The 114,105-nt window shown below is 73.2% G+C and carries 106 protein-coding genes and 1 pseudogene (2 of these 107 running past the window's edge); 57 read left to right on the forward strand and 50 right to left on the reverse strand.

The genetic code is table 11. The annotated features are described in order from the left end of the window. Positions 1-69, reverse strand: partial view of a hypothetical protein gene (locus tag O7611_RS12660; RefSeq protein ID WP_269696875.1) — the start only. 69 nt of this gene lie to the left of the window's left edge; 69 of the gene's 138 nt are visible here — the first part of the coding sequence; the start codon lies at positions 67-69; its stop codon lies off the left edge, out of view. Positions 70-284: 215 nt separating this feature from the next. Between O7611_RS12660 and O7611_RS12665 the strand changes: the two genes are divergently transcribed. Continuing rightward, positions 285-1,025: a neutral zinc metallopeptidase gene (locus O7611_RS12665; RefSeq protein WP_194801789.1), complete on the forward strand. Its 741-nt coding sequence runs from the start codon at positions 285-287 to the stop codon at positions 1,023-1,025. A 115-nt stretch (positions 1,026-1,140) separates the two neighbouring features. Beyond that, complete coding sequence (locus O7611_RS12670; RefSeq protein ID WP_194801592.1) at positions 1,141-1,779, forward strand: HAD family hydrolase; 639 nt, start codon at positions 1,141-1,143, stop codon at positions 1,777-1,779. Between the two features lie 45 nt (positions 1,780-1,824). Here the strand turns inward: O7611_RS12670 and O7611_RS12675 are convergent, their stop codons facing one another. The 4 genes from O7611_RS12675 to O7611_RS12690 form a co-directional block, all read right to left on the reverse strand. After that, a complete protein-coding gene (locus tag O7611_RS12675) occupies positions 1,825-4,374 on the reverse strand; it encodes an ABC transporter permease (protein ID WP_194801591.1) in 2,550 nt (849 codons plus the stop codon). Next, on the reverse strand, positions 4,374-5,138 hold the full coding sequence (locus O7611_RS12680; RefSeq protein ID WP_013476954.1) for an ABC transporter ATP-binding protein: 765 nt from the start codon (positions 5,136-5,138) through the stop codon (positions 4,374-4,376). Before O7611_RS12680 ends, O7611_RS12675 begins: the two co-directional genes overlap by 1 nt. A 260-nt stretch (positions 5,139-5,398) precedes the next feature. Next, positions 5,399-6,082, reverse strand: a complete 684-nt coding sequence (locus O7611_RS12685; protein ID WP_269696876.1) for a response regulator — start codon at positions 6,080-6,082, stop codon at positions 5,399-5,401. A 612-nt stretch (positions 6,083-6,694) separates the two neighbouring features. Further along, on the reverse strand, positions 6,695-7,612 hold the full coding sequence (locus O7611_RS12690; RefSeq protein ID WP_370584968.1) for a RecB family exonuclease: 918 nt from the start codon (positions 7,610-7,612) through the stop codon (positions 6,695-6,697). A gap of 196 nt (positions 7,613-7,808) precedes the next feature. Here O7611_RS12690 and O7611_RS12695 point away from each other — a divergent pair, with 196 nt between their 5' ends. From O7611_RS12695 to O7611_RS12705, 3 genes are all read left to right on the forward strand, one after another. Then, positions 7,809-8,867: a M50 family metallopeptidase gene (locus O7611_RS12695; protein WP_269698092.1), complete on the forward strand. Its 1,059-nt coding sequence runs from the start codon at positions 7,809-7,811 to the stop codon at positions 8,865-8,867. Then, positions 8,864-9,808 carry a tRNA (adenine-N1)-methyltransferase gene (locus O7611_RS12700; protein WP_194801588.1) on the forward strand — a complete coding sequence of 315 codons (945 nt, stop codon included), beginning with the start codon at positions 8,864-8,866 and terminating at the stop codon, positions 9,806-9,808. The genes O7611_RS12695 and O7611_RS12700 overlap by 4 nt, the downstream gene beginning before the upstream one ends. Before the next feature lie 175 nt (positions 9,809-9,983). Beyond that, positions 9,984-10,556 carry a hypothetical protein gene (locus O7611_RS12705; protein ID WP_013476950.1) on the forward strand — a complete coding sequence of 191 codons (573 nt, stop codon included), beginning with the start codon at positions 9,984-9,986 and terminating at the stop codon, positions 10,554-10,556. 58 nt (positions 10,557-10,614) lie between these two features. Here O7611_RS12705 and O7611_RS12710 read toward each other — a convergent pair whose 3' ends face one another. After that, a complete protein-coding gene (locus O7611_RS12710; RefSeq protein ID WP_043324386.1) occupies positions 10,615-10,908 on the reverse strand; it encodes a ferredoxin in 294 nt (97 codons plus the stop codon). A 177-nt stretch (positions 10,909-11,085) separates the two neighbouring features. Between O7611_RS12710 and arc the strand changes: the two genes are divergently transcribed. From arc to O7611_RS12750, 8 genes are all read left to right on the forward strand, one after another. Continuing rightward, entirely contained in the window at positions 11,086-12,867 is a 1,782-nt protein-coding gene (arc, locus tag O7611_RS12715; RefSeq protein WP_018784497.1) for a proteasome ATPase, read from the forward strand. 166 nt (positions 12,868-13,033) lie between these two features. Next, entirely contained in the window at positions 13,034-14,551 is a 1,518-nt protein-coding gene (dop, locus tag O7611_RS12720; RefSeq protein WP_348651252.1) for a depupylase/deamidase Dop, read from the forward strand. 107 nt (positions 14,552-14,658) lie between these two features. Then, positions 14,659-14,865 carry a ubiquitin-like protein Pup gene (locus O7611_RS12725; RefSeq protein WP_013286106.1) on the forward strand — a complete coding sequence of 69 codons (207 nt, stop codon included), beginning with the start codon at positions 14,659-14,661 and terminating at the stop codon, positions 14,863-14,865. 22 nt (positions 14,866-14,887) lie between these two features. Then, positions 14,888-15,385: an endonuclease VII domain-containing protein gene (locus tag O7611_RS12730; protein WP_194801587.1), complete on the forward strand. Its 498-nt coding sequence runs from the start codon at positions 14,888-14,890 to the stop codon at positions 15,383-15,385. Further along, on the forward strand, positions 15,304-16,143 hold the full coding sequence (gene prcB, locus O7611_RS12735; RefSeq protein WP_181726645.1) for a proteasome subunit beta: 840 nt from the start codon (positions 15,304-15,306) through the stop codon (positions 16,141-16,143). Before O7611_RS12730 ends, prcB begins: the two co-directional genes overlap by 82 nt. Positions 16,144-16,198: 55 nt before the next feature. Beyond that, a complete protein-coding gene (prcA, locus tag O7611_RS12740; RefSeq protein WP_194801586.1) occupies positions 16,199-17,032 on the forward strand; it encodes a proteasome subunit alpha in 834 nt (277 codons plus the stop codon). Positions 17,033-17,180: 148 nt separating this feature from the next. Continuing rightward, positions 17,181-18,539 carry a Pup--protein ligase gene (gene pafA, locus O7611_RS12745; protein ID WP_013286109.1) on the forward strand — a complete coding sequence of 453 codons (1,359 nt, stop codon included), beginning with the start codon at positions 17,181-17,183 and terminating at the stop codon, positions 18,537-18,539. 59 nt (positions 18,540-18,598) lie between these two features. Next, a complete protein-coding gene (locus tag O7611_RS12750; RefSeq protein ID WP_194801585.1) occupies positions 18,599-18,817 on the forward strand; it encodes a hypothetical protein in 219 nt (72 codons plus the stop codon). 103 nt (positions 18,818-18,920) lie between these two features. On the opposite strand, the gene O7611_RS12755 is transcribed toward O7611_RS12750, so the two are convergent. Both O7611_RS12755 and O7611_RS12760 read right to left on the reverse strand, forming a co-directional pair. After that, complete coding sequence (locus O7611_RS12755; protein ID WP_269696877.1) at positions 18,921-20,006, reverse strand: DUF3866 family protein; 1,086 nt, start codon at positions 20,004-20,006, stop codon at positions 18,921-18,923. A 44-nt stretch (positions 20,007-20,050) separates the two neighbouring features. Further along, positions 20,051-21,043 carry a cation diffusion facilitator family transporter gene (locus tag O7611_RS12760; RefSeq protein ID WP_269696878.1) on the reverse strand — a complete coding sequence of 331 codons (993 nt, stop codon included), beginning with the start codon at positions 21,041-21,043 and terminating at the stop codon, positions 20,051-20,053. Positions 21,044-21,147: 104 nt separating this feature from the next. On the opposite strand from O7611_RS12760, the gene O7611_RS12765 reads away from it, so the two are divergent. The 5 genes from O7611_RS12765 (at position 21,148) to tatC (ending at position 24,928) form a co-directional block, all read left to right on the forward strand. Further along, entirely contained in the window at positions 21,148-22,146 is a 999-nt protein-coding gene (locus O7611_RS12765) for a helix-turn-helix transcriptional regulator (protein ID WP_013286115.1), read from the forward strand. After that, positions 22,143-23,150: a helix-turn-helix transcriptional regulator gene (locus O7611_RS12770; protein WP_194801582.1), complete on the forward strand. Its 1,008-nt coding sequence runs from the start codon at positions 22,143-22,145 to the stop codon at positions 23,148-23,150. The genes O7611_RS12765 and O7611_RS12770 overlap by 4 nt, the downstream gene beginning before the upstream one ends. Positions 23,151-23,160: 10 nt before the next feature. Beyond that, positions 23,161-23,409 (forward strand): hypothetical protein, encoded by a 249-nt coding sequence (locus tag O7611_RS12775; RefSeq protein ID WP_194801581.1) that lies wholly within the window; start codon positions 23,161-23,163, stop codon positions 23,407-23,409. 217 nt (positions 23,410-23,626) lie between these two features. After that, complete coding sequence (tatA, locus tag O7611_RS12780) at positions 23,627-23,953, forward strand: Sec-independent protein translocase subunit TatA (RefSeq protein ID WP_194801580.1); 327 nt, start codon at positions 23,627-23,629, stop codon at positions 23,951-23,953. 21 nt (positions 23,954-23,974) lie between these two features. After that, positions 23,975-24,928 carry a twin-arginine translocase subunit TatC gene (tatC, locus tag O7611_RS12785; protein WP_194801579.1) on the forward strand — a complete coding sequence of 318 codons (954 nt, stop codon included), beginning with the start codon at positions 23,975-23,977 and terminating at the stop codon, positions 24,926-24,928. 191 nt (positions 24,929-25,119) lie between these two features. Here tatC and O7611_RS12790 read toward each other — a convergent pair whose 3' ends face one another. Beyond that, positions 25,120-26,004: an ABC transporter substrate-binding protein gene (locus tag O7611_RS12790; protein WP_194801578.1), complete on the reverse strand. Its 885-nt coding sequence runs from the start codon at positions 26,002-26,004 to the stop codon at positions 25,120-25,122. Positions 26,005-26,190: 186 nt separating this feature from the next. On the opposite strand from O7611_RS12790, the gene O7611_RS12795 reads away from it, so the two are divergent. The 3 genes from O7611_RS12795 (at position 26,191) to O7611_RS12805 (ending at position 28,683) form a co-directional block, all read left to right on the forward strand. Beyond that, positions 26,191-26,889 carry a hypothetical protein gene (locus tag O7611_RS12795; protein WP_194801577.1) on the forward strand — a complete coding sequence of 233 codons (699 nt, stop codon included), beginning with the start codon at positions 26,191-26,193 and terminating at the stop codon, positions 26,887-26,889. Positions 26,890-26,947: 58 nt separating this feature from the next. After that, positions 26,948-27,649 carry a fasciclin domain-containing protein gene (locus O7611_RS12800; protein ID WP_113973679.1) on the forward strand — a complete coding sequence of 234 codons (702 nt, stop codon included), beginning with the start codon at positions 26,948-26,950 and terminating at the stop codon, positions 27,647-27,649. A 107-nt stretch (positions 27,650-27,756) separates the two neighbouring features. Next, positions 27,757-28,683: a diacylglycerol kinase family protein gene (locus tag O7611_RS12805; RefSeq protein ID WP_194801576.1), complete on the forward strand. Its 927-nt coding sequence runs from the start codon at positions 27,757-27,759 to the stop codon at positions 28,681-28,683. Here the strand turns inward: O7611_RS12805 and O7611_RS12810 are convergent. Further along, positions 28,646-29,623: an EamA family transporter gene (locus O7611_RS12810; protein WP_194801575.1), complete on the reverse strand. Its 978-nt coding sequence runs from the start codon at positions 29,621-29,623 to the stop codon at positions 28,646-28,648. The two genes, O7611_RS12805 and O7611_RS12810, sit on opposite strands and share 38 nt — an antisense overlap. 52 nt (positions 29,624-29,675) lie before the next feature. Further along, positions 29,676-30,440, reverse strand: a complete 765-nt coding sequence (locus tag O7611_RS12815; protein WP_370584967.1) for an HAD family hydrolase — start codon at positions 30,438-30,440, stop codon at positions 29,676-29,678. Between the two features lie 85 nt (positions 30,441-30,525). Here O7611_RS12815 and O7611_RS12820 point away from each other — a divergent pair, with 85 nt between their 5' ends. Together O7611_RS12820 and O7611_RS12825 are read left to right on the forward strand one after the other, a co-directional pair. Continuing rightward, a complete protein-coding gene (locus tag O7611_RS12820; RefSeq protein ID WP_269696879.1) occupies positions 30,526-33,306 on the forward strand; it encodes a DEAD/DEAH box helicase in 2,781 nt (926 codons plus the stop codon). 164 nt (positions 33,307-33,470) lie between these two features. After that, positions 33,471-34,355 (forward strand): MHYT domain-containing protein, encoded by an 885-nt coding sequence (locus O7611_RS12825; RefSeq protein ID WP_194801572.1) that lies wholly within the window; start codon positions 33,471-33,473, stop codon positions 34,353-34,355. An 11-nt stretch (positions 34,356-34,366) separates the two neighbouring features. On the opposite strand, the gene O7611_RS12830 is transcribed toward O7611_RS12825, so the two are convergent. Beyond that, positions 34,367-35,290, reverse strand: coding sequence for a 5'-3' exonuclease (locus O7611_RS12830; protein WP_194801571.1), 924 nt, complete (start codon positions 35,288-35,290; stop codon positions 34,367-34,369). A 100-nt stretch (positions 35,291-35,390) separates the two neighbouring features. On the opposite strand from O7611_RS12830, the gene O7611_RS12835 reads away from it, so the two are divergent. The 3 genes from O7611_RS12835 (at position 35,391) to O7611_RS12845 (ending at position 38,216) form a co-directional block, all read left to right on the forward strand. Then, the gene (locus O7611_RS12835) at positions 35,391-36,476 is read left to right on the forward strand and encodes a DUF4037 domain-containing protein (protein WP_194801570.1); all 1,086 of its coding nucleotides are present in this window, start codon (positions 35,391-35,393) and stop codon (positions 36,474-36,476) included. 128 nt (positions 36,477-36,604) lie between these two features. Then, positions 36,605-37,972: an extracellular catalytic domain type 1 short-chain-length polyhydroxyalkanoate depolymerase gene (locus tag O7611_RS12840; protein WP_269696880.1), complete on the forward strand. Its 1,368-nt coding sequence runs from the start codon at positions 36,605-36,607 to the stop codon at positions 37,970-37,972. A gap of 121 nt (positions 37,973-38,093) precedes the next feature. Beyond that, positions 38,094-38,216 (forward strand): ribosomal protein bL36, encoded by a 123-nt coding sequence (locus O7611_RS12845; RefSeq protein ID WP_043324353.1) that lies wholly within the window; start codon positions 38,094-38,096, stop codon positions 38,214-38,216. A 24-nt stretch (positions 38,217-38,240) separates the two neighbouring features. Here O7611_RS12845 and O7611_RS12850 read toward each other — a convergent pair whose 3' ends face one another. The 4 genes from O7611_RS12850 to O7611_RS12865 form a co-directional block, all read right to left on the reverse strand. After that, entirely contained in the window at positions 38,241-38,996 is a 756-nt protein-coding gene (locus O7611_RS12850) for a glycosyltransferase family 2 protein (RefSeq protein WP_269696881.1), read from the reverse strand. An 89-nt stretch (positions 38,997-39,085) separates the two neighbouring features. Further along, entirely contained in the window at positions 39,086-39,724 is a 639-nt protein-coding gene (locus tag O7611_RS12855; protein WP_194801567.1) for a YdcF family protein, read from the reverse strand. A 21-nt stretch (positions 39,725-39,745) separates the two neighbouring features. Then, complete coding sequence (locus O7611_RS12860) at positions 39,746-40,015, reverse strand: DUF4873 domain-containing protein (protein WP_194801566.1); 270 nt, start codon at positions 40,013-40,015, stop codon at positions 39,746-39,748. Beyond that, entirely contained in the window at positions 40,012-40,728 is a 717-nt protein-coding gene (locus tag O7611_RS12865; protein ID WP_135239979.1) for a TetR family transcriptional regulator, read from the reverse strand. Before O7611_RS12865 ends, O7611_RS12860 begins: the two co-directional genes overlap by 4 nt. A 48-nt stretch (positions 40,729-40,776) precedes the next feature. Between O7611_RS12865 and O7611_RS12870 the strand changes: the two genes are divergently transcribed. Next, positions 40,777-41,667, forward strand: a complete 891-nt coding sequence (locus O7611_RS12870) for an AurF N-oxygenase family protein (RefSeq protein ID WP_194801565.1) — start codon at positions 40,777-40,779, stop codon at positions 41,665-41,667. A gap of 44 nt (positions 41,668-41,711) precedes the next feature. Here O7611_RS12870 and O7611_RS12875 read toward each other — a convergent pair whose 3' ends face one another. The 5 genes from O7611_RS12875 to O7611_RS12895 all read right to left on the reverse strand — a co-directional run bounded on the left by O7611_RS12875 (position 41,712) and on the right by O7611_RS12895 (position 44,841). Next, positions 41,712-43,163: a cellulase family glycosylhydrolase gene (locus O7611_RS12875; RefSeq protein ID WP_194801785.1), complete on the reverse strand. Its 1,452-nt coding sequence runs from the start codon at positions 43,161-43,163 to the stop codon at positions 41,712-41,714. A gap of 138 nt (positions 43,164-43,301) precedes the next feature. After that, positions 43,302-43,592, reverse strand: a complete 291-nt coding sequence (locus tag O7611_RS12880) for a BON domain-containing protein (protein WP_013476931.1) — start codon at positions 43,590-43,592, stop codon at positions 43,302-43,304. Then, entirely contained in the window at positions 43,586-44,152 is a 567-nt protein-coding gene (locus O7611_RS12885; protein WP_194801564.1) for an STAS domain-containing protein, read from the reverse strand. The genes O7611_RS12880 and O7611_RS12885 overlap by 7 nt, the downstream gene beginning before the upstream one ends. Then, on the reverse strand, positions 44,149-44,466 hold the full coding sequence (locus O7611_RS12890; RefSeq protein WP_194801563.1) for a GlsB/YeaQ/YmgE family stress response membrane protein: 318 nt from the start codon (positions 44,464-44,466) through the stop codon (positions 44,149-44,151). Before O7611_RS12890 ends, O7611_RS12885 begins: the two co-directional genes overlap by 4 nt. A gap of 9 nt (positions 44,467-44,475) precedes the next feature. Then, positions 44,476-44,841, reverse strand: a complete 366-nt coding sequence (locus O7611_RS12895; RefSeq protein ID WP_194801562.1) for an STAS domain-containing protein — start codon at positions 44,839-44,841, stop codon at positions 44,476-44,478. Positions 44,842-44,990: 149 nt separating this feature from the next. Between O7611_RS12895 and O7611_RS12900 the strand changes: the two genes are divergently transcribed. From O7611_RS12900 to O7611_RS12915, 4 genes are all read left to right on the forward strand, one after another. After that, the gene (locus tag O7611_RS12900; protein ID WP_194801561.1) at positions 44,991-45,665 is read left to right on the forward strand and encodes a response regulator transcription factor; all 675 of its coding nucleotides are present in this window, start codon (positions 44,991-44,993) and stop codon (positions 45,663-45,665) included. Then, entirely contained in the window at positions 45,662-47,011 is a 1,350-nt protein-coding gene (locus O7611_RS12905; protein ID WP_194801560.1) for a sensor histidine kinase, read from the forward strand. The genes O7611_RS12900 and O7611_RS12905 overlap by 4 nt, the downstream gene beginning before the upstream one ends. Beyond that, positions 47,008-47,571 (forward strand): GerMN domain-containing protein, encoded by a 564-nt coding sequence (locus tag O7611_RS12910; RefSeq protein WP_269696882.1) that lies wholly within the window; start codon positions 47,008-47,010, stop codon positions 47,569-47,571. Before O7611_RS12905 ends, O7611_RS12910 begins: the two co-directional genes overlap by 4 nt. A 142-nt stretch (positions 47,572-47,713) precedes the next feature. Beyond that, positions 47,714-48,523 (forward strand): SigB/SigF/SigG family RNA polymerase sigma factor, encoded by an 810-nt coding sequence (locus O7611_RS12915; RefSeq protein ID WP_194801558.1) that lies wholly within the window; start codon positions 47,714-47,716, stop codon positions 48,521-48,523. Positions 48,524-48,594: 71 nt separating this feature from the next. Here the strand turns inward: O7611_RS12915 and O7611_RS12920 are convergent, their stop codons facing one another. Next, positions 48,595-50,595, reverse strand: a complete 2,001-nt coding sequence (locus O7611_RS12920) for a glycosyl hydrolase family 28-related protein (protein WP_269696883.1) — start codon at positions 50,593-50,595, stop codon at positions 48,595-48,597. A 200-nt stretch (positions 50,596-50,795) separates the two neighbouring features. Here O7611_RS12920 and O7611_RS12925 point away from each other — a divergent pair, with 200 nt between their 5' ends. From O7611_RS12925 to O7611_RS12955, 7 genes are all read left to right on the forward strand, one after another. Then, the gene (locus tag O7611_RS12925) at positions 50,796-51,797 is read left to right on the forward strand and encodes a LacI family DNA-binding transcriptional regulator (protein ID WP_194801556.1); all 1,002 of its coding nucleotides are present in this window, start codon (positions 50,796-50,798) and stop codon (positions 51,795-51,797) included. Positions 51,798-52,140: 343 nt separating this feature from the next. Beyond that, positions 52,141-53,517 (forward strand): ABC transporter substrate-binding protein, encoded by a 1,377-nt coding sequence (locus tag O7611_RS12930; protein WP_269696884.1) that lies wholly within the window; start codon positions 52,141-52,143, stop codon positions 53,515-53,517. Between the two features lie 60 nt (positions 53,518-53,577). Continuing rightward, positions 53,578-54,537: a carbohydrate ABC transporter permease gene (locus O7611_RS12935; protein ID WP_269696885.1), complete on the forward strand. Its 960-nt coding sequence runs from the start codon at positions 53,578-53,580 to the stop codon at positions 54,535-54,537. A 3-nt stretch (positions 54,538-54,540) separates the two neighbouring features. Continuing rightward, the gene (locus tag O7611_RS12940) at positions 54,541-55,428 is read left to right on the forward strand and encodes a carbohydrate ABC transporter permease (protein ID WP_194801553.1); all 888 of its coding nucleotides are present in this window, start codon (positions 54,541-54,543) and stop codon (positions 55,426-55,428) included. A gap of 77 nt (positions 55,429-55,505) precedes the next feature. Continuing rightward, a complete protein-coding gene (locus O7611_RS12945) occupies positions 55,506-57,131 on the forward strand; it encodes a glycoside hydrolase family 13 protein (RefSeq protein WP_194801784.1) in 1,626 nt (541 codons plus the stop codon). A gap of 149 nt (positions 57,132-57,280) precedes the next feature. Then, complete coding sequence (locus O7611_RS12950; RefSeq protein ID WP_269696886.1) at positions 57,281-60,148, forward strand: discoidin domain-containing protein; 2,868 nt, start codon at positions 57,281-57,283, stop codon at positions 60,146-60,148. Positions 60,149-60,240: 92 nt separating this feature from the next. Further along, positions 60,241-64,527: a discoidin domain-containing protein gene (locus O7611_RS12955; protein WP_269696887.1), complete on the forward strand. Its 4,287-nt coding sequence runs from the start codon at positions 60,241-60,243 to the stop codon at positions 64,525-64,527. A 260-nt stretch (positions 64,528-64,787) separates the two neighbouring features. Here O7611_RS12955 and O7611_RS12960 read toward each other — a convergent pair whose 3' ends face one another. Next, a complete protein-coding gene (locus O7611_RS12960) occupies positions 64,788-66,179 on the reverse strand; it encodes an aminotransferase-like domain-containing protein (RefSeq protein ID WP_269696888.1) in 1,392 nt (463 codons plus the stop codon). A gap of 40 nt (positions 66,180-66,219) precedes the next feature. On the opposite strand from O7611_RS12960, the gene O7611_RS12965 reads away from it, so the two are divergent. Next, the gene (locus O7611_RS12965; protein WP_269696889.1) at positions 66,220-67,182 is read left to right on the forward strand and encodes a DMT family transporter; all 963 of its coding nucleotides are present in this window, start codon (positions 66,220-66,222) and stop codon (positions 67,180-67,182) included. Here the strand turns inward: O7611_RS12965 and O7611_RS12970 are convergent. Further along, positions 67,120-68,334 carry a hypothetical protein gene (locus O7611_RS12970; protein WP_269696890.1) on the reverse strand — a complete coding sequence of 405 codons (1,215 nt, stop codon included), beginning with the start codon at positions 68,332-68,334 and terminating at the stop codon, positions 67,120-67,122. The genes O7611_RS12965 and O7611_RS12970 overlap by 63 nt on opposite strands. Before the next feature lie 331 nt (positions 68,335-68,665). Between O7611_RS12970 and O7611_RS12975 the strand changes: the two genes are divergently transcribed. Then, on the forward strand, positions 68,666-70,231 hold the full coding sequence (locus O7611_RS12975) for a pectate lyase family protein (RefSeq protein WP_269696891.1): 1,566 nt from the start codon (positions 68,666-68,668) through the stop codon (positions 70,229-70,231). Positions 70,232-70,291: 60 nt separating this feature from the next. Here O7611_RS12975 and O7611_RS12980 read toward each other — a convergent pair whose 3' ends face one another. The 5 genes from O7611_RS12980 to O7611_RS13000 all read right to left on the reverse strand — a co-directional run bounded on the left by O7611_RS12980 (position 70,292) and on the right by O7611_RS13000 (position 76,862). Further along, positions 70,292-72,022 (reverse strand): cellulose binding domain-containing protein, encoded by a 1,731-nt coding sequence (locus O7611_RS12980; RefSeq protein WP_194801546.1) that lies wholly within the window; start codon positions 72,020-72,022, stop codon positions 70,292-70,294. 30 nt (positions 72,023-72,052) lie between these two features. Further along, on the reverse strand, positions 72,053-73,483 hold the full coding sequence (locus O7611_RS12985) for a non-reducing end alpha-L-arabinofuranosidase family hydrolase (protein ID WP_269696892.1): 1,431 nt from the start codon (positions 73,481-73,483) through the stop codon (positions 72,053-72,055). A gap of 290 nt (positions 73,484-73,773) precedes the next feature. Next, positions 73,774-74,838, reverse strand: a complete 1,065-nt coding sequence (locus O7611_RS12990; RefSeq protein WP_269696893.1) for an SRPBCC domain-containing protein — start codon at positions 74,836-74,838, stop codon at positions 73,774-73,776. Positions 74,839-74,859: 21 nt separating this feature from the next. Beyond that, on the reverse strand, positions 74,860-76,191 hold the full coding sequence (locus tag O7611_RS12995) for a low temperature requirement protein A (RefSeq protein ID WP_194802406.1): 1,332 nt from the start codon (positions 76,189-76,191) through the stop codon (positions 74,860-74,862). Positions 76,192-76,271: 80 nt separating this feature from the next. Then, positions 76,272-76,862 (reverse strand): TetR/AcrR family transcriptional regulator, encoded by a 591-nt coding sequence (locus O7611_RS13000; protein ID WP_194802407.1) that lies wholly within the window; start codon positions 76,860-76,862, stop codon positions 76,272-76,274. Between the two features lie 123 nt (positions 76,863-76,985). Here O7611_RS13000 and O7611_RS13005 point away from each other — a divergent pair, with 123 nt between their 5' ends. Further along, positions 76,986-78,626, forward strand: coding sequence for an MDR family MFS transporter (locus tag O7611_RS13005; protein ID WP_269696894.1), 1,641 nt, complete (start codon positions 76,986-76,988; stop codon positions 78,624-78,626). Positions 78,627-78,699: 73 nt separating this feature from the next. Then, positions 78,700-79,542, forward strand: a complete 843-nt coding sequence (locus O7611_RS13010) for a phosphatase PAP2 family protein (RefSeq protein WP_194802409.1) — start codon at positions 78,700-78,702, stop codon at positions 79,540-79,542. 7 nt (positions 79,543-79,549) lie between these two features. Here the strand turns inward: O7611_RS13010 and O7611_RS13015 are convergent, their stop codons facing one another. After that, positions 79,550-81,604: a cellulose binding domain-containing protein gene (locus O7611_RS13015; protein ID WP_194802410.1), complete on the reverse strand. Its 2,055-nt coding sequence runs from the start codon at positions 81,602-81,604 to the stop codon at positions 79,550-79,552. Positions 81,605-81,849: 245 nt separating this feature from the next. Between O7611_RS13015 and O7611_RS13020 the strand changes: the two genes are divergently transcribed. From O7611_RS13020 to O7611_RS13040, 5 genes are all read left to right on the forward strand, one after another. Further along, a complete protein-coding gene (locus O7611_RS13020) occupies positions 81,850-82,599 on the forward strand; it encodes a lytic polysaccharide monooxygenase (RefSeq protein ID WP_269696895.1) in 750 nt (249 codons plus the stop codon). Next, positions 82,584-83,225, forward strand: coding sequence for a DUF305 domain-containing protein (locus O7611_RS13025; RefSeq protein ID WP_269696896.1), 642 nt, complete (start codon positions 82,584-82,586; stop codon positions 83,223-83,225). The genes O7611_RS13020 and O7611_RS13025 overlap by 16 nt, the downstream gene beginning before the upstream one ends. Before the next feature lie 317 nt (positions 83,226-83,542). Beyond that, positions 83,543-85,132: a DHA2 family efflux MFS transporter permease subunit gene (locus tag O7611_RS13030; protein WP_194802412.1), complete on the forward strand. Its 1,590-nt coding sequence runs from the start codon at positions 83,543-83,545 to the stop codon at positions 85,130-85,132. Between the two features lie 126 nt (positions 85,133-85,258). Next, on the forward strand, positions 85,259-85,483 hold the full coding sequence (locus tag O7611_RS13035) for a hypothetical protein (RefSeq protein WP_013286169.1): 225 nt from the start codon (positions 85,259-85,261) through the stop codon (positions 85,481-85,483). A 35-nt stretch (positions 85,484-85,518) separates the two neighbouring features. Next, on the forward strand, positions 85,519-86,592 hold the full coding sequence (locus O7611_RS13040) for an NYN domain-containing protein (protein ID WP_269696897.1): 1,074 nt from the start codon (positions 85,519-85,521) through the stop codon (positions 86,590-86,592). A 323-nt stretch (positions 86,593-86,915) separates the two neighbouring features. On the opposite strand, the gene O7611_RS13045 is transcribed toward O7611_RS13040, so the two are convergent. Further along, on the reverse strand, positions 86,916-88,172 hold the full coding sequence (locus O7611_RS13045) for a hypothetical protein (protein ID WP_269696898.1): 1,257 nt from the start codon (positions 88,170-88,172) through the stop codon (positions 86,916-86,918). A 90-nt stretch (positions 88,173-88,262) separates the two neighbouring features. On the opposite strand from O7611_RS13045, the gene O7611_RS13050 reads away from it, so the two are divergent. Together O7611_RS13050 and O7611_RS13055 are read left to right on the forward strand one after the other, a co-directional pair. Continuing rightward, positions 88,263-88,736, forward strand: coding sequence for a molybdenum cofactor biosysynthesis protein (locus O7611_RS13050; RefSeq protein ID WP_194802414.1), 474 nt, complete (start codon positions 88,263-88,265; stop codon positions 88,734-88,736). A gap of 148 nt (positions 88,737-88,884) precedes the next feature. Then, a complete protein-coding gene (locus tag O7611_RS13055) occupies positions 88,885-89,451 on the forward strand; it encodes a sigma-70 family RNA polymerase sigma factor (protein ID WP_120570026.1) in 567 nt (188 codons plus the stop codon). A gap of 90 nt (positions 89,452-89,541) precedes the next feature. Here O7611_RS13055 and O7611_RS13060 read toward each other — a convergent pair whose 3' ends face one another. Then, entirely contained in the window at positions 89,542-90,276 is a 735-nt protein-coding gene (locus O7611_RS13060) for a zf-HC2 domain-containing protein (RefSeq protein ID WP_194802415.1), read from the reverse strand. A gap of 49 nt (positions 90,277-90,325) precedes the next feature. Beyond that, positions 90,326-91,720: an acyl-CoA synthetase gene (locus tag O7611_RS13065; protein ID WP_269696899.1), complete on the reverse strand. Its 1,395-nt coding sequence runs from the start codon at positions 91,718-91,720 to the stop codon at positions 90,326-90,328. 116 nt (positions 91,721-91,836) lie between these two features. On the opposite strand from O7611_RS13065, the gene O7611_RS13070 reads away from it, so the two are divergent. Further along, positions 91,837-92,964 (forward strand): CaiB/BaiF CoA transferase family protein, encoded by a 1,128-nt coding sequence (locus O7611_RS13070; protein ID WP_269696900.1) that lies wholly within the window; start codon positions 91,837-91,839, stop codon positions 92,962-92,964. Positions 92,965-92,979: 15 nt separating this feature from the next. Here the strand turns inward: O7611_RS13070 and O7611_RS13075 are convergent, their stop codons facing one another. Together O7611_RS13075 and O7611_RS13080 are read right to left on the reverse strand one after the other, a co-directional pair. Beyond that, the gene (locus O7611_RS13075) at positions 92,980-93,396 is read right to left on the reverse strand and encodes an ASCH domain-containing protein (protein ID WP_194802418.1); all 417 of its coding nucleotides are present in this window, start codon (positions 93,394-93,396) and stop codon (positions 92,980-92,982) included. 73 nt (positions 93,397-93,469) lie between these two features. Beyond that, a complete protein-coding gene (locus O7611_RS13080) occupies positions 93,470-94,348 on the reverse strand; it encodes an alpha/beta hydrolase family protein (protein ID WP_194802419.1) in 879 nt (292 codons plus the stop codon). Between the two features lie 108 nt (positions 94,349-94,456). On the opposite strand from O7611_RS13080, the gene O7611_RS13085 reads away from it, so the two are divergent. Continuing rightward, a complete protein-coding gene (locus tag O7611_RS13085) occupies positions 94,457-94,993 on the forward strand; it encodes a GNAT family N-acetyltransferase (protein ID WP_194802420.1) in 537 nt (178 codons plus the stop codon). Between the two features lies 1 nt (position 94,994). Here O7611_RS13085 and O7611_RS13090 read toward each other — a convergent pair whose 3' ends face one another. From O7611_RS13090 to O7611_RS13100, 3 genes are all read right to left on the reverse strand, one after another. Then, positions 94,995-96,587 carry a hypothetical protein gene (locus O7611_RS13090; RefSeq protein WP_269696901.1) on the reverse strand — a complete coding sequence of 531 codons (1,593 nt, stop codon included), beginning with the start codon at positions 96,585-96,587 and terminating at the stop codon, positions 94,995-94,997. Beyond that, a complete protein-coding gene (locus O7611_RS13095; RefSeq protein ID WP_269696902.1) occupies positions 96,584-97,471 on the reverse strand; it encodes an ABC transporter ATP-binding protein in 888 nt (295 codons plus the stop codon). The genes O7611_RS13090 and O7611_RS13095 overlap by 4 nt, the downstream gene beginning before the upstream one ends. 108 nt (positions 97,472-97,579) lie before the next feature. Continuing rightward, complete coding sequence (locus tag O7611_RS13100; RefSeq protein ID WP_194802423.1) at positions 97,580-97,996, reverse strand: MmcQ/YjbR family DNA-binding protein; 417 nt, start codon at positions 97,994-97,996, stop codon at positions 97,580-97,582. Positions 97,997-98,163: 167 nt separating this feature from the next. Here O7611_RS13100 and O7611_RS13105 point away from each other — a divergent pair, with 167 nt between their 5' ends. The 3 genes from O7611_RS13105 to O7611_RS13115 all read left to right on the forward strand — a co-directional run bounded on the left by O7611_RS13105 (position 98,164) and on the right by O7611_RS13115 (position 101,635). Beyond that, positions 98,164-99,279 (forward strand): WD40/YVTN/BNR-like repeat-containing protein, encoded by a 1,116-nt coding sequence (locus O7611_RS13105; protein WP_194802424.1) that lies wholly within the window; start codon positions 98,164-98,166, stop codon positions 99,277-99,279. After that, positions 99,276-99,572: a MoaD/ThiS family protein gene (locus O7611_RS13110; protein WP_135240025.1), complete on the forward strand. Its 297-nt coding sequence runs from the start codon at positions 99,276-99,278 to the stop codon at positions 99,570-99,572. Before O7611_RS13105 ends, O7611_RS13110 begins: the two co-directional genes overlap by 4 nt. A gap of 143 nt (positions 99,573-99,715) precedes the next feature. Then, positions 99,716-101,635, forward strand: coding sequence for a beta-propeller domain-containing protein (locus tag O7611_RS13115; protein ID WP_194802425.1), 1,920 nt, complete (start codon positions 99,716-99,718; stop codon positions 101,633-101,635). Between the two features lie 50 nt (positions 101,636-101,685). Here the strand turns inward: O7611_RS13115 and O7611_RS13120 are convergent, their stop codons facing one another. The 9 genes from O7611_RS13120 to O7611_RS13160 all read right to left on the reverse strand — a co-directional run bounded on the left by O7611_RS13120 (position 101,686) and on the right by O7611_RS13160 (position 110,366). Further along, on the reverse strand, positions 101,686-102,300 hold the full coding sequence (locus O7611_RS13120) for a hypothetical protein (RefSeq protein WP_194802426.1): 615 nt from the start codon (positions 102,298-102,300) through the stop codon (positions 101,686-101,688). Beyond that, a complete protein-coding gene (locus O7611_RS13125; RefSeq protein WP_269696903.1) occupies positions 102,297-103,649 on the reverse strand; it encodes a hypothetical protein in 1,353 nt (450 codons plus the stop codon). Before O7611_RS13125 ends, O7611_RS13120 begins: the two co-directional genes overlap by 4 nt. Then, the gene (locus O7611_RS13130; protein WP_194802428.1) at positions 103,646-104,443 is read right to left on the reverse strand and encodes an ABC transporter ATP-binding protein; all 798 of its coding nucleotides are present in this window, start codon (positions 104,441-104,443) and stop codon (positions 103,646-103,648) included. Before O7611_RS13130 ends, O7611_RS13125 begins: the two co-directional genes overlap by 4 nt. A 73-nt stretch (positions 104,444-104,516) precedes the next feature. Next, positions 104,517-105,332, reverse strand: coding sequence for a zf-HC2 domain-containing protein (locus O7611_RS13135; RefSeq protein WP_194802429.1), 816 nt, complete (start codon positions 105,330-105,332; stop codon positions 104,517-104,519). Continuing rightward, the gene (locus O7611_RS13140) at positions 105,329-105,913 is read right to left on the reverse strand and encodes an RNA polymerase sigma factor (protein WP_269696904.1); all 585 of its coding nucleotides are present in this window, start codon (positions 105,911-105,913) and stop codon (positions 105,329-105,331) included. Before O7611_RS13140 ends, O7611_RS13135 begins: the two co-directional genes overlap by 4 nt. A 64-nt stretch (positions 105,914-105,977) precedes the next feature. Further along, entirely contained in the window at positions 105,978-107,144 is a 1,167-nt protein-coding gene (locus O7611_RS13145) for an SGNH/GDSL hydrolase family protein (protein WP_269696905.1), read from the reverse strand. Between the two features lie 74 nt (positions 107,145-107,218). Then, a complete protein-coding gene (locus O7611_RS13150) occupies positions 107,219-108,058 on the reverse strand; it encodes a sugar phosphate isomerase/epimerase family protein (RefSeq protein ID WP_269696906.1) in 840 nt (279 codons plus the stop codon). Continuing rightward, positions 108,055-109,218, reverse strand: coding sequence for a dihydrodipicolinate synthase family protein (locus O7611_RS13155; protein ID WP_269696907.1), 1,164 nt, complete (start codon positions 109,216-109,218; stop codon positions 108,055-108,057). The genes O7611_RS13150 and O7611_RS13155 overlap by 4 nt, the downstream gene beginning before the upstream one ends. After that, positions 109,215-110,366, reverse strand: a complete 1,152-nt coding sequence (locus tag O7611_RS13160) for a Gfo/Idh/MocA family protein (RefSeq protein WP_269696908.1) — start codon at positions 110,364-110,366, stop codon at positions 109,215-109,217. Before O7611_RS13160 ends, O7611_RS13155 begins: the two co-directional genes overlap by 4 nt. Before the next feature lie 103 nt (positions 110,367-110,469). On the opposite strand from O7611_RS13160, the gene O7611_RS13165 reads away from it, so the two are divergent. Beyond that, positions 110,470-111,489, forward strand: coding sequence for a LacI family DNA-binding transcriptional regulator (locus O7611_RS13165; RefSeq protein WP_135240037.1), 1,020 nt, complete (start codon positions 110,470-110,472; stop codon positions 111,487-111,489). 30 nt (positions 111,490-111,519) lie between these two features. Beyond that, positions 111,520-111,783, forward strand: a pseudogene (locus tag O7611_RS13170) (pyridoxamine 5'-phosphate oxidase family protein); the annotation flags it as partial. 27 nt (positions 111,784-111,810) lie between these two features. Here the strand turns inward: O7611_RS13170 and O7611_RS13175 are convergent. Both O7611_RS13175 and O7611_RS13180 read right to left on the reverse strand, forming a co-directional pair. Then, a complete protein-coding gene (locus O7611_RS13175; RefSeq protein ID WP_194802436.1) occupies positions 111,811-112,431 on the reverse strand; it encodes a class I SAM-dependent methyltransferase in 621 nt (206 codons plus the stop codon). 73 nt (positions 112,432-112,504) lie between these two features. Next, complete coding sequence (locus tag O7611_RS13180; RefSeq protein ID WP_194802437.1) at positions 112,505-113,449, reverse strand: sugar phosphate isomerase/epimerase family protein; 945 nt, start codon at positions 113,447-113,449, stop codon at positions 112,505-112,507. Positions 113,450-113,596: 147 nt separating this feature from the next. Here O7611_RS13180 and O7611_RS13185 point away from each other — a divergent pair, with 147 nt between their 5' ends. Beyond that, on the forward strand, positions 113,597-114,010 hold the full coding sequence (locus tag O7611_RS13185) for an NUDIX hydrolase (protein WP_194802438.1): 414 nt from the start codon (positions 113,597-113,599) through the stop codon (positions 114,008-114,010). Here the strand turns inward: O7611_RS13185 and O7611_RS13190 are convergent. Beyond that, positions 114,007-114,105, reverse strand: partial view of an arginase family protein gene (locus tag O7611_RS13190; protein ID WP_194802439.1) — the final stretch only. 792 nt of this gene lie beyond the right edge of the window; the window shows 99 of its 891 coding nt (coding positions 793-891); its start codon lies beyond the right edge, outside the window; the stop codon is at positions 114,007-114,009. The genes O7611_RS13185 and O7611_RS13190 overlap by 4 nt on opposite strands.

Below are 114,105 nucleotides of genomic sequence, written 5' to 3' on the forward strand. Positions count from 1 at the left end.
GCGGGCCGTGTACTCCTCCAACCGCCGCCGCTGCTCCACGCTCGGCGCCGGTGAGACGGTGGCGCCCACGCCGACCAGCGGCGTACCGGTTGCCGCCGACGGTGAGCAGCATCGTGCCGACGATCGTTGCCCGGGCCGCGACCTGCCCGGCGGGCGCGCCGACAGTACCGTTCCCGCGCACGGTGAACGATTCCCGGCGGCGGTGCGTGAGAGCCGGTGAGCATCACCGGCGGCCGCCGGGGGTACTGCTGCGGTACACGGGAACGAACAGCCGGGAGGTCATGGTGGGGGACAGGGCGGGACGTCAGGGGCGCGGCCCGGTCGCCGGACTGGTGGTGGCCGCGCTGGTGGCGGCCGGTTGCATGGCCGGCGGCTACGACCAGGGCGAGCCGCAGCAGCCCGCACCCCCGCGCAGCGCGCAGCCCGAGTCGCAGACCACCCGCGCGGACGGCACGACGAGCGTGGCCGAGTTCAAGCAGGACATCCAGGACGCGGTCCGGCTGGCCGAACGCTACTGGGCGGAGCAGTTCCGCGCCTCGGGTCAGCGATTCACCCCGATCCGGCGGGTGGTGGCCTACAGCCGCGAGGGCGAGGTGGCCTGCGCCGGGCAGGGCCTGCCGCGCAACAACGCGGTCTACTGCTCGGCCGGCGACTTCATCGCCTACGACGTGAACTGGTCGGTGGCGGCGTTCCGGCAGATCGGCGACGCGTTCCTGTTCTACCTGCTCGGCCACGAGTACGCCCACGGCATGCAGGTGCGGCTGGGCATCCGCTACAACTTCACCATCCAGCAGGAGCTGCAGGCCGACTGCATGGCCGGGGCGTACCTCGGGGACAGCGTGCGGTCCGGGGCGCTGGAGCTGGAGGACGGTGACCTGGAGGAGTTCCGGGAAGGGCTGCTGGCGGTCGGCGACGACCCGGACCAGCCCTGGTTCGCCGAGGGCTCGCACGGCACCGCCGAGCAGCGCAGCGAATCGTTCTTCCGGGGGTACGAGAAGTCGCTCGGCGCCTGCGGCCTCCGGTGATGCCGCGGGTTACCCCGATCGGGGACGGTGACTGGCGCACCGGACGCGGCTGGCAGGATCGGCGGGGTACGCGTACCGAAGGAGGCCCCCGCTGAGCAGCAAGCACCCCGCCGCCGTGCTCTTCGACATGGACGGCACCCTGGTCGACAGCGAGAAACTGTGGGACGTCGCGTTGCAGGAACTGGCCGCCGTGTACGGCGGTGTCCTGTCCGATGACGCCCGCCGCGCGATCGTCGGCACCGGGATGGCCGACGCGATGCGGATCGTGCACGACGACCTGGGCCAGCCGGAGCGGGACGTGCAGGAAAGCGCCGACTGGATCAGCGCCCGGATCCTGGAGCTGTTCCGCACCGGGCTGCAGTGGCGCCCCGGCGCGCTGGCGCTGCTGCGGGCGGTACGCGACGCCGGCATCCCCACCGCGCTGGTCACCTCCAGCGGCCGGTCCCTGGTCGAGGTGGCCCTGGACACGTTGGGCCGGGACAGCTTCGACGCGGTGGTCTGCGGCGACGAGGTGGACTCGGCGAAGCCGCACCCGGAGCCGTACCTGACCGCCGCGCGTCTGCTGGGCGTGCCGGTCGAACGGTGCGTGGCGATCGAGGACTCACCGACCGGGGTGGCGAGTGCGCTCGCCGCCGGGGCGGCGGTGCTGGCCGTACCGGCCGAGGTGCCGCTCGCGCCCGCCGACGGCGTACACCAGATGGAGAGCCTGCTCGGGGCGGACCTGGAGTTGCTCGCGGCCCTGCTCAACCGATAGCGGAAAGGGGCCCCTCTCGACGAGAGGGGCCCCTTTTCCGGTGTGTCAGTCGTGGGCGATGGCGCCCAGGACGTTGATCCGCGCGGCGCGGATCGCCGGCAGCACCGCGGCGACCACGCCGATGATCGCGGCCAGGATCAGGAACGTCACCATCTGACCCCACGGCAGGACCAGGTCGCTGATGCCCTCGTCCTTGAGCGCCTCGACCACCGCCGCCCCGAGACCCGTGCCGACCACCACGCCGAGCAGCGCGCCGAAGATGGAGATCACCACCGCCTCGACCGTGATCATGCGCATGGTCTGGGCGCGGCGCAGGCCGATCGCCCGCAGCAGACCCAGCTCCCGGGTCCGCTCCAGCACCGACAGCGCGAGCGTGTTGATGATGCCCAGCACCGCGATCACGATGGCCAGCGCCAGCAGGATCTGGATCATCTGGAGCAGGGAGTCCAGCTGACCGGTCTGCTGCTCGATGAACCCGGCCCGGTCGGCCACCGACACCTCGGGGCTGTCCGCCAGCAGCCGCTCGATCTGCGGCTGCACCGCGTCCACCGACGTGCCGGGGGCGAGCTGCAGGAACCCCTGGATCGGCTGCGGGATGGCGAAGTCCGCGGCGGCCTGCGGCGGCAGCGTCACCGGGTTGGTCAGCTGCGAGCTCTCGTAGATGCCGCTGACCGTGTACGTGCGGGCGTCGCCGCGGGACAGCTGCACCGGCACCGTCGAACCGACGCTGAGGTTGCGTGCCTTCGCCGTGTCCGAGCTGACCAGCATCTGGTCCGGTGCCAGCTTGCCGATGTCACCGGCGGTGGCCTTCGCCCCGAAGATCTGCTGCAGCGCGGCCACGTTGCTCGACACGGCCACCCAGGTCCGCTCGCCGCCGACCACTGCCATGTCGCCGTACTCGCCGTCGACCATCTGGACGCCCGGGATCGCGGCGGCCTTCTCCAGCACCGCCGGGTCGAAGCTCGCCGGACGCGGCCCGGACGTGGACCCGGAGATCACCAGCTCCGCCTTGATGGTGTCCTCGGCCAGCTTGCCGATGCTGCCCTTGGCCGAGTCCAGGATCACCGTCACGCCGGTGACCAGGGCGATGCCCACCATCAGCGCGGCCGCAGTGATCGCGGTACGGCGCGGGTTGCGGCCCGAGTTGAGCCGGCCCAGCTTGCCCGGCACCGACCAGGAGAACATCGCGCCGAGCAGCGAGACCACCGGCCGGCTGATGATCGGCGTCAGCAGCGCCACCCCGATGAACGCGAACAGCACGCCGCCGAGGATGGTCGCCAGGGTGCTGTCGCCGGCGTGCCCGCCGAGACCGAGGAACAGCAGCACCGCGCCGATGCCGGTCACCACGGCGCCGCCGATGGTGACCTTCGTCAGCGGCCGGTCCGGCGTGGCGACGTCCTGCATCGCGGCGATCGGCGGGATGCGCGAGGCACGCAGCGCCGGCAGCAGCGCGGCGATCACCGTGATCAGCATGCCGACCGCGAACGCGCCGATCACCGCCGAGGCCGGCACGCCCAGCCCGGCCAGGGTCAGACCTCCGGCGAGCTGACCGAACAGGTACGCCAGCAGCGCGCCCACACCGATGCCGGCGGCGAGCCCCAGCACCGAGGCGATCAGGCCGACAGCGAGCGCCTCCAGCACCACCGAGCCGATGACCTGCTTGCCGCTGGCCCCGATCGCGCGCATCAGGGCCAGCTCACGGGTCCGCTGGGCCACGATGATCGAGAACGTGTTGAGGATCAGGAACGTGCCGACCAGCAGCGCCACCGCGGCGAACCCGAGGAGGATCTTGTTGAAGAACGACAACCCCTCCTTGAGGCCGGCCGACGCGTCGGCGGCGAGCTGCTCGCCGGTCTTGACCTGGTAGTCGGCGCCGAGCGTGCGGGCCACCTCGTCGCGCAGCGCGGCCGGCGTGGTGCCGTCGGCGGCCTGGACGCTGACGTTGCTGAACACGTCCGGCTTGCCCAGCATCAGCTGCTGCGCCACCGGAGTGGTGAAGTAGACCTCGTTGGCGCCACCGATCGAGTCCCGGCCGCCGCTGTAGCCGAACACGCCGACGAGCGTGAACTCCTTCTTCGGTGCGAGGGTCAGCACGCCGACCCGGTCGCCGACCTTGACCTTGCCCGCCTCGGCCAGCGCTGTGTTGATCACGATCTCGTCGTCGGCCTGCGGCGCGCGGCCCTCGCGGATCTCCACCAGGTCGCTCTCACCGAGCCAGTTCTGGCCCAGCTGCGGCGGACCGAACGAGGTGACCACCTTGCCGTTGCTGCCGATCATGCGGGCGCCGTCGGCGGCGACCACGCCCTTGGCGTCGGCGACGCCGGGCACCGCCTTGATCCGGTCGAGCACCGACGCCGGCATCGGGGTGCTCAGCGGCATGCCCTCCGCGGTGGAGACGTCGATCTTCGGCTTCGCCTCGACGCTGACGTCGACCTCGGCGTACGCGTCGGCGAAGACCGCGTCGAAGGACCGCCCGAGCGTGTCGGTGAGCACGAACGCGCCGGAGACGAACATGACGCCGAGCACCACCGCCAGGCCGGACAGCAGCAGGCGCAGCTTGCGCGCCAGCAGGCTCTTGAGCGTTGCCCGCAGCATCAGTTGCCCACCTCGACCGGGGCGTCCAGCTTCTTCATCGTGTCCAGCACCGTCTCGGCGGTCGGCTCGATCAGCTCCGAGACGATCTGCCCGTCGGCGAGGAACACGACGCGGTCGGCGTACGCGGCGGCGGTCGGGTCGTGCGTGACCATCACGATGGTCTGGCCGTGCTCGCGTACCGAGTTGCGCAGGAACTTCAGCACCTCGGCGCCGGAGCGGGAGTCCAGGTTGCCGGTCGGCTCGTCCGCGAAGATCACTTCGGGGCGGGCGACGAGCGCCCGGGCGCACGCCACGCGCTGCTGCTGGCCGCCGGAGAGCTGCGCCGGGCGGTGCCCGAGCCGCTCCCGCAGGCCGACCGTGTCGATCACCGTGTCGTACCAGGCCGGGTCGGGCTTGCGCCCGGCGATCGACAGCGGCAGCAGGATGTTCTCCTGCGCGGTGAGCGTGGGCAGCAGGTTGAACTGCTGGAAGATGAAGCCCACCTTGTCCCGGCGCAGCTTCGTCAGACCCGCGTCGTTGAGACCGGTCACCGTCGTGTCGCCGATCATCACGGTGCCCTTGGTCACCGTGTCCAGACCGGCGAGGCAGTGCATCAGAGTGGACTTACCCGAGCCGGACGGGCCCATGATCGCGGTGAACCGGCCGCGTTCGAACTCGGCCGTCACGCCCCGCAGCGCGACGACCTGCGCCTCGCCGCTGCCGTACACCTTCCACACATCGTTCGCCCGGGCCGCGGCCTGCTCTCGGCCTACCGTCGCGGTCACGTCATCTACCTCTTCCGTCTGTCGTTCTCATGCCGCACCGCCCCCGCTGGCCGGTGCGGCGGAATCCATCCTCGAGGTCGCGAGCCCGAAAGCCCTCCGACCTGGGGTGGAATCCGTGCCGATCTTCCGGTGAGGGTCGACCCCCATCCGGGCTCAGGGTGACCCCTGACCGGCAGGCGACGCCGACGTCAGGGCCTCACCTGGCGTGATGGTCAACACATCAGCCCCGCCGCTGGTCACGGTAGGTGACCCGCGCCACCTCAGCCGCCGGGACGGACCAGTCCCGTCTCGTACGCGAGCACGACCGCCTGCACCCGGTCGCGCAACCGTAGCTTCGTCAGCACGTGCCCGACATGGGTTTTCACGGTGGTCTCGCTGACCGACAGCACCCGGGCGATCTCCGCGTTGGACAGTCCGCGCGCCATGTGGGTGAGCACCTCGCGCTCCCGGTCGGTCAGCGGCGCCAGCGCCCGCGCCGGCGCGGCGGCCGGGTCCGGCAGCACCTGGGCGAAGCGGTCCAGCAGCCGCCGCAGGATGCGCGGGGACATCACCGCGCCCCCGGCGGCCACAGTGCGGATCGCCGCGACGAGGTCCTCGGCCGGCACGTCCTTGGTGAGGAAGCCGCTCGCCCCGGCGCGCAGCGACCCGACGACGTGTTCGTCCTGCTCGAACGTGGTGAGCACGAGCACCCGCACCGGCAGCCGGGCCGACACGATCGCCCGGGTCGCGGCCACCCCGTCCAGGCGCGGCATCCGGACGTCCATCAGTACCACGTCGGGCAGCAGCCGCCGGGACAGGTCCACCGCCTCCGCGCCGTCGCCGGCCTCACCCACCACGTCGAGGTCGTCCTCCGCGCCGAGCACCATCCGGAATCCGGTACGCAGCAGCGGCTGGTCGTCGGCGAGCAGAACCCGCACCGGCCGGGACACGGCGCCCTCGGTCATGCGTCCCCCTCGTCGTCCGGGGCGGGTGGTCCGGCCGGGACCCGGGCACCGGCACGCGCCCGCGATCCGTCCGGCGTGGAACCGGGCCGCCGCGAACCACCGTAGAGGGCGACGGCCGCCCGGCCGCCGATCAGGCCGCCCGATCCCGCGGGTTGGCCGGGCTCTGCGCGCCCGGCGAACACGGGATCGCGGGGCACCACGGTGACCCGGCGCCGCATTCGTCCGAGGGTGACCGGCATCCGATTCGCCCCGCGGTGACCTGCCACGGGACTCGCCCGGCTCGGGGAGCGCGGCGCGCCGGCTCGGCGAACCCGTCCCGGCCGGTGGTGCACGCCCCACACGCTCGATCGACTCCATTTCGCCGAGGTGGCTGCATCCCACCCCCGTCGACCCCGCCACCTCCCCGAGGTGGCGCGTCCCGCTCCCGTCTACCCCGCCACCTCGGCGAAGTGGCCGCATGCGCCCAGGTGGCGGGAAGCGGGCGGTCAGGCGGGGGTTGGTTTCCCAGCGGGATCGCGGGCGGCTTGCGTGCTGGCCCTGCACGGGAGCGCCTGCCGATCCGGTGCCGCCCGGCCCGGCGTCAGCCCGGGCATCCTCCGGCGGGAACGGAGGTCACTCGTCGGCGCCGGGTGGCGCCGGGCGGGAGCGGGCGTCCACGAGCGGGTCGGGTGCGGCGGCAGCCACCGGGAACGGCGGCGGCGTCCCGCCGTAGCTCGGGCACAGCGCCTGGTGGTTGCACCAGTCGCACAGGCGGCTCGGCCGGGGACGGAAGTCCTGCCGGTCGGTGGCCTGCTCGATCGCCCGCCACAGCGCCACCACGGTGCGCTCGAAGCGCACCAGCTCGTCGGCGTCCGGCGCGTAGTCGCAGACCTCGGCGTCCTTGAGGTAGAGCAGGCGCAGCACCCGCGGCACCACGCCCCGGGTGCGCCACAGCACCAGGGCGTAGAACTTGAGCTGGAACAGCGCCCGCGCCTCGAACGCCTCGCGCGGAGCCCCGCCGGTCTTGTAGTCGACCACCCGCAGGGCGCCGTCCGGCGCGACGTCGAGCCGGTCGAGGTAGCCACGGATGAGCAGTTCGTCGTCCACCACCGCGGAGATCAGCGCCTCGCGCTCGGCCGGCTCCAGCCGGCGCGGGTCCTCCACCGCGAAGTAGCCGTCGAGCAGCGCCGTCGCCGACCGGAGGAACTCCTGCGGCCCGACGGCGTCGCCGTCGGCGAACAGCGTGGCCAGCTCCGGCTCTTCGGTGAGCAGCCGGTCCCACTGCGGGGCGACCAGGTCACCGGCCGACTCCGGGGTGCGCGCGGCGGCCGGCAGGTCGAACAGCCGCTCCAGCACGGCGTGCACGAGCGTGCCCCGGGCCTGCTCGACGGTCGGCCGCTCGGGCAGCCGGTCGATGCTGCGGAACCGGTAGAGCAGCGGGCAGGTCTTGAAGTCGGCCGCCCGCGACGGCGACAACGAGGCCCGCACCGTGACCGGCGCCGCTGCCGCCGTCTGGTCGCCGGGACTGTCGATCATCGGTTCCGCCGTCATGCCCGGAAGGTTAGGGCACGCGTGTGACAGGGCCCCCGTCGCCGCACCGAAGCATGATCGGAACCGCGCGACCGCGGCGGCTCGCTCCCCGCGCTCACGTAGCATCGGGCCGGTGCAGCAGCGGAGCCGAGGACCCCGCCGGCCGGGCCTCAGCCTCGGCCGGGTGCTCGGGGTGCCGCTGCGCGTCGACGCCTCGATGCTGCTGCTCACGGTCGTGGTCACCGTGCTGTACGCGGCGCTGGCCCGCCGTCAGCTCGACCTCGGCCCGCTCGGCGGCTACCTCGTCGGCCTCGGGTTCGTGATCTCGCTGCTCGGCTCCGTGCTGCTGCACGAACTGGGCCACGCGCTGACCGCCCGCCGGTACGGCATCGGTGTGCGGGGGATCACGCTGGAACTGCTCGGCGGGTACACCGAGATGGACCGCGACGCCCCCAGCCCCCGGGTCGAGCTGCTGATCTCCCTGGCCGGGCCGGCCGTCTCCGCGGTGCTCGGCGCCGGCGCGGTCGCCGCCACCCTCGCCCTGCCCGCCGGCACGCTCGGCCACCAGCTCGCCTTCCAGCTCGCGGTCAGCAACGTCGTGGTGGCGATCTTCAACAGCCTGCCCGGGCTGCCGCTGGACGGCGGCCGGGCGCTGCGCGCCGCCGTGTGGGCGCTCACCCGCGACCGGCACCGCGGCACCGAGGTGGCCGGCTGGGTGGGCCGGGCCGTCGCGCTGGGCACGCTGGCGCTGGTCGTGGTGCTCACCATGCGCCGGGCGCTGGCCCCGCTGGCCCTGCCGCTGCTGCTGCTCGTCGCGCTGACGCTGTGGCGCGGCGCCGGCCAGTCGATCCGGCTGGCCCGCATCGGCCGCCGGCTGCACCTGATCGACCTGGCCCGGCTGGCCCGCCCGGTGCTGCCGGTGCCCGCCGGTACCCCGCTGGCCGAGGCGCAGCGCCGCCGCGACGAGGCGGGCACCCCCGACGCGGCGCTCGGCGTGGCCGACTCGGCCGGCCGTACCGTCGCCCTGGTCGACCCGGCGCGCGCCGCCCGCGTACCCGCGGAACGGAGGCCGTGGGTCGCGGTGGACGAGGTGGCCCGCGACCTGGCCGCCGTGCCGGCCCTGCCGCTCGGGGCCGACGGCGAGCGGGTGCTGGAGACGGTGCGCACCCACCCGGGCGCGCAGTACGTCGTGACGGCAGGCGAAGATGTGGTCGGCGTGCTGCACATCGCGGATCTCGCCCAGCTCCTGGAACCCGAACGGAAGACGAACACGTGACCGCAGAGATCTCCACCGTCCCGGCGTTGCCCCCGGTCCATCGCGGGCCGTTCCGGCCGGGCGACCGGGTCCAGCTGACCGACCCGAAGGGCCGGATGCACACCGTGACGCTGGAGCCCGGCAAGGAGTTCCACACCCACCGCGGGATCCTCAAGCACGACACCCTGATCGGCCTGCCCGACGGCAGCGTGGTCACCACCGCCGGCGGCGGCACGGCGTTCCTGGCGCTGCGGCCGCTGCTGTCGGACTACGTGCTGTCCATGCCGCGCGGCGCCCAGGTGATCTACCCGAAGGACTCGGCACAGATCGTCGCGATGGGCGACATCTTCCCCGGCGCCAAGGTGCTGGAGGCCGGCGCCGGATCCGGCGCGCTGTCCTGCTCGCTGCTGCGGGCCGTCGGCACCGAGGGCGAGCTGCACTCGTTCGAGGTACGCGACGACTTCGCCCAGATCGCCCGCCGCAACGTCGAGGCGTTCTTCAACGGCCCGCACCCGGCCTGGAACCTGCACGTCGGCGACGTCGCCGACTGCGCCGAGACCGGATTCGACCGGATCATCCTGGACATGCTCACCCCGTGGGAGATGCTCGACATGGTCGAGCGGGCGCTCGTGCCCGGCGGCGTGCTGATCGGCTACGTGGCCACCACCCCGCAGCTGTCCGAGCTGGTCGAGGCGCTGCGCGAGCGCGGCGGCTGGACCGAGCCGCGCGCCTGGGAGTCACTCGTGCGCGACTGGCACGCCGAGGGGCTCGCGGTCCGCCCGGACCACCGGATGATCGCCCATACCGCGTTCCTGGTGTCCGCCCGCAAGCTCGCCCCCGGGGTCACCGCGCCGCCTCGCCGCCGCAAGCCCAGCAAGGGCGCCGAGGCGTACGCGCAGCGCCGCGACGCCCTGCGCGCCGCCGCCGCGGCCCGCGCGGCGGAGGAGCCGCAGGAGTCCTGACCCCCGCCGCGCGGGCGCGCGCGCACGGGCGGATCATGTGTGCCGGTGGGGACGACACCTGAGCGGGTGGAGACGGTGGCATGAGCGAGCGGATCGGGGCGCGCGTCGGGCGGCGTGCCCGTGCCGGTGACCGGGACCGGTGGCAGTACGGCGGCGCGGCCGGGCGGGAGGCGGCGTGAGTAACCCCGGCTACGGCAACGGCGACCTGCCGGCCGTCTTCCCGGACTGGTCGCCCTACACGGATCTGGAGTCGGCCGCGCGGGCGTACCTGCGCGACCCGGACATCGCGCTGGAGGCGCTCGACGGCGTGCTGCGCGGCGCCTCCGTGCTCGGCTTCACGCTGGAACGCTTCGTCAACGAGGTGAACGGGGTGTGGCAGGAGGTCGTCGTCTGCGACGGCAGCCGGCTGGTGCTCTGGCACGGCGAGGACGTGCCGCCGGGGGAGGGGCCGCCCGGCGCGATGACCTCGTCGCTGCGGGTGGTGCCGTTGTCCACCGTCACCGAGGTCGGCTGCCGGCGGCGGCTCATGCGCGCCGACAACGGCACCGTACGGGTCGACAGCATCGACGTTTACCTGCTGCTCAGCTCGCTGGACGAGGCGCCACCCAGCGACGAGGCGATCGGCGCGCCCCGGCACGACGCGCTGCGCTTCGGCAAGACCCTCGACGACGGCGGGGCCGGGCAGATCGCCCGGCTGGAGGAGTTCGCCCGGCTGGTCGCCTCGGTGGTCGGCCGGCCCCTGCTCTGAGGCGGACGCACGACGGGCCGGGGACGTGTCGTCCCCGGCCCGTCGTCTCCGTCCACGGTCAGTCGTCGGCCTCCGGGCCGGCCACCTCCACGCCGTCACTGCCGCGCACCACGTGGATGCACTCGCCCGGGCACTCCTTCGCCGAGTCGATCACCTCGAGGCGCAGGTGCTCCGGCACGTCCACCCGGGCGCCCGGGGCCTGCCGCAGCTCGCCGTCCGGGCCCTTGACGTACGCCAGGCCGTCGACGTCGAACTCGAAGACCTCCGGCGCGTACTGCACGCAGAGCCCGTCACCGGTGCAGAGGTCCTGATCCACCCAGACCTGCAACTGGTCGGTCGCGACGTCGGTCACGAAGCACCCCCCATGTTCTCCCGTCCCACACTCCGACGGTACCCGAACGCCCGTACCCGCCCCGCGACCAGCCCTTCGCGATCAAGCTTCGGTGACGAGCGCGTTGCTGTGGACCGAATCGGGCTCATAGCGGCTAGTGTTAGGTCAGAACGTTCAAGCCCCCCGGGGAGGTGGGACGTGGCACGCAGCGACGACGCGGACTCGCGCGCCGCACGGTGGGAAAAGGAAGCCCACGATCTCTCCACGCAGGTCGCGTTCCTGCAAGAGGAACTCGCTCTGGTGCGGCGCAAGTTGACCGAAAGCCCCCGACACGTCCGGCAGCTCGAAGAGCGGCTGGCGGCCACCCAGGCACAGTTGGCGCGGCTGACCGAGAACAACGAACGGCTCGTGAGCACCCTCAAGGAGGCTCGCGCGCAGATCGTGACGCTCAAGGAGGAGATCGACCGTCTCGCCCAGCCGCCGAGTGGCTACGGCGTGTTCCTGGCCAAGCACGACGACGGCACGGTGGACGTGTTCACCGGCGGGCGCAAGCTCCGGGTGGCCGTCTCGCCGTCGCTCGAGGTCGACGAGCTGCGCCGTGGCCAGGAGGTCCTGCTCAACGACGCGCTCAACATCGTCGACGCGTTCGGCTACGAGCGGGTCGGCGAGGTGGTGATGCTCAAGGAGATCCTGGCGGGCCCCGAGGGCGCTCCGGGTGACCGGGCGCTCGTGGTCTCGCACTCCGACGAGGAGCGCATCGTGCACCTCGCCGAGACCCTGATCGGCAGTGCGATCCGGGCCGGCGACTCGCTCATGATCGAGCCTCGCTCGGCGTACGCGTACGAGCGGATCCCGAAGAGCGAGGTCGAGGAACTGGTCCTGGAGGAGGTGCCCGACGTCAACTACGAGGACATCGGCGGTCTCCAGGCGCAGATCGAGCAGATCCGCGACGCGGTGGAACTGCCCTTCCTGCACTCCGACCTGTTCCGTGAGCACCAGCTCCGGCCGCCGAAGGGCATCCTGCTCTACGGCCCGCCCGGCTGCGGCAAGACGCTCATCGCCAAGGCGGTGGCGAACTCGCTGGCCAAGAAGATCGCCGAGCGTGAGGGCAAGGAGCGGCACACCAGCTTCTTCCTCAACATCAAGGGCCCCGAGCTGCTCAACAAGTACGTCGGCGAGACCGAGCGGCACATCCGGCTGATCTTCCAGCGGGCGCGGGAGAAGGCCGGCGAGGGCACTCCGGTGATCGTGTTCTTCGACGAGATGGACTCCGTGTTCCGCACCCGCGGCTCCGGCGTCTCCTCCGACGTGGAGAACACCATCGTCCCGCAGCTGCTCAGCGAGATCGACGGCGTCGAGGGCCTGGAGAACGTCATCGTCATCGGCGCCTCCAACCGGGAAGACATGATCGACCCGGCGATCCTGCGCCCCGGCCGGCTCGACGTGAAGATCAAGATCGAGCGGCCGGACGCCGAGGCGGCGAAGGACATCTTCTCCAAGTACATCCTCGCCGGCCTGCCGCTGCACGCCGACGACCTGGCCGAACACGGCGGCGACGCCCAGGCCACCGTCGCGGCGATGATCGACGCGGTGGTCCTGCGGATGTACTCCGAGACCGAGGAGAACCGCTTCCTCGAGGTCACCTACGCCAACGGCGACAAGGAAGTCCTCTACTTCAAGGACTTCAACTCCGGCGCGATGATCCAGAACATCGTCGACCGGGGCAAGAAGATGGCCATCAAGGAGTTCCTCACCTCCGGACGCAAGGGTCTGCGGCTGCAGCACCTGCTCGACGCATGCGTCGACGAGTTCCGCGAGAACGAGGACCTGCCCAACACCACAAACCCCGACGACTGGGCGCGCATCTCCGGCAAGAAGGGCGAGCGGATCGTCTACATCCGCACGCTCGTCTCCGGCGGCAAGGGCGCCGAGGCCGGACGGTCCATCGAGACCGCCAGCAACACCGGCCAGTACCTGTAGTCCGACCCCCTCGACGAAGGCCCGTGGCGTACGCGCCACGGGCCTTCGCGCGCATCCGGCAAGCCGCCACACCGGACCCGGCGCTGCCGCCACGCCCCCTGCACGCGTGACGGCGACTACGCTCGACGTGACGGGGACCGGGACGGCGAGCGGAGCGGGCAGGTCGATGAGCGTTAGACGGATCATGGGCACCGAGGTCGAGTACGGCATCTCCGTGCCCGGTCAGGCCGGAGCCAACCCGATGGTCACCTCCTCCCAGGTGGTGAACGCCTACGGGGCGCGGCCGGAACTCAACCGGGGCGGCCGGGCCCGCTGGGACTACGAGGAGGAGTCGCCACTGCGCGACGCCCGCGGGTTCACCTACTCCGGCGCCGCGTACGACCCGGCCGAGGCGCTCGCCGACGAGGACCTCGGACTCGCAAACGTCATACTCACCAACGGCGCCCGTCTCTACGTCGACCACGCGCACCCGGAGTACTCCACGCCCGAGGTGACGAACCCCCTCGACGTGGTGCGGTGGGACAAGGCGGGGGAGCGGGTGATGGCCGAGGCGGCCCGCCGCGCCGCGACCATCCCGGGCACCCACCCGATCCACCTGTACAAGAACAACACCGACAACAAGGGCGCCAGCTACGGCGCGCACGAGAACTATCTGATGCGCCGGCAGACGCCGTTCGCCGACATCGTGGCGTACCTGACGCCGTTCTTCGTCACCCGGCAGATCGTCTGCGGCGCCGGGCGGGTCGGCATCGGCCAGGACGGCGGCCAGGCCGGTTTCCAGATCTCCCAGCGGGCCGACTTCTTCGAGGTCGAGGTGGGGTTGGAGACGACGCTGAAGCGGCCCATCATCAACACCCGGGACGAGCCGCACGCCGACGCCGACAAGTACCGCCGGCTGCACGTCATCATCGGCGACGCCAACCTCTCCGAGATCTCCACGTTCCTCAAGGTCGGCACCACCTCGCTGATCCTCGCCATGATCGAGGAGAAGGCGCTCGGCGCGGACCTGGGCATCGCCGACCCGGTGGCCGAGCTGCGCGCGGTCAGCCACGACCCGTCGCTCAAGCACCTGATGCGGATGCGCGACGGCCGCAAGCTGACCGCGCTGGACGTGCAGTGGGCGTACCTGGAGCGGGTGACCTCCTTCGTGGACGACCGCTACGGCAAGGACGTGGACGCGCAGACCGCCGACGTGTTGCGCCGCTGGGAGAGCGTGCTGGACCGGCTCGGCCGGGACGCCTTCGAGTGCGCCGACGAACTGGACTGGGTGGCCAAGCTGCGGCTGCTGGAGGGTTACCGGGAGCGGGAGAAGCTCGCCTGGGGCTCGCACAAGCTGCAACTGGTCGACCTGCAGTACTCCGACGTGCGGCCGGAGAAGGGCCTCTACCACCGGCTGGTGCAGCGCGGCTCGATGAAGACGCTGCTCACCGACGAGCAGACGCGTACCGCGATGACCGAGCCGCCGGAGGACACCCGGGCCTACTTCCGGGGCCGCTGCCTGGACCGGTACGCCTCCGAGGTGGTCGCCGCGAGCTGGGACTCGGTCATCTTCGACGTGGGCCGGGAGTCGCTGGTCCGGGTGCCGATGATGGAGCCCGAGCGGGGCACCCGCGCGCACGTCGGTGAGCTGTTCGACCGCTGCGAGAGCGCCAAGGATCTGCTGGAGACGCTCACCGGCGGGTGACCCCGATGCCGGAAGGCCCGCCGGGTGCCGGAAACGGGCACGCGACGGGCCTTTCGTCGCTCCCGCGAGGTAAGTTGATCGCAGGCGATCGTGGAGGAGGCACCACCATGGCGACGCAAGAGGGTGGGCAGACCCAGTCCGGCAAGTCCCGCGAGGAGGTCGAGGAGGTCACCGCTGAGGCCAACCCCGAGGTGGCCGAGCGGCACGCCGAGATCACCGAGGACGTGGACGACCTGCTCGACGAGATCGACTCCGTCCTGGAGGAGAACGCAGAGGAATTTGTGAGGGGCTACGTACAAAAAGGGGGCCAGTAGGGCATAGCCGATCAAATCGGACATGCCCAGGGCTCTCGGCGACCGGGACGGCTACCGCCGTTGCCGGGACTGTGGCGAGTGGAAGCCGCTTGAGGAGTTCTGCGCCAACAGTCGTCGCCCTGACGGTCGGGGCAGCTACTGCAAGCCGTGCCACAACGAGAAGGGCAAGGAGACGAGGCTACGCCTGTACGGCGGTAGCCGCGAGTACCACCTGCGCCGTCGCTACGGGGTCGGGGAGAAGGAGTTCCAGGAGCTCCTGGCCGAGCAGGGCGGCGTGTGCGCGATCTGCCGGCGCCCCGATCCGGAACATCTGGACCACGATCATCGCACCGGATGGGTGCGCGGGATACTCTGCTTCAACTGCAACGGTGGTCTTGGCCAGTTCAAGGACAACGCCGACGTCCTGGCCAGGGCGATCACGTACCTGAGAGGAACCACGTGGCAGCGGGTTTTGATCCATCCGGGCGTCTTCCAGATGTGTTCACCAACGCGGGGACGTCCTCCTTCACAGCGTTCCTGAGCAAGGTGGCCCCCGAGATGCTGCCCGGCCGTCGGCCGCTGCCGCCCGGCATGGCCGCCGACATGGCGCCGCACGCGACCACCATCGTGGCCATCTCGGCCGCCGGTGGTGTGGTCATGGCCGGCGACCGGCGCGCCACGATGGGCAACCTGATCGCCCAGCGCGACATCGAGAAGGTGCATCCGGCCGACGCGTACTCGCTCGTCGGCATCGCGGGCACGGCCGGCATCGGCATCGAGCTGATGCGACTGTTCCAGGTGGAGCTGGAGCACTACGAGAAGATCGAGGGCGCGATGCTCTCGCTCGACGGCAAGGCCAACCGGCTGGCGTCGATGATCCGGGGCAACCTGGGCGCGGCCATGCAGGGCCTCGCCGTGATCCCGTTGTTCGCCGGCTTCGACCTGGCCGCGAGCGACCCGGCGCGGGCCGGGCGGATCTTCAGCTTCGACGTGACCGGCGGCCCGTACGAGGAGACCGGTTACGACGCGATCGGCTCCGGATCGCTGTTCGCCAAGTCCGCGCTCAAGAAGCGGTTCCGGGCCGGTCTGTCGGTCGAGGACGCGACGCGGCTGGCGGTCGAGGCGCTCTACGACGCGGCGGACGACGACACCGCCACCGGCGGCCCCGACCTGACCCGGCGGATCTACCCGGTCGTGATGACTGCTACCGCCGAGGGCACCCACCGGCTCACCGACGCCGAGACGGCGGCGATCGCGGAGAGCGTGGTGTCCGGCCGGATGGAGAATCCCGGCGGCTGATGCCGCTCCGCACCGTCCACCGAGTCAGCAGTCCCGCAGAAGGAGAACCGCCGCCGTGGCCATGCAGTTCTACGCCTCGCCCGAGCAGATCATGCGCGACCGCTCCGAGCTGGCCCGCAAGGGCATCGCCCGGGGCCGCAGCGCGGTGGTCCTGAGCTACGCGGGCGGGGTGCTCTTCGTCGCCGAGAACCTGTCCAGCACGCTGCACAAGGTCAGCGAGATCTACGACCGGATCGGCTTCGCCGCTGTCGGCCGGTACAACGAGTTCGAGAACCTGCGTCGCGCGGGCGTGCGGATGGCCGACCTCAACGGGCTCAGCTACGACCGCCGGGACGTGACCGGCCTGGCGCTGGCGAACGCGTACGCGCAGACGCTGGGCGCGATCTTCACCGAGCAGTCGAAGCCGTTCGAGGTGGAGATCTGCGTGGCCGAGGTGGGCGCCACCGCCGAGGACGACTCCCTCTACCGGGTGACCTACGACGGCTCGGTGAACGACGAGCCGGGCCGGATGGCGATGGGTGGCCAGGCCGAGGCGATCAGCGGGGTACTGAAGAACGAGCACCGGCCGGAGATGTCGCTGTCGGAGGCGGTCCGCGCCGCGATGAAGGCGCTGAGCAGCGTCGGCGGCGAGGGCGGTGCGGCCCGCACGATCGCCGCGAACCAGCTGGAGGTGGCGGTCCTGGACCGGCGCCGGGTCGGGCGTACGTTCCGGCGGGTGACCGGCGCCGCGCTGACCGCGCTGCTGGAGGGCGACGCCGAGGCCGACACCGCGCCGGCACCGGGCCGGGCGAAGACGCCGGCCGTGCCGACGGAGGAGGCGAAGAAGCCGACCACGTCGGCGGGTTCGGCCGATCTGGAGGGCAACGCGCAGGACAAGCCCGGCGAGTGAGATCCGCGCTCGCGGACCCCGCCACCTCGCCGAGGTGGCGGGGTCTTTCGTGTACGGAGCCCGCCACCTCCACGATCCGGTGGGGGAGATCGCAAGCGGCGAGCGTCGGCGCTGCCCATCGGAGGCTCCGGGCGGCTAGTGTCTCATCATGGAGCGGCGAATCTTCGGCCTCGAAACCGAGTACGGCGTCACCTGCACCTATCGCGGGCAACGCCGACTGTCCCCCGACGAGGTCGCGCGGTACCTGTTCCGGCGGGTGGTGTCGTGGGGCCGGTCGAGCAACGTGTTCCTCCGCAACGGCGCCCGCCTCTATCTGGACGTGGGCTCGCACCCGGAGTACGCGACTCCGGAGTGCGACTCGGTGACCGACCTGGTGGCCCACGACCGGGCCGGTGAGCGGATCCTGGAAGGGCTGCTCGTCGACGCGGAGAAGCGGCTGCACGACGAGGGCATCGCGGGCGAGATCTACCTGTTCAAGAACAACACCGACTCGGCCGGCAACTCGTACGGCTGCCACGAGAACTACCTGGTGTCCCGGCACGGCGAGTTCGGCCGGCTGGCCGACGTGCTCATTCCTTTCCTGGTCACCCGGCAGTTGATCTGCGGCGCGGGCAAGGTGCTGCAGACGCCGCGCGGCGCGGTCTACTGCCTGTCCCAGCGGGCCGAGCACATCTGGGAGGGCGTCTCCTCGGCGACCACCCGCAGCCGGCCGATCATCAACACCCGGGACGAGCCGCACGCGGACGCCGAGCGCTACCGCCGGCTGCACGTGATCGTCGGTGACTCGAACATGAACGAGGTCACCACGCTGCTGAAGGTCGGCACCGCCGACATCGTGCTGCGAATGATCGAGGCCGGCGTGGTGATGCGCGACCTGACGCTGGAGAACCCGATCCGGGCCATCCGCGAGGTGTCGCACGACATCACCGGCCGCCGCAAGGTGCGGCTCGCCTCCGGCAAGGAGGTCTCGGCGCTGGAGATCCAGCAGGAATACCTGGCCAAGGCGACGGAGTTCGTGGAGCGCCGGGGTGGCGACCAGACCGCGAAGCGGGTGGTCGACCTGTGGGGGCGGGTGCTGCGCGCGGTCGAGACCGGCGACCTGGACCCGGTGGCCCGGGAGATCGACTGGGTCACCAAGCTGAAGCTGATCGAGCGCTACCAGCGCAAGCACGACCTGCCGCTGTCGCACCCGCGGGTGGCGCAGATGGACCTGGCCTACCACGACCTGCGGCGCGGGCGTGGCCTGTACGGGCTGCTGGAGCGCCGCCGCGAGGTGGACCGGGTGGCGACCGACCCGGAGATCTTCGAGGCGAAGGAGACGCCACCGCAGACGACCCGGGCACGGCTGCGCGGCGAGTTCATCCGGCACGCGCAGGAGAAGCGGCGCGACTTCACCGTGGACTGGGTGCACCTGAAGCTGAACGACCAGGCGCAGCGCACGGTGCTGTGCAAGGACCCGTTCCGGGCCTACGACGAGCGGGTGGAACGGCTGATCGCCAGCATGTGATCGTGCGGGCGGCCGGTGCCCGGCACCGGCCGCTCGTCCACGGGTACGCTGGCGTCGCGATGAACACTTCCGAATCCGCCGGTGGGCCCGGCCGCGAGACGTCCTCGGGCCGTGACGGCACCGAGAAGCTCAACTGGATCGACCGCCGCCGGGAGAAGATCCGCGCCGAGATCGAACGCAACAGGCGCGGCGACTACACGGTGCCGACGTGGGTACTGGCGGTGGCGCTGGCGCTGATCGTGGGCGCCTGGCTCGGGCTGATCATCTTCCTCGGCTGAGCGCCGCGCCGGTCGGCCCGGTCCCGCGACGCCGGCCGCGCCTGTCCCGCGACGTCGGCCACCGCGACGCCGGCCACCGCGGTCCGGCGGCGGGCCGCGCCGGTCAGGTCAGCAGGCCCGCCGCGTACCGGCCGGCGGCGGCCGCGGCCAGGAAGTAGACGTGGTCGGCGTCCAGGCCCCGGCCCATCGTGGACAGGCCGACCGGGCTGTTCCGCAGCGCCGCGTCCAGGCCGTCTGTGGGCACGGTGACGAGCCGGTGCCGGTCGGCCAGCGGCCTCAGCGCCGCGGTGACCTCCGCGGCCAGGCCGGGGTCGAGACCGTCCGGCACGACCAGCTCCGCGGGGGCCAGCGCGACCCGGCCGTACGCGGTCAGGCTGTGGTGGGAGACGCCACGGTGCCGGGGCCGGGCGTCGGCGTCGGAGATGCGCAGCGAGCCGACCGGGCGTCCGCCCAGCGTGGCGATCGCGTTCACCGCCTCGCCGACGGCGACGCCGGAGAAGCCCCACCGGGTGCCGGTGCCGAGGTTGCCCGGCCCCTGGGCGACGATCGTCAGGTCCGCGTCGAGCACGTGCCGGGCGGCGAGCAGGCCGCTGTGCAGCGTGCTCGCCTCCAGGTCGCCGCCGAACGCCTGGCCCACGCTCACCGTGCCCACGAGGTGCCCGGCCAGCCCGGCCAGGGTGCGGGAGAACCAGGCCGGCAGCGCCCCGCCGTCGGTCAGCACGTACGCGACCCGGGCGTCGGGCGCGTCGGCGCGTACCCCGGCCAGGATCGCCGGCAGCGCGGAGTGCAGGTCGGCGATGACCACCGGCATGCCGTCGACGGTGTCGGCGGCGGCGAGCCGGTCGTGGTGCGGTGACGCTTCCTCGTCCACGCCGAGCAGGATCGGTTGCAGTGGCGTGTAGCGGGCCTTGACCAGATGCCCGGCGTCGCGGCTGTCGCCGGCCTGCGGCGGGTCCGGGGGCAGCCGGTCGGGCAGCGCGACGACCAGCGCGTAGCCGCCGGTGCCCAGGCCCATCAGCAGCGCGCCGGCGTTGAGCAGCACCCGGTCACCGGGTTCCGGCTCGCCGACCAGGGCCGGGTAGGCCAGGGCGCGCATCCTGGTGCCGTCGGGCAGGTCGACGTCGAGTTCGACGGCGCCGGTCCACCGTCGCCGTACCGTCGTGACCGTGCCGGACCGCCATCGCACCATGCGGTGCACGGTATCGGCCGCCACCGGGACGGGCGCCGGGCGGGTCAGGCGTCCGGGTCGTCGACCGGGCGGCCCGCCTCGTCCTGGGTGGTGCGGGCGGGCCGGCCGGCGGAGCGGGACCGGGTGGGGTCGAGGAAGACGTACGCGATCTCCGGGAAGTGCCCGAGGAGCCGGCGTTCGGCCTCGTCGGCGGCGGCCTCGATGTCGGCGCCGGTGGCGTCGTCGCGGAAGTCGACCTTGGCGGCGACGAGGATGTCGTCCGGGCCGAGGAACATGGTCATCAGCGTGTCGACCCGGTCCACCGTCGGCACGTCCGCCAGCTCCCGTTCGATGCGCCGGTGCAGCCGGTCCGACACCGAGCGGCCCACAAGCAGCGAGATGTTGCTGCGGGCCAGGACGGCGGCGACCACCAGCAGCAGCACGCCGATGAGGATCGAGGCGATGCCGTCGTACAGTTCGTCGCCGGTCAGGTGCGACAGGGTGAGCCCGCCGGCGGCGATCAGCAGGCCGATCAGCGCGGCGCTGTCCTCCAGGAAGACGGCCTTGACGGTGGTGTCGGCGGTCAGGCGCAGGTAGCGGCGCGGGGTGGTGCCCCAGCGGCGGGACTCGCCGCGCACCTGCCGGACCGCCCGGGCCAGCGACACCGACTCGATCGCGAAGGAGACCGCCAGCACCACGTACGCGACGAGGTATTCGCCGCTGTGCTCGTGCACCAGGATGGTGGTGACGCCGTGCGTGATGGCGAAGCCCGCCCCGGCGACGAAGGTGAACAGCGTGGCGAGGAACGCCCAGATGTAGCTCTCCTTGCCGTACCCGAAGGGGTGCCGGGTGTCGGCAGGCCGCGCGCCGCGGCGCAGCGCCAGGTAGAGCAGCACCTCGGTGGTGGTGTCGGCGAGCGAGTGGGCGGCCTCGGAGAGCATCGCCGCGGAGCCCGAGATCAGGCCCGCGACCAGCTTCGCGACGGCGATGGCGAGGTTCGCCGCGCCGGCCACCACGACGGTGCCCACGCTCTCGGTCTTGACCTCCGGTTCCGCCATGCGATCACCCTATGGCCGGTCGATGCCCGCCGCCGTGTGGGAAGACCCCCGCGCCGCGCCGCGCGGGTGCCCGCGCGCCACGCGCGGGCTGCTAGCGTTTGGGCGTGTCCCGGACCCGTACCGAACGCCTGGTCAACCTGGTGATCTGCCTGCTGTCGACGCGACGCTTCCTGACCGCCGCGCAGATCGCCGCGACCGTGCCCGGCTACGAGCACGACCCGGACGACGCCAAGGACCACGAGGCGTTCCAGCGCAAGTTCGAGCGTGACAAGGCCGAGCTGCGTGAGCTGGGCGTGCCGCTGGAGACCGGCACGGCGAGCGTCTTCGACGCCGAGCCGGGTTACCGGATCGCGCCGCGCGCGTACGCGTTGCCCGACATCCCGCTCGAACCGGACGAGGCCGCCGCGGTGGGCATCGCCGCGCGGCTGTGGCAGCACGCCGGCCTGGCCGCTGCCGCGTCGTCCGGGCTGGCGAAGCTGCGCGCCGCCGGCATCGACGTCGACCCGCAGGCCACCCTGGGCCTGGAGCCGATGGTGACTGTCGACCCGGCGTTCGCGCCGCTCACCGCCGCCGCGCGGGACCGCCGCGAGGTGAGCTTCGACTACCGCGTGCCGGACCGGGACGCGCCCACCCGGCGCCGGGTGCAGCCGTGGGGCGTGGTGTGCTGGCGCGGCCGGTGGTACGTCGTCGGCCACGACCTGGACCGCGCGGCGACCCGCTGTTTCCGGCTGTCCCGGGTGGTGGGCACGGTGCGGGCGACAGGTGAGCCGGGCGCCTACGAGCCGCCCGCCGGTGTCGACCTGATCAGCCACGTGGCCCGCTGGTCCGGGCCGGTGGAGCGCACCGGCCGGGCCACCGTGCTGGCCACGCCGGGCCGGGCCGCCGGGCTGCGCCGCTGGGCGGTGGAGTGCCAGGCCGGTCCGGACGGCGACCGGCTGGTGCTGCCGTACGCCGACGCCGACTACCTGGCCGGCCAGATCGTCGGGTACGGCCCGGACGTGCGCGTGCTGGAGCCACCGGAGGTACGGGAGGCGGTCATCCAGCGGCTCAAGGAGGTCGCCGCCCGCCACGACGAGCTGGCAGTGACCGGGGGTGCCCGGTGACCCGCCCGGCGGCCCGCGCGGGCCGTGCCTCCGCCGACCGGCTGGCCCGGCTGCTCAACCTGGTGCCCTACCTGCTGGCCCGCCCCGGCATCGAGATCGCCGAGGCGGCGCACGACCTCGGGGTGACCGAGAAGCAGCTCCGGGAGGACCTGGAACTGCTCTGGGTGTGCGGGCTGCCCGGCTACGGCCCCGGCGACCTGATCGACATGGCGTTCGACGGCGACCGGGTGACCATCACCTACGACGCGGGCATCGACCGTCCGCTGCGCCTCACCCCGGACGAGGCCCTGGCCCTGGTGGTGGCGTTGCGGATGATCGCCGAGACGCCGGGCGTGGCGAACCGGGAGGCGGTCGAGCGGGCGCTCGCCAAGATCGAGAACGCCGCCGGTGACCTGGCCGGAGCGCCGGTCGAGGTCCGTCTGCCCGGTGACAGCGCCCGGGTACGCGAGCTGCGCGCCGCCGTCGAGCGCGGTCGGGCGCTGCGGATCACCTACTACACGGCGGCGCGGGACGAGACCACCGAACGCACGATCGACCCGCTGCGGATGCTGATGGTCGGCGGCCGGGCGTACGTGGAGGCGTGGTGCCGCCGCGCCGAGGCGGTGCGGCTGTTCCGGGCCGACCGGATCGACGCGGTGACCGAGCTGCCGGAGCAGGCGGTCGTGCCGCCGCAGGCCCGCCCGCACGATCTGAGCGACGGGGTGTTCCGCCCGTCGGCCGACCTGCCGCTGATCACGCTGCGGATCGGCCGGGGCGAGCGGTGGATCACCGAATACTATCCGTGCGAGCGGGTCGAGGCCGACGGCGAGCAGTGGCTGGTGTCGCTGCGCGTCACCGACCTCGGGTGGGCCCGGCGGTTCGTGCTCGGGCTCGGCCCGGAGGTGACCGTGGTGGCGCCGGCCGAGCTGGCCGAGCAGGTACGCGCCCAGGCCGTGGCCGCGCTCGACGCGTACGCCACCCCGGCCGGCAGCGCCGACCCGGCGGCCGCCGGCGTCACCCGATAGGCTGACCGCCGTGGTGAAGTGGATCGTGCTCGGGGTCGTGGTGTTCGCGCTGGTCGTACTGGCCCTGGCGATCCGTCCGGTGGTGAGCCGCCTGCCCGGGCTGCGCCGTTCCGCGCTGGCGTTGCAGCGCCGGGCGGGCGAGGCGGAGTCGCTGCGGTCGGCCGCCGAGCAGTTGCAGGCGCGGGCCGAGTCGCTCCAGGAGCGGGCGGCGCTCGCGCAGGAGCGGATCACGTTGATCAAGGCCAAGCGGGGCGACTGATCGACGGCTGTCGGCCCGGTGAGCGTCGTCTGCGCGTTCCCGGGTGGTTACGCGCAGGAATGCGCGGACCTGGACGGTTGACGGGACACTTCGGGTTGGTCGAAACTTCACCGATCGGGCCCGCACCGGCAGGCCCGCGGGGGTGGCAAGCCGCTGCGACACACGTACGATGGGCGACGACCCACCCCTCACCGACACAGAGCGACTGGAGCTTCCCATGGGTGCCCTCAAGCCGTGGCACATCGCCGTACTCGTGGTCGTGCTGATCCTGCTGTTCGGCGCGAAGCGGCTCCCCGACGCGGCCCGCTCGCTGGGCCGCTCGCTGCGGATCATCAAGGCTGAGACCAAGAGCCTGCACGACGACGACCGCGATCTCGCCGAGAAGGCCGACGCGCAGGCCGGCTACCAGCCGCTTCAGCCGCAGCAGCCCGTGCAGGGGCAGCCGTACGCCCAGCAGCAGTACACGCAGCAGCCGTACGCGCCGCAGCCGCAGCAGCCCGTGGCCCCGCCGGCCGACCCGGTGCAGCGCGTCCGCGAGAACTGATCCGAGAGGGCCTCAAACACCGTGGCCTTCGGGTTGAAGAAGCGCGGCCCGAGCAACTTCGCGCGGGCCGCCGACGGCTCGATGACGCTCATCGAGCACATCCGTGAGCTGCGTAACCGGCTGTTCCGGGCGTCGCTGGCGATCCTGGTCGGCTTCGGCTTCGGCATCTGGCTGGCCGAGCCGGTCCGGGTGTTGCTGTCGAAGCCCTACTGCGACCTGCCGCAGTCGTTCGACCCGGCGACCGGCAAGTGCAAGTTCGTGCAGCTCGGCGTCGCCGACGTCTTCCTGCTGAACCTCAAGATCGGCCTCTGGGTGGGCCTGATCATCGCCGCGCCGATCTGGCTCTACCAGCTCTGGGCGTTCATCGCGCCCGGCCTGCACCGGCACGAGCGGCGGTACGCGTACGTCTTCACCGCCCTGGCGGCCCCGCTGTTCGCGGCCGGCGCGGTGCTGGCGTTCTTCGTCACCACCAAGGGGCTCGAGTTCCTGCTCGACGTCTCCGGCGACGACATCGCGACCAACCTCGAGGTGACCCGCTACATATCGTTCGTCACGAACCTGATCCTGCTGTTCGGGGTGGCGTTCGAGTTCCCGCTGATCGTGCTGATGCTCAACTTCGTCGGCCTGGCCAGCGCGAAGCGGCTGCTGAGCTGGTGGCGGGTGGCGGTGTTCGTGTTCTTCGCGTTCGCCGCGGTGGTCACGCCGACACCCGACCCGTTCGGCATGACCGCGCTGGCGATATGCCTCTGCGCGCTCTACTTCGCCGCGGTGGGGGTGGCGTTCCTCAACGACAGGCGGCGCGGCCGTGGCCGTGAGGCCTACGCCGGCATCGCCGACGACGAGGTGTCACCGCTGGACCTGTCGGACGAGCCGGTGCCCACCGGTGGCCGGATCGAGGCGTCCGAGCCGATCGGCGCACCCGAGCCGATCGTCGCCCCCAAGCCGATCGAGCGCCGCTACGACGACATGACCTGACCGGCCTCGCTCACCGCCGGACGCCGTCCCCACCTCACGGGGACGGCGTCCGCGTTCCCACGGCAGCCCCTCCGAGCCTTCCCGGCACGCCCCACCCCATCCCACGTCGATCTTGGACTTTGTGCCCGCCCAGTGCCCGATATACACCCTTTGTCTGGGCCGAAACTGCAAGATCGGCGGGGCGGGGCGGGTCAGGTGAGGCGGCGGGCTGCTGTGGGGTGGGGTGGGGGGACGGTGTCGGGGTGCAGGATGGCGGCTACGGTCTCGGCGCCGTCGACCAGGCGGGGGCCGGCGCGCACGATCAGCCCGTCCGCGTCCAGCGCCCACACCTGCGCGTCCGGGAACTGCCCGGCCACCGCGGCGGCCTGCTCGGCCGCGCCGTCGAGACGGAACCCGCACGGCGCCACCAGCACCACCTCCGGACGGGCGGCCCGCAGCGCCGCCCAGGTTGTCGGCACGGACCGGGCGCCGCGATGGGTGGCGACCGGCTCGCCGCCGGCGACGTCGACCAGGTCGGGGATCCAGTGCCCGGCGCCGAACGGCGGGTCGACCCATTCGACCACCGCGACCCGTGGCCGGGGCCGGCCCGCCACCGCCGCGCGGACCGCCGCGAGCCGGGCCCGCAGGCCGTCGACGAGGGCCTCCGCGCGGTCCGGCACCCGGGCCGCCGCGCCGACCGCGCGGATCGACTCCAGCACGTCGTCCAGGGTGTACGGGTCCAGCGACAGCACGTCCGCCCGGCACCCCAGGTGCTCCACGGCGTCGGCGACCCGGCCCGAGGGCAGCGCGCAGACGCGGCACAGGTCCTGGGTGAGGATCAGGTCCGGGTCCAGCCCGGCCAGCGCACCGGAGTGCAGCGTGTAGAGGTCGGCACCGGCCGCCACTTGCGCCCGGACGTACGCGTCGATGTCGCCGGGACTCATGCCCCGGGTGTCCCGGCCGCCGACGACCACAGTGGTGCCCGACCGGTACGACGCGGGCACCTCGCACTCGAATGTGACGCCGACCAGGTCGTCACCGAGGCCGAGCGCGTACACGATCTCGGTGGCGGAGGGGAGCAGGGAGACCAGCCGCATGCCGCCATCATGCCCCGCGCGCGGACCACCGCCGGCCGGGGCCGGACTTCGGTCGCCCTCGGGCCTTGCCGGGACGCCGTACCCGCTTAGACTCTGCTGACTCCGCCGAGCCCCCCGGGCGGTGTGCCGGGGTGCGTCGGCGCCCCGTTCCGGTCAGCCCGTCTGACCTGCGCTCCGGAGAACCCGATGAAGAGCCGTACCGCCGCCGTCCTGACCGTCCTCTGCGCGGCCACCGCGCTCACCGCCTGCGGTGACGACGAGCCCGCGCCGAAAGGCCAGCAGGTGCCGGTGACCGCCACCGACACCAGTTGCGAGGTCACCACCACGCTGTTCACCCCCGGCACCGTCACCTTCACCGTGACCAACCGGGGCCAGCAGGCCACCGGGGTATACGTCTACGGCCGGGAGGGCGACGCCTTCACCAAGGTGATCGCCGAGGTCGCGGACGTGCCGGCGGGCCGCACCGGCGACCTGCGCGCGTCGCTGCAGACCGGCACGTACGAGGTGGCCTGCAAGCCCGGCCGGCAGGGCGACGGCGTGCGCACGAAGATCATCGTGTCCGACGACGGCAACCTGGCCAGCGCCGCGGCCGAGGTGGCCTACGACCGGTCGGTGACGATCGAGCTGACGGACGACGCGATGACCGGTGTGGACGCCCTGATCGCGGAGCCCGGCGAGAAGCTCGCGTTCAAGGTGACGAACAAGACCGCCGGGGCCCGGACGCTGTACGTGCTCAACCCCGACGGCAAGCGGGTCGCCGAGATGAAGGCCGAGGCCAACGGCACGGCCGAGACGGTGGTGACACTGGGCGCGGCGGGGGACTGGTCGCTGAAGGTCAAGGGCGACGGCGTGCAGTCGGTGAGCAAGCGGCTGGTGGTGCGCTGAGGCGGCCGCGAAAACCGTCGATCCGGGTGCATCCACCGGGGAGGGTCGGGGCGAAGCAATGGTCGTGACGACAGTCACGGACCTGGTCGCTTCGACGAAAGGCTCCCCGATGAACATCGCTCGTCTCGCCGCCCGGCTGGCCGTGGGCGCCACCGCGGCGGCGGTGGCCACCACCGCCGTCGCCGTGCCCGCCCAGGCCGGCGCCAAGCAGCCGGGTACGCGGTCGCTGGCCGCCGTGCTCACCGCCGACAAGAGCGGCTTCGACCGCAACTCGCGGGACTTCGACGTCCTCACCAAGGCGGTCCTGACGGTGCTGCAGGCCAAGCCGGACTCGCCGGTGAAGGTGCTCACCGACGGCACCGTCGCGCTGACCGCGTTCGTGCCGAACGACTACGCGTTCCGCGAGCTGGTGCGGGACATCACCGCCGCGAAGAAGCTGCCCGGTGAGAAGGCCGCGTTCGACGCGGTCGCCGGCCTGGGCGTGGACACCGTGGAGGACGTCCTGCTCTACCACGTCGTGCCCGGCGCGACGATCGACCGGAAGGCGGCGCTGAAGGCCGACGGCGCGGACCTGACCACCGCGCTCGGCGCCACCGTCGAGGTGGACGTGAAGCGCTGCTGGTACGGCCGCGAGGTGCGCCTGGTCGACGCCGACACCAGCGACCGCAACGCGAAGGTGGTGCGGTACGACATCAACAAGGGCAACAAGCAGATCGCGCACGCGGTGGACCGGGTGCTGCGCCCGATCGACCTGCCCTGAACCACCCCCGCCACGGCGCCCGGCACCCCCTGCCGGGCGCCGTCGGCGTGTACCGCCCACCCGCCGTGTGACCTGGCTCTGGTGGGCGGCGCGAGCTGTGCCGTACGGTGCTCGCCGTGACCGCGCACGATCATGTCCCGCCCGGCCCCGTCGCCGTGCTCGCCAACCGGACAGCGGGCCGGGGGCGGCACCGCGGCCTGCTGCCCGGGATCCTGGGGCGCCTCGCCGCAGCGGGCCGCCCGGTCGAGTTGCTGCGCGCGCGTACCCCCGAGGAGGCGGAGGTGGCGTGCCACGCCGCGGTCGCCGGCGGCGCCGGGGCGCTCGTCGCGGTGGGCGGCGACGGCACCATGCACCGCGCGTTGCAGGCGGTCGCCGGCACCGATGTGCCGTTCGGGCCGGTCCCGGCGGGCACCGGCAACGACTTCGCGGTGGACACCGGCTTCCCGGCCGACCCGACGGCCGCCGTCGAGGTGATCACCGCGGCGCTCGCCGCCGGCCGCTCCCGGCCGGTGGACCTGGCGCGGCTGTCCCGGCCCGGCGAGGCCGACCGCTGGTTCGGCGCGGTGCTCGCGGCCGGCTTCGACGCGATCGTCAACGAACGCGCCAACCGGATGCGCTGGCCGCGCGGCCCGCGCCGGTACGACATGGCGATCGTGGTGGAGCTGGCCCGGCTGCGGCCGCGCCGCTACCGGCTGGTGCTCGACGGGGTGGCGCAGGAGGTCGACGCGGTGCTCGTGGCGGTGGGGAACACGGCCAGCTACGGCGGCGGCATGCGGATCTGTCCGGACGCCGACCCGCACGACGGCCTGCTGGACGTGGTGGTGGGCGGCCGGTTCGACAGGCGCACGCTGATGCGGGTCAAGCCGCAGATCTACCGGGGCACCCACGTCACGCACCCGCTGGCGCGCGTCTACCGGGCGCGGACGGTGGAGCTGGCCGCCGAGGGCATCACCACGTACGCCGACGGGGAACGTTCCCTCGACCTGCCGGTGACAGTCACCGCCGCGCCGGCGGCGCTGCGGCTGCTGCGCTGACCCCCGCCGGGTCCGCCGCAGACGGCGGGCCGGGAACGGCCGGCGGCGCCGGAGAAGGCGGCGCGGGCGAGGGCGGCGGCGCGGCGGCGCGGACCGCGCCCGCGCTCGCGGCGACCACGAGCGCGATGGCGAGCACCTCGACCGGGCGCAGCGCCTGGCCGAGCACCAGCCAACCGGCCACCGCGGCGATCGCCGGACCGAGACTCATCATCACCGCGAACGTCGCGGTCGGCAGCCGCCGCAACGCGGCCAGCTCCAGGCTGTACGGCAGCACCGAGGCGAGCAGCGCCAGCCCGGTACCGAGCCCCAGCACCATCGGGTCGGCCAGCCGGCCGCCGCCGTCCGCAAGCCCGAACGGCAGCGTCAGCAGCGCCGCGACGGTCAGCGCGAGGGCCAGCCCGTCCGCGCCGGGGAACCGCGCGCCGATCCGCGCCGAGCAGACGATGTACGCGGCCCACATGGCGCCCGCCGTCAGCGCCAGCGCGGCGCCGGCCGGGTCGAGCCGGTCGAACCCGCCCTGGCCGAGCAGGACCACACCGGCCAGTGCCAGCGCGGCCCAGCACCAGGCGGCCACCCGGCGGGCGGCGATCACCGACAGCGCCAGCGGCCCGAGCACCTCCAGGGTGACGGCCGGGCCGAGCGGGATCCGCTCGATCGCCTGGTAGAAGATCGAGTTCATGCCGGCCAGGGCCAGCCCGAACGCCAGCACCGCCGCCCAGTCGCGCCGTCCGTACCCGCGTACCCGGGGGCGGCACACCACGAGCATCAGCAGCGCGCCGATGGTCAGCCGCAACGTCACCGCCCCGGCCACCCCGGTACGCGGGAACAGCAGTGCGGCCAGCGCGGAGCCGAACTGCACCGACAGCGCCCCGCCGAGGACCAGCGCGACCCCGCCGAGCCGTCCCGGCGCACGCGGCGGCAAGGGGTGGACACCGGTCATGCCCCTGACGGTATCCGGTGCGCCGCGACGCGTTCGCGCCGCTGGGGTGTGCTCAGGCGGCCCCGGCCAGGTCGAGCACCGCGCCGAGCCCGTTCGGGCGGCCCGCGTCGGCGCAGGGCAGCACCAGCACCCCGCACCCTGCGGCCACCGCGCCCGCGTCGGCCGGCGTGTCGCCCACCATGAGCGTGCGCTCCGGGTCGACGCCGAGCATCCCGCAGGCCCGCAGGAAGATGCCCGGGTCCGGCTTGCAGCGCCCCACCTCGTACGACAGCGCGTACGCGTCGACGAACGCGTCGAGGCCCCAGGCGGCGAACAGCGGCCGCAGGTCGAAACCGATGTTGCTGACCACCGCCACCTTCACCCCGGCCGACCGCAGCGCACCGAGCACCGGGGCGGTGTCCGGGTACGGCACCCAGCCCTCGGGGACCAGCACCCGCTCGTAGAGCGCGTCGGCGAACCCGTCGATGCCGGTGTCCACGGTCTCCGCCAGCCCGGTGTACGCGCCCCGGTGCGCGTGCGGGTAGAGATCCCGGTCGGCCCACAGCTCGGCCAGCCGGGGCGGCACCCGCGCCGGTAGCGGGCCACCGGCACGCCCGGCGGTGAGCAGCCGGTCGGCCAGCGAGGTGGCCCGGATCCGGTCCAGTTCGACGCCGCAGGCGGCCGCGGCGGCGAGCACCCAGGCCAGCGGCTCCTCCACCTGGGCGAGGGTGCCGTGGAAGTCGAAGAGCACCGCCTCCACGGGCCGGCGGGACGGGCCCGGGCGGACGGCGTCGTCGGCGCCGCTCGAGACGTGGGGCAGTTCGGTACGGTCCGGCACGTCGTGCACCCTACCGACCGCTCCGACCGTCCTGCCGGATGGCCTTGACCGGTACTCCTCGGCAGCACCGATTAATCTTGGATCCATGTCGAGCCCCGCCGAGCGGTACGCCGCGGCGCGCCGCCGGGCCGCGCAGGCCTCCGCCTTCCCGGCCCTGGACGAATTCTCGCTGGATCTCGGGTTCGATCTCGACGACTTCCAGCGCGAGGCGTGCGAGGCGCTGGAGCGGGGCAGCGGCGTGCTGGTCTGCGCTCCCACCGGCGCCGGCAAGACCGTGGTGGGTGAGTTCGCGGTGCACCTGGCGCTGCGCGGCCGGCCCGGCGGCGACGCGCCCGCGACCCGGCGCAAGTGCTTCTACACCACGCCGATCAAGGCGCTGTCCAACCAGAAGTACCACGACCTGGTGGACCGCTACGGCGCCGAGCAGGTCGGCCTGCTCACCGGCGACAACGCGATAAACGGCGACGCGCCGGTGGTGGTGATGACCACCGAGGTGCTGCGCAACATGCTCTACGCCGGCTCGGCCACCCTGGAGGGCCTGGCGTACGTGGTGATGGACGAGGTCCACTACCTGGCCGACCGGTTCCGCGGCGGGGTCTGGGAAGAGGTGATCATCCACCTGCCCGAGTCGGTCACGCTCGTGTCGCTGTCGGCCACCGTCTCCAACGCCGAGGAGTTCGCGGACTGGCTGGTCACCGTGCGCGGCGAGACCGCCGTGGTGGTCTCCGAGCACCGTCCGGTGCCGCTGTGGCAGCACATGCTCGTCGGCAAGCGGATGTTCGACCTGTTCCACGACGCCGACGCGGCCCGCAAGCACGACGTGCACCCGGAGCTGCTGCGCTACACCCGGGACACGATGCGCCGGCTGGAGCTGGGCGAGGGCCGCAGCGCCGGCCCCGGCGGTGGCCGTCGCGGCCCCCGCTGGCGCGGCCCGATGCGCCCGGACATCGTCGACCGGCTCGACCGGGAAGGGCTGCTCCCGGCCATCCTGTTCATCTTCAGCCGGGCCGGCTGCGACGCCGCCGTGCAGCAGTGCCTCGCCGCCGGGCTGCGCCTGACCTCCCCGGACGAACGCGCCGAGATCCGCCGGGTGGTGGAGTCCCGGGTCACCGCCATCCCCGGCGAGGACCTGTCGGTGCTCGGCTACTGGGAGTGGCTCGACGGCCTGGAGCGCGGCCTGGCCGCCCACCACGCCGGCATGCTCCCCGCCTTCAAGGAGGTCGTCGAGGAGCTGTTCGTCCGCGGGCTGGTCAAGGCCGTCTTCGCCACCGAGACGCTCGCGCTGGGCATCAACATGCCGGCCCGCTGCGTGGTGCTGGAACGCCTGGTGAAGTTCAACGGCGAGGCCCACGTCGACCTCACCCCCGGCGAGTACACCCAGCTCACCGGCCGGGCGGGCCGCCGGGGCATCGACGTGGAGGGCCACGCGGTGGTGGTCTGGTCGCCGGAGACCGACCCCCGGCACGTGGCCGGGCTCGCCTCCACCCGCACCTACCCGCTGCGTTCCAGCTTCCGGCCCTCGTACAACATGGCCGTCAACCTGGTCGGCAGCGTCGGCGCGGCACCGGCCCGGGAACTGCTGGAGTCCTCGTTCGCGCAGTTCCAGGCCGACCGGTCGGTGGTCGGCCTGGCCCGGCAGGTGCAGCGCAACACCGAGACGATCGAGGCGTACGGCGCGGAGGCCGCCTGCCACCACGGCGACTTCGACGAGTACTTCGCGCTGCGGGTGGCGATCGCCGACCGGGAACGCACCATCGCCCGGCAGGGGCAGACCCAGCGCAAGGCGGCGGCGGTCGCCTCGCTGGAGCGGCTGCGGGTCGGTGACGTGATCCGGGTGCCGTCCGGGCGGCGGGCCGGACTGGCGGTGGTGCTGGACCCGGCCACCGGCGGGTTCGGCGAGCCCCGGCCGCTGGTCCTCACCCAGGACCGCTGGGCCGGGCGGGTCACCCCCGGTGACTTCACCACCCCGGCCGAGGTGCTCACCCGGATCCGGGTGCCGAAGCACTTCAACCACCGTTCGCCCGCGGCCCGGCGAGACCTGGCCGCCGCGGTCAGCGGCACCGGCCTGGACCGGCACGGCGGTCGGCGGGGCGGCCGGTCCCGGCAGGCGGCGGGGGAGGACCACCGGCTCAGCCAGCTCCGCGTCGAGCTGCGCGCCCACCCGTGTCACGCCTGCCCGGACCGGGAAGAGCACGCCCGCTGGGCGGAGCGGCGGCGCCGGCTGGAACGCGACACCGAGGAGCTGCGTGAGCGGGTGTCCGGGCGGACCGGATCGCTGGCCCGTACCTTCGACCGGATCGTGGCGTTGCTGACCGCGCGCGGCTACCTGGCCGCCGACGGCGAGGTCACCGACGCCGGGCGGATGCTGGCCCGGATCTGGACCGAGGCCGACCTGCTGGTGGCCGAGTGCCTGCGCCGCCGGGTGTGGGACGGCCTGTCCCCGGCCGAACTGGCCGCCGCCGTGTCGGTGGTGGTCTTCGAGGCCCGGCGGGACGTCGACGAGCGGGCGTCGCTGCCGCGCGGCGCGGTGGCCGACGCGGTCGACGAGACGCTCAAGCTGTGGGGCGACATCGAGGCGGACGAGGCGGCACGCGGCCTGGCCGTGACAAGGGAGCCGGATCTCGGCTTCGCCTGGCCGATCTACCGGTGGGCGCGCGGCGAGGCGCTGGCGAAGGTGCTTGCGAGCGGCCACCAGATCGACGGGGAGATGCCGGCGGGCGACTTCGTCCGCTGGGCGCGCCAGGTGGTCGACCTGCTCGGCCAGGTCGCCGACTCGGGTGGCGCCTCGGCCGAGCTGCGCGGTACCGCCCGGCAGGCGATCGCGGCGGTCAACCGGGGCGTGCTGGCCTACCACGCCTCCGCATAGGGTCACTTTCGGTCACCGGTCGCCGGGAATCGACGCACCGCTGCGTCACGGTGCTGCCACCCCGCGAATTGTCGGGGGGCCGATGCACGCCCTGGTCAGGGCCTATCCCATCATTGCCCCGGGCGCCGTGGGTCGCGCTGAGCCGAGGGTGAGGGAAGGGCGTCGTGGGCGAGATCAATCACTTCGAGTACGGGTGGATCACACCCGCGCTCAGCTACGCGTTGTCGGTGCTCGGCTCGGCGCTCGGCCTGGTCTGCGCCGGGCGGATCCGGACCGCCACCAGCGCCGGCCAGCGCGCCTGGTGGGGCCTGCTGGCCGCCTGGGCGCTCGGCGGCACGGCGATCTGGGCCATGCACTTCATGGCGATGCTCGGCTTCGCCGTCGGCGGCACCCGGATCCGCTACGACGTGCCGCTGACGGCCGCCAGCACGGCGATCGCGGTGGCGGCGGTCGGCATCGGGCTGGCGATCGTGGGCACCGGCCGGCTGGCCGCGCCCCGGCTGCTCGCCGGCGGGTTCTTCACCGGCGCCGGGGTGGCCGCCATGCACTACACCGGCATGGCCGCGATGCGCCTGGACGGCTCGTTCGGCTACGACCCGCTGCGGGTGACGCTGTCGGTGGTCATCGCGATCGTGGCCGCCACCGTCGCGCTCTGGCTGGCGATGACCGTCCGGCGGGGGCTCGCCATCGCCGCCTCGGCACTGGTCATGGGCATCGCGGTGAACGGCATGCACTTCACCGGCATGAGCGCGCTGTCGGTGCACCTGCACGAGAGCCGCGGACCGGCCTCCGGCACCGAGGTGAGCGGACTGCTGGTGCCGATCGTGCTGGCGGTGGTCTTCGGTGTGGTCGGGCTCGTCTACGCGTTGCTCGCCGCGCCGTCGGACGACGACCGGGCCGGGGCCGCGTACGTCAGCGCGCGTCTCGACGAGGGGCCGCAGACCGTGGCCGCCGAGCCCGCGCCCGACCCGGTCGGCCTGCGCGCCCGCTCGACACTGGCGCAGCCCGGCGCTCAGTTCCCGACCCGCCGGAGCACAGACCGCCCCTAGTGATCAACTGATCACGATCGGTCGCCGGTCAGAGCGTCGACGAGGCGGCGGCACGAGCCGGCCAGGTTCCAGCGCTGCGCCAGCTCCAGCAGCCGGTCCGGGTCGGCGGGGGACGTCGGCAGTGCCGGGTCCAGCTGGGGCAGCGGCACGTCGGTGGCGACCCGGACCACCTTCGGCGCCACGGCCAGGTAGTCGCGGGCGGCGTCGAGCTTGGCCCGCAGCCCCGGCGCGAAACCGGAACGGGGGTCGTCGAGCGCGGCCAGGATGCCGTCCAGCCCGCCGTAGCGGTCGATCAGCCGCGCGGCCGTCTTCTCGCCGACACCGGCGACGCCGGGCAACCCGTCGCTGGGGTCGCCGCGCAGCGCCGCGAAGTCGGCGTACCGGTCGGCGGGCACGCCGTAACGGGTGCGGACCGCCGCGTCGTCGCAGTCGTCCAGCTTGGCCACGCCCCGGCCGACGTAGAGCAGACGCACCGGGTGCGCGTCGTCGACGAGCTGGAACAGGTCGCGGTCGCCGGAGACCACCTCGACCGGGCCCGGCTGGGTCACCGCGAGCGTGCCGAGCACGTCGTCGGCCTCGTAGCCGTCGGCGCCCACAGCGGGGATGCCGAGCGCGTCCAGCACCTCCAGGATCATCGGCACCTGCGGTGACAGCGTGTCCGGCACGACCTCGCCGCCCTCGGGTGCGACCCGGTGCGCCTTGTACGACGGCAGCAGCTCCACCCGCCACGCCGGCCGCCAGTCGTGGTCGAGCGCGCAGATCATCCGGTCGGGCCGGCGGGTGCGCACGAGCTGAGCGAGCATGTCGAGGAAGCCGCGAACGGCGTTGACGGGCTGGCCGTCGCCGGTCTTCGCGGCCGACTCGGGGATCCCGAAGTAGGCGCGGAAGTAGAGGCTGGGGGAGTCGATCAGAAGGATCGGCTGTCGGTGTGCCACGGCGACAAGCCTTCCACAGCCCTGTGACGGGATGGGGGAGGCGACCGCCGGACCGGAAAACCTGGGGGCGCACGGGGCATGGCATGAGCAGACTGGCGGGGTGAGCTTCGTACCCGGCCTGACCCTGGCCCGCCGGTTCCACGACGAGGTGGTGGGTCCGCTGCTGGCGCGGCGGCTGCCCGGCCTGCCGTACTCCGCCGGTCTGCTCGACGGCGGCTCCGAGCTGCTCGGCCTCGACACGCCCCGCTCCACCGACCACGACTGGGGCCCGCGTACCCAGGTCTTCGTGGGCAGCGCGCACGACGTGGCGCCGGTACGGGCGGCGCTGGACGCCGAGTTGCCGGCGCGGTTCCTCGGCTGGCCGACCCGCTACGCGAGCGGGCCGGAGGCGCGGCTCGGCACGGCCCGCGCCGACGGCGACCGGCACGGCGTTCCGGTGGACGAGCTGGGCGGGTGGCTGCGGGAGCGGCTCGGCGCCGACCCGCGCGCCGGACTGACGACGGCGGACTGGCTGGCGACGCCGACGCAGCGGCTCGCCGAGCTGACCGGGGGAGCGGTGTTCCACGACGGGCTCGACGGCGCGCTCACCGCCGTTCGCGCCCGGCTCGCCTGGTATCCGGACGACGTGTGGCGGCACGTGCTGGCCGCCGGATGGCAGCGGGTCGCGCAGGCCGAGCACCTGGCCGGCCGGTGCGCCGAGGTCGGCGACGATCTGGGCAGCCGGGTCGTGGTCGCCGGGCTGGCCCGGGATCTGATGCGCCTCGGCCTGCTGCTGCACCGGCGCTGGCCCCCGTACGCGAAATGGCTCGGCACGGTGTTCGCGGCGCTGCCGGGCGCGGCGCCGGTGGTGGACGGACTCGCCGCCGCGCTCGGCCCGGGCGACTGGCCGGCCCGGCAGCCCGGCCTGGTCCGGGCGCTGGAGACGGTCGCCGGCTGGACGAACGGCGCGACGCTGGCGGCGCCGGTGGATCCGGCCGCGCGGCCGTTCCACGGCCGGCCGTTCCTGGTGCTGCACGCGGGCCGGTTCGTCGAGGCGCTGCGCGCCGCGATCACCGACCCGGAACTGCGCGACCGGCCGCCGGTGGGTGCGGTGGACCAGTACGTGGACAGCGTGGACGTGCTCACCCACGCGGACCGCGCCCGCCGGGTGGCCGCGGTGGTTGTCGGCCCGCCGGGCGGAGCCTAGACTCCGATTCGAGTCGCATCGATCCGCGACTGTCTATCTCGTCTCCGAGGGTCCGGGCCGCCCGTCGCAGGCGCCTCGCCGGCGAGGACGCCGCCCCGTGCGGCGTTCCCACCACCGAGGAGAACAGCATGCTGTCCAGAATGAGCAGACTCCGGCTGCTCGGCGCGGCGCTGGCCGCCGCCGGGCTCGCCGTCGCAGCGGCGCTCGCCGTCCCCGGGCCGGCCTCGGCCGCCGCGCTGACCGAGGTGACGAACTTCGGCGCCAACCCGAGCAACCTGCGCATGTACCTGTACGTCCCGGACACCGTGGCGGCCCGGCCCGGGCTGCTCGTGGTCAACCACTACTGCACCGGCAGCGGTCCGGCCATGTACTCCGGCACCCAGTTCGCGTCGCTCGCCGACCGGTACGGCTACATCGTGGTCTACCCGTCGGTGACCCGCAGCAGCAAGTGCTTCGACGTCTCCTCGCCCCAGGCGCTGCGCCGCGACGGCGGCAGCGACCCGGTGGGCATCAAGTCGATGGTGGACTACGTACGGCAGCGCTACCCGGTGGAGTCGCAGCGGATCTTCGTCACCGGCACCTCGTCCGGCGCGATGATGACGAACGTGCTGCTCGGCGACTACCCGGACGTGTTCCGCGCCGGTGCCGCCTTCGCCGGTGTGCCGTTCGGATGCTTCGCCACCACCAACGGCTCCGAGTGGAACAGCGAGTGCGCCAACGGCCAGGTGCTGAAGACCCCGCAGCAGTGGGGTGACCTGGTACGCAACGCCTACCCCGGCTACACCGGTCCGCGTCCGCGGATGCAGATCTGGCACGGCACCAACGACGAGACGCTGCGCTACCCGAACTTCGGCGAGCAGATCGACCAGTGGACGAACGTGAACGGGCTGAGCCAGACGCCCGCGTACACGGACAGTCCGCAGCCCGGCTACACCCGCACCCGCTACGGCGGCACCGGCGGCACCGCGACCGTCGAGGCGATCAGCATGCAGGGCGTCACGCACAACCTGCCGGTCGACGCGGCGCAGGTCATCCGCTTCTTCGGCCTGGACTCGTCCACGCCGCCGCCGACCACCGCGCCGCCGACCACGCCCCCGCCGACCACCGCGCCGCCCACCACGCCGCCGCCCACCACGCCCCCGCCCACCACGGCGCCGCCGACCACGCCGCCGCCGTCGGGGGCCTGCCGGGTCGGGTACGTGGTGAACGCCTGGAACAACGGCCTGACCACGGCGGTGACGATCACCAACACGTCCACCACGGCCATCAACGGCTGGAGCCTCGCGTTCACGCTGCCCGGTGGTCAGACGATCACCGGCGGCTGGAACGCGACGTACAGCCCGTCCAGCGGCGCGGTGACCGCCCGCAACGTGTCCTACAACGCGTCGATCCCGCCGGGCGGCTCGGTGGACATCGGCTTCCAGGCCACCCACACCGGCAACACCGGCAGTCCCGCCTCGTTCACGCTCAACGGCAGCACCTGCACCACCTCCTGAGCGGGTCGCGCCGGCGTCCCGGCCGCGCCCGCCCCGACCGGGGCGGGCGCGGCCGGGCATGACCGCACCGGCGGCGGGTACCCGTGCCGGACGGACACCGGCGGGAACCGAAGGAGCGGATATGAAGGTCCGAAGCTCCCTGCGCGCGCTCAAGCGCAAGGCCGACTCGATAGTGGTCCGGCGCCGGGGCAAGCTGTTCGTCCTCAACAAGTCCGACCGGCGGCAGAAGGCCCGGCAGGGCTGAGGCCGCCGTCGCCGCGCGACCGGCTCAGCAAGTTCGAGACGCAGGTGTGGGGCGCGACGGCGTGACGGTGGCGGCGGGCACGTCGTCCACCTCGGCGCGCCCGGCCAGGCGGGCGAGCGCGGAGGCGGCCAGCGGCCGGTAGATCCGTACCGAGTCGGCGAGCGCGGAGAAGTGCGAACCCGAGTTGTCGCCGTGGTAGCGGGTGGCGATCTCCACCTGCTCGACCGGCAGCCCGGCGCGGACCAGCCGCAGCAGCGCCGTCATCTCGTACTCGAAGCGGTCACCGGGGATCGTGGTGAGCCAGCCGAGCAGCGCGGCCGGGTAGGCGCGCAGCCCGGTCTGGGTGTCGCGCACGTCCCGGCCGGTCGCCAGGCGGAACGCCACCCGGGTCGCCGCGTTGCCGAACCGGCTGCGCGCCGGGACCTCACCGTCGAACTCGCGGACGCCGAGCGTCGGCGCTCCGGTGGCGCGCATCCGGTCCGCCACGGCGCACACGTCGGGCACACCGTGCTGGCCGTCGGCGTCCACACAGACCACGTCGCGTCCCGGGTGGTGCGTCGAGGCGTACCGGAAGCCGGTGCGCAGCACCACGCCCTTGCCCCGGTTGACCCGGCGGCGCAGCACGGTCGCGCCCCGGGCGCGGGCCGCGTCCAGCACTCCGGCGGCGGCCGGGCCGCTGCCGTCGTCGACGACGAGCACGTCCGCCCCGGGCAGGGCGCCCCGCAGGTCGCCGACCAGCGGCGGCAGCCGGTCACCCGGTCGGTACACGGGCACGAGCACGATCACGGAACCTCCCGGGTGGACTCGCCCGCCGGCAAGGCCCGCCGGGTCGATCGAGGACGCTCGTACCCCGGGCGCGCGGCGGTGAATCACCGCCGGGGCGTGAGGCGTCCGATCCGCTCGGCCGCGCGGGTCAGCGCGCGCTCGCGGCGCAGCGACGCCTCCGGGGTACGCACACCGAGGAAGCCGATCCGGCTGAACGCCCGGGCGGCCCGCTCCCGCCGGACGGGCACCGGGTCGGGCGCGGTCACCGGCACGTCGGCCAGCGCCGGACCGGACAGGCCGAGCACGCGCGCGGCGAGCATCCGGACGCGGGGCAGGTGCCACGGGTGGGAGACCAGCCCGAGCGGGTGCCGCGCGGTGAACTCCGCCGCGCCCAACAGCCCGTCCTGGACGGTGTGCGCCAGGTTCTGCAGCGTGGTGCGGGAGCGGGTCTCGGCCGCCGACCGGGCGTACGCGTCGAGCCCGGCCTCGCGCGCCAGCGCCCGCATCAGCTCCGCCTCCCGGTAGCCGGCGGGCGGGCCGGGCGCGCCGGCCGGGCCGTGCGGCCAGCCGCCGGTGAACACCACCCGGGCGTCCGGCGCGCGGCGGAACGCCTCGGCGTGCGCGCGGACGTAGGCCACCGCGGCCTCGGTGCGCGCGACGCTCTCCGCGGTGAGCCGGTAGCCGTCGTCGCCGGCCACCACCCCACGGCCGAAGACCAGCAGCACGGTGGCGGGAGACGTCATCCCTTCACGGTACGGCGCGGATCACTCGTCGTCCGGCGGCCAGGGTGGCGTGCCGACGCCGGTGATGCGGATGCCGCCCCACGGGTCCACCTCGGCCAGCCGGGCCCGGGTGACCCGTTCGCCGATCCGGACCTCCACGTCGCGGCGGCCGGAGCGCAGCAGCCGGACCAGGCGCGGTTCCGGCTCGACCCGCCCGGCCCAGTGGTAGCGGCCGTCGACCGGCTCGAACCGCCCGCCGCCGTGCAGCCGCACCGTGGTGCCGGCGATCCGGGCCGTACCCTCCCAGGTCACCTGTCGATCCGTTCGTGCGCGCGGGTCAGCTCCGGTGGCAGGTCCGCGCCCCGGCGGACCCCCTCGATGCCGCTCCACAGCAGCGTGGTCAGGTATTCGGTGAGCGCGGCCCGGTGGATCGGCTGCCCGTGCGTGGTCCACCAGTCGCCGACCGCCTGCACGAACCCGACCAGCCCGTACGCCCACGGCTCGGCCGGGCCGGCGTCGAGGCCGAGCGCACGCAGCCGGTCGCCGATGACCCGGGCCAGCCCGGTCGCGACCTGTCGGCTGGTGCCCGTCACCACCTGCTGGATGCCGGGATGCCCGGACTCGTGCACGAGGAACCGGTAGAGCGACGGCTCGTACTCGACCACGCTCAGGTACGCGTCGATGGTCGCCTCGACCAGCGCGCGCTCCTCGCGTACCTGCTCCACGGCGGGGGCGATGGCGGCGACCACGCGCGCCGCGACCACCTCGCTGACCGCCAGCCAGAGCTGTGCCTTGTCGGCGAAGTAGCGGTAGAGCACCGGTTTGCTGACCCCGGCGGTGGCGGCGACCTGGTCCATGTCGACGCTCGGGCCGTGCTGCAGCAGCGCCTGCACGGCCGCCGCGATCAGTTCCTGCCGCCGCTGTTCACGGTGGTCGGCCCAGCGGTCGCGCCGCCCGCCGGAGCGGGGTGCGGCCGGCTCCCGGGGGGCGTCGGGGCCATTGACATCGGTGGTGGTCCGTCGCATGCTACCACTCGTAACAGTTACTCGAAGTTACGTCAATATGGAGGGGTCATGGCCGGATTCCCGCGCGAGGCGGTCGCCGACCGCCTGCTCTCCGCCTCGGTGCGCACCAGCTACGACCCGATGGTCGACATCGACTGGTCGGCGCCACCGGTGCCCGGCGCGTACTGGATGCCGCCGACGCGCAGCAGCCTCTACGGCACGTCCCTGTGGGACGGACTGACCGAGGACCAGCGGGTCGAGCTGACCAAGCACGAGGTCGCCAGCGCCGCCGCCGCCGGGATCTGGTTCGAGACGATCCTCATGCAGATGCTGATCCGGCAGTACTACGACGCGGACCCGACCAGCCGGCACGCCCAGTACGCCCTCACCGAGGTCGCCGACGAGTGCCGGCACTCCGTCATGTTCGGCCGGCTCATCGAGGCCACCGGCGCGCCGGTCTACCGCGCCGAGCCGTTCGACCACCTGCTCGGGCGATGGCTCAAGTCCACCGCGACCGGCCCGCAGATGTACGCGGCCATCCTGATCGCCGAGGAGATCCTCGACTCGTTCCAGCGCGAGATCATGGCCGACGAGTCGTTGCAGCCGCTGATCCGGATGGTGTCGCGCATCCACGTGGTGGAGGAGGCCCGGCACGTCCGCTTCGCCCGCGACGAGCTGACCCGCCAGGTCGAGGCCGCCGGGCCGGTGGCGCTCGCGTACGCGCGGCTGGTGATCGGCCGGGCCGCGTACTCGATCACGCGACGCCTGGTCCACCCGCGGGCGTACGCGGCGGTCGGGATCGATCCGGCGGCCGGGCGGGCCGCGGCGCGTACGAACCCGCACTGGCGGGCCACGCTGCGCTGGTCCGCGCAGCGGATCGCCGACCACCTGACCGACCTGGGTCTGGTCGCCGGGCCGGGCCTGGTGCTGTGGCGCCGGGCCGGGCTGGTGGAGGGCTGACCGGCGGCGACCCGAAGGGGAAAGGATCGCCGCCGGCCGCCCGGTCAGGAGGTGGGGAAGTCGTCGGCGGTACGGATCCGGTCGCGCATGTACGCGCCGGACTCGGTGAGCACCGACGTCCCGCCGAACGAGCCGGACGCGCAGGTGCCCGGCCGCAGCGCCGCCGAGCCCTCGGGGGCGTCGGAGAACGTCCAGTTCGCGTAGCTGATCTTCAGCCGGTCGAGCAGGTCGAGCCAGGCGTTGCTGCTCGCGGTGTCGACGGCGCCGTCACCGGTGTAGGTGACGGTGCCGAACTCGGTGACGAACAGCGGCAACCGGCTCGCCGCCCGCTGCACCTCGTTGCGGTAGTTGTCCTTGTGCGACGCGGCGTAGAAGTGGAACGTGTACATGATGTTCTGCGCCCGCACCGGGTTGTTCACGATCTCGTCGGAGTTACTGCCGTCGGACACACCCAGCGAGGACCATCCGCGGGTGCCGACGATGACCACCGCGTCCGGGTCGTTGGCCCGGATCACCGGGATGACCTGCTCGGCGTAGGTGCGGATGGTCGACCAGCTCACCCCGTTGGGTTCGTTGGTGATCTCGTAGATCACGTTCTTCTTCGCCGCGTTGCGCGCCGACACGGTGGCGAAGAACGTCTTGGCCCGGTCCAGGTTGTACATCGGGTCGCCGGGGGTCAGCGTGTGGAAGTCGATCAGCGCGTACATGCCCCGCGCCTCGGCCTTGTCCACGAGCGTGTTCACCTGGGCGGTGAAGCCGGCCGGGTTGGTCTCGTAGCCCTGCTCCTGCACGTACATCGAGACGCGCAGCAGGTCGGAGCGCCACTCGTTCGCCAGCACGTCCAGTGAGGCGTCGGTGTAACAGTTGGCGAACCACTGCAACCCGTGCGTGCTCATACCGCGCAGCTGGATCGGCCGCCCGTACTGGTTGCAGAGGTTGACGCCGCACACCTGGAGCTGGCCGTTGATCGCCACCGGCGTGGTGCCGGTCGGCGGCGGGGTGGTGGGTGGCGGGGTGGCGGGCGGGGGAGTGGTCGGCGGCGGCGTGGTCGCGGGCGGCGGGGTGCTCGTGCCGCCGGTGCAGACCGTGCCGTTGAGCGTGAACGACGTGGGGTTCGGGTTCGACCCGGTCCATGAGCCGTTGAAGCCGATCGTGGTGCTCGCGCCGGTGCCGAGCGTGCCGTTGTAGTCCAGGCTGCGCGCGGTGACCGCCGAGCCGCTCTGCTGCCAGGTGGCCGACCAGCCCTGCACCAGGCGCTGGCCGCCGTCGGGGAAGGTGAAGCCCAGCGTCCAGTTGCTCACCGGATCGCCGAGGTTGCGCACCGCCACGTTCGCGGTGAAGCCGCCGGGCCAGGAGTTGGTGGTGTAGGTGACGGCGCAGCCGGTCGCCGCCATCGCGTTCGGCGAGGGCAGGACGGCCACCGCCGCCAGGGCGAGCGCGCCGACCGCGCCGCCGGCGAGCAGGTGCCGCCGGGACGGGCGGGGAATCGAGAACATGCGGGAAGGTCCCATCGCTGGATGGTGATCGGACGGTGCCCGTCGTGAACCTGCCCGGAAAGCCCGACGCGGCGGCCTGGGGGGAGCGCTCCCAGGCCGAGCGTAGAGGTGGACGCCGATGCGTGCAACAACTGCGGCTCAGCGGCCGCCGCGCCGCCCGCCGTAGAGCCGCAGCGCGTTGCAGACGTCGAACACACCCGGCACGTCCCAGGCCAGCTCGGCGGCGACCAGGCGGGTCTCCGGGTCGGCCACCAGGCCGGCGAGGATGACCACCCGGTTCTGCACGGTCACGGTGATCTGCTGCCGGCGGGTGGTCCAGTCGGCGCTGAGCCGCTGCGCGACGAGCGACGCGAGCCGGGTGTCCGCGTCGTCGGGCTCCGGTCCGCCGCCGGTGTACGGGAACTCGGGGTACGGCCAGGGCATCACCACGGGGAGGGCTCCTTCTGTTCGGTCAGGACCGGTCGCCGGGTTGCGGGGCCCGGCGCCGGGGCGCGGCCGTCGACGACGGTGAAGACGCCGTCGAGCCGCATGGTGTGCAGCACGGTGAGCACGAACCGCGACGGCGACAGCAGACACAGTTGCCGTCCGTCGCGCCGCGCGTCCTGGTGCGCGCGCACCAGCAGGCTGAGCCCGGCGGAGTCGATCACCTCCAGGCCGGACAGGTCGACCAGCTCCATGTCGTCGCGGTGGGAGCGCTCGGCGAGGGCGCGGCGGACCGCGGTGGCCGGGTCGACGTCGTGCGCCGCCGGGGTGCCGGCGACCTGTTCCAGATCGTCCATGCCCAGGCCGTCGTCGGCGATGACCGCCCGGGTGCTGCACCGGGGACAGTGGTGGGGGCCGGACGCGAACGGAGAGCCGACCCAGTCGTGCTCGAACACGAGCGTCCACACCACCTCGGCGTCGGGCAGCGTGGCGCCGGTGCCGGTGACGCTGTCGCCGCAGCCGTCGCAGATGAGCATCATCAGGTGGTCAGCGGGTACGACAGTCACACCTCCTCCTTCCGCCGGCCGCCGCCCGCACCGGGCGGCGTCTGGCCCTCCGGCTCCGGCCGGCCCGCGGCGACCACCGCCAGCACGACCGCCACGGCGGCGAAGCCGGTCTGCACCACCAGCGGCAGCACCGGCGATCCGTCGGTGCGGTGGTCCACCAGGCCGACCACGATCGCGCCGAGCAGCGCGGACGCCACGCCGAGCGCGAGTGTCAGCCACACCGGGACGGCCTTGCGCCCCGGCAGAACGAGGCGTCCCAGCCCGCCGACGGCCAGACCCACCACGAGCGCTCCGACGAGCGTGCTGCCGGTCACCACTCCTCCTCAGCGAGATGCGGACGCGACCCGGGCCCGGCCGCGCACGGCCGGACGGGGCGTGTCGACGACAGGTACGGCACCGAGCCCGGAGTTCTCCAGGATGCGCCGGATCCGTGGAGGTGGATTGCTCAGCGTGAGCAGGCCGCCCTGCCGCGCCAGCCGGCGGTGCACGTCCAGCAGCAGCGCGACGGCGGCGGGGTCCACATGCCGGCACCCGGCGAGGTCGACGGTCAGCTCGCGGGGCCGCAGCGCGAGGATGCGGTCCAGCACGTGGGCGACCTCGGCCAGCCCGGCGGGGTCCAGCTCGTCGGTGATGTCCACGCGCACGTGCGGCACGGCGGACTCCGGCGGGGACGGCAGGCTGGCAGGCATCGGGTCGCTTCCGTGACGGGATCGGGTCAGTCCCCACTCTGCGCAGGGATCTTGGAGGTCACCGGACGGTTGTATGACGGTTCGATGACAAAAACCACGAACGGCCCACGCGATTGGGCGACCCGTGCCGGGCCGGTCATGATGCCCATATGACGGCCGTACTGGTGATCGAGGACGACGACCGCATCCGGCTCGCGCTGCAGCTCGCCCTGGAGGAGGAGGGCTACGAGGCCGACGGCGCGCCGACCGCCGAGGACGGGCTGCGCCGGCAGCGGGAGAAGCCGGCGGACTACGTGCTCGTCGACCTCATGCTGCCCGGCATGAACGGGTTCGACTGCATCCGTCAGCTGCGCCGCGACGACGACGTACCGGTCGTGGTGATCAGCGCCCGCGACGACACCCACGACATCGTCGCCGCGCTGGAGGCCGGTGCCGACGACTACGTGGTGAAGCCGGTCGCGATCAAGGAACTGTCCGCCCGGCTGCGGGCGCTGCGCCGGCGCGTCCGCACGGTGGCCGGGCCGGTGCCCGCCCAGTTCTTCGGCGACCTGGAGATCAGCGCGGAGGCCGGCGAGGTGCGGCGCTCGGGCCGGCCGGTGCCGGTGACCCGCACCGAGTTCCGGCTGCTCTGCGAGCTGGCCGAGCACGCCGGCCGGGTGCTGTCGCGCCAGCAGCTGCTCAGCCGCGTCTGGGGCTACGAGACCGGTGACGAGCGGCTCGTCGACGTGCACGTGGGCCGGCTGCGCCAGAAGATCGAATCCGACCCGGCCAACCCGCGCCACCTGGTCACCCTGCGCGGCCTCGGCTACAAGCTCCAGCGATGACCCGCCCCGGCCTGCGCGCCCGGGTCACCGCGGCGTTCGCCGTCGGTGCGTTGCTGCTGTCGGCGCTGATGGCCCTCTTCTCGTACGACCTGACCCGGCGCTCGCTGCTCGACGAGCGGGAGCGCACCGCGGTCCGGGCCGCCTACTACGACGCCGCAGTGGTTCGCTCCGGCCTGGACACCGGCACCCCGGACGTGGTGGCCGTGCTGCGCTCGCTCGACACCGGCAGCGCCCGCCGTCCGCTGCTGCACCTGCCCGACGGCTGGTACGCCCGGACCGCCGACGTGGGCGCCCGCTCGGTGCCGGTGGAGTTGCAGCGGATGGTGGCCGACGGCAAGCCCGCGGTGCAGCGGATCCGGCTCGACGGGCAGCCCGCGCTGCTGGTGGGCGTGCCGCTGCCCGGCGCGCTCGGCTACTACGAGCTGACCTCGCTGCGGGAGGTCGAGGAGACGTTCCAGGTGGTGGGCCTGGCGCTGATCGCCGTGGCGATCATGGTCGCCGGCGCGGGCGCGGCGCTCGGCTGGTACGCCACCCGGCACAGCCTGCGGCCGCTCACGGCGGTCGCCGACGCGGCGGAACGGATCGCCGCGGGTGACTTCGCCACCCGGCTCGACCCGACCACCGATCCCGACCTCACGCGCCTGTCCAGCTCGTTCAACGAGATGGTCGACAAGCTGGTGCACCGGATCGAGCGGGACCGGCGCTTCGCCGCCGACGTGAGTCACGAGCTGCGTTCGCCGTTGCAGACGCTGGCCGCCGCCGCGAGCGTGCTCCACCGCCGCCGGGAGCACCAGGACGAACGCACCGCGACCGCGGCGGGCCTGGTCGCCGACGAGGTGACCCGGTTCCAGCGCCTGGTCGACGACCTCATCCAGCTGGCCCGCACCGAGCAGCCGGCCCACCGCGAGACGGTCGACGTGGTGGAGCTGGCCCGGACGGTCTGCCGGGAACGGTCGCTGCCGGAGAGCCTGGTGACAGTCGACGGCGACGCCCCGCGCCTGTGGTGGGTCGACCGGCGCCGGTTCGCCCAGACGCTTCTGAACCTGCTGGAGAACGCCGAGCGGTACGGCGGCGGACCGGTCACGGTACGCCTGGCCGGGCGCGACGGCGTGGGCGTGCTGGAGGTCGATGACGCCGGTCCGGGCGTGCCACCCGGCGACCGCGAGATCATCTTCGACCGGTTCGTCAGGGGGCGGGCGGCGCACGACCGGGCCGGCACCGACGGCACCGGCCTCGGGCTCGCGCTGGTGGCGCAGCACGCCGCCGCGCACGGCGGTACGGCCGCGGTGCTGGACCGCGAGCCCGGCGCCCGGTTCCGGGTCGAGCTGCCCGGGGCGCTGCGATGAGCCGGCGGCGGCTCCTGCCCGGCCTGCTCGCGGTCGTGCTGCTGGCCGGCTGCGGGGTGCCGGTGGACGACGAGCCCCGCCCGGTGCAGACGCCGCCGGGGGCGTTCCCGACTCCCACGGTGTCCTCGACCGCCGACGTGGACGGGCGGGTGGACGAGCCGTTCTGCTTCGTCCGCGACGACGGGCTGGTCGTGGCCACGCGCCGGGTGGACGGGCTGCCCGGCGTGGACGCGCATCTGCAGCACCTGCTGGCCGGGCCGGACGGCGGCGAGCGCCGTCAGGGGCTGGCCACGGCGCTGCCGGGCACGGTGGCGGTGGCCGGCGCGACGCTGGCCGGCACGCTGGCGACAGTCGACGTGCGCCAGGCGGGGGAGGAGACCGGCCGCAACGACGAGGTGCTGGCCTTCGGGCAGATCGTGTGCAGCCTCACTCAGCGGCCGGACGTGTACAGCGTGGCGTTCCGCCGGGACGGGCAGCCGCTGGAGGTGCCCCGCGCGGACGGAAGCCTCTCCGCGCTGCCGCTCACCGCCGCCGACTACCGGCCGCTGCTGCCTCGTTGACGTGCCCCTACCGGCTCTATGTCCGGATATGACACTAAATCTCCATCGTCCGTTCGGTTGATTTGATGGTGGCCTTTGGTCTAGTGTGGCTGGCACGACCGGTGTGGGAGGCCACCCGTTCTCCGAGGACAGGAAGGGCAGCATGACCACGATGACCATGGCATCGACCGCGACCGAGGTGCAGCGCGCGCCGCAGACCGGTGAGGAGAGCCGCGCCAGTGAGCTGATCGTGGCGCTCGCCGCGCTGCCCGCCGACCACCCGCAGCGGGCCGCCCTGCGCAACCAGGTCATCGAGGCGTGGCTGCCGCTGGCGAACCACCTGGCCGCCCGCTACAGCGGTCGCGGCGAGCCGGCCGGCGACCTGGCCCAGACCGCCGCGCTCGGCCTGATCAAGGCCGTCGACCGGTTCGACGCCTCGCGCGGTGTCGACTTCGCCGGCTTTGCCATCCCGACCATCCTCGGCGAGATCAAGCGGCACTTCCGCGACCGCACCTGGAACATCCGGGTGCCGCGTCGCCTCCAGGAGCTGCGGCTGCGCATCTCCGAGGCGAACAGCACGCTGACCCAGACGCTCAACCGGGCCCCGACCGTCGCCGACATCGCCGCCCACCTCGACGTCACCGAGGAAGAGGTGCTGGAGGGCCTGGAGGGCGCCCGCGCGTACAACGCGGTCTCGCTGTCCACCCCGATCGGCGACGGCGACAGCGCCACCGAGCTGGGCGACACGCTCGGCACCGAGGACAACGAGTACGAGCTGGCCGAGCTGCGCGCCTCGCTCGGCCCGGCGCTCGCCACGCTCGACGAGCGGGAGCAGAAGATCCTCACGCTGCGCTTCTACGGCAACCTGACCCAGAGCGAGATCGCCGCCCGGGTCGGTGTCTCCCAGATGCACGTGTCCCGGCTGCTCGCCCGCGCCCTGACCAAGCTGCGCGGCCAGCTCACCGAGGCCTGATCCACCCGCACCGCGACCCCCACCGGCCCGGCCGGCGGGGGTCGCGTCGTGTGTCGGGGTCGCGTCGTGTGTCACCAGCGCGAGGGCGGGGGCGGCGGCACCACCGGCGGCCGGTCGTCGCAGGTGACGGTGTTCGGCAGCAGCCACGGCGCCAGCCAGCCGCCGTCGTTGCCGCCGAGGTCGGCCAGGCCGAACTCCGACCCGTCCGGGGTGAAGTGGAACGACCCGCAGTTGTTCACACCGACCGCGCCCACGCTGCGGGCGTTCACGTTCGCGAAGCTCGCCCCGCCCGCCGTACGCGCGCTGACCACCGACGTGCCGGTGCCGTCGACCCGGATGTCGCGGAAGCGGACGTTGTCGATGCGGACGCTGTCCTTCACCGGCCAGTCGCTGACCAGCATGATCGCGTTGTAGGTGCTGTCCAGGTACGCGTCGCCGGTCACCTGGATGTCCGCGGCGTCGATGCTGCGGTCCAGCGCGTAGAACCAGATCGCGCCGAGGCCGATGTTCCAGTTCAGGTCGTACGTGCCGGCCCGCACCGTGGTGTTGCCGGTGATCAGCAGCCGGCCGGTGAACGGCTCGGCCCCGAACCGGGAGCCCACCTGGATCGCGCTGCCCTCGCGTACCGGGTCGGCGATCAGGTTGTGCGCGACGGTCAGGTCGGTGCCGCCGTACAGCGCGATGCCGTTGGCGAGCACCGGCGACTGCACGGTGTTGTACGCGAACGTGTTCGACGCGTTCGCCGTGCCTTCCGACCACATCGCCAGCGCGTCGTCGCCGCTGTTGCGGACCACCGAGTTCGTCACCGACGAGTGCGTGACGCCGGTGTGGAGGTTCAGCCCGTCGGCGATCTGGTCGGCGATCACCGTGTTCGTGACCCGCAGGCCGGTCATCGGCCCGTCGAACCACATGCCGACCTTCGTGTGGTGCAGGTAGAGGCCGTCGATCGTGCTGTGGTTCAGCGCCCCGCCGACTGCGTTGACCTGGTCGGTGTCGATCCGCTCGCGTACGTCGCCCTCGATCGCGAAACCGGACAGGTGCACGTCGCTGCTGCCGCCGTCGGCGGCGTCGCGGCCGTAGAAGCCGACACCCGTGTGCCGGGAGCCGTCGGGCGCTGGGGTGCCCAGGGCGACCTCGCGCCCCCGCACGATCGTGTACCAGCTCCCGGCCCCGGCGATCGTCACGTCGTCGACGACGATGTGCCGGTTGACCTGGTAGGTGCCCGGCGGCAGGTAGAGCGGGCGGTCCATCCGGCGGGCGTACGCGATGGCCCGGTCGAACGCGTCGGCGGACTCCCGCCGGCCGGTCGGGTCGGCGCCGAAGGACAGCGCGTCCACCGCGCGGGGGACCACGCGGGGCGGCGCGACCAGGTGCGCGTCCACCAGGTCGATGACCGTCCACGCGGCGGCCGAGCCGCGCGGCGCGGTCAGCCGGACCACCTCACCGCCCCGATGGGTACGACCGAGCAGCAGGCGCTGCTCGTCGTAGAAGTGGTGCGGCCGGAACGGCTTGCTGATAACCGGCGTCGGCGTGGTGGCCGCCGGGACGCAGGAGCACTCGGTGATCCACCAGTCCGGGTGCAGCAGGTCGGCGCCGGGGTCGTTGGTGAACGGGTACTGGTTGTAGAGCCAGGCGTACTGCGAGGTCAACGTCATGGTGCGGGCGCGCGCGTGCCCGACGGACACCCGCAGCGGCGCGGTGATCCCGCCGCCGCCCGGCGCGTCCGGGATGCTGTAGCGCACGGTCAGCGCGTTCGTGGGCCGGGGGAGCGTGAGTTCGACGTACTGGCCGGGCAGCAGCCGTACGGCCCGGCGGCCGGACGCCTCACCGGCGAGTGTGTACGCCGACCGGTCCGGCCCGATCACGGTGCCGGTGGTCCGGCCGTGCTCCGCCTCCTGTTCGACGTAGTCCACTGTCGCGCCGCGCCCGGCCACCAGCGCGGGGTCGAGCCCGGCGCGGGTCACCACGGGAGCCGGTCCGCGCGGCGGGCCCGCCGTGGCGGCGCCGGGCGGGACGAGCAGGGCGGCGGCGACGACCAGCGCCGCGAGGATCCTCGGCACGCTCCGCGACATCGGAGCACCCACTTTCTCGGGGGACGGGTGGCCCCGGCGGCGCAGGCCATCGACAAGGTTCCCCATGTTATTCCGCTGCTCTGTCGCCTTTCAAGCATCAATCTGCTCGCATCTTTCGGACCGGCTGCGGCCGTTCGCGGCAAGACCCGACCCGCTCCGGCTGTTCATTTCTTGCAAGAATCCGACGTACGATTGCCGCCGTGACGAAGCGCCTGACCGAGGTGGCCCGCAAGGCGGGCGTCAGCGAGGCGACGGTGAGCCGGGTGCTGAACGGCCGCGGCGGCGTGTCCGAGGCGACCCGGACCGCCGTGCTGACCGCCCTCGACGTGCTCGGATACGAGCGCCCGAGCAAGCTGCGCGGCGAGCGCGCCCGCCTGGTCGGCCTGGTGCTGCCGGAGCTGCAGAACCCGATCTTCCCGGCGCTGGCCGAGGTGGTCACCGGCTCCCTCGCGCAGCGCGGCTTCACCCCGGCGCTGTGCGCCCGCACCATCGGTGGCGTGCCGGAGTCCGGGTACGTGGAGATGCTGCTCGACCACCAGGTCAGTGGCGTCATCTTCGCCGGTGGCTCGTACGCCCTGGCCGACGCCTCGCACGAGCACTACCGGCGCCTGACCGACCGTGGCCTGCCGGTGGTGCTGGTGAACGCCGGCGTCGAGGAGCTGGGCTTCCCGCGGGTGTCCACGGATGACGCGGTCGCCGTCGAGCAGGCGTACGGGCACCTGCGCTCCCTCGGCCACGAGCGTATCGGCATGGTGCTCGGCCCGGCCGACCACGTGCCGTCGCGCCGCAAGCTCGACGCGATGGTCCGGGCCGCCGGCTGGGGCGAGGACCGGTCCCTGGTGGAGCGGTCCAGCTTCTCCATGGAGGGCGCGCGGGTCGCGGCCACGAAGCTGATCGAGCGCGGCGCCACCGGGATCGTCTGCGCCAGCGACGTGCTGGCGCTGGGCACCATCCGGGCCGCCCGCCGCCTGGGTTGCGCCGTGCCGGCCGACGTCTCGGTGGTCGGCTTCGACGACTCGGCGTTCATGACCTGCACCGACCCGCCGCTGACCACTGTGCGGCAGCCGATCGAGACGATGGGCCAGGCCGCCGTCGACCTGCTGGTGACCCAGATCGAGGGCGCCGGCGTGCTGCACGACGAGCTGCTGTTCGAGCCCGAGCTGGTGGTACGCGGCTCCACCGCCCCCGCCCCCCGCCGCTGACCCCCGGCGGGCTCCGCCCGCCCGCCCCGCGTCGCCGCGCCCCGCCGCGTCCGTCGATCTTGGAGTTGTGGCGCCCGGAATGCGGCCTAGTTCCGGTATCCGAGGTGCCACAACTCCAAGATCGACGAGCCACTCGCACCGCAGTCGAGTTCTTGCATTCCTGCGTTCGCATCTTGCTGGGTTCGGTACGCGTCGCTACAGTGACTCCACTCACACCTGACCCGGGGCGCGGTTTCCGGAGGCAGGGCGCGCGCGGCTGCCGTTCCACCACCTGAGGGCAGCCGCGCGGTCACCGCACATCAGTGAAGGCCATGGATACACCCGTTCCCGAAGGGATGGACAGATGTCCGTACCGCAGTATCGGAAGGTCGCGGCCGTGGCGCTCGCGGCCGGCCTCGGGCTCAGCCTTGCGGCGTGCTCCACAAAGAGCGACGACAGCAGCGACGCCGGCGGCAAGGTCACCATCACCGTCGACTGCCAGCCGGTCGGCGCGCAGAAGGAACTGCTGAAGAACTGGAACGACGACGTCGCCGAGTTCCAGCGGCAGAACCCGGACATCGTCGTCAAGAGCGTCAGCGTCGGCGAGCAGTGCAACAACCCGCCGGACTTCACCGCCCGCCTCGCCGGCGGCACCGTCACCGACGTGTTCTACGGCTACATGACCGACCTGCAGCAGGTGCTGGACTCCGGCCAGGCGATGGACATCGGCCAGTACGCCACAAAGGACACCATCCCCACCTGGGACAGCGTCGACCCGGCGCTCAAGGAGGTCTTCACCGACGGTGGCAAGCTCTACGCCGTACCGGTGAAGAACTACTCGATGGGCCTGATCTACAACAAGGCGCTGTTCCAGCGGGCCGGGCTCGACGTCAACAATCCGCCGAAGACCTGGCCCGAGGTGCGGGCCGCGGCCAAGAAGATCTCCGCGCTCGGCGACGGCATCGCCGGGTACGCCGAGTACAGCGCCGGCAACACCGGCGGCTGGCACTTCACCTCGCTGCTCTACTCCCAGGGCGGCCAGGTGCTCAGCGCCGACGGCAAGAAGGCCGACTTCAACAACGCGATGGGCAGGCAGGTCCTGCAGAACCTCAAGGACATGCGGTACGGCGACAACAGCATGGGTGCCCGGCAGCTGCTCCAGTGGGGTGACCTGCTCACCAACGCCGGCGCCGGCAAGGTCGGCATGTTCATCGGCGCGCCGGACGCGACCCAGGCGATCGTCAGCCAGTTCCAGGGCAAGTACCAGGACTGGGCGATGGGCCCGCTGCCCGGCCAGGACGGCCCGGCCAAGGCGACGCTCGGCGGCGGCGAGGGCTACTTCTTCAAGAAGGGCCTGAGCCCGGAGCAGGTGAAGGCCGGCCTGAAGTGGCTCGCCTACCAGAAGCTGACCCCGGGTAAGGGCCAGTTCGACTACGTGCGCGCCAAGCCGCAGAACTACCCGGTCGGCCTGCCCCAGCCGCTGCTGTTCGCGAACGGCAGCGACGCGCAGAAGCAGGAGTTGGAGCTGCGCAAGGCCAACGCGAACGTGGACACCACCAACTTCGCGGTCTTCGAGGCCAACCCGGTGCCGATCAAGGGCGAACCGCGTAACGCCCAGGCGATCTACGCGGTGCTCGACGCCGCGATGTCCGGGGTGCTGACGAACCCGAACGCGAACATCGACGCGCTGCTCAAGACCGCCGAGGACAAGGTCAACCAGCTGCTGGCCGCGCAGAGCTGACCCGACCGGAGGTGGGGCCGGCGCACCGGCCCCACCTCCCCGAGCACCGCAGGAGTCGTCTTGGCGCTCACCACCGCCCCCGGTGCCACCCGCCGTCCCGGCCCCGTCGCGCCGCCGTCGTCGCGTACCGCCGGACGCCGCACCGGCCTCGGCCGCAAGGTCCGGGACAACCTCACCGGGCACACGTTCCTCATCGGCGCTGTCGTCTGCTTCGCCGTCTTCTCCTGGTACCCGATGGTCCGCGGCGTCGTGATTAGCTTCCAGCGCACCCGCCGGGGCGAGACCACCTGGGTGGGCTGGGACAACTACAGCCGGATCATCGCCGATCCGAGCTTCTGGACCGCCTGGAAGAACACGTTCGTCTTCACCGGCCTGGCGCTGGTGCTCGGCTACCTGGTGCCGTTCTTCGTCGCGATCCTGCTCAACGAGCTGCGCCACGCCAAGGGCTACCTGCGGGTGCTGGTCTACCTGCCGGTGATGCTGCCGCCGGCCTCAGCGCTGTTCCTGTTCAAGTTCTACGCGTACGACCCGAGCGAGGCGGGGCTGTTCAACGCGATCCTCACCGCGCTGGGACTGCCCACGTCGGAGTGGATGCAGTCGCCGACGATGACGATGCCGGCCATGGTGATCGCGTCGACCTGGATGAACATGGGCGGCGCCGTGCTGATCTACCTGGCCGCGCTGCAGAACATCCCCGGCGAGCTGTACGAGGCCGCCGAGATCGACGGCGCCGGGGTGTGGCGGCGCATCCGGCACGTGACGATCCCGCAGACCCGGCTGATCCTGGCGCTGCTGGCGATGCTCCAGATCGTCGCCACCATGCAGTTGTTCATCGAGCCGCTGATCCTGGCCAACGGCGCCGGTACGCAGGACTCGGCGACCTCCGTGGCGTACCTGATCTACCAGCACGGGTTCTTCCAGAACGACCTCAACGGCGCCGCCGCGCTCGGCGTGATCATGTTGGTGGTGCTGGCCGGGTTCTCCGCCGTCTACCTGCGACTGACCGCGAGACAGGACTAGGATATGGCCGCCGACAGCACCAACCGTACCCTCATCTCCCACGCCCAGCTGCGGCGCGGTCGCGGCCGCGTCCTCTACTGGGTCGTGCTGTCAGTGGTCGTCGCCGGGTTCACGCTGGTGTTCCTCGGCCCGCTCTACTGGATGGTCACCGGCGCGCTGAAGTCCGGCCAGGAGATCGCCCAGACGCCGCCGACGCTGTTCCCGCGCGATCCGCAGCCGGGCAACTACGTCGACGCCTGGACCAACCTGGATCTCGCGAAGCTGCTGTTCAACACGTTCTACTACGCGGCCGGGGCGGTGCTGTTCCAGCTCGTGTTCGACACCGCCGCGGCGTACGCGCTGTCGAAGCTGCGCCCGGTGCTGGGCAGGCTGATCCTCGGCATGATGCTGGCGACGCTGATGATCCCGGCGATGGTGCTCATCGTCCCGCAGTACGTGACGGTGATCGACCTGCCGATCGTGCACGTCAACCTGCTCGACTCGCCGTTCGCGATCTGGCTGCCGCTGGTGGCGAACGCGTTCAACATCTTCCTGCTGAAACGGTTCTTCGACTCGATCCCGGAGGACCTGATGGCCGCCGCCGTGATGGACGGCGCCTCGCCGCTGCGCACGCTCTGGTCCATCGTCCTGCCGATGTCCCGCCCGATCCTCGGCGTGGTCGCGATCTTCGCGGTGACGGCGGTCTGGAAGGACTTCCTCTGGCCGAAGCTGGTCATGCCGTCGCCGGAGACGCGGACCGTCAGCGTCGGCATCTACGCCTTCGCCGGCGGCACCCCGATGAACGTGGTCATCGCCGCGTCGGTGATCGCCGCCATCCCCACCGTCGTGCTGTTCCTGATCTTCCAGCGCAACATCATGTCCGGCCTGACCACCGGCGGCCTCAAGGGCTGACCGGGCCGCCGCACGGCCGCCGCCGGCCGAACCCGCCAGCGCAGAACCGACCCCGCAGAAAGCAGGTGCCCGTGTCCATGGCCGACAACAGCCCGTGGTGGCGCTCCGCGGTGATCTACCAGGTCTATCCGCGCAGCTTCGCCGACGGCGACGGCGACGGGATCGGCGACGTCGCCGGCATCCGGTCCCGCCTGGACCACCTCGCCGCGCTCGGCGTCGACGCGATCTGGTTCAGCCCCTGGTACCCGTCGCCGATGGCCGACGCCGGCTACGACGTGTCCGACTACCGCGACATCGACCCGGTCTTCGGCACCCTCGCCGAGGTCGAGGCGCTGATCGCGGAGGCGCACGCGCTCGGCATCCGCAGCATCGTCGACGTGGTGCCCAACCACTGCTCCGACGCGCATCCGTGGTTCCGGGCCGCGCTCGCCGGCGGCCCGGGCGCGCCCGAGCGGGACCTGTTCTGGTTCCGTCCCGGCCGGGGACCCGGCGGTGACCTGCCACCCACCGACTGGACCGGTGAGTTCGGCGGCCCCACCTGGACCCGCATCACCGACCCGGACGGCACCCCCGGCGACTGGTACCTGCACCTGTTCGCCCCGCAGCAGCCCGACTTCAACTGGGACCACCCCCGGGTCCGTGCCGAGTTCGAGGACATCCTGCGCTTCTGGTTCGAGCGGGGCGTGGACGGCATCCGCATCGACTCGGCCGGGCTGCTCGTCAAGGACGGCACGCTGCCCGAGGTCGGCCCGGACCGGCCGCACCCGTTCCGCGACCAGGACGGCGTGCACGACGTGTACCGCGCCTGGCGGCGCATCGCCGACTCGTACCCGGGCGGGCGCGCACTGGTCGGCGAGGTGTGGCTGCCCGACCGGCAACGGTTCGCTAACTACCTGCGCCCGGACGAGCTGCACACCGCGTTCAACTTCGACTTCCTCGGCTGCGCCTGGGACGCCACCGCGCTGCGGGCGAGCATCGACGGCACGCTCGCCGCGCATGCCCCGGTCGGTGCGCCGGCCACCTGGGTGCTGTCCAACCACGACGTCACCCGCCACGTCACCCGGTACGGCCGCGCGGACACCCGGTTCAGCTTCGCCGCCAAGCGCGAGGGCATCCCCACCGACCTGGAACTGGGCACCCGCCGGGCCCGCGCCGCCGCGCTGCTGTCCCTCGCGCTGCCCGGCGCCGCCTACGTCTACCAGGGCGAGGAGCTGGGCCTCTGGGAGGTCGAGGACATCCCGTACGAGCTGCGGCAGGACCCGATGTGGGAGCGGTCCGGGCGGGTCGACCCGGGCCGCGACGGCTGCCGGGTGCCGCTGCCCTGGCAGGGCGACACCCCGCCGTTCGGGTTCAGCCCGGACGGCGCGACCGCCGCGCCGTGGCTGCCGCAACCGGCGGACTGGAAGGACCGCACGGTCCGCGCCCAGACCGGCGATCCGCACTCGATGCTGGAGCTGTACCGGGCCGCGCTGGCGCTGCGCCGCGCCGAACCGGCGCTCGGCGACGGCACGCTCGCCTGGCTGCCCGCACCGGACGGGGTGCTCGCGTTCGCCCGCGAACCCGGCTTCACCTGCCTGGTCAACCTCGGCGGCGCGGCGGTGCCGCTGCCCGCGCACGACCGGCTGCTGCTCGCCAGCGGCCCACTCGACGACGACCGGCTGCCACCGGACACCGCGGTCTGGCTGCGTACCCGATCGGCCTGACCGCGGCGCCGGCGGCCCCGTCCCGCCGCCGGCGCCGCGACACCGGCGGCCCGTCCCGGCCGCCACCGCGCGACACACCTGGGGAGGAGGAAGGAGAGGCAACGCCGCACGGGGGGATCTGGCCACCGACGAAAGGGAGCACACCCCGCATGGCCGAGCACCGCACCGCGCACCGCCACCGCACCACCGGCGTGGCCGCCCTGGCCGCCGCCGCGCTCGCCGCCTCGACACTCGTCGTCGTGGCGCTCACCACGACCGCCACCCCGGCGTCCGCCGCCGGACTGTCCCCGTTCGACATCACCGGACGCGGCGCCACAGTGCCGTTCCGGGAGCAGGAGGCCGAGCAGGCCGCACACACCGGCACGAAGATCGGCCCCGACCGGCGCTACGGCACGCTGCCGTCCGAGGCGTCCGGCCGGGAGGCGGTCACCCTCGACGCCGTCGGCGAGTACGTCGAGTTCACGCTCACCGCCCCCGCCAACGCGGTCACGTTCCGGTACAGCCTGCCGGACAACGCCGCCGGCACCGGCCGCGACGCCACCATCGACCTGCGCGCCGACGGCACCCTGGTCAAGGCGGTGCCGGTCACCTCCCGGTACGGCTGGTACTACGGCGGCTACCCGTTCCACAACAACCCGGGCGACACCAACCCGCACCACTTCTACGACGAGACCCGGACCATGTTCGGCACCACCTACCCGGCCGGTACGAAGATCCGCCTCCAGGTCTCCTCGACCGCCCAGTCGCCCACGTTCACCATCGACCTGGCCGACTTCGAGCTGGTCGGAGGGCCGATCACCAAGCCGTCCGGCGTGCTGGACGTGGTGACCGACTTCGGCGCCGACCCGACCGGAACCACCGACTCGACGGCGAAGTTCCAGGCCGCCGTGGACGCCGGCAGGGCGCAGGGCCGGGCGGTGTGGATCCCGGCCGGCACGTTCACGCTCTGGGACCACGTGGTGGTCGACGGCGTGACGCTGCGCGGCGCCGGCCCCTGGTACTCGGTGCTCGGCGGCCGGCACCCGACCGACCGTAAACGCGCCGCCGGCATCTACGGCAAGTACGTGCCGGGCGGCGGCTACTCCGGCGAGATCCGCCCGCACGAGGCCGGCGGGCCCAGCCGCAACGTCACGCTGCGGGACTTCGCCATCATCGGCGACATCCGGGAACGCGTCGACGAGGACCAGGTCAACGCCATCGGCGGTGCGATGAGCAACTCGGTGGTGGACAACCTGTGGTTGCAGCACACCAAGGTCGGCGCCTGGATGGACGGGCCGATGGACAACTTCACCATCCGCAACAGCCGCATCCTCGACCAGACCGCCGACGGGGTGAACTTCCACTGGGGCGTCACCAACTCCACAGTCACCAACACGTTCGTCCGCAACACCGGTGACGACGCGCTGGCCATGTGGGCGCAGAGCGTGCCGAACGTCGGCAACTCCTTCACCCGCAACACCATCGGTGTGACGATCCTGGCCAACCACCTGGTCACGTACGGCGGGCGGGACATCACCATCGCCGACAACGTCACCGCCGACTCGGTTACGAACGGCGGCGGCATCCACGTCGCCAACCGCTATCCGGGCGTCACCGGGCCGACCGCCGTGGCCGGCACCATCACCGTGGCCCGCAACACGCTGATCCGTAACGGCAACTCCGACTACAACTGGCAGTTCGGCGTGGGCGCGATCTGGTTCTCCGCGCTCAACGAGCCGATCCAGGGCGCCGCGATCAACATCACCGACACCGACATCCTGGACAGCTCGTACGCGGCGCTGCACTGGATCGAAGGCCAGACCAGCGGCATCTCGTTCGACAACGTCCGCATCGACGGCGCGGGCACGTACGCGCTCCAGGTGCAGGCGCCCAGCCACGTCCGGTTCACGAACGTGCGCGCCACCGGCATCGCGCAGTCCAACCCGATCCACAACTGCGTCGGCAGCGGCTTCCAGATCACCCAGGGCGCCGGCAACTCCGGCTGGTACACGCCCACCCCGTACTGCGGGCCGTGGCCGCAGCCGCAGTGGGGCAACGGCCCGTCCAGCCCGCCCCCGACCAGCCCGGCGCCGACCACGGCAGCGCCGACGACGGCCCCGCCGACCACCGCGCCGCCGACCACGCCGCCGCCGGCCGGCGGGAACCTGGCCCTGGGCCGGCCGGCCACAGCCACCAGCACCACCCAGACGTACGCCGCCGGCAACGCCGTCGACGGCAACCCGGCCAGCTACTGGGAGAGTGCCAACAACGCGTTCCCGCAGTCGCTCACCGTCGACCTCGGCGCGTCCCGCACCGTCGACCGGGTCGTGCTCAAACTCCCGGCCGGCTGGGAACGGCGCACCCAGACGCTCGCCGTGCTCGGGTCCACCGACGGCTCCTCGTACACCACGCTGGCCGCGTCGGCGGGCCGCGTCTTCGACCCGGCGGCTGGCAACAGCGTGTCGATCGCGCTGCCTCCCGGCGACCGCCGGTTCGTCCGGGTCACAGTCACCGGCAACACCGGCTGGCCGGCGGGCCAGCTCGCCGAACTGGAGGTGTACGGCGGCACCACCACACCGCCGCCTGCCACGACTGCGCCGCCCACCACCGCGCCCCCGGCCGGCAACCTGGCGGCGGGCCGGCCGGTCGCCGAGACCAGCCACGCCGACGTGTACGGCGCCGCGAACACCGTCGACGGCAACGCGAACACCTACTGGGAGAGCGCCGGCAACGCCTTCCCCCAGTCGGTGACTGTCGACCTGGGCAGCGCCCGGCCGGTCGCCCGGGTGGTGCTGAAGCTGCCCCCGTCCGCGGCCTGGCAGACCCGCACCCAGACCGTCACCGTGCTCGGCTCCACCGACGGCTCGTCGTTCGCGACGCTCAAGGCGGCGGCGGGCTACACGTTCGACCCGGCGGGCGGCAACAGCGTGTCGATAGCGCTGCCCGCCGGTGACCGCCGCTTCGTGCGGCTGACAGTCACCGGCAACACCGGCTGGCCGGCCGGCCAGCTGTCCGAGTTCGAGGTGTACGCCTCCTGACCCGGCGCGACGGGGACCATCCCCGCCGCGCCACCGCACCCCCACCCCCGAACGCCTCTCCACCTCCCCCGGGAAGAAGGTGTCCGTCCACCATGTCCAGACTCCGTACCGGAATCGTCGCGGTGCTCGCCGCGGTCGGCCTGGTCGTCACCGCGGCCCCGGCCCCACCGGCCCTCGCCGCCGGCGGCCCGAACCTCGCCGCCGGGCGCACCGCCACCGCCAGCAGCGTCAACGGCCCCTACGTCGCGGCCAACCTGACCGACGGCAACCAGGGCAGCTACTGGGAGAGCAGCGGCGCGCTGCCCCAGTGGGCACAGGTCGACCTCGGCACCAGCCGCGCCGTCGACCAGGTCGTGCTGAAGCTCCCTGCTGTCTGGGAGGCGCGTACCCAGACGCTGTCCGTGCAGGCCAGCGCCGACGGCAGCGGCTTCACCACTGTCGTCGCGCCCGCCGCCCGCACGTTCAGCCCGGCCGCCGCCAACACCGTGACGCTCGGCTTCACCGCCACCGACGCCCGCTACCTGCGGGTCGTGATCACCGCGAACACCGGCTGGGCCGCCGCGCAGCTCGCCGAACTGGAGGTGTACGGCGCGGCCACCTCCTCGACCAACCTGGCGCTCGGCCGGACCATGACCGAGAGCGGCCACGCCGACGTGTACGGCGCGGGCAACGCCAACGACGGCAACGCGGCCACCTACTGGGAGAGCCCGAACAACGCGTTCCCGCAGTGGATCCAGGCCGACCTGGGCGCCGCCACCAGCGTCAACCGGCTGGTGCTGCGGCTGCCGTCCGGCTGGGGCGCGCGCACCCAGACGATCACCGTGCAGGGCAGCACGAACGGCTCCACCTTCGGCACGCTCGTCGGGTCCGCGTCGTACGCGTTCGACCCGGGCGGCGGCAACACCGTGACGGTCACAGTGCCCACCGCGTCGACGCGGTACGTGCGGCTGCTGTTCACCGCGAACAGCGCCTGGCCCGCTGGGCAGCTCGGCGAGCTGGAGGTCTACGGCCCGGTCACCGGCGACACCCAGGCGCCGAGCGCGCCCGGCAACCTCGCGTTCACCGAGCCCGCCACCGACCAGGTGCGGCTGACCTGGACCGCGTCCACCGACAACGTCGGCGTCACCGGCTACGACGTGTACGCAAACGGCGTGCTGCGCACCACCGTCGGCGACAGCACGCTGACGTACACCGACACCCAGCCGGCCGGGACGACAGTCTCCTACTACGTGCGGGCGCGGGACGCGGCCGGGAACGTGTCGGCGAACAGCAACACGGTCACCCGGACCGGCAACACCGGGGACACGGTCGCGCCCACCGCGCCCGGCAACCTGGCCTACACCCAGCCGGCGAGCGGGCAGATCCGGCTGACCTGGACCGCGTCCACGGACAACGTGGGCGTCACCGGCTACGAGGTTTACGCCAACGGCACGCTGCGCACCACGGTCAGCGGGTCCACGCTCACGTACACCGACAGCCAGCCGGACAGCGCCACCGTCTCGTACCACGTGCGGGCGCGCGACGCCGCCGGGAACGTGTCGGCGAACAGCAACACCGTCACCCGTACCGGCAGCGGCACCGGCGGCACCAACCTGGCGGCCGGCAAGCCCGCCACCGCGTCGTCGATGGTGCACGTGTTCGCCGCCGCCAACGCCGTCGACAACGACGTCACCACGTACTGGGAGGGCGCGCCCGGCTCGTACCCGAGCACGCTCACCGTCGCGCTCGGCGCCAACGCCGCGATCAGCGCCGTCGTGGTGAAGCTGAACCCGGACCCGGCGTGGGGCGCGCGCACCCAGACGTTCCAGGTGCTCGGGCGGGAGCAGTCCGCGTCCGGGTTCACCAGCCTGGTCGGCTCCGCCACGTACTCCTTCAACCCGAACAGCGCCAACACGGTGACCGTCCCGGTCTCCGCGACCGCCGCCGACGTCCGGCTCCAGTTCACCGCGAACTCCGGCTCCTCCAACGGCCAGGTCGCCGAACTCCAGGTCATCGGCGTCCCGGCGCCGAACCCGGACCTCACCGTCACCGCCGTCACCGCCTCGCCGTCCGCGCCGGTGGAGACCGACGCGATCACGCTGTCCGCCACCGTGCGCAACGCCGGCACCGCGGCCTCCGCCGCCACCGACGTCAACCTCTACCTGGGTACGACGAAGGTCGGCACCGCCGCCGTCGGCGCGCTCGCCGCGGGCGCGTCGAGCACCGTCTCGGCGAGCATCGGCGTACGCGACGCCGGCAGCTACCCGCTCACCGCGAAGGTCGACGAGTCGAACGCGGTGATCGAGCAGAACGAGGCGAACAACTCCTACACCAGCCCGACCCCGCTGACCGTCAGCCCGGTCGCCAGCTCCGACCTGGTCGCCTCCGCCGTCACCTGGTCACCCGGCACGCCGAGCGCCGGCGCCACCGTCTCCTTCGCGGTGACGCTGCGCAACCAGGGCACCATCGCGTCGGCGAGCGGCGCGCACGGCATCACGCTGACGGTGCGCGACCAGTCCGGAGCGGTGGTCCGCACGCTCACCGGCTCGTACAGCGGCACGATCGCCGCCGGGGCCAGCGCCGGACCGGTGTCGCTGGGCACCTGGACCGCCGCGAACGGCCGGTACACGGTGCGGGTGGTGCTCGCCGACGACGCCAACGAGCTGCCTGTCAAGCGGCAGAACAACACCAGCGACCGGGCGCTGTTCGTCGGTCGCGGGGCGAACCTGCCGTACGACGCGTACGAGGCAGAGGACGGCACGACCGGCGGCGGCGCGCAGGTGATCGGCCCGAACCGGACCATCGGCGACCTCGCCGGGGAGGCGTCCGGCCGCCGCGCGGTCACACTGAACACCACCGGCGCGTACGTCGAGTGGACCACCCGTTCGGCGGCCAACGCCCTGGTCGCCCGCTTCTCCATCCCGGACGCGCCGGGCGGCGGCGGGATCGACTCGACCATCAACGTCTACGTCAACGGCGTGCTGCACAAGCCGATGAGTCTCACCTCGAAGCACATCTGGCTCTACGGCGCCGAGGCCGGGCCGAGCGACTCGCCGAGCGCCGGGGCACCCCGGCACCTGTACGACGAGGCGAACGTACTGCTCGACACCACGGTCCCGGCCGGTAGCCGGATCCGGCTCCAGAAGGACCCGGCGAACACCACCACGTACGCGATCGACTTCGTCGACACCGAACTGGTGTCTCCGCGCGCCAACCCCGACCCGGCCCGCTACAGGGTGCCGACCGGGTTCAGCCACGCCGACGTGCAGAACGCGCTCGACGCGGTACGGATGGACACCACCGGCACCCTGGTCGGCGTCTACCTGCCCGCCGGCACGTACGAGACGGCGCAGAAGTTCCAGGTGTACGGCAAGGCGGTGCAGGTCGTCGGCGCCGGCATGTGGTTCACCCGCTTCCAGACGCCGCGCAACCAGCAGAACACCGACGCCGGTTTCCGGGTCGAGTCCTCGGCCAGCGGCTCGACCTTCGCCCACCTGGCGTTCTTCGGCAACTACACCAACCGGATCGACGGGCCCGGCAAGGTGTGGGGCGAGTTGAAGGACGTGGACGACCTGACGCTGGACAGCGTCTGGGTGGAGCACACCGTGTGCGCGTACTGGGGGGTGAGTGTGGACGGGCTGACCATCCGGGACAGCCGGTTCCGCAACACCTTCGCCGACGCGGTGAACATGACCAACGGCAGCACGAACAACCTGGTCACCAACTCGGAGGGCCGCTCCAACGGCGACGACGCGTTCGCGCTGTTCTCCGCCACCGACCAGGGCGGCTCCGGCGGCAACCACGGCAACGTGTTCGAGAACCTGACCGCCACGCTGACCTGGCGGGCGGCCGGGCTGGCGGTGTACGGCGGCTACGACAACGTGTTCCGCAACCTGTACATCGCCGACCAATTGACGTACTCGGGCATCACGATCAGCTCGCTGGACTTCGGCTACCCGTTCGTCGGGTTCGGCGCCAGCCCGCCCACCCGGTTCGAGAACATCTCACTGATCCGGTCCGGCGGGCACTTCTGGGGGGCGCAGACGTTCCCGGCGATGTGGTTGTTCTCCGCCTCGAAGGAGTTCCGTGGCATCCGGGTGACCGACGTGGACATCGTCGATCCGACGTACTCGGGGATCATGTTCCAGACCAAGTACAACGGCAGCCAGCCGGAGAACCCGATCACCGACACGGTGCTGACGAACGTGTCGATCTCGGGGGCGCGGCGCAGCGGTGACGCGTTCGACGCGAAGTCGGGCTTCGGCATCTGGGTCAACGAGATGCCCGAGGCGGGCCAGGGCCCCGCGGTCGGCGCCGCCACCTTCACCAACCTCCGCCTGACCGACAACGCCCAGGACATCAAGAACACCACCACAACCTTCACCATCACCCGCAACTGACCCCGACCCCCGCCCCCGCCACGCCCCCCTCCCACCCCCCGCGATCTTGCGCTTTCGGCCCCCGTGATGCCGGATTACTCCTGGTATGAGGGGCACCAAACTGCAAGATCGCGGGGCGGGGGCGGGGGCGGGGCCAGGGCGGGGCCCGGGCGGGGCCGAACGCCGATCTTGGAGTTGTGGCGCCTCTGATAGCGGGGCGAAGCCGGCAAGATGTGGCACCACAAGTCCAAGATCGACGGTGGTGTGAGCCGTTGCCGTGGTCAGTGGGGGAGGGTGGTGGAGAGGCGGCGGATCGCCTCGTCCATCTGCTCGGGAGGGGCGGCGGCGTAGGTCAGGCGCAGGTGGGGTGCGGGGGGTTCTGCCGCGTACCAGGGGCGGCCGGGGAAGACGATGACGCCCGCCGCGGCGGCCGCAGTGGTCACCGCCACGTCGTCGGTGTTGTCGGGCAGGCGTACCCACAGGTGCAGGCCGCCGCGCGGGACGTCGCGCGGCGCCAGCGAGGGCAGGTGCCGGTCCAGCGCGGCGAGCAGCGCCTCCCGGCGGGCGCGCAGCTGTACGCGCAGGCTGCGGCGGTGCCGGTCCCAGGCCGGCGCGCTGAGGAATTCGACTGTGGCCTGTTGCAGCGGCCCGGCCACGAAGAGGTCGTCGAGCAGGCGGGCGGCGCGCAGTCGCGCCCCGGCCGGCCCGCGCGCGCCGATCGCGGCGATGCGCAGGCCGGGCGCTGTGGACTTGGTCAGCGAGCGCAGGTAGACGACGTGTCCGTCCGGGTCGTCGGCGGCCAGTGGCGGCGGGGCCTCGCCGTCGATGGCGAGGTCGCGGGCGTAGTCGTCCTCGACCAAGAACGCCCCGGCCTCGCGTATCGCCTCCGCCACCTCGCCGCGCCGGGCGGCGGACAGGGTCGCGCCGTGCGGGTTGGCGTACAGGGGCTGGCAGTAGAACAGGCGCGCGCCGGTACGGGCGAACGCGGCGGCGAGCTGGTCGGGGCGTACCCCGTCGGTGTCGGCGGGGACGGGCACCACCCGCAGCCCGGCGGCGCGCGCGGCGGCGAGCGCGCCCAGGTAGGTGGGGGACTCGACCAGGATCGTGTCGCCGGGGACGGTGAGCGCCCGCAGCGTGGAGGAGAGCGCGGCCTGCCCGCCCGGGCAGATCACCATGTCCTCGGCGCGCAGGCCGCCACCCGCCTCGCGGGCGAACCAGGCGCGCAGGTCGGCGCGTCCCTCGACCGGGCCGCGCTGCCACGCCGCCGGCTGCCGAGCGGCGCGGGCGAGCGCCGCACCGAGCGCGGCGGCCGGCTGGAGATCCGGGTCCAGATAGCCGCCGGTCAGCGGGATCGTGCCCGACGGCGGTAGCGCCAGCAGCGCCTGCATCTCCTCCTCGCCGCCCCGCCGCGAGCCGAGCGCGACTGTCTGCCACGACAGGTCCGCCCGCGGTGGGTCGGCTCGGCGGGCCGCCACGTACGCGCCGCGGCCCGGACGTGTCTCGACCAGCCCGTCCGCGACGAGCCGCCGGGTCGCCTCGGCGACCGTCACGGGGGAGACGTGATGGTGCGCGGTCAGCTCCCGTACCGACGGCAGCCGCGTGCCGGGCGCGGCGTCAGCCGCCAGCGCACCCAGATGCCGGACCACACGGTCGATAGCGCTACCATCGTTCATGACGGAACAGAGTAGCGCTACTGCACCGACGACGGTAACGGTGAGACCGGGCGCCGGGATCGCCCTCGGCGCGCTGGGCGTCCTGGCCTTCAGCATGTCGCTGCCGGCCACCCGTGTTGCGGTGCACACACTCGACCCCTGGTTCGTGGCGTTCGGACGGGCCGTCGGCGCAGCGTTGCTCGCGTGGGCCTACCTGCGGCTGACCGGCGCGCCGCGCCCCACCCGGGACCAGTGGCGACGGCTGTCGATCGTCGCGCTCGGCGTCGTGGTCGGCTTCCCGCTGTTCACCTCGCTGGCGCTCACCACGCAGACATCAGCGCACGGCGCCGTGGTCGTCACCGTGCTGCCCGCGATGACCGCCGTGTTCGCGGTACTGCGCGCCGGCGAACGGCCGCCGCCGCTGTTCTGGCTCGCCGGTGCCGCCGGCCTGGCGCTGGTGCTCGCGTTCCTCGCCGCGAGCGGCTCGATGCGCGGCGCGCTGTCGGCCGCCGACCTGTTCCTGCTCGCCGCCGTGGTGCTCTGCGGACTCGGGTACGCCGAGGGCGGCCAGCTGGCCCGCGACCTCGGCGGCGCCCGGACGATCTGCTGGGCGTTGCTGCTGTCGCTCCCGGTCACCGTGCCGGTCACGGCGGTGGCCGCACTCGTCCACCCGCCGCAGGGCGGCGCCGCCGCCTGGACCGGGTTCGGCTACCTCACAGTGGTGTCGATGTTCCTCGGCTTCTTCGCCTGGTACGCCGGGCTGGCCCGGGGCGGCATCGCCAAGGTGGGGCAGATCCAGCTCGTTCAGCCGGTGCTCACGCTGATCTGGTCGGCAGTGCTGCTCGGTGAGGCGGTCACGCCCGGTGCGCTGGTGGTGGCGGGCGCGGTGCTGGCCTGCGTCGTGCTCATCCAGCGCACCCGGGGCGGCGCGGTGCCGGCGCACGCCCCGGGCGAGCCGGCCTCAGCAGGCCGCGATGGTGCCGGTCACGCTGGAGACGTACGCGTGGCTGACGAAGTGTCCTGACGCGAGGCGGTTCCACTGGCTGGTGGTCCGGTACGGGCCGCTCACCGACTGGCCGGTGACGGAGCACTCGATCGGCACGTCGGCGTACGTGGCGGCCAGCCCGACGACGGGGTTGCTCGTGCTGGGGCCGGAGCGGATGTTGAGCGGGCCGCTGCCGATCCGGCCCCGGGTGCCGGTGCCGGTCCAGAGGTAGGCGACGTCGACCCAGGCGTTGTCGGTCAGCAGCAGGCCGTCCCAGAACGTGCCGTCGGCGAGGTCGATGCCGGCCGGGCTGCCGACCACCCGTCCGAACTGGTCCCGCCCTCCGTTGTAGCCGCTCTGGTACGCCGCCTGCGCCTCGGGCCGGCCCTGCGGCAGGTCCTTCCACATCTCCCGGGTGCTGCTGGGGTTCCAGTAGTCGTCCCTGGTGTTCCACGGTCCGACGTCCCAGACCGGCGCGTACTCGCAGCGGCTGCGGGTGGTGGTGCAGACCCGCACGGTGTAGTCGCCGGTGTTCTTCGGCGCGAGGCCCCGGAACGAGGGCAGCGCGACGAAGTGGTCCCGGGAGACGATCACGTGCCCGTTGGCGGTGGTGCCGCCGACCAGGCCCTCGCGGGTGGCGTACACCCGGTAGGTGAGGCCCGGGGTGGCTGCCGTGACGGCGGCGACCGAGTCGGCGGTGAGCCGCACCCGGCGCAGGGCGGGCGCGGCGGCCGGCCGGCCGGCGGTGAGCGCGACGCGGATCTGCACCCGGGTGACCGGCTGGTCGAAGACGGCGCCGCCGGCGGCGGAGCGCCACTCGGTCCACCCGCCCGATCGCCAGCCGCGCGCCGCCACCTCGACGGCGCCGTCGGGGCCGGGTGTCGCGACGATGTCGGCGCGGACCCGGTTGGCCGGTACGGCGAGCGAATGCGGCGTGACGACGAGCGTGCCCTCGGCCGCGATGCCGTGCCGGGCCGCGGGTCGGTGGGCCGGGTCGGCGAGGCGGAGTTCCGTGCCGGTCCAGCGGACGTTGACGTCGTCGGAGTCGACGGCAGTGAGGTCGGCGCTCCACGTGTTCTCGGTGGCCGCCGGGGCCGTCAGTGGTGCGGCGGGTGCCGGCGAGGCGGCCAACACGGCGGCGACGACGCCGGCGACCGCCGCGAGCGGGCGGGTCCTGCGGGAATGGGGCATGACGCTCCTCGTGGGGGCATGAGGTAGACAAACTTCGATGCCAGGGTGGGGTGCAGGCAATCATCGATCTCGCGTCCCGTCAAGGCGGCGCCCTCCCGCGCCCGGTGGCCGGAGTAGTGCAAAAAACCTGCAAACGCCAGCTCTTGCCTTCCTGGAAAGCGCTTTCATACGATTGCGTTACATCGATGTTTCATGTGCGGGCCGGGCATCGCAGATGAACCACATTCGCTGGCGGCGCGCCTGATCGCGTCGCGGCTCCTCATTATTCCCATTCGGTGACTGCCGCTGCTCGGCGGCAATTCCCGCATGCTCGAAAAAGGAATGAGGCGACATGAGAAGACCAGTCGCGCTGCGACTCCACGCGGCACTGGCCACGGCGGCCGTCGGTATCGCCGTCGCCGTGGTGCTGCCGTCCCCGCAGGCATCGGCGGCGGCCGGCAGCGCCACCGGCTACGCCACCCAGAACGGCGGCACCACCGGCGGCGCGGGCGGGCAGACCGTACGCGCCACCACCGGCACCGCCATCCACACCGCGCTCTGCGGCCGGGCCAGCAGCAGCACCCCGATCACCATCGAGGTGACCGGTACCATCAACCACGGCAACACCAGCAAGGTCTCCGGGTCGAGCTGCAACACCGCGGACGGCGTGATCGAGCTGAAGCAGATCAGCAACGTCACCATCATCGGTGTGGGCAGCGGCGCCGTCTTCGACCAGCTCGGCATCCACATCCGCGACTCGCGCAACATCATCATCCGGAACGTGACGGTGCGCAACGTCAAGAAGTCGGGCTCGCCCACCTCCAACGGCGGCGACGCGATCGGCATGGAGAGCAGCGTCCGCAACGTGTGGGTCGACCACGTCACGCTGGAGGCGTCCGGCGGGGAGTCGGAGGGCTACGACGGCCTGTTCGACATGAAGGACGACACCCAGTACGTGACGCTGTCGTACAGCATCCTGCGCAACTCCGGCCGGGGTGGCCTGATCGGATCGAGCGAGAGCGACCGCGGCAACGGCTACATCACGTTCGAGCACAACCTGTACGAGAACATCGACTCCCGTACGCCGCTGCTGCGCGGCGGCATCGCCCACATGTTCAACAACCACTACACCGGGCTGCACGAGTCGGGCATCAACTCCCGCGCCGGCGCGCGGGCCAAGGTGGACAACAACTACTTCCGCAACTCCAAGGACGTGCTCGGCACGTTCTACACCAGCGAGCGCGGCACCTGGCAGGTCAGTGGCAACATCTTCGACAACGTGACCTGGTCCTCGCCCGGGAGCGACAACTACCCGGCGGGGCCGAACGTGACGTCCACGACCACCGTCAGCGTTCCGTACTCGTACCGGCTCGACGCGGCGAGCTGCGTGCCGGACATCGTGCGGCAGACGGCGGGCGCCAACACCGGCCTGCGGGTGTCCGACGGCAACTGCACGCCGCAGTCCCCGGCGCCGACCACGCCCGGGCCGACCACGCCCGCACCCACCACGCCGCCGCCCGGGACGACCACCCCGCCGCCGTCCGGCGGGACCAACCTGAGTCTGCTCTCCGGCGCCGGCGCGGACGGGTCCAGCAAGGCCGACGGCACCAGCTACGGCAACGTGCGCGACGGCAACCTGAGCACGTACTGGTCGCCGTCCGGGTCGACCGGCACCGTCTCGATCAAGTGGGGCTCGGCCACCACCGTGTCCCGCGTGGTCATCCGCGAGCCGTCGGGCACCTCGGGTTCGATCGGGTCCTGGCAGCTCGTCAACAACGACAACGGCGCGGTGCTGGCCTCCGGCAGCGGGGCCGGCCAGATCACCTTCGGCGCGACCTCGCTGAAGAAGATCAACTTCAAGATCAACAGCTCCAGCGGTACGCCGAGAGTCGGCGAGTTCGAGACGTACGCCAGCTAGCAGGTCACACGAGCGGGGGCGGCCGGTCCGGCCGCCCCCGCCCTTGTTCGTGTCCCCGGGTCAGAGGGTGAGCACGACGGTGGAGATGCTCCGCGCGCCGACGTTCACGGTGACCTGGTTGCCGTTCACGCCGACCGGCTGGCTCGCCGCGCTGGCGTTCTGCGACGTGGCCACGTACTCCGCCCGGCTGACGTTCTGCGGCGCCTGGATGATCGCGTTGTTCACCGCGCTGGTGGACCGGTTGAGGATCACCAGCGTGACCTTCCCGTCGCCGGAATAGGCGGTCACCTCCAGCGGCGACGCCTTCGAGCTCTTGGTCAGGGCGACCCGCTGGTAGCCGGGCCGCACGTACTTCGCGTACTGCGAGAACGCGTACCCGCGCTTGAGCGGCGCGCCCGCCACGGTGCCGTACGCGGACTCGCCGTCACCGATGAACGAGTAGTAGCGCTTGCCGTACCACCAGACGTACGCGCTCCAGTTCGACTCCATCGACTTGTGCACGGTGCGCATGATGTCGTCGAGCGTCTCGTTCCAGGCCGCGGCGTTGGCCGGGTTGCCCCAGATGTTGGAGCCGCCGCCGTCGGCCTCGTGCAGGTTCCACTCGGTCATCCACACCGGCTTGTTGTACTGCTGCGCCAGCGTGTACGGCTTCAGCCGGCCGGACGCCTCGGTGCCGTAGAGGTGACCGCCGATGTAGCCGATGTTGTTGCGGGCCGCCGCGTCGTTGAGCGTCGGGTCTGTGTAGCTGTAGTTCAGGTTCACCGCCTCGGCGACCATCAGCTTGGTGTTCTGCACCTTGGCGCCCTGCTCCCGCACGAAGGTCTGGAGTTCGGTGCCGCTCCAGTCCATCGAGTCGTAGTCCGGGTGCCAGTCCGGCTCGTTCTGCACGGACGTGACGTCGATCGTCACGCCCTGGTTGCGCATGTACTGGACGTAGCTGTTGAGGTGGCCTGCGTAGTCGTCGTAGTAGTCGGTGCGCAGCTTGCCGCCGTTGATCCGGCTGTTGTTCGTCTTCCAGGCCGCCGGGGCGGTCCACGGCGACGCCATGATCTTCACGTTCGACCCGTACGACTTCGCCGTGCGCAGCGCGCTGACCTGGGTTCCCCACTCGCCGGACACCGGCGAGATGCCGGTACGCACGATGGACAGGCCGAGCTGGTTGGGGCCGAGCCCGACGAGCGTCTGCGTCTCGGCCGTCGACCAGGCGCCGCCCCAGATCGACACGGCGGCGCCGAACCCGTCGATGGTCTGGTAGCGGCTGGCGGTGTTGACGGTGATGTCCGCCGCCCCGGTGGGCGGCGGGCTGCTCGGTGAGGTGGTCGGCGAACTCGTCGGCGACGTGGACGGCGAGGTGGACGGCGACGTCGGCGTCGTGCCACCGGTGCAGGTCACCCCGTTGAGCGCGAAGCTCGTCGGCGCGGGGTTGCTGCTGGTCCAGGCCCCGTTGAACCCGAACGACGTGCTGCCGTTCGTGGGGATGGACCCGTTGTAGTCGACGTTGCGGGCGCTGACCGCCGCTCCGCTCTGGGTCACCGTGGCGTTCCACGCCTGGGTGACGGTCTGGCCGGCGGCGTAGGACCAGGTGAGCGTCCAGCCGTTGACCGGATCACCCAGGTTGGTGACAGTCACGTTCGCGCCGAAGCCGCCCTGCCACTGCGACGACACGGCGTAGGTGACCGCACAGCCGGCGGCCGCCGCCCCGGCCGGCAGCGCCGCGGCCATCGCCGTCGACGCCAGCAGGACGGCCCCGGCCGACAACACCGCGGTACGGGTCGTTCTGTGCCTTCTCATCGGACCTCTCTCTCTCCTCGATCGGCCGGATCAGCGCTGGAGGGTGAGCAGTCCGGGTCGGTAGGGCAGGAGGCCGTAGTCGCCGCCGGAGTTGGGGGAGCGGCCCTGGTAGAGCAGTTGGAGGTTGCAGGGGTCGACGGTGAAGGTCTGGTCGGCGGTGGTGCGGATGAGTTCGCCGTGGCTGATGTCGTTGGTCCAGGTGGCGCCGCTGTTGGCCTTGCCGGCGAACGGGTTGGACTCGGTGGCGGCCTGCGGGGTCCACGATCCGCCCAGGCTGGTGGCGGTGAAGGAGCGGAAGTAGCGGCCCTGGGAGCCGATGGCCTCGACGATCATGAGGTAGCGGGTCTGGCCCTGGAGTTTGTAGACCTGCACGGCTTCGAACAGGTTGTTCGTCGAGTCGCTCATGATGGTGGTGTAGTTGGAGCCGAAGCTGCCGGGGAAGTTCCCGATCGGCATGCTGGAGCGGTAGATCTTGCCGTTGTCACCGGCGAAGAACAGGTACATGTTCTGGTCGTCGGCGATCAGGGTCTGGTCGATCGGGCCGGTGCCGGAGCCGGAGATGCTGCCGGTGAACAGCGGCTGCGCCGAGGACCACCCGTTCGGGTTCGTCGGATTCGTCGAGGTGCGGTAGGAGAACGCGGTCGGTCCCCACTGGTAGGCGAGCACCCAGATGTTGCGCGGCGCGAAGTAGAACAACGTCGGCGCCACAGTCCCCGACGACATCGCGTTCTGGCTGGCGGAGGCCATCTGCGACCAGTTCGAGAACAGACCGAAGTTCATCGACCCCCACGACGACCCGGTGTCGTGCGTGGTGGCGTAGACCAGGTGCTGCCCGTTGTACGGCACCACCGTGAAGTCCTTCAACGACACCCACCCCGAACGCGGCTGCGCCAACGCACCGGTCGAGGACCACCGGTACGACGACGGCAGGCTGCAGGTGTTGCCCGGCGGCGGGGTCGTGGGTGGCGCGGTGGTCGGCGGCGCCGTGGTGGGTGGCGCGGTGGTGGGTGTGCCGGTCGGGCCGCCGGTCGGCGTGGTGGTGCCGCCGGTGCAGGTCACCCCGTTGAGCGCGAAGCTGGTCGGCACCGGGTTGCTGCTGGTCCAGGAGCCGTTGAACCCGAACGACGTGTTGCCGTTCGTCGGGATCGACCCGTTGTAGTCGACGTTGCGCGCGGTGACAGCGGACCCGCTCTGGGTCAGGCTCGTGTTCCACGACTGGGTCACCGTCTGCCCGGCGCCGAACGACCACGTCAGCGTCCAGCTCGACACCGGGTCGCCGAGGTTCGTGATGGTGACGTTGGCGCCGAAGCCACCCTGCCACTGGGACGAGATCGCGTAGTTGACCGAGCAGCCCGCGGCGGCGGCCCCGGCGGGCAACTGCGCCACGGCGACCGACGCCGACGCGAGCAGCGCGGCGCCGGCCGACGCCAATATGGCATTGACTGACCTGGATCTGGACATGAATTGACCTCCTGCGGGGGCGGCGGCTCGGGCATTGGCGGTGGCGATTGTGTTGTGAGCGTTAACAGCCGCGTCAGGGATGTTACGGGAGCGCTCCCACGCACTCAACAACCCATTTCCCCACCCACCGAACCAGCCCGCACGCCCACCGCACGCCCACTCGCGCACCACCCACCCGCCCCAGTCTGGGTCGATCATGAAGTTGGCCGCACTCAATGCGGACAAATCCGCGGACTAACCTCATGATCGACGCGCTTCAGGGGTGCGGGCGGGAGGGGGAGAGGGAGGAGTCAGGCGGGGGTGCAGGGGGTGTTGTCGGCGGTGCAGGCGGCGGGGGCGTCGTGCGAGGGGTCCGGGTCGCGGACGTCGAAGCGGATGGTGGCGGACTCGCCGCCCGGCAACGCGCTCCCGGTGAACGTGACCACCGGTCCGTCCTGGGTGGCCTCGGCGCCGCTCACACTGCCCACTGTGGCGCCGTCGTGCAGCGTCACGGTGACCGTCCAGGTGGGACGTTGTGACGGGCCGGGATTGCGCAGCACCACCTGACCCCGGTAGCCGAAGACCCGGTCGGTGACCGTCTCGTAGGTGGCGCTCAGCGGTGCCGCCGCCACCGTCGAGGGCGTCGCGCTCGGCGTACGGCTGGGGGTGGGCGACGGTGTCGGCGAGGGCGACGCGCTGCGGCGGCTGGCGCTGGGCGTGGGTCGCGCGGTAGTGGGCCGGGCCGACGGCGTGGCGCTGGACGGCATGACCAGCGACCCCGTCGGGGCCGGCGCGGCCGGTGCGGGTGGCTCGCCGGCGGTGGCCCACACCGTCGCCCCGGCCGCAGCGGCGATCAGCGTCACCGCGCCGACCGCCAGCAGCACCCGGCGGCGCCCGGACCGGCGCTGGTCGTCGCCGAGCAGCCGGACCACAGGCAGTTCGGCGGTCAGGCCGCCCTCGGCGCGGCGCAGGTCGACGTTCTGGAACGCCAGCCAGTCGAGGATCGCGGGCAGTCGTCCGGTGACCGCCTGCTCGTGCTGCTCGGCGCGGGCGTCGGCGTCCCAGTCGCCCTCCTCGAGCACCTCGCGGACCGACAGCCGGGTGCCGTGCGCGGTGGGGGTGAGGTCGCAGGCGAGCCGGGTGGCCCGGCCGGCCTCCCGGCAGCGGACCACCAGCCGGTGCGGCGCGCGCAACTCGACGGTCTCCACCTCGGTGTCGCCGTCGTAGCCGGGCAGCGCGGCGGTGGCGAGGATCCACCGGTCGGACCTGGGCGCGCTGTCGGCGAACCACTTGGCCAGCAGCGCGCGTTCCGTGAGCGCCCGCCAGGTCCGGGCGGGCGGGTGGAACAGGTCGACCTCGGTGACGATCTCGATCACGCGGAGACTCTAGGGCCTGTGTCAAGGTCGCTGTGGGGCGCTGTCGCCCCCGTCGCGCCAGCGGGCCCGCCAGGCGGCCTCGCTCTCCTCGGCGCTGGCCTTCTCCTCGTGCATCAGCCGGCGCAACGCGACCCGCGAATCGGCGAAGATCACCAGTTCGGCCGCCACGAGCGCCACGCAGATCGCGGTGAGCAGACCCAGCGCGCCGAGCGCCGGCAGGTGCCGGCCGACCGGCAGCGCCGCGGCGAGCAGCACCACGGTGCCGACCCGGGTCCAGGACAGCGTCCGCAGCGCGCGCCACTGGAACGCCATGTTCGCGGCGAAGTAGACGAGCACACCACCGAAGAGCAGCGGCACCGCCGGTCCGTGGCCGCGCTCCATCGGGCCGCCGGCCGGGTCGGTGACGATGCGGACCAGTTCCTCGGCGCCGATCGCGAACAGGATCACCCCGGCGATCATGGGCAGGTAGAGGTAGGCGTACGCGTCGCGGGCGAGCGTCACCCGCGTGTGCCCCTGGGCGGCGTGCAGCGCGATCCGGGCGGCCGGGCCGATCATGTCGAAGTGCGCCCACCAGAGCGCCGCGGTGAACAGGATGCCGAAGATCGCCGCCGGGATGGCCGGCCAGGTCACGGGCTGGCCGAGCAGGTTGCCGCCGACGCCGACCGAGATGACCGACTCGCCGAGCGCGATGATCAGGATGAGGTCGTACCGTTCGGTCCAGTGCTCGGCCGAGGTGATCTTCCAGCCGTCGGTGCCGGCCAGCAGGCCACTGCTGTACTGGATGGCGACCACCGCGATCCACAGTCCGTCGCGCAGCCACGGGCCGACCTCCGGGGACACGCGCGGCGGCAGCAGCGCCGCCACCAGCAGCAGGCCGGCCGAGAGCAGCGCCTCCGGCAGGAACAGCCGCAGCTTGCGCCGGGCCGGCGGGTCGTCGCGCGTGGCGTACCAGTACAGGGAGGTGTGCACGAACCGGATCACCACGTAGCTGATGGTGACCAGGATCGGGCCGGCGCTGCCCTTGTCCAGGTCGCCGAACGTCTGCGGCAGCGCGAGCGCGAACGTGAACAGTGCGATCATGCCGACCACCATGAGGATCGGCACGAAGCCCTCGCCCAGGCGCAGCCGGGCGGCGACCGCGCTGTGCACCACCCAGCACCACCAGAGCACCGCGAGCACCAGTAGCGCGTGCAGCAGCTCGCCTGGGGTCACGTTGGCGGCGGTGGCGCGCGTGATGATGAAGAAGGACACCACGAAGACGAGGTCGAAGAAGATCTCGAACCGGTCGACCCGGGTGGCGGGGGCGACGCCGGTCGCCGGCCCGAGCCCTTTGCGCCACCGGTCGCCACCCACCGGGCGAGTGTGTCAGCCCAGGTCAGGCGGGGTGCTGCTTTCGCCGGCCATTCCACCGGTCCGACGGGCGAGCGGCGCGCTCAGCCCCCCGTGGGGGCGGCCAGGGCGAGCACGTCGCGCAGCACGTCGCGCAACGACCGCCCCGGGTGCTCCAGCCACTCGTGGGCGGCGATCCGCAGGGACGCGAGGAAGGTCGCCGCGACGATCCGGGCCCGCAGCACCGCGTCCGGTCCGGTCAGCCGGCGGGCCAGCTCCGCAGCCATCTCCCGCTCCAGGGCCGCGTACGCGCCGACCTGGTGGGCGGCGAGGCTCGGGTGGCCGTGCAGCCGGCGGCGCCGGCTGAGCCAGGGCTCCGCCGGGTCGTCGTAGCCGTCCTCGGCCTGGGCCAGGGCGGCCCGGGTCAGCGCCGCCCACGGCGACAGCTCGGCCGGTTGTTCCGCGACGAGCCTGAGGAGCCGGCGCAACCGCAGCGTGTCGCCGTGGAAGAGGGCCTCCTCCTTGCCGCCGAAGTAGTTGGAGAACGTCCGCCGGGAGACGTTCGCGGCGTCGGCGATCGCCTCGACGGTGATCCGGTCGGGCCCGTGCTCGACGGCGAGGGACAGCGCCGCCTCGTGCAGCGCCAGGCGGGTGGCCGCCTTCTTCCGCTCCCGCAACCCGGTGCACTCCTCCATGACAGCCAGCGTAGGTGACCGATTTCTCAATGGGCAAACTTGCCTACCGGGCAAGGTTTAGTGTTGATTGCTTGAGGCAACGAAGCGGCCACCCCCGTATCGACACACCTGGAGGACGCGCGCATGAGCGCACCCACCATGACGGCTGAGGCCGCCCCGATGAGCAAGCGCAAGACGCTGGAGGCACTCAGCGGTCTGCTGCTGGTGCTCTTCGTGGCCATGCTGAGCAGCACCGTGGTCTCGACGGCCCTGCCGAAGATCATCGGAGCGCTCAACGGCTCGCAAACGCAGTACACCTGGGTGGTCACCGCCACCCTGCTCACCGCCACCGCTACCACCCCGATCTGGGGCAAGCTGGCCGACCTGTTCAACAAGAAGCTGCTGATCCAGATCGCCATCGTGGTGTTCCTGGTCGGGTCGATCGCGGCCGGCTTCGCGCAGAGCGCCGGGCAGCTCATCGCCGCCCGCGCCTTCCAGGGCATCGGCGTCGGCGGCCTCCAGGCGCTCGTGCAGGTCGCCATCGCGGCCATGATCCCGCCGCGTGAGCGGGGCCGCTACAACGGCTACCTGGGCGGCGTCATGGCGCTGGCCACCGTCGGCGGCCCGCTGCTGGGCGGCCTCATCGTGGACACCTCCTGGCTCGGCTGGCGCTGGTGCTTCTTCGTCGGCGTACCGGTCGCGGCCGTCGCGCTGTTCCTGCTGCAGATCACCCTGAACCTGCCCACCGTGCGCCGGGACAACGTCAAGATCGACTATCTGGGCGCCACGCTCATCGCCGCCGGCGTCAGCGTGCTGCTGATCTGGATCTCGTTCGTCGACGACTCGTTCGCCTGGCTGTCCTGGCAGACCGGCGCCATGGTCGGCGGCTCGGTGCTGCTGCTCGCGCTCGCCGTCTGGGTGGAGGCGCGGGCCGCCGAGCCGGTGGTGCCGCTGCACATCGTCCGGGAGCGCACCACCGCGCTGGCGATCCTGGGCAGCCTCGCGGTCGGCATGGCGATGTTCGGCGGCGCGGTCTTCCTGGGCCAGTACTTCCAGATCGGCCGCGGCTACAGCCCGACCGAGGCCGGCCTGCTCACCATCCCGATGATGGCCGGTGTGCTGATCTCCTCGATCGTGGCCGGCCGGATGATCACCGCCACCGGGAGGATCAAGCCGTACATCGTGTTCGGGGCGGTCGTGCTGGTCATCGGGTTCGCCATGCTCGGCACCATCGACCACGAGACCTCGCTGGTCTTCGTCGGCATCGCGATGTTCATCGTCGGCGTCGGTGTCGGCATGACCATGCAGAACCTGGTGCTCGCGGTGCAGAACACCGTCGCGCTCAAGGACATCGGCGCGGCCAGCGCCAGCGTCGCGTTCTTCCGCTCGCTCGGCGGCACCATCGGCGTGTCGGTGCTCGGCGCGGTGCTCGCCCGCCGGGTCAGCGACCGGATCACTCACGACCTCGCCGCGGCGGGCATCCCCACCACCGGCGGAGGCGGCGGCAGCACGCTCAACCTCGACGCGCTGCCCGAGCCGGTACGGCAGATCGTGCGGGCCGCGTACGGGGACGCAACGGGGCACATCTTCCTGATCTCGGCCGCCATCGCGGTGGTGGGTATCGTGGCGGCGCTGCTGCTGCGTCCGGTCACCCTGCGTTCCAGCCTCGATCTGCCGGACACCGGCCGATCGGTGGCGGTGGGAGCGGACGCCGTCGACGGCGCGCCCGCCTTCGACGAGGTGAGCGTGGACTCGGCCGGCCGGGAGGAACGCACCCGCCGCTGAGCCCGTACCCCCAGGGCCGTCGCCGACCCCGGCGGCGGCCCTGGCCCATGCGGGGACGACCGAAGGAGGAGCCGTGGACGTCACGCGGACCGCGCCCACCCGTCTCGCCGCATGGCAGCGGGCCGCGCGTGAGCTGGCGCTCGTCGCCGTGCTCTTCCTGGCCTACAAGGCGGGCCGGCAGGTGGTGGCCGGGCACGCCGAGGTGGCCCTGGCCAACGGCGAGTGGGTCTGGCGGCTGGAACGGCTGCTGCGCCTGCCCGACGAGATGCTCGTGCAGGGGCCGCTGCTGTCGCACGAGCTGCTGGTACGTGTCGCCAACTCGTACTACGCCTACGTGCACTTCCCGGCCACCGTGCTCTGCCTGGTCTGGCTCTGGCTGCGCCGCCCGGCCCACTACCTGCGGCTGCGCCGCGCCCTGGCGTCGCTCACGGCGGTGGCGCTGGTGCTGCACGTCTGCGTTCCGCTCGCGCCGCCCCGGCTGACCGCGCTCACCGGAATGGTCGACACCGGCACCCGGTTCGGCCCGAGCGTCTACGGACCTCCCGACACCGACCAGCTCAGCAACCAGTACGCGGCCATGCCGTCGCTGCACGTGGGCTGGGCGCTGGCGATCGCGCTGGCGCTGATGGCGGTCACCACCGGACGCCGCCGCTGGCTCTGGCTGCTCCACCCGCTGGCGACAGCGCTCGTGGTGGTGATCACCGGCAACCACTACTGGCTCGACGGTGTCGTCGCGGTGGTGCTGCTCGTGGCGATCCTGGCCGTCCTGCCGACGGCCGTGCCGGAACCGCCCGTGCTCCCGTCCGGGCCGGTGCGCCCGCACGTGGTGCCCGCGCCGCGCCGGGCCGGCCGCCGCCGGAACCCGAAGGTCCCGGCGGCGGCCGACGTACGGCTGCGGCCACCCGGCCGCGGTTGAGGGCGCCTCAGCGCACCGTGCAGACCGTGCCGTTGAGGCGGAACGCCCCCGGCGGCACGTTCGGCCCGCTGTACGCGCCGACGAAGCCGACGGTCGTGCTGCCGCCGTCGGCGGCGAGCCGCCGGTTGTCGGCGGTGGGCGTCACCCGGACGGTGCGGCCCTGCTGGTCCCAGGTGGCGCTCCACCCGCTGCTCACCCGCTGCCAGGCGGTCGGCCAGGTCCAGGTGAGCGTCCAGCCGTCGACGGCCTTCGCGCCCGTGTTGATGACCTCGACGTTCGCCACGTACCCGTTGCCCCAGTCGTTGTCGTCGTTGAACCGCACCGCGCAGGAACTCTCGGCCGGGCTGCCGGTGGCGAACGTCAGCGGCGGGGACGACCACGAGACCCGTCCGGCGGTGTCCCGGGCGAGCACGTTGACCGTGTAGCGGGCGCCCGGTTCGAGGTTGCCCACCGTGAGCGACGTGCCGGCGGTCTCGCCGAGCTGCTCGCTCACCGCGCCGTACTGCCGGTGCACCTCGTACTTGGCGATCGGGGACGCGCCCGGCGTGGCCGCCGGCCAGGAGATGGTCGCCGCGCGGTCGGTCACCGCGCCCGCCGTCGGCCGGCCCGGGGCGCCGGGCCTCCCGGCCGAGCTGCCGGCCGGTCGCAGCACGAGCGTGGTCAGCGAGTACGGCGGCAGCGTGCGGGTGCTCGCGTCGCCCGAGCGGCCGGTGCTGATCCCGGTCGCGCCGTTGGTGAGCGTGTGCACCGTCGGCGCCTCGTCGGCCGGGGTGAACCCGGCGTAGTCGAGCGCCACCGGGTGGGCGTTGTCCGGGTCCTTGTTGAGCAGCAGGACCGCGACGCTGCCGTCCGGCCGGCGTACCGCGTGCGCGGCGACCAGCGGCTCGTCCGTCCCGGCCCGGACCAGTTGGTCCCCGGGCCGGACGAACAGGTTCATCATCGACAACGCGTGGTACGGCGCGAACGGCGTGTTGAACGCCGGCTGGCACACCTCGCCGTCACTGGTGCAGTTGCCGCTGGACAGCAGCCCGAAGTCGCCGTAGTCGGTCTGCCCGGCCACCTCGGAGACGGTGCCGATTCCGTTGTGCACGTTCCACCACTGCACCGTGAACACGCCCTGCTCCAGCAGGCCGCTGTAGGCGTCGGCCAGGAACAGCGCGCCCGGTGCGGTGGTGCGCCCGGCGTCCACGTTCAGCTCGGTGAAGCTGATCCCGATCCGGTCCGCGCCGGGGCCGGCGTACCTGGCGATCTGCTGGCGCAGCAGCCAGGCCGCGTCGGGCAGGTGGCTGGTGCGGGCCAGCGAGTCGGCGGCGCTGCCGCCCGGGTACCAGTGCACGTCCACGAAGTCGATCTTCGGGCCGGCGATGGACAGCACGGTCTGGTTCCACGGCCCCGGATCCGATCCGGCGGTGATGCCGTCCGGCCAGTTGCCGGGCATGGTGAGCACCGCGCCGACCTTGATGCTCGGGTCGACCGCCTTCATCGCGTCGGCGTACTCGATCACCAGCCGCGCGTACTGGGCGGCGCTTTTGTCCGGGTGGTCGTCGGCCTCCCAGGCCGAGCCGTAGTGGCCGTTGCCGTAGTTCTCGTTGCCGACGGTCCACCACTTGGCGCCGTAGCCCTTTGTGACGTTGGCGTAGCGGACCCAGGCCGCCGCCTCGGCGGGCGTGCCGGTTCCGTAGTTCGCGATGATCATCGGCTCGGCGCCGACGCGGCGGGCGCCGGCCATGAACGTGTCGAAGTCGGTGTTCGGCGCGACGTAGCCGCCGGGCGCGGTGTGCGTCTCCCAGTGGTAGATGTCGGCGTACGAGCCGCCGGGGTAGCGCAGCATCTTCACGCCGGCGGCCTTGAGCAGGTCGGACGTCTCGGCGCTGCCGAGCTGCGAGTCCCAGATGGCGTGGTTGACGCCGAGCGCGGTGGCCGGGACGGTGGCCAGCCCGGCGCGGGTGTTCACGGTGACGGTGACCGGGTCGGTGGGGTCGGCGGCGGCTGGTCCGCCGGCGGTGCCGAGCGCGGTGGCGAGCAGCAGCAGGCCGGCCGCGAACGCAGTGGGTCTTCTCATCCGGGATGTCCTTCGGGGGAGTGGGACGACGGGGAGATGCCCGGTTCTGCGTCGTCCTCCCGGAGCCGCGACGGCGGCGGGATGCCCACGAACGACGATCGGCTCCGCGCGGCGAGCCATCGATCAGGATCATACGCCCGGCGCCCGGGTGTGCAGGGCTTAATTTATAGACAGGAGTCTTTACTGTTAACAATGTTTAATTTATGTTCGGGGCACCTTCCGATCCCCCCGAAGGAGTTGCCACCATGCGCCGAAGAATCACCCTCCCGCTGCTCACCGCCGGTGCCGTCACCGGGACGCTGGCGCTCGCCGCGCCCGCGCAGGCCCACGGGTACGTCTCCTCGCCGCCCAGCCGCCAGGCGCTCTGCGCGCAGAACCGGGTGCCGGACTGCGGTCAGATCAAGTACGAGCCGCAGAGCGTCGAGGGCCCCAAGGGCCTGCGCAGCTGCCACGCCGGCATCGCCCAGTTCGCGGTCCTCAACGACGACAGCCGCAACTGGCCGGCCACAGCGGTCGGCAGCAGCGTCACGTTCACCTGGGTCAACACCGCCCGGCACGCCACCGCCAACTGGGAGTACTGGATCGGCGGCACCCGGGTCGCCGTGGTCGACGGCGGGGGACGCCAGCCCGGCGCGACCGTGTCGCACACGGTCAACCTCGGCGGCTTCTCCGGCCGGCAGAAGCTGCTCGCGATCTGGAACATCTCCGACACCGCCAACGCGTTCTACTCCTGCGTCGACCTCCAGATCGGCGGCGGAGGCGGCAACCCGACCCCGTCACCCACCCCGACGGCTGCGCCCACCACCCCCACGCCCGCGCCCACGCCCACCCGGACCGGCACCCCGGCGCCGGGCGGTACGTGGACCGCCGGGCGGGCGTACCAGGTCGGTGACACGGTGACCTACGACGGCCGCAGCTACCGCTGCCGCCAGGCGCACACCGCCATCGCCGGCTGGGAGCCGCCGAACGTACCGGCGCTGTGGCAGCAGATCTGAGCCCGCGTACCCGCGCGGCGGAGCCGGCCGGTCCCCGGCTCCGCCGCGCGTCCGCCCGCCCCGCCACGGCGCTGCTCGCGGTGATGCTGGCCCTGACCGGATGCGGCGGGCCGCCCGCCGCCGACCCGTCCCCACCGGTCCCGCCCGCCACCGCCTCGGTCCCGGGCGGCGCGGACGCCACGATCAGTGGGATCGACGCGCTGTTCCTGGCCATGATGGTGGCGCACACCGAGCAGACGCTGGAGATCGTCCGGCTCGGCCTCGACCGCGCCACCGACCCGCGCGTCCGCACGCTCATCGCCGCTGTCCGGGCCACCGAGACCGACGAACTGGCCACCATGCGCGGCTGGCTGCGCGAAGCAGGCCCGTCGGCCGCCGCCGCGGCCGCCCGGCACGACCACTCCGGGCACAGCGACGCCGCCGCCGGACTGGCCCGGCTGCGCGCCGCCACGCCCGCCGACGCCGACCGGGTGCTGCTCGACGTGCTCAGCCGGCACCAGCGCACCGCGGCCGACCTGGCCCGCGCCCAGGTCGCCGCCGGCACCGACGAGCGGGTACGCGACCTCGCCCGCCGCATCGACCGCTCGCGTACGGCCGAGGTCGACCTGATGGCCGGTCTGGGCTGAGCGGCCGGCCCCACGAGGTGGCGGTGTGGACATGACCTTCGTCACGGTCGCGCCCGCCGGCCTCGCCCCGACAAGGCCGGCGAACCGGCGCGCACCAGCCCTTTCCGCGAGCCGGTCGAGCAGATCGGGGCCGGTGGCGCGGCCGGTTCGGGTGCCGCCGCGGTTCTCCCGTCGGCAAAACCGGCCGCGTCTCGTCCCAGGTCATGGCTACGCTGTCGCCCGGACGTCGCCTCGCCGCGCGTTCCGCCCGCGCTCCGCAGACGGCGCGCGGCGCCGCCACCGCCTCCCAGTGCCGGACCGGATCCAGGAGACCGTCAGTGACCCAGCAACCCGTAGCGACGTCGACGAAACTCGACGCCGCCGTACTCAAGGTGGCCGGCGTCGTCGTGCTCGGTGCGATCATGTCGATCCTCGACGTGACAGTCGTCAGCGTGGCGCTGCCGACGTTCCAGAGCGAGTTCGACGCCACGTACGCCCGCGTCGCGTGGACCATGACCGGCTACACGCTCGCGCTCGCCACGGTGATCCCGCTCAGCGGCTGGGCCGCCGACCGGTTCGGCACGAAACGCCTCTACATGGTGGCGCTGGCGCTGTTCACCATCGGCTCCGGGCTCTGCGCCACGGCCGACTCGATCGGCGAACTGATCGCCTGGCGGGTCGTCCAGGGCCTCGGCGGCGGCATGCTCATGCCGCTCGGCATGACGATCATGACCAGGGCAGCCGGCCCGCACCGCATCGGCCGCCTGATGGCGGTGCTCGGCATCCCGATGCTGCTCGGCCCGATCACCGGCCCGATCCTCGGCGGCTGGCTGATCGACGTCGCGAGCTGGCACTGGATCTTCCTGATCAACCTGCCGATCGGCGTGGTCGCCCTGGTCTACGCCCAGCTCGCCCTGCCGAAGGACAACGCCGAGCCGTCCGAGTCGTTCGACTTCCTCGGCATGCTCATGCTCTCGCCGGGTCTCGCGCTGTTCCTCTACGGCATCTCCACGCTGCCCGAGACCGGCACCGTCGCCGACACCAAGGTCTGGCTGCCGATGCTCGCCGGCGGCGCGCTCGTGGTCGCCTTCGTGCTCTACTCGTTCCGGCCCCGGCACCCGCTGCTCGACCTGCGGCTGTTCCGTAACCGCAACCTGACCATCGCCGCCGTCACCATGTTCGTGTTCATCATCGCGTTCATGGGCGCCGGCCTGCTGTTCCCCAGCTACTTCCTCCAGGTGCGCGGCGAGACGACGCTGACCGCGGGCCTGCTGATCGCGCCGCAGGGCATCGGCGCGATGCTGACCATGCCGATCGCCGGCATGCTCGCCGACCGGGTGCCGGTCGGCCGGACGGTGCCGTTCGCGCTGGTGCTCATCGCGGCGGGGTTCTTCACCTTCACCCAGCTCGGCACCGACACGTCGTACTGGCTGCTCTGCGGCTCGCTGTTCGTGATGGGCCTCGGCATGGGCGGCACGATGATGCCGATCATGACCTCCGCGCTGAAGACGCTCAGCGCGGCGGAGGTGGCGCGCGGCTCGACGCTCGTCAACATCCTCCAGCAGATCGGCGGCTCGGTCGGCGCCGCGGTCATGTCGGTCATCCTCACCAGCGAGCTGAACGGCTCGCGGCCGATCCCCGGCGTGACCGACCCGGCCACCGGCGCCCCGCTGACCGAGGCCCAGCTCGCCATCGCCTCCCAGCAGCAGCCCGAACTGATCCAGCAGTTCCCGGTGCCGCCGTCGCTGATCGAGCGCGGGCTCGACTACGCGGCGAACTCCTTCTCCACCACGTTCTGGGTCGCCTTCGGCCTGGTGCTGCTGACCTTCATTCCGGCCGCGTTCCTGCCCCGCCGCCGTGAGCCCTCGCACCTGCTCGACGGCGACCCGGGCGAGGACAAGCGTCCGGTGCCGGTCCCGATCCACTGACCGCCGCCGTCATCCAGGGCCGGACGCACATGCGTCCGGCCCTGGGCCGTTCCGGCGCCGAGATCCGCCACCCCGGTCACGGCCGGCGCCTAGGATCGGAGACGGAACCGGAGGAAGGCGGCCAGCGTGAGCGCAGACGACGCGCAGCGGTCGGCGCGACGGCGTAACCGGCTGCTGCTCGCGGGCCTGCTCGCCGTCGTCGGGCTGATCCTGCTGCTGCTCGGCCTCACCGTCGCCACCGGCACCGTCGCCGGCGTCGAGGTCGTGCTCGCGTTGTTGCTGCTGGTCACCAGCTACGCGATCCAGCGGGTGGCCCGCCGCGAGACCGTCTACCGCGACGAGCGGCGCTGACCGGTCCGGCGGTCCGGCCGGGCTAGGCTGCCGGTGTGGATCACGAAGACCGGATTGCGCTGTTCCTCGACTACGAGAACCTGGCCCTGGGCGTACGGGACCATCACGGCGGCCGGCCGTTCGACTTCCGGCCGATCGCCGACGCGCTCGCCGAGCGGGGACGCGTGGTGGTGCGCCGGGCGTACGCCGACTGGTCGTACTTCGACGAGGACCGGCGGATGCTGACCCGCTCACACGTCGAGCTGATCGAGATCCCCCAGCGGATGGGCGCATCGCGCAAGAACGCCGCAGACATCAAGATGGCCGTGGACGCGGTCGAGCTGGCGTTCGAGCGCGGCTACATCTCCACGTTCGTGATCTGCACCGGGGACAGCGACTTCACCCCGCTCGTGCACAAGCTGCGCGAACTCAACAAGCGGGTGATCGGCGTCGGGGTGGAGAAGTCCACCTCCGCGCTGCTGCCGCCGGCCTGCGACGAGTTCCTCTACTACGACCGCCTCGAAGGCGTGGACGTACCGCCACCGGCCGCCCGCCGGTCGCGTCCGGCCCGGCCCTCGCCGGTGGAGCCGGCGCCCGAGCCGGCCGTCGAGACCGCCCCGGCCGAGGAGGAGTCGGCCCGGGACGTCGACACGCTCGCCGTCCAGCTCGTGCAGACGGTGGCCGGCATGCAGGGCAGCTCCAGTGGCGACGTGACCGCCTCCGCGCTCAAGCGCGCGCTGCTGCGCAAGGACCCCACGTTCAGCGAGTCCGACTACGGCTTCCGGACCTTCGGGGAACTGCTGCGCCACCTCGCGGCGCACAACGTGGTGGAGCTGGCCGCCGGGCCGGCAAAGGGCGACCCGGAGGTGTCCCTTCCCGAGCAGGGCGACCGGGAGGTCGCGTTCGGGCTGCTCCGGTCCGTGGTGGTGGACCTCGCCGCGGACGGCGGGGCGGTGGCGCTGTCCGGCCTGAAGGACCAGCTGCGGCGGGCCCGGCCCGACTTCAGCGAGAAGAAGCTCGGCTACCGCAGCTTCCTCCAGTTCTGCAAGGCCGCCGCGACGAGCGGCGTGGTGGAGTTGCGCTGGAGCCCCGACGACGGCGACTACCTCCTCACTCCCCGGACTCCCTGACCGAGCCCTCCCCGCCCTTCGCCGCCGCCCGGCCGCCGCCCCCGCGATCTTGCACTTGCTGACCCGTGAAAGCGGGATGAATCGCCCATCCCGAGGGCAGTAAGTGCAAGATCGTCGGGGCTCGGAGACACCTCGGCTTGATCCACGCCAGCTCGCCGAGGTGGCGGGGTCCGAGCCCGCCGGATGCCGCCACCTCGGCGTAATGGTGTCGATCAAGCGGCCGCCACGGCAACCGCCCGGGCACGGACACCTCGTTCGCCGTCCTCGGCGGGACGTGAGGACGGCGGCACCTTCGTCCCCGGCTGGCACTCGGCTCTGCGAGGTCAGGAGAGGGCCGCGGCTATCTGGACTGTCCCGCCGAGCCCCACCGCCAGGCCGAGCCGTCGGCCGACCTGGCCCACCAGGTCCAGCAGTGGCGGCTCGGAGGAGACCGTCGGGCTCGGGTCGCCGGTGGGGCCGGGCTCCCCGGTCGGGTCCGGGTCGCTCGTCGGGCTCGCGGTCGGCGCCGGAGTCACCTGGCCGGCGGGAGGGCTGGGTGGCCCGACAGGCGTCGACGGCACGTCGCCGACCCGTGCCGGCGGCGACCCGGCGACGGGCGGTGCGGTGGTGAGGATCCGCGCCCCGGACCCCGCGGTCGCGTGCGGGGGACGCTTCGGTGGCGGCGCGGATCGGGTCGGCCGGACCACCGGCGACGACGGGTCGACCGGAGTCGCCACGGGCGGCACCCCAGGGACGGGAGGTGCGGCCGTGGTGGCGGGCGCGGTCGCCGGTCCGTGCGCCGGGTCGGTCTGCCCGGCTGTCGCCGTCCAGGTGCCGGCGGACGTGACGCCCAGCAGCACGGCCACCGCCGCGACGCCCGCCGCGGCCAGTCGCTGGGGGAGTGCCCGGTCGGCCGGGGCGTCCCACGGGCCGAGCGGCCGGGGTGGCCGGGGCCGGGCGGCCCGGTGGGCGGACCGCAGCGCCTCGACGTCCTCGACGAACGCCTCCCGCGTACCGGTGGCGTCGGCGTGGGCCAGGGTGAGGTAGAACCTGGCGTTCGCCGCGCCGGGGGCCGGTACGCGCAGGCCCGCCGGAGCGCCGCCGTCGGCGTCGTGCAGCAGGGTGACCGGACGGTCCGGGTGGTGCCCGAGACCGCGTACGTCCCGCAGCGACCAGTACCGCCAGGCGTCGTGCCCCGCGAAGGCCACGCGCCGGTCGGTCACCACGGCGGTGCCGCTGTCGACCACGCGCAGTCCCGCCGGCAGCGGGCCGCCGGACGGGTCGAGACAGCCGGCGAGCGTGCGACCCGGCACGGGCAGCCCGGGCAGGTGCCGGGCCGTGACCTCGACCAGGTCGACTGTGGGCAGGATGCGGTAGACGACCTCGCCGTCGTCCAGCGGCACCGGCAGTGCGGTGCCGGGCAGTGTGCAGCCGCGGAAGCCCGCCGCCTCCATCGACAGGCGGTCGAGGTGGTCGGCGCGGCGGCGCCAGATCCGGGCCGCCGTCTCGTACGCCTGGCGCCGGCGCTCGTTCTCGCGCCGCGCCCAGGCCAGTCGCCGCTGCGGATGAGCCCCGATCGCGTCGGGTCGCCTCGCCGTCACACCTGGTACAACGCCCTGCGAAGAGCCCGGATACGTGAGCGCGGCTATCGTCCGGTTTGGCGGTGTTATGCCCGCGATTAGACTTCGGGCATGCCGCGGATCGTCCAGTTGCTGGCCTCGCCCGTGCACCGGTACGTGGGCCGCCCGGCGGACGGACCCGCCCCCGCGCCACCTGGTGAACTGGTCGACCGGGTGGAGCTACGCGCCGGGCTCGGCATCGTCGGTGACCGCTACTTCGGCCGCCCCGCGCACCGGCAGGCGAGCGTCACGCTGATCGCGCGGGAGTCGCTGCCGCCCGGCGCGGACCTCACCCAGCTGCGGCGCAACGTGCTCACCGAGGGCATCCCGGTGGACGATCTGGTGGGCCGCGTGCTCACGCTCGACTCCGGCGACGGCCCGGTCCGGCTGCGGGTGCACCGAGCCGCGCCGCCCTGCGCCTGGCTCGACGTGGTGGTCGCTCCCGGTACGTGGAAGGCGATGCGCCGCCGCGGCGGCGTCCGGTGCGCCCCGCTCACCGACGGCGTGCTGCGGGTCGGGCCGGTCACCGTGTCCGTCGACGACTGACGGCGAGGGAACTTTCCCGGCCCGCCGGCCGACCAACCGGAGGGCGAGCGGCACTGCGGCGCCGGCAGGAGGGACGCGGAATGAACCGAGCGGGGCGCGCATCCGTACCGTCCGGCATGAGCATGCCGGACCGGCGGGCCGGCCGCGGATGAGCCCGGACGCCGACGACGAGCAGGTGACCGGGTGGGCGCGCCGCGCCGCCCGGGGCGACCAGCTGGCCGCTGCCGCGTTCGTGCGGGCCCTCCAGGCGCCGGTGTGGCGCTTCCTCGCTCATCTGGCCGGGCCGGCCGAGGCCGACGACCTGGCCCAGGAGACGTTCCTGCGCGCGCTGCGCAGCCTGCCCGGCTTCGCGGGCCGGTCGTCGGCGCGTACCTGGATCTTCACCATCGCCCGCCGGGTCGCGGTGGACCACGTGCGGGCGGCGACCGCCCGGCCCCGGGTGGCCGCGCTGCCGGACTGGCAGGCCGCCGCCGAGGCGGCCGGCGCGGTGACCGGCGGCGGGGACGACGGCGTGGTGCTGCGCGGACTCATCGCCACGCTGGCGCCGGACCGGCGGGAGGCGTTCGTGGCGACCCAGGTGCTCGGCCTGTCCTACGCCGAGGCGGCCGAGGTGTGCGGCTGCCCGGTGGGCACCATCCGCTCCCGCGTGGCCCGCGCCCGGGAGGACCTGGTCGCCGCCTGGTCCGGCGACGCCCGTGACCGCCGGGCCCGCTGAGACCCGCCCGCTGACACCACGACCGCCGGGGCCCGCCGGGATCGCGACCGGCCGGGTGAGCCGCGACCCGGTGACCCGCGCCGAGGGCCGTCAGGCGGCGCGCCGGTCGCGGGCCTGTGCGGGGTACGGGCCGGGCGGCACCAGCCGCAGCGCCGGCGCGGCCGGTTCCTCGGCCGGCAGCGCCCACCGCGAGCCCTCCGACCGGCGCTGCCCGGGTGGGGTGTCGCCGGGGCGCCGGCCGAGGCGGGACAGCACCAGCATCACGGCCCAGCCGACAAGCAGGAAACCGTGGCTGACCAGCCGGGTCATCGCCACCTGCCCGGTGATCAGGTCGTTGACGGACAGCAGTACGAGCGTGGCGACGAACGCGCTGAGCATCGGCAGCAGGCCGGACGGGGCGGACCGGCGCGCGGCCACGTAGAGGAACCCGGCGCCGACGGCGACGTTCCACGCCGCCGACTCGTGCCACAGGTGCTGGCCGGAGGCGTGCGCGTGCTCGACGACGGCCTCCCGGCCGATCTGGGCCAGGCCGAGGACGAGCTGCACCGCGCCGAGCAGGCCGAGCGCCCCGCGCAGGCCGAGCGTGATCCGGTGGCGGCGGCTGGGCCGGGGCGGGGGAGCGGCGGCCAGGACCGCGTCGACCAGGTCGGGCACCCGCGGGGCGAGCTGGGTACGGGCCCGCCGGGTCACCGACGCCGCGGAGTCGAACCAGCCGCGGCAGCCGGCGCAGCCGGTCAGGTGCGCCTCGGCCGCCTCGATCTCCGAGCCGGACGCCTCACCGTCCAGCTGTGCCGACAGGATCTCCCGCCACTGCTCACACGCCATGTAGGGATAGTCGTCGCCAGAGCCGCGCTGGTTCCCGGCGGGGTGCGGGTCACGCCTCGGTCAGGCGGGATTTCTGCACCTTGCCCATCGCGTTGCGGGGCAGCGCGCCGACCAGCCGCACCTGGCGGGGGCGCTTGTGCGCGGACAGGTGCCGCGCCACGAAGTCGATCAGCTCGGTCTCGGCCACGCCGTCGCCCACCACGTACGCGGTCACCTGCTGGCCCAGGTCGGGGTGGGGCGTGCCGACCACCGCCGCCTCCCGGACGCCCGGGTGGGCCAGGAGGGCGTCCTCCACCTCGCCGGCCCCGATCCGGTAGCCGCCACTCTTGATCAGGTCGGTGGCGGCCCGGCCGACGATCCGGTGCGCGCCGTCCGGGTCGACAGTCGCGATGTCGCCGGTGCGGAACCAGCCGTCGGCGGTGCGGGTGGCCGCGTCGGCGTCCGGCCGGTTCAGGTAGCCGTCGAACAGCGTGCCGCCGCGTACCTGCAGCTCACCCATCGCGTCGGCGGGCAGCGGGCCGCCGTGCTCGTCCACCACCCGCGTGCGCACGCCGGGCAGCGGCACGCCCACCGTGCCGGGCCGCCGGGGACCGTCGGCGCGGGCGCTCACCGTCACGAGGGTCTCGGTCATGCCGTACCGCTCCAGCGGCCGGTGCCCGGTCAGCCCGGCCAGCGCCGCGAAGACCGGCTCGGGCAGCGCCGCGCTGCCGGACACGAGCAGCCGGGCGCCGCGCAGCGCCCGCGCCGCCGCCGGTCGCGCCGCGATCCGCGACCAGATCGTGGGTACGCCGAAGTACAGCGAGCCACCGGCTGCCGCGTACCGCTCGGGGTGGGGCCGGCCGACGTGGTGCAGCCGGCTGCCGACGCGCAGCGGGCCGAGCACGCCGAGCACCAGCCCGTGCACGTGGAACAGCGGCAGGCCGTGCACCAGCAGGTCGTCCGGGGTCCAGGCCCAGGCGTCGGCGAGCCCGTCCAGGCAGGCGGCGACCGCGCGGCGGGACAGCACCGCGCCCTTCGGCGCGCCGGTGGTGCCGGAGGTGTAGAGGATCAGCGCGGTGGCCGCCGGGTCCGGTTCGGGATGCGCGGTGTCCGAGCGCCGGGCCAGGTCCAGCGGTACGACGGGCGGCGAGCCGGCGTGCGGTGTGCCGGGCGGCGCGAGCAGCAGTTCCGCGCCGGAGTCGCGCAGGATGTGGTCGCGTTCCATCGGGCCGGCGTCGGGCGGCACCGGCACCACCGCCGCGCCGGCGAGCAGCCCGCCGACCACGCCGACCACCGTCTCCAGACTGGCCGTGGCGGGCACCGCCACCCGGGTCGCGCCGCGCAGGTCGTCGGCGACGGCGGCGGCCGCCCGGCGCAGTTCCACCCGGGACAGCGACCGGTCGCCCACCCGGACCGCGCCGGGGCGTTCGTCGGTGGACCCGGCGAGCCCGCTCAGCAGCGACATGCGCACCCCTTTCCGGTATGCCCGCCCGATGTACCGAGACCGTAGCCGGGCCGGCCACCCCTGCCGGACGTGCCGTCGGGTATGTGTCATCGTGGTCGGCGGCGAGGGAGGGTGGCATGTCGGGTCCGTTGCACGGGGTGCTGGTCGCCGACTTCTCGCGGATCCTCGCCGGCCCGTACGCGACGATGCTCCTGGCCGACCTCGGCGCGGACGTGGTCAAGGTGGAGGCGCCCGGCGGCGACGACACCCGCGGCTGGCGGCCCCCGGTGCGCGACGACGTCTCCACCTACTACCTGGCGGTCAACCGCAACAAGCGCTCGCTGGTGCTCGACCTGACCGATCCCGGCGACCTGACGCTCGCGCACCGGCTGGCCGGCCGGGCGGACGTGCTGATCCAGAACTTCCGCCCGGGCGCGCTGCGCCGCTTCGGCCTCGACCACGACACGGTCACCGCCCGCAACGCCCGCCTGGTGTACGCCTCGATCAGCGGCTTCGGCGACGCCGGGGGCGCCGACCTGCCCGGGTACGACCTCATGGTGCAGGCCGCGGCCGGGCTGATGAGCCTCACCGGGGACGCGGACGGCCCGCCCTACAAGGCCGGGGTGGCGGTGTTCGACGTGATCGCCGGGCTGCACGCGGCGGTCGGGATCCTGGCCGCGCTGCGACACCGGGAGGAGACCGGGCGCGGGCAGCACGTCACCGTCGACCTGCTCTCCTCGGCGCTGTCCGGGCTGGTCAACCACACCAGCGCGTACGTCGCGGGTGCGGCGGCCCCGCACCGGATGGGCAACGCGCACCCGAGTATCGTGCCGTACGAGCCGCTGCCCACCGCCGACGGCGAACTGGTGGTGATCGCCGGGAACGACGCCCAGTTCCGCACCCTCTGCCGGGTGCTCGGCGTGCCGGAGTTGGCCGGCGACGCGCGGTTCGGCCGCAACGCCGACCGGGTCGCGCACCGCGACGAGCTGCGGGCGCTGCTGGTGGCGGCGCTGTCCCGGCGCGGAAGCGCGGAGTGGTTCGCCGAGCTGCGCGCCGCCGGCGTGCCGTGCAGCCCGATCAACTCGGTGGCCGAGGGGGTGGCGCTGGCCCACGGGCTGGGCCTGGAACCGGTGGTGACGACCGGCGGGGTGCCGGGCATCCGGAACCCGATCGGCCTGTCCGGGGCGCCGCCCCGCTACGACCTGCCGCCGCCGGAGCTGGACGAGCACGGCGCCGCACTGCGCGCCTGGCTCGCCGCGGAGTGACCGGCCCGGCCGCCGTCAGAGCGTCTCGACCAGCCGGAAGCGTTCCAGCACGGCCGCTGTGTCGTCGTCGACGGTGAACGCCGGGTCGCCGAGCCAGCCGCGGTAGTCCTCGCCGTGCCAGAACCGCTCGTGGCCGGCTCGCCAGGCGGCGATCGTCTCGAACCCCTCGCCCTCGTCCCGGGCGTGGTCGAGGTCGACGTCACCGAGGCGGGCGACGCGGACCTCGACCAGCTCGATCACCGCCACCCGCCGGCCGTCGGAGTCGATCACCGCCGAGCGGGTGCCGACCGCCGGCAGCGGCTCGCCGTCGATCTCGTAGTCCTGGACCAGCCCGGTGGTGGTGGTCTTGCTCCCGTCGAGCACCGCGGCGACGAGCTGGTCGCGCAGCGGGCCGGGGAAGGCGAACTCGAAGGTGGGCAGGTCGGCGTCCATGCGCGGCAGCGTAGCCGGGCCATGCGGGGCGGGCGACCGCGTTCTGCGGCGCCCGGCTGTTCAGTCCGGCCACTCAGCCCGGCAGCGGCAGCGTCCGGCCGAGCCAGTCCAGGAGCACCCGCTCGTACTGCGGGCTGACGCTGTCCAGACTCTCGCCCTCGCCGAGCGTGGGCGCATGATCGCAGCCGGCCAGCCGAGCCACCGTCAGCTCGGCGTGGCGCGCCGCCCGTCGCCACACCGCGAGGCTGTCCTCGATCGGGATCCACGCGTCCGTCTCGCCGTAGCAGAGCAGCACCGGGCAGGTCAGCCGCGCCAGCACCGGCGCCGGGTCGTAGTCCATGTCGGTCCAGGTGCCGGCCGTGGCGGGCAGCTGCTCGGGCAGGAACGCCAGCGGGAACCACGGCTGCCGGGCCGCCGCGTCGATCGCCGCCTGCGCCACTGGGCGCGGCACCTCACCGCGCTGGTAGCCCTCGGCGACGCGGCGCAGCCCGGCCAGCTCGGCGAGCTCGGCCGGGCCGTAGCCGTTGCGGCGGAGCTGCTCGGCGGTGCCGTGGCGCATCTGGACCGCGGGGCTCACCGCGCTGCACCCGACGAGGACGAGGAAGTCGACCGGGTGCCGGACGGCGGTCAGCGCCGCCGCCCACGCGCCCTGGCTGAAACCCCAGAGCCCGACCGGGGCCGTCCCGACGTGCCGGCGCAGCTCGGTGAGCGCGGCGGACGCGTCGTCGGCCTGCTCGGCCAGCGGCACGTCGTGCCCGTCGATCCGGGCGCGGCGGTCGTAGCGCAGCACCGCGACCCCGGCCGGCGGCAGCAGCCGGGCCAGGTGTTCGTAGAGGAAGTAGGACCGCTGCTCGGCGTGCGAGCCGTGCAGCACCACCAGGCCGCCGCGTACCGGCCCGGCCGGCAGATCGAGGACCGCCGGCAGGCCCGCCGCGCCGATCATCGTCTCCATGCCGGGCAGTGAACCACGAACCGTCCCGCCCGGTGGTCCCGGCCGCCGTCCGGGACACCCGCCTGCGTACGCTGACCAGGTACGTCGCCGCGACCGTGGAGAACCGCCATGACCAGCCCCGCATCCCGTACCGTCCGGGTCGCCCGCGCCGAGGACGTGACCGCCCTCGTCGACCTGATCGAGTCGGCGTACCGGGGTGAGCGCAGCCGGCAGGGCTGGACCCACGAGGCGGACCTGCTGGCCGGGCAGCGCACCGACCCGGAGATGGTGGCTGCCGCCGTCACCGGCCCGGGCGGCGTGGTGCTGGTCGCCGAGCAGGACGGCGGCCTGGTGGCCTGCTGCCAGCTGGAACGTCGCGACGACCACGTCTACTTCGGCATGTTCGCCGTCGCCCCCGGCCGGCAGGGCGGCGGCCTGGGCCGGGAGCTGCTGGCCGAGGCCGAGCGCTACGCGGCCGAGCAGTGGCACGCCGGTGAGATGCGGATGACAGTGATCGTCCAGCGCGACGACCTGATCGGCTGGTACGAGCGGCGCGGCTACGTCCGCACCGGCGAGCTGAGCCCGTTCCCGTACGGCGACGAGCGGTTCGGTGTGCCGCTGCGGCCGGACCTGGCGTTCGAGACGCTGCGCAAGAAGCTCGGCTGACTCAGCCCGCCAGATCCCGGCGACCGTAGGCCCAGCCGCCCAGGGCCGCCAGGACTAACGCCGCCGCGACCAGCACGCCCTGAGCCGTCCAGTTCGGCGCCGCGTCGGGCACCGCGGCGAGATGCGCGTACGGCGACAGCGCACCGACCCAGGCGGGGGCGCGCACGCTCTCCGTCACCACTGCCAGCAGGAAACCACCCGCTGTGGGCAGCATTCCCAGCACGGGAACCAGGCGGGGCGCCGCCCCGACGGCGAGGGTGGCCGCCCCGGCGCCGACCAACGCCAGCGGCAGCACGTTGAGCGTGCCCGCCAGGGCGGCGGTGAGCGGCAGGCCGGCGCCGACCACTGTGGTACCCAGCCACGTCGCGAGAGCGGCGGCGACCGCCAGAGCCACCGCCCCGGCGGACGCGCTGCCCACCTCGGCGGCGAGCAGCCGGGTCCGGCTGACCGGACCGGCCCGCAGCAGCGTGAGCCGGCCGGCGGCCTCGGCGGCGACGAAGGCGTTCAGCCGCGCGGTGGCGAACGCGCCGATCGGCACCGTCAGCAGCGCGAACAGTGTGGCCACGTACCCCCGCACCCGGTCGAGCCCGCCGAAGCCCGCCCGCGCGGCGAGATCGGCGAAGGCGGGATTCTGCTCGAGGAAGCCGGTCAGCGACGTGGCGAGCACGCCGATCAGCAGGAAGTAGGCGGTGACGCCGACGGTCCAGCCGGCGAGCGGGCGCAGGGCGCGTCGCATCGCGAAGGTCGGCACCGAGCCGAGCAGGCCGCGTCGCGGTGCGCGGCCGGCCGGTGGGCGCAGCAGTCCGGCGCCCACGTCGCGCCGCGAGCACAGGGCCAGCGCCGCCCCGGTCAGCAGGACGACGGCGGCCAGCGACACGAGCAGCGGCGTCCACCGGTTCTCGTGATAGGGACGGGTGAGCGCGAGCGGACCGTATGGCGGAAGCAGTCGGAGCCACGCCGGCGCCGCCCCGGAGTCGCCGGTCATCCGCGCCAGGAGGCCGGCCCCGAGCACGGCCAGGCCGCTGCCGGCCGCCCCCGCCCGGGTCGGCTGGACCTGCACGACGACGGCGCCCACCGCGACCGCGAACGCGCCGGCCGAGGCGACACCGGCACCGTGCAGCAGCGCCCCCTGCCACGGCGTGCCGGCGATCGTCAGCGGGGCCGCGAGCAGTGTTCCGGCCAGCGCCGATGCCGCCGTCAACGGTGCCAGGTGACGCCGCAGCACCGCCGCCGGCGTCAGCCGGCCGGCGAGCAGCAGCCCCCACCGGCCGGCCTCCTCCTCGCCCCTGGTCAACCGGACGGTCGCCAGCAGGCTCCACACACTGACCAGCACGGCCAGCACCATGCCGGTTCGCCACACGGTGAACCCGCCCGCGGTGTCCAGTGCGACGGGTTCGCCGAACAGGGTGCGGATCGCGGGGTTGCGCGCCAGCGCCTCCAGGCCGGAGGCGCCCATTCCCTCGCCGACGGTGCGCGCGTAGGTGCCCACCACGAGGACGGACATACCGACGGTCACGCCGGTCACGACGAGGGCCGGCCGCCAGATCCCGCGGGCGGCGAGCAGGCTGACCGCTGTGCCGGCCGGGCGCGTCACGCCTGCTCCCCGTAGTAGTCGAGGAAGATCTCCTCCAGGCTCGGCTCGCGCACCGTCAGCGTGCTGATCTCCGCGCCGGACAGGGCTCGCAGCGCGGCGGCGGGCGGGCCGGCGAGGGTGAAGCGCAGCAGCCCCTCCCGCTCCTCGACCGCTTCGACGCCGGGTACGCCGGCCAGATCCGGCACGGGGCCGGTGAACCGTACCGTCACCTCGCTCCGGTGCAGTCGCCGCAGCTCCGGCACCGGGGCGACGTCCACGAGCCGGCCGGCCCGCAGGATCGCCACCCGGTCACAGACCGCCTCCACCTCGGCGAGCTGGTGTGAGCAGAGCAGCACGCTCTGCCCGTTGTCCCGCGCTTCGCCGACCGCACGGCGGAACTGCAGTTCCATCAACGGATCCAGGCCGCTCGTCGGCTCGTCGAGCACGAGCAGCGGCGCCCGGGTGGCGAACGCAGCGACCAGGGCGACCTTCTGCCGGTTTCCGGTCGAGTAGGTGCCGGCCGGGCGGGACAGGTCGAGGGCGAACCGCTCGACGAGTTCGCCCCGGTAACGGGTGTCCGCACCGGGTCCGGTCGCGGCGAGCAGGTCGAGGATCTCCGCACCGGTGAGCTGCGGCCAGAGCGCCACGTCGGCCGGGACGTACGCCAGCAGCAGGTGCGCCTCACGCACGTCTGCCGCATCCGCCTCGAAGATCCGGGCCTCGCCCCGGGTGGGACGGGCGAGGCCGAGCAGCAACCGGATGGTGGTGGACTTGCCGGCGCCGTTCGGACCGAGGAGGCCGAGCACCTCACCCGCCTCGACGGTCAGATTCAGGCCGTCGAGGGCCACCAAGCGGCCGTAGTGTTTGGTCAGATCACGGGTGCGTACGGCGGGGCGGGCTCGCATCGCGCGGCTCCTGAGTCGGCGGGGCAACGACCGCCGACCAGGCTTCCCGGCACACCACGACCACCGTACTGCCGACGCCTCGCCTCTGGGAAGCCCCGCCGGGCGCCGTCACGGCCCCGGCGGCCGGTCGACCAGCGCGACCAGCTTCTTCGGGGCCAGCACGCAGTAGCTCTCGGTGAGCAGTTCGGCGACCTCGGTCCAGTCCGTGCCCGCGTCCAGTCGCAGGCCCACCACGTCGGCGGCCCAGTCCGGCTTGAAGAAGTGCGGCCCGGCCGCGAGCAGCCCGGCGATCTCGTCGCCGGGGGAGCGGAACGTCATCACGCAGACCGGCTCGTCGGTCGCCGCGGCCCGCGCGTACGCCGCCTGGTGGCCCGGGTCGACGGTGAGCACGTGGGCGAACGTACGGCCGCGGATCCGCCACCGCACGCCCACCCAGGCTGCTTCCTCGTAGGTCTCCGGCAGGCCGAGGCAGACCGGCCGCAGGCGGTCGAGGTGCTCGGGTGGGACGTCTCCGGGGCCGGTCATGCGCGCAGGCTAGCCGCAGCCCCCGACATTCCGGCCGCACCGGCGTGGCGACGCTGCCACAGGCCGTCCGACCAGGAAATGTCGTAGCCGGGGAGTACGACAGCGATGAGTTTCGGTGAGCCGCACGGTCATTGCCGGGAGAACCCCCTCGGACGAGAGGACGAGACATGAGCGGCATACGAGTACTTGTCGGCACGCGCAAGGGCGCGTTCATCCTGACCTCGGACGGCAAGCGTGACGACTGGACCGTCGGCGGACCGCACTTCGGCGGCTGGGAGATCTACCACCTGACAGGTTCACCAGTCGAACCGGACCGGCTGTACGCGTCCCAGTCCGGCGGCTGGTTCGGGCAGCTGATTCAGCGCTCGGACGACGGCGGCCGGACGTGGACGACGGCCGGCAACGACTTCGCCTACAGCGGCGAGGTGGGGCAGCACCTCTGGTACGACGGCACCCCACGGCCGTGGGAGTTCAAGCGGATCTGGCACCTGGAGCCGTCCCGCCACGACCCCGACACCGTGTACGCGGGCGGCGAGGACGCCGCCCTCTACCTGACCACCGACGGCGGCCAGAAGTGGTCCGAGCTGACCGCCCTGCGGCAGCATCCGACCGGCCCGTCCTGGCAGCCCGGCGCGGGCGGGATGTGCCTGCACACGATCCTCCTCGACCCGGCCGACCGGGACCGGATCTACGTGGCGATCTCGGCGGCGGGCGCGTTCCGCAGCGACGACGGCGGCGCGAGCTGGCTGCCGATCAACAAAGGGCTGCGCTCGGGCGAGATCCCGGACACCGACTCCGAGGTCGGGCACTGCGTGCACCGCCTCGCCCAGCACCCGTCCCGGCCGGACACGCTGTTCATGCAGAAGCACTGGGACGTCATGCGCACCGACGACGCGGGCGCGAACTGGCGGGAGGTCAGCGGTGACCTGCCGACGGACTTCGGTTTCCCGATCGCGGTGCACGCGCACGAGCCGGAGACGGTCTACGTGGTGCCGATCACCAGCGACTCGCTGCACTACCCGCCGGAGGGCAAGCTGCGCGTCTACCGCAGCCGCACCGGCGGCGAGCACTGGGAGCCGCTGACCGAGGGCCTGCCGCAGTCGCACTGCTACGTCAACGTGCTGCGCGACGCGATGGCCGTCGACACGCTCGACCCGTGCGGCATCTACTTCGGCACCACCGGCGGGCAGGTCTACCACTCGGCCGACGGCGGCGACACCTGGGCGCCGATCGTGCGGGACCTGCCGGCGGTGCTCTCGGTCGAGGTCCAGGTGCTGCCGTGATCCGGGTGGTGCTGCCGGCGCACCTGAAGAACCTGGCGCACGTCGCCGGCGAGGTACGCGTCGAGGTGGCCGGGCCGCCCACCCAGCGGGAGGTGCTCGACGCGCTGGAGACCGCGTACCCGATGCTGCTCGGCACGATCCGCGACCGGCACAGCGGGCAGCGCCGGCCGTTCGTCCGCTTCTACGCCTGCGAACTGGACCTCTCCAACGAGTCCCCGGACGCTCCGCTGCCGGAGGAGGTGGTCGCCGGCAAGGAGCCGTTCATCGTGCTCGGCGCGATGGCCGGCGGCTGAGCGGCGCGACCGGCGGTCGCGCCGCGCGATCGGGTGTCGAGCGGCACGGCCGGCGGTTGGGACGGCGCGATCGGGAACCGCGCCCGTCACCGCCACGTCTGACCGGCATGACAGGTCACGGACCCCGGACGCTTGGATGGACGATGGCCGCCGCGCTGGCTCTCGCCGGCTGCACCGCGTCACCCCCGGCCGCCGAGCCGCCGGCCGCCGGCCCGCCCGCCGGGCAGGTCGTGCCGGCCGGCGGGCTGCGGCTGGTGGCGTTCGACGGCTGCGACGAGGCGCTGCGGCAGCTCCGCACGGCCGCGAAGGCGGCGGTCGGCCCGTGGGGCTTCGGACCGGACGTCCTCCGGCAGTTCAGCGCGGAACGGGCGACGGCGCTCGGCGGCGCCGCCAAGGATGCGGGCGCGGCGGCCTACTCCGGCACCAACGTGCACGAGGCCGGTGTGGACGAACCGGACATGGTCAAGACCGACGGGCGGCGGATCGTCACTGTCACCGGGGGCGTGCTGTCGGTGGTCGATCCGGCGAGCCGCCGCGTGACCGGCCGGCTGGCGCTCGATCCCGACGCCGAGCGGTTCGCCGGTGACGAGGGGAGCCTGCTGCTGCACGGCGACCGGGCGCTCGTGCTGCTGCACGCGGGCCGGATCGTCAAGGGCCCCGTACCGGACGGGCAGACCCGCCCGGGCAGGACCCCGCAGGCCCGGCTGGTCCTGCTGGACCTCGCCGGACCGCCCCGCGTGGTCGGGGAGTACCGGATCGACGGCCTCCTGGTCGACGCCCGCCAGTCCGGTACGACCGCCCGGGTGGTGATCCGGTCCACGCCCCGGCTCGACTTCCCCTTCCGCTCCGACCGTAAGACCGACGCCCAGCGGATCGCCGCCAACCGGGCGATCATCGACAAGGCCACGCTCGACGACTGGCTGCCCCGCTACGAGATCCGCGACGGCGTGCGGACCGTCGGCACCGGACGGGTGGGCTGCGACCGGGTCAGCCGGCCGACCGGCTTCTCCGGCGCCTCGATGGTCACGGTGCTCAGCTTCGACCTGGGCGCGTCCGCGCTCGACGCCGGTGACCCGGTCACCGTGGTCGCCGACGGTGAGACCGTCTACAGCAACGGCCCGCGCCTCTACGTCGCCAACGACCAGCGCTGGCGGACGTGGCGTGGCGCGCCGTCCGGGGCGCGTGACGCCGGCACCGAGATCTACCAGTTCGACACCGCGGGGGCCACGCCACGCTTCGTCGCCGCCGGGTCGGTGCCCGGCTGGCTGATCGACCAGTACGCGTTGTCCGAGTGGGACGGTCACCTGCGGGTCGCCACCACCACCGGCGACACGTGGAGGCGGGAGAGGTCCTCCCAGTCCGGCGTCTACGTGCTGCGCGCCGACGGGGCCACGCTGAAGCGGGTCGGCGCGGTCACCGGCCTCGGCAAGGGCGAGCAGATCTTCGCGGTGCGGTTCGTCGGCGGCACCGGATACGTGGTCACGTTCCGGCAGACCGACCCGCTGTACGGCGTGGACCTGCGCGACCCGGCCGCGCCCCGGGTCACCGGCGAGCTGAAGATCAACGGGTACTCGGCGTACCTGCACCCGGCCGGCGACGGCCGCCTGATCGGCGTCGGCCAGGACGCGACCGGCCAGGGTCGGGTGACCGGCACCCAGGTGTCGCTGTTCGACGTGGCCGACCCGGCCCGGCCGGCCCGGATCGCGCAGCACCACATCCCCGGCGGCTGGTCCGAGGTGGAACACGACCCGCACGCGTTCCTGTACTGGGAGCCGGAGCGTCTGGTGGTGCTCCCGGTGCGGCAGCCGGGCGTGGTCACCGACCGCGCCGACGGCACCAGGCGTGCGCCGTCCGGCGGGGTGCTGGCGCTGCGCGTCGGCGACAAGGGCTTCACGGTGGCCGGGGCCGTCGACCACCCGGGCGCCCTGGACGACGGCCGCGAGTGGGCGCCGATCCGCCGCTCGCTGATGATCGACGGCGTGCTCTGGACGGTCTCCGACGCCGGTCTCAAGGCGACCGCCCTGGCCGGCATGACCACCCTGGCCTGGGTGCCGCTGACCTGACACCGGCCGGACCTCGCCGCGCGCGTGGGCGCGCGACGAGGTCCGGCACGTCACTGTTCCAGCGCCGCCTCGGCCGCCGCGACCTGTGGCCCCACGCGCAGCGCGTACGCGACGACGCCGCCGAGGAGGAAGGTCGCCGCGGTGACGGCGGCGATCCGGTTGCCCGGCTCCTGTGCCATCCACAGCGCGACCTGCCGCCATTTCGGCCCGCCCGGCGCGGCCAGCAACGCGCCCAGCGCGGCCCAGGCGGTCGGCACCTGCCAGGCGGCCCGGGCGCCGGCCAGCGCTGCGCCGAGCCCGACCAGCCCGATCAGGCCGGCCGTGTCGCGGGCCAGCACTGACAGCGGCCCGAAGTCGGCGCCGAGCACGCGGGCGGCGGCCAGCAGTCCGACCACCAGTGCGCCGTACCCGATCAGGTGCCCGGCCCGGCGCGGCGCCCACTGCCACGCGGCGGTCCGCTCCAGCGCCGGGTCGGTGCCGGCGAGCGTCGGCCCGAGCGGCGCCACCGCCAGCGCGGTGGTGAGCACGGCGAGCCGGGCGGGTACCTCGGGACGGTCGGTGAAGGCGGACCAGGAAAGAGCCATCACGGCGACGGCGACTGCCGATCCGGCCAGGGCGGCGGGTATCCGGCGGGACCGCACGTACAGCGGCAGCCAGCGGGTCACGGCGCGGCCCGTCCGGTGAGCGCCGGCATCAGGTCCGGCTCGCACCGCGCGGCCGCGTCCCGCAGCGCGGTGACCCGCCGCAACTGCTCCGGGGCGGGCAGGGCGCGCAGCTGCCGCACCCCGGCCCGGATCTCGTCCTGCTGCTCGTCGGCGTACCGGTATCCGGTCCAGGAATCCCACAGCCGTACGGTCTCGGCGTCGAGCAGCCAGGCCGCGGCGATCGCCGGGGCGATGTCGTCGCCGCTGCGCCCGCAGCCGGACCAACCGGTGCCGCCGCCCAGGGCGATGCGCTCGGCCACGTCGGCGACCCGGCCGGTGTCCGGGTCGATCTCCAGGAGGAACTGCACGGTGTCCGGTGCCGGCTTGGGCCGGTGCCACTGCTCGCTGTCGTTGCTGCCGATGGTGTCCAGCCGCAGTTCCACCGCGCGGGTCGGTGCGTTCGGCAGCTTCGCCAGCGCGTCGAGCCCGCGGCGGGCCTCGGGAGTGATCTGGGGCAGCAGGTGCGCGTTGATCGCGGTGACGCACACCTGCGGCGTGCCGTCGGCGCAGACGTAGCGGCGCGCAGACTGGTCGAGCTGCCAGATGCCGGCCGGACCCGGTGCGCTGATCAGCAGGAGTCCCGCGACACCGGCGGCGAGGCTCGCCGCCGCGCCGGCCCGGAGCGGCCACGACCGGCCCGCCGTCAGCAGCAGTCCGGCGAGGACCAGCCCGACACCCAGCGCCAGGCGGCTGAGCAGCAGCCGGTCGGACAGCGTCTCCCACGGCGTGTCCGGCGGCCAGGAGATCATGAGGGACGCGTTCGTCAGCCGGCTACCGGCCGGACCGCCGAGCATGGCGGTGCCCTCCTGCGCCACCAGGCCGGCGGCGGCCAGCAGCGGCGGCAGCAGCGGTGAGGACCACAGCCGGCCCGCTGCCACACCGACCCAGGCCGCGCCCACCAGCACCAGCACGTCGATCAGCGGCCCGGCGAGTCCGCGTACGCCGAGGTAGGTGCCGCCGGTGGCGATCACCGCCGCGCTGGCGGCGACCACGAGCAGGTGCGCGGCGGCGGCGGCGACGCCGAGCGCTGTCATCGCCGGCAGCGCGCGCTGCCAGCGGGGCCGGCCGGTGCTGTTCATCAGCTCGTCGGCGCGGGTACGGCGGTCCCGGCGGCCGAGCACCGCGCCACCGGCGAGCGCGAGCGGCATCAGCAGGAAGACGTTGGAGGCGTGCACGTAGCCCAGCCGCAGCCACTGTCCCTGCCAGAAGTCGTACATGCTGGCGGTGCCGATGACGCCGACGGCGATCAGCAGCACCGCCACGACCGGCGCGTTGGAGCGGCGCAGTTCGACGCGTACCTGTCGGATCATCGGGCGCTCCGGTGCTGCTGGAGGAGGTACGAGTAGCCGCGCTCGGCGGCGCTGTCGCCGACGCCGCCGGTCTCGCCGTGGCGGACCAGGTCGGCGGGCAGGCCCTGGAACACGCGGGCGCCGTGATCCATCAGGATGACGTCCGAGCAGGCCGCCACCACGTCCTCCACCAGGTGGGTGGAGACCAGCACGCAGGCGTCCGCGCCGAGTTCGCGGATCAGTTCACGGAACTCGACCCGCTGTTCCGGGTCGAGGCCGACTGTCGGTTCGTCGAGCAGCAGCAGGTCCGGTTCGTTCACGATCGCCTGGGCGATGCCGGCGCGGCGCAGCATGCCGCCGGACAGCGACTTGAGTTTGGCGTCGGCCCGGTCGGTGAGGCGTACCCGTTCGATGGCCCGCTGGGCCGCGCCCGGCACCGCCGAGGCCGGCATCTCCCGCAGCCAGGCCACGTACTCGACGTACTCCCGCACGGTGAACCGGGGGTAGTAGCCGAACTGCTGCGGCAGGTAGCCGAGCCGGCGGCGCACCGGCCGCAGCTCGCGGGTCGTGGTGGCGTCCGCGCCGAGCAGCCGCAGCACTCCGGCGTGCGGCTTGACCACAGTGGCGAGCGCGCGCATCAGCGTGCTCTTGCCGGCGCCGTTGGGGCCGAGCAGCCCGTGCACGCCGGCACCGAGTGTCAGGCCCAGGTTGTCGACGGCCAGGTGCCGCCCGGCCTTCACCGACAGTCCCACCGCCTCGATCCGCCAGGCGTGCCGGGTCGGCGCCACCTCGTCGGCGCTCACTGCGCGTACCAATGTCGTCTCCTTCTCGGGGCAGGGTGATCCGCGGCACCGTCGGGGCGCCGTGGCGTGGTTCCGGGGGCCGGCGTCAGCCGGCGGGCCGCCGCAGGTGTTCGGCGCGCAGCGTGGTCAGCACTGTGAGCACGACGGCGGCCGCCGCCCAGGCGGGCATGGTCGCGGGCCGGAGCAGGGCCTCGGTCGTGGCGGCGGCGCGGGCCGCGTCGGCGGCGCCGGTGAACGACATGGCCGCGACCGCTGCGAGCCAGCCGCCGCCGAGGAGCGCGGCGGCCAGCGGCACCCCGACGCGGCTGCCGAGCAGCAGCGTCGCCGCGGTGAACGTCAGGCAGGGCAGCAGCCACAGCGCGGGGTTGCGGCCGACCGCGAACCCGGCTATGGCGAGCACCGGCGCCACCAGGAGCAGAACCGCGAGGGTACGGCGAAGCAGCAGCTCCAGCCCGGCGCGGGCGGTGCCGGCGACCACCTCCCAGTTCGGGTTGGCGCGATGTGACCAGGCCACCGCGAGCCCCGCGAGCGGCGCCACCGGCGCGAGCAGCAGCACCGCCGAGGGCTGCTCCGGAAAGTTGCGGTCCAGCAGCACCGCCGCGAGGATCGCCGTGCACGTCATGGCTGCCCAGGCCAGCATCGACCAGTCGGTCCAGCGCAGCCACCACCGTCGCAACGGGCGCCGGCGCACCGGCTGCGGCCCGGTGCGCGCCTGTTCCAGGATCGCCTCCCGGGCGTCGCCGAGCAGCGCCCGCAGTGGCGGTGCGGCCAGGTCGCCGAGCCGGTCGCGGCACTCGGCGCAGCCCTCCAGGTGCACCTCGATCGTCCAGGCGGCGGCGTCGTCGTCGGGGCCGCCCGCCGCGTACGCGGCCAGTGCCGGCGGGGGAACGTGAGCCGTCATGCCAGTGCCTCCCGTAGCGCGTTGCGGGCACGCCGCGCCCGGCTCTTCACGGTGCCCTCCGGCACCCCCAGCAGGACGGAGGTCTCCCGGACGGTCAGTCCGTCCAGGACCATCGCGGCGAGCACCGCCCGCAGTTCCGGGGCCAGCGCGTCCAGCGCGGCTCCCACCTCCGAGCCGAACGACCCGGCGAGCGCCTCGTCCTCGGCGGCCGGCGAGCTGCGCACCGGCAGGATGTCGGTCGGCACCTCCTGCACCCGGGCGCGGCGGCGCAGCGCGTCGACCAGGCGCCGGGCCGCGATGGTCCAGATCCAGCCGGCGGCCGAGCCGCCCGGCGCGTCCGCGCCACCGGAGCGCCGCAGCCCGCTGAACGAGCCGGCGGCCCGCCACACCGTGAGGTACGTGTCCTGGAGGACCTCGGCCACGATGCCGTCGTCGGCGCACCGCCGCCGCAGCCGGATCGCGAGCCACGGCGACGTACGCCGGTACAGCTCGTCGAACGCGTCCAGGTCGGCGCGCGCGACCCGCCGCAGCAGCCGCTCCTCGTCCTGTTTGCTTCCTCCCACGCCTAGATGGTCGATCACGGACCCTCCGACGGATCACGGCGCGGCGTGACCTGGGTCACACCACGCCGTGGGTAGGTGTCCGTCACTCCGCCGCGGCGAACGGTCCCTTCGGTCCGAACGCCAGCGCGGCGAACCGCTCGCCGATGCGCCGGTCGGCGGCCGGGTCGGGGTGCAGCTCGTCGGGCAGCGGCAGCTCGGCGTAGTCGGCCTCGCCGTACAGCTCCAGCCCGTCGAGGTAGTGCAGGTTCGGGTCGGCGCCGGCCCGGGACGCCACGATCCGGGCCAGTTCGGCGCGGATGACGCGCAGCGAGAGCCGGCCGGATGCCACGTCGGCCGGGTCGCCGGTGGCCCGGAACCGCACCTTCCCGTCGACGAGGTCGACTGCGCCCGGGCCGGGCGTGTCCTCCTGGACCGGGCACAGGATCGACGACACGACAAGCAGCGGGGTCTCCGGATGCCCCTCGCGGATGGTGTCCAGGAAGCCGTGCACGGCGGGACCGAACGCGCGCAGCCGCATCAGGTCGGCGTTCACCACGTTGATGCCGATCTTGATGCTGATCAGGTCGGCCGGGGTGTCGCGCATCGCCCGCGCGGTGAACGGGTCGAGCAGCGCGCTGCCGCTGAACCCGAGGTTGACCAGCTCCACGCCGGCGAGCGTGGCGGCGATCGCCGGCCAGGTGCCGGTGGGGCTCTCCGCGTCCGAGCCGTGGCTGATCGAGCTGCCGTGGTGCAGCCACACCCGGCGGCCGTCCCTGCCGGCCGGCTCGACCGGCGCGTCGGTGCGCAACGCCACCAGCTCGGTGATCTCTCGCTGCGGCAGCCAGATCACCACCTCCTTGTCGGTGGCGGGCAGGCCGGTGAAGCGCACCGTGGCGACCGGACCCGGCTCGACGCCGGACGTGCCGGTGGCCAGGTCGACGGTGAGCACCTTGCCGCCGTCGGCGGTGGCCTGACCGGCGAGGTGGCCGTCGACGACCAGGTCGTAGCGGCCGTCGGGACGCGGCCCGGTGCCCCGGTAGACCATCTTCATGGGCAGCACGTCCAGTTCGACTGTGGTGGCGCGGGTCCGGAACGCCAGCCGTACGCCCGACGGCATCGCCTCGGCCATCGTCAGCTGCGGGTCGGTGTTCTGCGCCCGGGCCCACGCGGGCAGCCGGTGCGGCAGCACCCCGTCCGCTGTCCGTTCCAGGTCGAGCGCGCCGCGCAGCAGGTCGGTGGTGATCGGGGTGATGAGGTGCGGGGATGCCATGATCCCGATCCTGCCCCCGGATCCGGGGGGCCGGCCACCTGATTTATCCGACAGGCCGGACTCGTGACTCTGGGTCAGTCCGTGAGCACCAGATCCACGTACCGGGCGGTCATGGTGGCGAGGACCAGGTCCGGGTCGGTGGCCCACACCTCGGCGTTGAAGATCTCCACCTCGACGTCACCGGCGTATCCGGCGGCCTCCACCGCGCGGCGCAGCGGCGGGAAGTCGATGTGCCCGTCGCCCATCATGCCGCGCCCCAGCAGCACGTCGGCCGGCAGCGGGGTGAGGAAGTCGCACACCTGGAAGCTCGCGATCCGTGCCCCGGCGCGGGCGATCTGCCGCCACACGTCCGGATCCCACCAGACATGGAAGGTGTCCACCACGACGCCGACCTGCTCGGCCGGGAACGCCTCGGCCAGGTCCAGCGCCTGCCCGAGCGTGGACAGCACCGCCCGGTCGGCGCAGTACATCGGGTGCAGCGGTTCCAGCGCGAGGCGTACCCCGCGCTCGGCCGCGTACGGCGCCAGCGCGGCCAGCGCGTCGGCGACCCGCTGCCGCGCGCCCGCCAGGTCGCGGGAGCCGGGCGGCAGGCCGCCGACGACGAGCACCAGGCAGGCGGCGCGCAGCTCGGCGGCCTCGTCGATCGCGCGCCGGTTGTCCGCGAGAGCCGCGGCCCGTCCGGCGGCGTCGGCAGCGGTGAGGAACCCGCCCCGGCACAGCGACGACACCCGCAGCCCGGCGTCCGCGACGAGCCGCGCGGCGGCCGGTACGCCGATCTCCGCCACCGGCTCGCGCCACAGCCCGATCGCCGGGATGCCGGCGCGCACGCACCCGTCGACCGCCTGCGCCACCGACCAGCGCTGCGTGGTGCGCTGGTTGAGCGACAGCCGCGCCAGCCGGGGATCGGCGGTCATCCGGGCACGCCCGCGACGTCCAGGTACGCGCGCATCCGCCGCGCCGCCAACTCCGGGTCACCGAGCAGCCCGGCGGCGTCGGCCAGCCGGAACGCCTCCACCAGGTGCGGGACGCCGCGCCCGCCGTGCAGACCGCCGAGCATGGTGAAGCCCGGCTGCCGTCCGTTGAGCCAGGACAGGAACGCGATGCCGGTCTTGTAGTACGGCGTGGGCGGGGCGAACAGGTGCCGGGACAGCGGCACCGTCGGGTCGAGGATCGCCCGGAACCCGGCCCGGTCGTCCGCGTCGAGCCGTTCCAGCGCGGCCGACGCGGCCGGGGCGATGGCCGCGAACGCGCCGAGCAGCGCGTGGCTGAACCGCTTCCCGTCGCCCTCGATCAGCTCCGGGTAGTGGTAGTCGTCGCCGGTGTAGACCCGCACGGCCGGTGGCAGCAGCTCCCGCAGCCGCACCTCCCGGGCGGCGTCCAGCAGCGACACCTTCACCCCGTCGACCAGGCCGGCGTGGGCGTGCACCAGCGCCGCGAACGTCGCGGTGGCCTCGTCCAGGTCGGTCGAACCCCAGTAGCCGGACAGCGCCGGGTCGAACATGTCGCCGAGCCAGTGCAGCACCACCGGCGCGCCGGCCTCCCGCAGCACCCGCTCGTAGACGCGCAGGTAGTCGTCCGGGCCGGTGGCGAGCGCGGCGAGGTGCCGGCTGGCCATCAGCACCGGCGTGGCACCGCACTCCTGGACCACGGCGACCTGCTCGGCGTACGCGGCGACCACCTCGTCGAGCGTGCCGGGGACACCGGTGAGCTGGTCGGTGCCGGCCCCGGCGACGATGCGCCCGCCGCAGGCGGCGGCCTCGGCGGCGCTGCGCCGGATCAGCTCCCGCGTGGCCGCCCAGTCCAGCCCCATCCCGCGCTGCGCCGTGTCCATCGCCTCGGCCACACCGAGGCCCCACGACCACAGGTCACGCCGCACCGCGAGCGTCGCGTCCCAGTCCAGCCCCGCCGGGCGGCCGGGGGAGTTGTCGGCGTACGGGTCGGCGACGACGTGCGCGGCCGCGTACGCGATCCGGCCGGCCGGTGGCCCGGACGGTCGTCGCCACGCGGGTGGTTCGCGCAGCGTCAGCTTCTCGGTGCCGCCGTCCGGTGTGGGCAGCGTGATGTGCTTGCTCACCGAGGGATCTCCTCGATCGTCACCCGCCGCCCCTCGCGGGCCGAGCGCAGCCCGGCCTCGGCGAGTTGCACGCCGCGCGCACCGGCGAGGAAGTCCCACGGGAACGGCTCGTCGTCGACGACGTGCCGCAGGAACGCCTCCCACTGCACCTTGAACGCGTTGTCGTGCTCGCCGTTGTCCGGCACGGTCTGCCACTGCGCGCGGAACGGCTCGGTGACCGGCAGGTCGGGGTTCCACACCGGCATCGGGGTGGCGCCGCGGTGCTGGATGCGGCAGTCGCGCAGCCCGGCCACGGCACTGCCGTGCGTGCCGTCGACCTGGAACTCGACCAGTTCGTCCCGGTGCACCCGGACCGCCCAGGAGGAGTTGACCTGCGCGACGATCCCGCCGGCCAGTTCGAAGATGCCGTACGCGGCGTCGTCGGCGGTGGCCCGGTAGCGGGTGCCGGACTCGTCGACGCGTTCGGGGATGTGCGTGGCGGTGACAGCGGTGACGGCGGTGACCGGGGCGATGATCTGCTCCAGCACGTAGTGCCAGTGCGGGAACATGTCCAGCGTGATGCCGCCGCCGTCCTCGGCGCGGTAGTTCCAGCTCGGACGCTGCGCGGCCTGCCAGTCGCCCTCGAACACCCAGTAGCCGAACTCGCCGCGCACGGACAGGATCCGGCCGAAGAAGCCGCCGTCCACGAGCCGCTTCAGTTTGCGCAGCCCGGGCAGGAACAACTTGTCCTGCACGACGCCGTTGCGGACGCCCTTTGCCTCGGCGAGCCGGGCCAGCTCCAGCGAGGCGAGGAACCCCTCGGCGAGCGGCTTCTCGGTGTAGACGTGCCTGCCGGCCTCGATCGCCGTCCGGATCGCCTTCTCCCGCGCGGTGGTCACCTGCGCGTCGAAGTAGATCTGGTGGGCGTCGTCGGCGAGCGCCGCGTCCAGGTCCGTCGTGTACGCCGTCAGTCCGTGCCGGGCGGCGATGGCGGCGAGCCGGTTCTCGTCGCGGCCGACGAGGGTCAGCTCGGGCCAGATGCGGCTGCCGTCGCGGGCCGGCACGCCGCCCTGCTCGCGGATGGCGAGCAGGGACCGGACGAGGTGCTGCCGGTAGCCCATCCGGCCGGTGACGCCGTTGAGGATGATGCCGACGGACGTGCGTTCCACTGGGCCTCCCCGCAGGTGAATGCGCTTTCAGTAAGCGCTTTCAGGGTGCTACCGTAGCCACGCCGGAACACCGGGTCAAGACGTTCCGCAGGGAGACGCATCGATGTCGCACGTGACGCTGGAAGACGTGGCCAGAGCGGCCGACGTCTCCCTGGCCACCGCCTCCCGGGCACTCAACGGCAGGCGCGTCACCCCGCACCTGCACGACCGCGTCCTGGCCGCCGCCGCGCGCCTCGCGTACACCCCGAACGCCCACGCCCGCGCGCTGGCCGGCGCGTCCCGGCGCAGCGTCGGCGTGGTCTGCCACGACGTCACCGACCCCTACTTCGCCGCCGTCGCCGGCGGCGTCATGCGGGTCGCCGCCGACAACGACCTGCTGGTCATGCTCGCCAGCACGTTCCGCGACCCGGAACGCGAGATCGCGTACGTGTCGATGCTGCGCGCCGAACGTGCCCCGGCGATCCTGCTCATCGGCTCCGGCTTCGAGGATCCCCGCTGGGAGCGGGCGATGGCCGCCGAGCTGGCGCCCTACCTCGACGGTGGTGGCCGGGTCGCGGTGGTCAGCCGGCACCGCACCCTGAAGGTCGACAGCGTGCTGCCGGAGAACCGGGCCGGCGCCGCCGAACTGGCCCGCACGCTGCTGGGCCTGGGGCACCGTCGCTTCGCGGTGCTGTCCGGTCCGCCCGAGCTGACCACCGTCGCCGACCGGCTCGGCGGGTTCCGCGACGAACTGGCCGCCGCCGGTGTGGCGCTCGACCCGGGCGCGGTGGCCGAGGCGGCGTTCACCCGCGACGGCGGCTACCGGGCGATGACCGAGCTGCTCGACCGCGGGCTCGACGCCACCTGCGTGTTCGCGTGCACCGACGTGATGGCCGTCGGCGCGTACGCGGCGCTGCGCGACCGCGGGCTGTCGGTCCCCGGCGACGTCTCGGTCGCCGGCTTCGACGACATCCCTGTCGTGCGCGACCTCACCCCGCCGCTGACCACAGTGGCGCTGCCGCTGCACCGGCTCGGCGAGGAGGCGATGAAGCTGGCCCTGACCGAGAACGCCGGCCGCCGCCGCCGGATCGTGCGCCTGCCCGGCGAGGTGGTGCTGCGCGCCAGCACCGCGCCTGTGGCCTGAGCCCGGCCGGTGGGGTGCCGTCATGATCGAGGACGCACCGCGCCGCTTGTCGGCCTGGCCAGCAGCCGCGGCGCCCAGGTGTTCGGCACCGCCCGGGTACTCGGCCCGGAGCACCCCGACCGGGCCCGCCACTGGGCCGCGTTCCGCTGGGAGAACGAGCACGCCGAGCGGGGCCGGTCGCTGTCCGAGCCGCCCGAGGACCCGCTCGTCGTGATCGAGGCCGACCGGATCGTCTACACCGAACACTGGCTGCGCCGCGAGGGCTACGCCCCACGCCAGCACTGGCGTCGCTGACACCGCTGGCGCCAGGCGGCCGGAACATTACGGGCCGGCGGGGGAGCGGGTGGCGCGGAGCAGATTCCCGGCCAGGCGCAGGTCCGCGCCGCCGACCCGGGCGAGCACGTCGATCGGCTCGATCGTGACGTGCGTCCAGAGCGGTGCGGGGAAGGCCGCGCGCAGCGTGTCCGCGTCCAGGCCCCAGCCCTCGCCCGCGTCTGGCGACACCGCCAGCACGAACACCGCGCCGCCGGGCGCGGTCAGGCGCGGCAGCAGAGCCAGGTAGTCGCGTACGGCAGCGCCCCGCCGGTCCAGCGAGTGCAGCAGCCCGGAGTCGAACACCGAGTCGTACGGCACCGGCGGCACCGGGATCCGGGTCGCATCGCACACCTCGAAGCGCACCGGCAGACCCGCCGCAGCAGCCTTGGCCCGGGCCTGGCCGATCGCCACCGGTGAGATGTCGACGCCTGTCACGTCGTGGCCGCGGCGAGCCAGCGCGAGCGCCAGCTCACCGGTGCCGCAGCCGACGTCGAGCACGCGCGGGCCGCGTACCCCGGTGTCGAGGACCGCGGCGAGCGCCGGCTGCGGGCCGCCGATCTCCCAGGGCGGGCGCTCGGCGTCGCGATAGAGGCGGTCGTAGTGGACGTCGTCCGGCTCGTCGGTCATCGCGTACCCCCTCGGTCGGCGCGGCCACCCCCGAGCGTGTCACGTCCGGCGGCGATCAGTGCCCCGCCGGGGGTCAGAACCGCAGGCGGCGCAGGTAGCGGTAGCCGACGGCGGCGGTCTGCTGCGGCGTCACATCAGGGGTGTCGTTCTCCACGATGTACTCCATCACCTGGTGCCCCCGGAAGATCCGCGCGAAATCGATCATGCCGGTGCCCAGGTCCGCCATGTCGCCGGTGGCCGGGTCGCGGTCCTTGACGTGGTACTGCAACACCCGCTGCGGCGCCGAGCGGATCACGTCGAGCGTGAAGCCCTCCGGGTCGTCGACACCCTCGCCGGAGGTGATGCCGCCGGTGACCGCCCAGTAGATGTCGATCTCCAGGTGGACCAGGCGCGGGTCGAGTTCCTCGGTCAGCACGTCCCACGGCCGCCGCCCGTTGCCGAAGTCGATGGTGAACTCGTGCGCGTGGTTGTGGTAGCCGTACCGCAGGCCCGCCCTGCGCGCGGCGGCGGCCTCGACGTTCATCTGCTCCGCCCAGCGCTTCCAGTCGTCCTCGCGGTCGGAGTTCAGGTACGGCACCACCATGAACCGCTGGCCCAGCGTCCGGGCGTTCGCGATCTTCTGGTCCAGCGCGGCGGCGTCGGCGGCGATGCCGTCGTGGCTGGAACTGGCCTTGATGCCGATGCCGTCCAGGAACCGGCGCAGCTCCCGCGCGGTACGGCCGAAGTAGCCCAGCGCCAGCTCGACCCGCGGGTAGCCGATGCGGGCCAGGTGCGCCAGCGTCGCGTCGTAGCCGGGCGAGCCGTTGAGCGCGTCGCGGACCGTCCAGAGCTGGAGACTGATCAGTTCCTTGGGCACCGGGCGCCGGCCGTGATGGTGCCCGCCGCCGGCCTGGGCGGCAGTCGCGCCGAGCCCGGTGGCGAGCCCGATTCCGGCCAATGCCGCCAGAGAGCCGCGCAGCAGGTCGCGCCGGTCCAGCGACTGCCGCAGCGCGGCCTGTCCGTCGAATCCGTAGCACATGGTCGTACTCCTTCGTCGCCTGTGCGCCGACGCTACAAAAGCCATGTTCATATGTCTATGGCTTTCGATGCTCCGAATCGAACTTTCGATCTGCATGGCAGAAAGTCGGGACTGCGCATCGCCAGTGCCGCGTGGCAGGCTCAGGACGTGGCCGCATACGACGTCGCTCTCGTCCTGCTCGTCGACCCGACCGGCGCGATCCTCATGCAGCACCGCGACGGCAACACCTCGGTGTCGCCGTACCAGTGGGGCCTGCCCGGCGGCAGCATCGAGCCCGGCGAGACACCGGAGCAGGCCGCCCGCCGCGAGCTACGCGAGGAGACCGGCCTGACCGCCGGTGAGCTGCACCTGCTGTGGAGCGGCCCCCGCCCGCACGAGGACGGCTTTCCGCACGCCGTCACCGTGTACGTGTTCCGCGGCGCCACCGACGCCCGGCAGGAGGACGTGGTGCTCGGCGAGGGACAGGCGATGGTGTTCGTGCCCCGCGACCAGGTGCTCGACCGCGAGCTGGCGGTGAGCGCCGCCAAGGTGCTGCCGATGCACCTCGCGGAAACCGCCTAGCGCCCGGTCAGCGCCCCGGCGAGCACGCCGGCGAACCGAGGGAGCAGCTCGTTGTCGGGCAGATGATCCGGGTTGATCTCGGTGACCGACAACCC

Source organism: Micromonospora sp. WMMC273 (assembly GCF_027460285.1).
GTDB classification, from domain to species: domain Bacteria; phylum Actinomycetota; class Actinomycetes; order Mycobacteriales; family Micromonosporaceae; genus Micromonospora; species Micromonospora aurantiaca.

What these genes read in the sequence shown, in the direction of transcription:
- O7611_RS12840 (WP_269696880.1), top strand. Translation starts at nt 36,605, where the DNA reads ATGCTGTCCAGAATGAGCAGACTCCGGCTGCTCGGCGCGGCGCTGGCC.
- O7611_RS13080 (WP_194802419.1), bottom strand. Translation starts at nt 94,348, where the DNA reads ATGGAGACGATGATCGGCGCGGCGGGCCTGCCGGCGGTCCTCGATCTG.
- O7611_RS12950 (WP_269696886.1), top strand. Translation starts at nt 57,281, where the DNA reads ATGGCCGAGCACCGCACCGCGCACCGCCACCGCACCACCGGCGTGGCC.
- O7611_RS12690 (WP_370584968.1), bottom strand. Translation starts at nt 7,612, where the DNA reads ATGACGGCGGAACCGATGATCGACAGTCCCGGCGACCAGACGGCGGCA.
- O7611_RS12865 (WP_135239979.1), bottom strand. Translation starts at nt 40,728, where the DNA reads ATGCGACGGACCACCACCGATGTCAATGGCCCCGACGCCCCCCGGGAG.
- O7611_RS12675 (WP_194801591.1), bottom strand. Translation starts at nt 4,374, where the DNA reads ATGCTGCGGGCAACGCTCAAGAGCCTGCTGGCGCGCAAGCTGCGCCTG.
- O7611_RS13115 (WP_194802425.1), top strand. Translation starts at nt 99,716, where the DNA reads ATGGCCGCCGCGCTGGCTCTCGCCGGCTGCACCGCGTCACCCCCGGCC.
- O7611_RS13175 (WP_194802436.1), bottom strand. Translation starts at nt 112,431, where the DNA reads ATGACCGACGAGCCGGACGACGTCCACTACGACCGCCTCTATCGCGAC.
- O7611_RS12985 (WP_269696892.1), bottom strand. Translation starts at nt 73,483, where the DNA reads ATGTCCAGATCCAGGTCAGTCAATGCCATATTGGCGTCGGCCGGCGCC.
- O7611_RS13105 (WP_194802424.1), top strand. Translation starts at nt 98,164, where the DNA reads ATGAGCGGCATACGAGTACTTGTCGGCACGCGCAAGGGCGCGTTCATC.
- O7611_RS12955 (WP_269696887.1), top strand. Translation starts at nt 60,241, where the DNA reads ATGTCCAGACTCCGTACCGGAATCGTCGCGGTGCTCGCCGCGGTCGGC.
- O7611_RS12725 (WP_013286106.1), top strand. Translation starts at nt 14,659, where the DNA reads ATGGCGACGCAAGAGGGTGGGCAGACCCAGTCCGGCAAGTCCCGCGAG.
- O7611_RS12795 (WP_194801577.1), top strand. Translation starts at nt 26,191, where the DNA reads ATGAAGAGCCGTACCGCCGCCGTCCTGACCGTCCTCTGCGCGGCCACC.
- dop (WP_348651252.1), top strand. Translation starts at nt 13,034, where the DNA reads ATGAGCGTTAGACGGATCATGGGCACCGAGGTCGAGTACGGCATCTCC.
- O7611_RS13095 (WP_269696902.1), bottom strand. Translation starts at nt 97,471, where the DNA reads ATGCGAGCCCGCCCCGCCGTACGCACCCGTGATCTGACCAAACACTAC.
- O7611_RS12685 (WP_269696876.1), bottom strand. Translation starts at nt 6,082, where the DNA reads ATGACCGAGGGCGCCGTGTCCCGGCCGGTGCGGGTTCTGCTCGCCGAC.
- O7611_RS12695 (WP_269698092.1), top strand. Translation starts at nt 7,809, where the DNA reads ATGCTGCTGCTCACGGTCGTGGTCACCGTGCTGTACGCGGCGCTGGCC.
- O7611_RS12970 (WP_269696890.1), bottom strand. Translation starts at nt 68,334, where the DNA reads ATGCCCCATTCCCGCAGGACCCGCCCGCTCGCGGCGGTCGCCGGCGTC.
- O7611_RS13145 (WP_269696905.1), bottom strand. Translation starts at nt 107,144, where the DNA reads ATGGCATCCCCGCACCTCATCACCCCGATCACCACCGACCTGCTGCGC.
- O7611_RS12855 (WP_194801567.1), bottom strand. Translation starts at nt 39,724, where the DNA reads ATGACGTCTCCCGCCACCGTGCTGCTGGTCTTCGGCCGTGGGGTGGTG.
- O7611_RS12750 (WP_194801585.1), top strand. Translation starts at nt 18,599, where the DNA reads ATGAACACTTCCGAATCCGCCGGTGGGCCCGGCCGCGAGACGTCCTCG.
- O7611_RS12810 (WP_194801575.1), bottom strand. Translation starts at nt 29,623, where the DNA reads ATGACCGGTGTCCACCCCTTGCCGCCGCGTGCGCCGGGACGGCTCGGC.
- O7611_RS12800 (WP_113973679.1), top strand. Translation starts at nt 26,948, where the DNA reads ATGGTCGTGACGACAGTCACGGACCTGGTCGCTTCGACGAAAGGCTCC.
- O7611_RS13125 (WP_269696903.1), bottom strand. Translation starts at nt 103,649, where the DNA reads ATGATCCGACAGGTACGCGTCGAACTGCGCCGCTCCAACGCGCCGGTC.
- O7611_RS13070 (WP_269696900.1), top strand. Translation starts at nt 91,837, where the DNA reads ATGTCGGGTCCGTTGCACGGGGTGCTGGTCGCCGACTTCTCGCGGATC.
- O7611_RS13100 (WP_194802423.1), bottom strand. Translation starts at nt 97,996, where the DNA reads ATGACCGGCCCCGGAGACGTCCCACCCGAGCACCTCGACCGCCTGCGG.
- O7611_RS13015 (WP_194802410.1), bottom strand. Translation starts at nt 81,604, where the DNA reads ATGAGAAGACCCACTGCGTTCGCGGCCGGCCTGCTGCTGCTCGCCACC.
- O7611_RS13050 (WP_194802414.1), top strand. Translation starts at nt 88,263, where the DNA reads ATGCCGCGGATCGTCCAGTTGCTGGCCTCGCCCGTGCACCGGTACGTG.
- O7611_RS12980 (WP_194801546.1), bottom strand. Translation starts at nt 72,022, where the DNA reads ATGAGAAGGCACAGAACGACCCGTACCGCGGTGTTGTCGGCCGGGGCC.
- O7611_RS13075 (WP_194802418.1), bottom strand. Translation starts at nt 93,396, where the DNA reads ATGGACGCCGACCTGCCCACCTTCGAGTTCGCCTTCCCCGGCCCGCTG.
- O7611_RS13180 (WP_194802437.1), bottom strand. Translation starts at nt 113,449, where the DNA reads ATGTGCTACGGATTCGACGGACAGGCCGCGCTGCGGCAGTCGCTGGAC.
- O7611_RS12760 (WP_269696878.1), bottom strand. Translation starts at nt 21,043, where the DNA reads ATGGCGGAACCGGAGGTCAAGACCGAGAGCGTGGGCACCGTCGTGGTG.
- O7611_RS12920 (WP_269696883.1), bottom strand. Translation starts at nt 50,595, where the DNA reads ATGTCGCGGAGCGTGCCGAGGATCCTCGCGGCGCTGGTCGTCGCCGCC.
- O7611_RS12875 (WP_194801785.1), bottom strand. Translation starts at nt 43,163, where the DNA reads ATGTTCTCGATTCCCCGCCCGTCCCGGCGGCACCTGCTCGCCGGCGGC.
- tatA (WP_194801580.1), top strand. Translation starts at nt 23,627, where the DNA reads ATGGGTGCCCTCAAGCCGTGGCACATCGCCGTACTCGTGGTCGTGCTG.
- O7611_RS13005 (WP_269696894.1), top strand. Translation starts at nt 76,986, where the DNA reads ATGAGCGCACCCACCATGACGGCTGAGGCCGCCCCGATGAGCAAGCGC.
- O7611_RS12730 (WP_194801587.1), top strand. Translation starts at nt 14,888, where the DNA reads ATGCCCAGGGCTCTCGGCGACCGGGACGGCTACCGCCGTTGCCGGGAC.
- O7611_RS12910 (WP_269696882.1), top strand. Translation starts at nt 47,008, where the DNA reads ATGAGCCGGCGGCGGCTCCTGCCCGGCCTGCTCGCGGTCGTGCTGCTG.
- O7611_RS12930 (WP_269696884.1), top strand. Translation starts at nt 52,141, where the DNA reads ATGTCCGTACCGCAGTATCGGAAGGTCGCGGCCGTGGCGCTCGCGGCC.
- O7611_RS13165 (WP_135240037.1), top strand. Translation starts at nt 110,470, where the DNA reads ATGTCGCACGTGACGCTGGAAGACGTGGCCAGAGCGGCCGACGTCTCC.
- O7611_RS13020 (WP_269696895.1), top strand. Translation starts at nt 81,850, where the DNA reads ATGCGCCGAAGAATCACCCTCCCGCTGCTCACCGCCGGTGCCGTCACC.
- O7611_RS12905 (WP_194801560.1), top strand. Translation starts at nt 45,662, where the DNA reads ATGACCCGCCCCGGCCTGCGCGCCCGGGTCACCGCGGCGTTCGCCGTC.
- O7611_RS12845 (WP_043324353.1), top strand. Translation starts at nt 38,094, where the DNA reads ATGAAGGTCCGAAGCTCCCTGCGCGCGCTCAAGCGCAAGGCCGACTCG.
- O7611_RS12755 (WP_269696877.1), bottom strand. Translation starts at nt 20,006, where the DNA reads ATGGTGCGATGGCGGTCCGGCACGGTCACGACGGTACGGCGACGGTGG.
- pafA (WP_013286109.1), top strand. Translation starts at nt 17,181, where the DNA reads ATGGAGCGGCGAATCTTCGGCCTCGAAACCGAGTACGGCGTCACCTGC.
- O7611_RS13135 (WP_194802429.1), bottom strand. Translation starts at nt 105,332, where the DNA reads ATGACGGCTCACGTTCCCCCGCCGGCACTGGCCGCGTACGCGGCGGGC.
- O7611_RS13060 (WP_194802415.1), bottom strand. Translation starts at nt 90,276, where the DNA reads ATGGCGTGTGAGCAGTGGCGGGAGATCCTGTCGGCACAGCTGGACGGT.
- O7611_RS12900 (WP_194801561.1), top strand. Translation starts at nt 44,991, where the DNA reads ATGACGGCCGTACTGGTGATCGAGGACGACGACCGCATCCGGCTCGCG.
- O7611_RS12975 (WP_269696891.1), top strand. Translation starts at nt 68,666, where the DNA reads ATGAGAAGACCAGTCGCGCTGCGACTCCACGCGGCACTGGCCACGGCG.
- O7611_RS13055 (WP_120570026.1), top strand. Translation starts at nt 88,885, where the DNA reads ATGAGCCCGGACGCCGACGACGAGCAGGTGACCGGGTGGGCGCGCCGC.
- O7611_RS12790 (WP_194801578.1), bottom strand. Translation starts at nt 26,004, where the DNA reads ATGCGGCTGGTCTCCCTGCTCCCCTCCGCCACCGAGATCGTGTACGCG.
- O7611_RS12940 (WP_194801553.1), top strand. Translation starts at nt 54,541, where the DNA reads ATGGCCGCCGACAGCACCAACCGTACCCTCATCTCCCACGCCCAGCTG.
- O7611_RS13085 (WP_194802420.1), top strand. Translation starts at nt 94,457, where the DNA reads ATGACCAGCCCCGCATCCCGTACCGTCCGGGTCGCCCGCGCCGAGGAC.
- O7611_RS12820 (WP_269696879.1), top strand. Translation starts at nt 30,526, where the DNA reads ATGTCGAGCCCCGCCGAGCGGTACGCCGCGGCGCGCCGCCGGGCCGCG.
- O7611_RS12915 (WP_194801558.1), top strand. Translation starts at nt 47,714, where the DNA reads ATGACCACGATGACCATGGCATCGACCGCGACCGAGGTGCAGCGCGCG.
- O7611_RS12895 (WP_194801562.1), bottom strand. Translation starts at nt 44,841, where the DNA reads ATGCCTGCCAGCCTGCCGTCCCCGCCGGAGTCCGCCGTGCCGCACGTG.
- O7611_RS12945 (WP_194801784.1), top strand. Translation starts at nt 55,506, where the DNA reads ATGGCCGACAACAGCCCGTGGTGGCGCTCCGCGGTGATCTACCAGGTC.
- O7611_RS12870 (WP_194801565.1), top strand. Translation starts at nt 40,777, where the DNA reads ATGGCCGGATTCCCGCGCGAGGCGGTCGCCGACCGCCTGCTCTCCGCC.
- O7611_RS13150 (WP_269696906.1), bottom strand. Translation starts at nt 108,058, where the DNA reads ATGACCGCCGATCCCCGGCTGGCGCGGCTGTCGCTCAACCAGCGCACC.
- O7611_RS13000 (WP_194802407.1), bottom strand. Translation starts at nt 76,862, where the DNA reads ATGGAGGAGTGCACCGGGTTGCGGGAGCGGAAGAAGGCGGCCACCCGC.
- O7611_RS12960 (WP_269696888.1), bottom strand. Translation starts at nt 66,179, where the DNA reads ATGAACGATGGTAGCGCTATCGACCGTGTGGTCCGGCATCTGGGTGCG.
- O7611_RS13065 (WP_269696899.1), bottom strand. Translation starts at nt 91,720, where the DNA reads ATGTCGCTGCTGAGCGGGCTCGCCGGGTCCACCGACGAACGCCCCGGC.